The sequence below is a fragment of the Microbacterium sp. J1-1 genome, from assembly GCF_024498615.1.
Lineage (GTDB): Bacteria > Actinomycetota > Actinomycetes > Actinomycetales > Microbacteriaceae > Microbacterium > Microbacterium aurugineum.
On the sequence record NZ_CP089590.1, the window covers coordinates 790,429 to 904,092 of the forward strand.

Below are 113,664 nucleotides of genomic sequence, written 5' to 3' on the forward strand. Positions count from 1 at the left end.
TACGTCGCGGCCGACGGCGCGATCGTGGAGATCCCCGCCGCCGACCGTGGCGAACCCGTGACGTTCGGCGGTGTCACCGAGACCGGTGAGAAGTTCGACAGCGCCGACGTCGCCGGACATGTCACGGTGGTCAACTTCTGGTACGCCGGCTGCGCGCCGTGCCGCCTCGAAGCCGCCGACCTGGAGGCCGTGTGGCAGAAGTTCGCCGACGAGGATGTGTCTTTCGTGGGCATCAACACCCGCGATCAGGCCGACACCGCCGTCGCGTTCGCCGAAGAGTACGACATCACCTACCCGAGTCTGATCGACGTCGACACCGCTGAGGCCAAGTTGGCGTTCGCCAAGGTCGTGCCGATCGCGGCCACACCCACCACACTCGTCCTCGACAAGCAGGGTCGTGTCGCCGCCAAGATCATCGGTCCGATCGACGGCCCGTCGATCCTCTCCACGCTGGTCAAGGACGCGCTCGCGGAGGACTCGTGAGCACCTCGGGAGCGTTGTGAACCCCGACGCGATCATCGGCTCCGGAGCCCTCTGGCTCGCGATTCCGGTCGCGATGCTCGCGGGACTCGTCTCGTTCCTGTCCCCGTGCGTCCTCCCGCTGGTCCCCGGTTACCTCGGGTTCCTGGGCGGTGCGGTCGCGCCCCGGTCTTCCACGGTCGCCGGTGCGGGGGCACAGACGACGACTCAGGCGACGGCGACCCGCGGTCGTCTCGTGATGGGCGTGCTGCTGTTTATCCTCGGCTTCACGATCGTCTTCATCGCCTACACGGTGCTCGGTGGAACGGTCGGTGTCTTCCTCCTGCAGTGGGGTGACCTGATCACCCGCATCCTGGGCGTGGTCATCATCGGGATGGGATTGGTGTTCCTGGGCCTGTTCGGGTTCGCGCAGAAGGAGTTCCGCTTCCACGTCGACTCGCGGGCCGGCATCGTCGGAGCCCCGCTGCTCGGTATCGCCCTCGGCATCGGCTGGGCACCGTGCATGGGGCCGACGCTCGCCGCCATCATCGCCCTCTCCTTCAATGCCGGAGATCCGGTGCGTGCGGGCTTCCTGGGCCTCGCCTACTCGCTCGGACTCGGCATCCCGTTCCTCCTCGTCGCGCTCGGGTTCGGGTGGGCGACGAAGGCAGTCGGCTTCCTCCGTCGTCACATCCGCACGGTGAACGTCATCGGCGGAGTGATGCTGATCGTCCTCGGCGTCCTGATGGCCACGGGCCTGTGGACCGAGATCATGTCCCGGCTGATGGCGGTGATCGGCAGTGTCATCCTCCCGCTCTGATCGCGCCGCGAAATCCACCAGCCCCGAGAAGAACCCCCGCACAGAGAACACCATGACCGAGAACAAGGGTGCCGTGAACAGCGACTCCAGCGACCCGCTCCGCCCGTCCGACCACGTCGACGGCGACGACACGATCACCCAGCCGCGGCTCGGGTTCGTGGGTTGGCTGCGGTGGGGGTGGCGACAGCTGACCTCGATGCGCACGGCTCTCATCCTGCTGCTCGTGCTCGCGATCGCGGCGATCCCCGGTTCGATCTTCCCGCAGCGGATGGCCGACCCGAACGGCGTCACGCAGTGGGAGCGCGAGAACCCCGACCTGTTCCCGGTGCTCGACGGACTCAAGATGTTCGACGTGTACCTGTCGCCGTGGTTCTCGGCGATCTACCTGCTGCTGTTCGCTTCGCTCGTCGGCTGTGTGATCCCGCGCATCAAGCACCATGCGAAGGCGCTGCGCGCACGTCCGCCGCGCACTCCGGCACGGCTGCAGCGCCTCGAGGACTATCGTGCGGTGACGCGAGACCCCTCTGCGGACTCCGGGACGAAGACCGGTGATGCCGACGCCGAGGCCGCCGCATCGATAGATGTCGCGACGAAACAGCTCAAGGCACTCGGCTACCGGGTCGAACGCTACGACCGGGGCCGCACGTTCTCGGTCTCCGCGGAGCGCGGATACTGGCGCGAGACCGGCAACCTCCTGTTCCACCTCGCGCTCGTGGGCGTGCTCGTCACGGTCGGCATCGGCGGCGGGTTCTCGTACACAGGTCAGCGCGTGCTCGTCGAGGGCGAGACTTTCGCGAACACGCTCCTCGACTACGACTCGATGAACCGCGGTCGGTTCGTGGGCGACGATGCGTTCGCTCCGTACTCGATGCGCCTCGACTCGTTCGACGTGACGTATCAGCCGTTCGGCGAGCCGGGTTCCGGGCAGGCGGGCGACTTCTCGGCGAACGTGACCGTGCAGGAGAACGGTGAGGAGCGCACCGGCGCGGTCAAGGTGAACGAGCCGCTCGCGGTCGCCGACGACGACGTGTTCCTGCTCGGCAACGGCTACGCGCCGACCGTGACCGTGCGTGATCCCGAGGGCAAGGTCGTCTTCACGGGCAGCACGCCCTTCCTCCCGCAGGACACCAGCATGACCTCCCTCGGAGTTCTCAAGGTGCCGGACGGACTCGCCGAGCAGGTCGGCCTGGTCGGGTTCTTCTATCCGACGACGGGCGTGCTCGACACCGGTGCGTTCTTCTCCGCGTACGGCGACCTCACCAACCCGACGCTGACGCTCGATGTGTACACCGGCGACTTGGGCATCAACGAGGGCGTGCCGCGCTCGGTCTACGTGCTCGACACCACAGGGATGACCAAGCTCACCGGCCGCACCACGGATGTCGAGTCGATCGAACTCACCCCCGGACAGACCGCGCAGCTGCCGAACGGCCTCGGTTCGGTCACCTTCGAGGACGACTCTCCCGCGGGTGCGACGGACGCCTCGCAGTCGGTGAAGCGCTTCGCCTCGCTGCAGATCCACCGTGACGAGTCCGGCGTCTGGGTCCTCGGCTTCGCGCTGCTCGCCCTCGGCGGTCTCATGATCGCCCTGTTCGTGCCCCGTCGACGCGTCTGGGTCAAGGCCACCGCACGCGACGGCGAGATCGCTCTGGAGTACGCCGCACTCGCCCGTGGCGAGGACCCGACTCTCGCTGCCGCCGTGGACGACCTCGTCGCAGGGCACACCCGACTGCTCGACGCGGCCGGAGGAACCACGGCGCGCTCCCCGATCGATGACACCGCGGACGAGTCCGCCGAGCCGGAGACCCCGGCGCCCGAAACCCGGAAAGTAGACTGACACCATGCTCGAGCTCAACGTGATCTCGCCGGTCCTGCTCTGGACGGCGATCGCGATCTACGCGGCGGCCTTCGTGGCCTACGCCTTCGATCTCGCGCGGCGCTCGCAGGCGACGGCCGACGCGCTCACCGTCCGCGAGCAGGTGCTCGTCGGAGCCTCTGGGGCGAGCGTCCCGGCATCCGGCGAGGCCTCCGGTGCGGTCGCCGCCCCGCAGCGATTCGTGATGGCGCGGATCGGCACCTCGCTGACGGTGCTCGGATTCCTCTTCCAGCTCGCCGCCACCGTCACCCGCGGCATCGCGGCGGGGCGCGTGCCGTGGGCGAACCTGTACGAATTCGCGATGATGGGCACGTTGCTCATCATCGCGGTGTACCTCGTGGTGCTCACCCGCATCGACCTGCGGTTCCTCGGCACTTTCATCACAGGCCTCGTCGTCGTGCTGCTCGGCCTGGGAGCGACGAACTTCTACGTCGATGTCTCTCCGTTGATGGACCCGCTGAAGAGCGTGTGGCTCGTCATCCACGTGTTCGTGGCCTCCCTCGCGACGGCCTTCTTCGCCCTCGCGTTCGCGCTCTCGGTGATCCAGCTCATGCAGTCGCGTCGCGAGAGGCTCGTCGGCGAAGGCGCCACGAAGACCGGTCCCGGCTTCCTCCGGACCTTCCCCAACGCGGTACGCCTGGAGAGCCTGGCGTACATGTTCACGATCATCGGCTTCATCCTCTGGACGTTCACCCTCATCGCCGGTTCGATCTGGGCGTACTACGCCTGGAGCCGTTTCTGGGGCTTCGACGTGAAGGAAACCTGGACCTTCGTGATCTGGGTCCTCTACGCCGGCTACATCCATGCCCGTGCGACCCGCGGCTGGCGAGGCAATCCGTCGGCGTGGCTGGCGATCGTGGGCTTCTCCGCCGTGATCTTCAACTTCACGATCGTGAACGTGTTCTTCAAGGGCCTGCACGCGTACTCCGGTCTGAGCTGACCCGACTCTCGTAACGACACCGAGACCCGTCCGCGGCAGCATCCGCGCGGACGGGTCTCGTGCGTCCGGAGTATTTGCCCTCCGGTGCGCCGATGCGCAGTTGTATGCTCATCGCAAGGGTGCGCGCCCACGGCAGGAGTCACACATGCCCGTCCTCGTCGGAATCGTTGAAGATCATCCCGCGATGCTGTTCGGGATCGTGACCATCCTCAACCGCAGCGGCGGCATCCGGGTCGCAGCCAGCGGTGCGACCGCGAACGAGGTCGCGCGCCATGCACGGAGACTCGATGTGGTCCTGCTCGACCTCGCCCTCTCCGACGGTTCGACTCCGGCGGAGAACATCCGGAAGCTCCAGTGCCTCGCGGCGAGCATCCTCGCGTACACCTCGGGGGACGAGTCGCAACGGCTCCGCGAGGCGGTGCGCGCGGGTGCCTCGGGGATGATCGCGAAGTCGGACTCGCTCGAGGCCATCACCGCGTCGGTGCGACGCGCTGCTCAGGGGCAGGTCGTGGCGACGACCGAATGGGCGGCCGCGCTCGATGCGGACCGCCGGTTCGTCGCTGCGCATCTCAGCCCCCGCGAGTCCGAGGTGCTGTCGCTGTACGCGTCCGGCCAGACCGCCGAGCGGGTCGCCCAGACCCTGTTCCTGTCGCGGGAGACCGTGCTCGATCACATCCGTCGGATCCGAGCGAAGTACACCGCGGTCGATCGGGCGGCGCCGACGAAGGTCGACCTGTTCCGGCGCGCGGTGGAGGACGGACTGGTCCTGCAGCCCAGCTGATCCTGCGTGAGGCGGTCAGACCGCGAACGGCCAGATCAGCGGGACGTAGAAGACAGCGACGGCGAAGAACAGGATCATGAGGGGCCAGCCGAAGCGCGCGTAGTCCCCGAAGCGGTAGCCGCCGGGTTCCATCACCATCAGGTTCGCCGGCGTCGCGACCGGGGTGAGGAACGAGGCCGCACCCGCGATCGTGAGGGCCATCAGGAACGGCAGCACCGACGCCTCCATCGCGGCGGCGAGAGCGACCGCCACCGGGGCCACGATGAGCACGGTCGCGGTGTTGCTGATGAGCTGTCCGAGCACCAGCGTGATGAGCACGATCACGGCGACGGCGGCGTGCGGGCCGGCCGTGCCCAGGAACGAGCGCAGGCCGTCGGCGATGAGCTGCGCGGCACCGGTCTCCTGGAACGCGGTCGAGAGCGGGATCATGCCGGCGACCAGGATGACCGTCGTCCAGGAGATCGCCCGGTACGCCCGGGTGATCGACACCACCCTCGTCAGGATCAGGGCACCGGCTGCGAGGAGCCCCGCAATCGCGGCGGGCACGATGCCGGTCGCGAGCAGGACGATCATCGCGAGCAGGATCACGGCCGTACGCTTGGCACCGACTCCGAGCGGGACCGAGCGGCGCAGGGTGAGCGGCGCATCGACGACCAGTACCTCGTCGCGCTTCGAGGTGTGTCGGTGCAGGTCGTCCCAGGACCCGTCGAGGAGCAGCGCATCTCCCGCCTGCAGGTCGGTGCCCGACTCGTCGAGTGCCTCCTGCCCTCGGCGCACTCCGAGCACGACGAGATCGCCTGACGGCGTGCACATGCCGGGGAAGACATGCAGGCCGATCAACGAGGATCGCGGCGGCACCACGACCTCGGCGACCCCTCGCGACGCCGACACCAAGGCCCGGTCGTGGGAGATCGCGTAGTCGGATCGCAGCGTCGACGCGAGGCGTTCGAGGTCGATCGGCGCCGAGGCCGGGGTGCGCTCGGGCAGCAGCCGGTTGCCGAGCAGCAGGATGATGGCCAGCGTCCCCACCAGAAGCGGAAGCCCGGCGAGGGCGAACTCGAAGAACCCGAACGGGCGGGCACCGCTGTCGGCGGCGACCTCGGACACGATGATGTTGACCGGTGTACCGGTGAGAGCGAGCATCGAGCCGGCGTGCGCGGAGAACGCGAGCGGCATCAGCATCTGAGACGGGCGGATCCCGGCGCGCGCCGCGACGACCACGACGAGGGGCAGGAGCGCGGCCACCGACCCGTTCACGCTGATGACCGCGGTCATCGCGGCGGCCAGCAGCCCGATCGTGAGGAGCAGGCGCGCGCGGCCGGTTCCGGAGCGGGCCACGACCTCCTGTCCGGCCCAGGCGATGATGCCCGTCGACTCCAGAGCCTCGCTCACCACGAACAGGGAGGCGATGAAGAGCACGGTCGGATCACCGAACCCGGCAAGGGCGGAGGTCAGATCGAGCACCCCGGTCAGGTAGAGGGCGACCGAGACCCCGACGGCCACGACGCCGAGCGGGATGCGATTCGAGACGAACGCGATCACTGCGCAGAGCAGGATGACGAACGTCGCGATGATCGGGTCCACGGCCCCACGATAGGGCGACGCTCGCATCGCGGCGACCCCCCTAGTTCTAGGGGGTGGTCTTGTGGGAGCTTCTCGCTCGACAGGATCATGGGGGCTATGGCTACGGAGAAGTCGTCGAGCACCCCCGATGCCGGGGACAAAGGGTTCCTGAACTGGATCGAGAAGGTCGGCAACAAGGTGCCGGATCCGACGATCATGTTCGTCTACCTGATCGGCCTCATCGCCGTGCTCTCCGCGATCCTCGCGTGGATCGGGGTGTCGGTCACCGACGATGTCGTGATCCCCGTTCCGAAAGAAGAGTTCTCCCAGGTCAACGAGCAGTTCGGTGGCAACTGGCAGATCTATGACACCACCACCGGGATGCCCGCCGAGATTCCCGACTACACGATCGAGGAGCGCACCTTCGAGGTGCGCAACCTGCTCTCGATCGACGGGATCCGCTTCTTCTTCTCCTCCTTCGTCGACAACTTCGCGGGCTTCGGTGTGGTCGCCGTCGTGCTCATCGCGATGGCGGGCGTCGGTGTGGCAGAGCACGCGGGGTTGATGGGCGCGATGATCCGTCGCGTCGTGAAAGTGGCCCCACGCCGTTGGCTCGCGTTCATCCTGATCTTCGTCGGTGTGCTGTCGTCGGTGGCGACGGATGCCGGCTACCTGATCCTCGTGCCGCTCGCCGCCGCAGCCTTCCTCACCGTCGGGCGGCATCCGCTGGCCGGTCTCGCCGGGGCATTCGCCGGTGTCGGCGCGGCCTTCGGGGCGAATCTCCTGATCACGCCCAGCGACAGCATGCTCACCGAGATCACCAATGAGGTGCTCGTGAGCGCCGGGATGCAGCCGATCGAGGTGACGCAGAACTTCTACTTCGGGATCGTGTCGACCTTCCTGCTCGCCACGGTGGCGCTCCTGGTGACGGTGTTCGTCACCGAGAAACGTCTGGGCTCCTACGACCGCAGAGACATGACGATCGCGGATGAGGCCGAAGGCGTCGACCACGATGCCGAGGCCCGCGGGCTGAAGTTCTCGTTCTGGGCGCTGCAGGGGTTCGTCGCCCTGGTCCTCGCGCTGACCCTGCCACCCGGCGCACCGTTGCGCGACCCGGAGACCGGCGCGATCATCGGCACGACGCCCTTCATGGCCAGCCTGGTGTTCCTCATCTCCCTCGCCTTCCTGGTGTGCGGCGTCGCCTACGGCGCGGGGGCGAGGACGCTGCGAGGCGGAACGGCCACCGTCCGTGCGATCGCCAAGACGTTCGCGAGTCTGGGCGGTCTGCTGGTGATGTTCCTGATGATCGCCCAGTTCATCGCGCTGTTCAACTGGACCAATCTCCCGACCGTCGCCGCGGTCTCGGCCGCCGAGCTGCTCGAGCAGGCGAGTGTCCCCGCCATCGTCCTGCTGCTCGCGTTCATCGTCGTGATCGTGATCCTGGACTTCATCCTCCCGGGACTCGTGCCCAAGTGGGTGATCTTCGCGCCGGTGTTCATCCCGATCTTCGCGTCGCTCGACGTGGCACCGCAGACGCTCCTCGCCGCCTACCGGGTGGGGGACTCGCCCGTGAACGTGCTCACGCCGCTGATGGTCTACCTGCCGTTCATGGTCACCGTGGCGCAGCGTTACAAGAAGGAGGCGGGTATCGGCACGATCATCGCCCTGATGATCCCGTATGCGGTGTGGATGCTGCTCTCCTGGACGGCGCTGTACGTGGTCTGGTTCCTCCTCGGCATCCCCTGGGGCCCGGGCTCACCGGTCGACATCGCCGGCTGACCGACATCGCCGGCGGACGACGTATCCGAACAACCGCACAGAAAGAGCAGACCCCATGGACCGCAGACCCAACAAGTTGATCCCCGCCGATCTGAAGACCACGCCCGGGCTGGATGCCGTGGACGCCGTGGATCTCCGGGTCGGTGAGCTCGCCTCCGACGTCGAGGCGATCGGAGTCGGGGTGTACACCGACGGGGACGTTCCGGGTGAGCTCGGGTTCGACCGCGCCGGCCTGGAGGATGCGGGGTTCACTGCTGAGCCGGGGACCTCGCTGGTGCTGCCGCGTGCGGGTCAGCCTGATCTCGTCGCCGTCGGTCTGGGCGATCGGGCGGATGTCGGGCCGCGTGGCCTTCGCGATGCAGCGGCTGCTCTCGCCCGCGCCGTCCCCCGTCGGGCGACCCTGGGGCTGCGGATCGGCGACCTCGCGGGGGTGGAGGCAGGCGAGGCTGTGCGAGCGCTCGCCGAAGGGGCACTCCTCGCGCGCTACCGGTACACGGTGCTGAACGCGTCGTCGAAGCACGTCCCGCTCGCCGCGTTCACCGTGGATGTGCCGGGCGCGGACGGCCGGCCACTTGAGGTCGCACGCACGGCTGCCCGTGCCGGTGTCGTCGCCCGCGATCTGGCGAACACCCCTCCCGGTCACCTGACGGCGGTGAACATGGGCGAGATCGCGGTGGAACTCGGAGCGCGTTTCGGATTCGAGGTCGAGCTGTTCGACAAGCAGGCGCTCATCGATCTCGGCTGCGGGGGTCTGCTCGGCGTCAATCAGGGATCCGTGGAGGAGCCGCGCATGATCAAGCTCGTCTACACGCCCGAAGGTGGCGGCTCCGGCCACCTCGGTCTGGTGGGCAAGGGCATCATGTACGACTCGGGTGGCATCAGCCTCAAACCCAGCGACCCGATGCATCTGCTCATGAAGATGGACATGGGCGGTGCTGCGGCCGTGCTCGGTGCCTTCGTCGGAATGCGCGACGCCGGAGTCTCGACCAAGGTCTCGGGCTGGCTGATGTGCACCGACAACATGCCGTCCGGTACCGCGTACAAACTCGGTGACGTGCTCACGGCGCGCGGCGGCACCACGATCGAGGTGAAGAACACCGATGCCGAAGGGCGTCTCGTGATGAGCGATGCCCTCGTGCTCGCGACCGAGGACGGGGTGGACGCGATCGTCGACATCGCCACACTCACCGGTGCCGCATTGGTCTCCCTCGGCTCCGCGACCGCGCCGGTCTTCGGCAACGACCAGACGATGGTCGACCGGGTGCGTGAGGCCGCGGCGCTCGCCGACGAGCCCGTGTGGCAGCTGCCGCTCGAGCAGAAGTATCGCAAGCAACTCGACTCCGACATCGCCGACATCGCGAACCTCGGTGGCCCCTTCGCCGGAGCCACGACGGCGGCGCTGTTCTTGCAGCACTTCGTGGGCGAGACGCCGTGGGCGCACATCGACATCGCCGGGACGATGCAGACCGAGAAGGACGACTCCTGGCGCACCGCGGGTGCCACCGGTTTCGGTGCGCGACTGCTGTTGGAGGCGGCCCGGAGCTTCACGCCGACCTCGTGAGCCTCAGCCGCCGAGGGGGATCACCTCGGCGTGCTCGGCGCCGTCCTGGTACCAGACCAGTTCGGCTTCGCGCACGACTTCGGCAGGCTGTGGCGTGAGGGAGCGGGCCTCCTCCTGGACGACGCGGTCCCACGTGGCGGGGTCGAGCGTCTTGCCGTAGAGCACGGACAGATGGAACGTCCACTCCTCGAGGGCGAGTTCTCCGATGCGACGAAGATCCGTGCGATCCAGCGCATCGGTCAGCGACGAGTATGCGGAGACGAGTGACGTCGTGCGTGCGAGACGGACGACCAGGATCTGCCAGGGCGTGGGGAACTCGTCGACGGCTTCGCCGATGATCTCGATGGGCGACTGCTGCGTGGCCCACGCGCGGACCAGCTCGCCGAGTTCCTCTCGCCGCTCCGGTTCGAAGAAGCCTCGGAGGGTGACGTGCTCCGTGTGCGGGTGTCGCAGCGGCATGCCCAGATGCGCGAGCGCGGTGCTCTGGATCTCCCGGTAGGTCGCTGCGACGTCCGCGGTCGGCCGGAGTACGAGGTACTGCTGACCGTTCAGGCTCTCCAGTTGGTCGGGGGTGCTCATGAACGGTCGGCGCATGCGGAGAGCCTAGGTCTCGTCGAGGGGATGCGAAAACCGAGGCCGAAACACTCCGGCCCGGCGCGTCATGAGTCGACGCGCCGGGCCGGGAGCGGATGGTCTCCGTTTTCGCAGGGTGCTCAGGCCGCGGCGACGACCGCCCGCGCCGAAGTGGTCCGTCGGAGGGCGACGGCGAGGGTCGTGGCCACGAGCGACAGCACGCCCCACACGACCAGGGCTGCGACCGCGGAGCCGCTCGCGGTGATCAGTCCTGCGAAGGCCGGAGCGGTGGGCAGGACCGCGCCGAGTCCGGCCAGCCAGTCGGGCACGGTGGAGATCAGACCCGTGGCGACCGCGAGCACACCGACGAGCGCGGAGATCCAGCGCCCCACGCCACCGAACAGTGCGACGAGCGCCTGGTTCACGGCGGCGAACACCACGCCGGCGAGCACGGCGGTGCCGGCGAAGGCCCACCAGGCGGGGGCGTCGTAGCTCGCGACGATCTGCACGATCAACGACACCAGCAGGCCCTGCCCTGCCCCGATCAGCGCAGCGGGCGCGAAGGCGCGCAGCGTGAGCGTGGCAGACGAGCGTCGTGAGGTGAGGGTGCGAGCGGTGTGGGCGCGCATGACGAGGAAGGTCGCGAGTCCGCCGAACCACAGCACGACCGCGGCGAGCAGCGGGATCGCGGTCGGGCCGAAGATCGTGTCCATCGACGAGTTCGACGACACCGGATCGGCGATCACCGAGGCGAGGGACTTCGACTCCGAGTCGCTGAAGGAGGGGAGCGAGTCGGAGGCCGTGCGCAGCCCGCCCGCGAGGTCACCCGTTCCGGTGGCCAGCGTGTCGAGCCCGGTCGAGAGCTCGGTGGCACCGTCGGCGAGGGCGGTGGCGCCGGTCGACAGCTGGGTGGCTCCGGAGGCGATGCCCCGCGCGCCCGTGGCGGACGCGCTGATGCCCTGATCCGCGAGCTGGGTGAGCCCGGACGACAGCTGCGTGACACCGGCGCCGGCTTGGGACATCTGCCCGGCGAGGGTCGAGAACGTCCCCGGAAGGGCCGCGACTCCGGCGGCGACCTTCTTGCTGTTCAGGATGCCGGAGGCCGTGCCAGCGTCCGTCGCCACGGTTCCTGCCTCCGCGGCCAGGTCGGAGAGCTGCTGGCATTCCGCCTGGTCCGAGACCGGGGGCGTGCAGGCCGCGGCTGCTGCGGCCCCGAGCTTCTGAGCGAGGTCGGCCGATCCGCTCGCGGCAGCTTGCGCCGACGAGGACGCGCTCTGAATCGCGTCGACCAGTTGCTTCGAGTCCTCGGCTCCGGACTGGAGCTGAGATGCCCCGGCTGTCAGCCCCGACCCGATCTGGGCAGCACCCGCGGCGGCATCCCGCGTGTTGCCCGCGATCGTGTCGAGTCCCGTGGCGAGGGATGACGCCCCCGTACTGAGTTCCCCCGCACCGGAAGCGAGCTGGGTGGCGCCGTCGGGGATCGCGGCGGCTCCGGTCGCGGCATCCCGCGCTCCGTTCGCGAGCTTCAACGCACCATCCGCAGCCTCGCCGATCTGGTCGCCGATCGTGGTGAAGCCGACCAGGATGTTCTCGGTCGTGGCCTCGGAGAGCATGGTGCCCATGGTCGAGGCGGCGACGTCGGCGATCTGGCCCGTGATGAGGTCATCGGCGACGAGGCCGTCGTCGGGTGTGGTCACGGTGATCGTGGCCTGCTCGGCCTTCCCGCCGCCGTCCGAGATCGCGGTGCCCGCGGAGGTGGCGGCTGCGGAGAACTCCTCCGGGATCGTGATGACGGCCTGGTAGGTGCCGTCGGCGAGTCCGTCGGTGGCGTCGTCCTGGTTGGAGATGACCCAGGTGAGGTTCGAGTCCAGGTCGTCCGATCCTTCGACCAGGCCCGAGGCGAGCTGGCGTCCGAGCGGGGTCACCTGCCCGTCGATGGTCACCGGATCGTCGAGGTTGACGATCGCCGCGGTCATCGAGTCCAGACGCTCGGTCGGGTTCTGCAGGGCCGCGACCAGGATGCCGCCGACCGCGGCAGGTAGCAACAGCACTCCGAGAATCGTGAGCCACGTGATGGGTTTGCGGGAGCGGGCGCGCTCGATGGGGAGGGTCATGCGGTCACCTCGGTGGCTTTCGTCGTGTCGTCTTCAGGTCGAGGCCCCCGTTCGTCGTCGGCACCCCCGTCTGGATGCGGTGACTCGAGGGGGTGTCGACGCTCGGCGGGGGTGTCGACGGAGAGGAGGCCGGGGGTGGGGCGGCCCGCGGCGGCGAGGAGGTCGCGCGCGACCTCGGGCGCGGTGGTCGTGAGGATCACGGCGGTCGCAGCATCCGCATCCCGGAGCCGGGCGGCGATCTGATCGCGAGCGGCGAGCGGCAGCCTCTCGACGCCGTCGATCACGACCACCGCGGGTCGATCCCGCAGCGCCTCGGAGAGCTCGGATGCCGGGACCCCGGCGTCCGTCGCGATCAAGGCGCCGACGTGTGCGCGCACCCAGGCGGCGCGTCCTGGCAGTAGATGCCCCGCCACCCGGAGGCGGCCCGCGTCAGGCGTCACCCGTCCGGCGATCGTCAGAGCCAGCGCACGCAACGCGGCACCGGAGCTCCCGGTCAGCAGCAGCGCTCCGCCCGGACGGACCCGGAGGTGCAGTCCGTCGATCCCGGCCTCCGTCAGCACGAGGTCGTCGGCGGAGACGATCGAACCGTCTCCCGGCCAGGCAGCGAGGTGCCGCTCGCGTTCCACCGCCTCGCCCTCGACGTCGACGCGGGGGAGGATCTTCTCCAGCCAGGCCGGGAGCTCCCAGGCGCGCTCGCCGAGGATCGCCATCAGCGCGGGGATCAAGGTCATGCGCACCAGGAAGGCGTCGATCGCGATGCCGGCTGCGAGGCCCAGGGCGATGGGTTTCAGTGACGAGTCGCCCTCGGGGACGAACGCCACGAAGACGGCGAACATGATGAGGCCGGCTGCCGTGACCACCTTCGCCGACCCGGTGAACCCGCTGCGAACGGTGCGCAATGCGGCGGCGCGCCGCGTCGCCCGGTCGGGGCTCTTGGAGTCCGGGTCGTGCACGAAGTCCTCCCGCATGCGCGAGACGAGGAAGACCTGGTAGTCCATCGCGAGTCCGAACAGCACGCCCATCAGGATGATCGGCATGAAGCTGATGATGGGCCCGACCCGGGCGACGTGCAGGAGGTCGGCGAACCAGCCCCATTCGAACACGGCCCCGACGACGCCGAACGCCGCCACGATCGAGAGCAGGTATCCGGCGGCCGCGGTGATCGGCACCCACAGCGAGCGGAACACGATGGTCAGCAGGATGAGGGAGAGGCCGATCACGAAGATGCCGAACGGCAACAGGGCATTGCCGAGCTGATCGGAGATGTCGATGCCGACGGCGGTGAAGCCGGTGACCTTGAGGTCGATGCCGAATTCGTCGAGCCACTCGTCGTGATGGCTGCGCAGTTCGCGGACGAGGTCGGCGGTCGCCGGGTCGTCCGGGGCCGTCTCCGGGATGATCTGGACGATGCCGGTGTCAGCGGTCTCGTTCGGCGTCGCGAGGGCGACTTCCTTGACGCCGGGCACCTTCGCGACGGCATCCCCGAGGTCTTCCATCAAGGTGAGCGGGTCGGTGGACGTGACGATCGTGCCGGTGAGGATCAGCGGGCCGTTGAACCCGGGTCCGAATTCTTCAGCGACGAGGTCGTAGTTCTGACGCGCTTCCGAGTCCTTCGGCAGCACCCCGGCGTTCGGGAGGGCGAGGTTCAGGCTGAGGGCGGGGATGGCCACGATGCCGAGGCCGATCACCACGGCGAGGGAGACGAGGAGGGGGCGCTTGGTGACACCGTTCACCCAGCGGGCACTGCCCTTGGCGCGGGCGGGAGCCGCGGGCGCGCTGTCGGGGTCGTCGCTCGCGTCCGTCTTCTTGGGCTTCGGTGCGCGCTTCGGCCGACCCACCACTCTGCCCTTCATGAATCCGAGGAGCGCGGGGGTGAGGGTGACCGCGATCGCGACCGCGACTGCGACGGCGACCGAGGCGGCGATGCCCATGGTCGTCAGGAACGGGATGCCGGCGAAGCCGAGTCCGATCAGGGCGATGAGCACGGTGACGCCCGCGAACACCACGGCGGAGCCAGCCGTCCCGACGGCGCGCGACGCGGACTCCTCCGGATCGACGCCCTCGCGCACCTGATCCTGATGTCGCGCCATGATGAACAGCGCGTAGTCGATGCCGACCGCGAGCCCGAGCATGAGCGCCAGCAGCGGTGTGGTGGAGGAGACCGTGGCGAAGGCCGTCGCCGTGAAGATGCCTGCCATCGAGATGCCGACGCCGAGGATCGCCGTGAGGAGGGGAAGACCGGCGACGACGAATGAGCGGAAGGTGACGATCAGGACCAGCAGCGCGATGAGCAGACCGACCGCCTCGGTGAGCGTGACGCCCGGGATCGAGATCGCGAAGAGGTCGCCACCGAGGGAGGTCTGTGCGCCGTCCGGGAGTTCCGAGTCCAGGTCGCTCACGACCGTGCGCAGCGCCTCTTTCGTGTCGTCCGAGACATCCGTGGACTCACCGTCGAACTGCACACGGGCGATCGCCGCGGTGTCGTCGTCATTGATCATCCCGCTGACCATCTCGTCGTACGGCGAGGTGGCCGCGAGGACACCGTCGAGGTCCGCGAGTTCGTCGACGGCCTCTTCGATGTGGTCGCGGTAGTCGTCATCCGTGACCTGATCGCCGTCGGCGGCCACCACGATGAACTGCGCGTTCGTGCCGCTCACCTGGGGGAAGGACCGGGAGAGCTGCTCCAGACCTGCCTGGGACTCGGTTCCGGGGATGGAGAAGGTGTTGTCCGTGCCTGCGCCGAGCACGAGGGCACCGGCACCGGCGATGCCGAGCGCGAGGAGCCAGGACACGAGGACTCGCCACGGGTGACGGAACGACCAACGTCCGAGTGAGGACAGGAGTGTGGACACGCGTTCCTCCGAAGGGTGCGGGGTGGATACACAGGTGTATCCGATACATAGATGTATCGTAAGGTGACCCGCACGGGTGAGTCTGTGTGCGGGGTGTGAATCGTGCGAGAGTGAAGGGTCAGGAGGTTTCGATGTCGACACCCGCAACCCGTAGTCGCGAGAACACGCGTGCCCGTCTGCTGGAGGCGGCGGCGCAGGTCTTCGCCGAAGTCGGACTCGACGGTGCCTCCGTCGAGGCGGTCTGCGAGCGTGCAGGGTTCACTCGCGGCGCGTTCTACTCGAACTTCGAATCCAAGGACGAACTCTTCCTGATGCTGGCGGCCAGCGTCTCCGAGGTGCGTGTGAGCGCGGTGCGTGCGCGCGTGGAGCAGCTGACCGCGGACGGCGCGCTCGCCGAGGGCTGCGACCCCATCGAGCTCGTCCAGCAGATCATGGAGCTCGGAGGCGATGACCGCCTCGGCGTGATGCTGATGAGCGAGATCCGTATCCGTGCACTGCGTGACCCGGAGTTCGGCGCGGCCTATCTCGTTCAGGAGAGCGAGATGGTCGGGAGCATCGCGCAGATCATCGAGGACATCGTATCGGCGGGGCCGTTGCAGTTGCGTCTGCCTGCGGAGACGGCGGCGCGGATGCTCATGATCCTCTGGGAGGGACTGACCGTGCGCGGTGCGATGGCAGGGCTCGACGACGCGCAGCTGCGGCATTCGGGCAGCGAGCAGCTCGGGCGGCTCGTGCAGCTGTTCATCGAGTTGTAGGGGTCCCGGTCCGCTCGTTCAATCCTCGGCCGACACGCCAGATGCCGGACCGTACCCGCGGAAGTGCCCGAGATCTGGCGTGTCGGCGGTGCGCGCGGTCAGTGCGCGGCGGCGGACAGCTCGTAGTGGCAGCGGGCGAGGCGGGCGAGCCACCATTCGCGGCGTTCGTCCGAGGCGGCGAGGCGGCTGAGTGCTTCGGCGTCCGGGGACACGCGTCCGACGGGGATCGAGCCATCGACCGGACGCAGGTCGGCCACGTCGTCGAGGAACAGCGACGCCGTGCCGAGCCCGCAGTCGTAGTCCAGCGTCGGAAGGGCAGCGGCGAGCGCGGCTCCCTGGGACAGGCCGATCGCGGTGTCCAGCGCGCTCGAGACCACGACCGGGAGTCCAGCAGCCGTGACGATCTGCAGGGCGTGCGTGATGCCACCCAGTGGCTGGGCCTTGATCACGAGGAGGTCGGCGGCACCGGCGCGGGCGACCGCGAGTGGATCGGAGGACTTCCGCACACTCTCATCGGCGGCGACCGGGATGCCCATGTACTTCACGCGCGTGCGGAGTTCCGTGAGCTCCGGAACCGTCGCGCAGGGTTGCTCGACGTATTCCAGGTCGTATTCACCGAGGGCATGAACCGCGTGCTCGGCCTCGTCGACGTTCCAGGCGCCGTTCGCGTCGACCCGGATGCGTCCCTCGGGCCCCATCGCCTCGCGCACCGCCCGGACGCGTGCCACGTCGTCGGCGAGGGTCTGCCCCGGCTCGGCGACCTTGACCTTGGCCGTGCGGCACCCCGGGAAACGCGACAGCAGCTCAGTCACGCGGCCGGCCTCGATCGCCGGGACGGTCGCGTTCACGCCGATCCGATCACGGAGCGGTTCAGGCTGGGGGCGCCAGGCGAAGTCGATCGCCGCGGCGAGCCAGGTCGAGGCCTCGACGTCGTCGTACTCGACGAACGGTGAGAACTCCGCCCAGCCTTCCGGTCCTTCGAAGAGGAGCGCTTCGCGCACATCGACGCCGCGGAAGCGACTGTGCAGGGGGAGGGCGACGACCCTGGCCGAGTCGAGCAGGTCTGCGAGCGGCGGGATCATGTGCCCATTCTGCTCCGTGGAGCATGCGGGCCGGTGTTCGTCGTCCGGGTGAGTCGTCAGGTCGGCACCGCGCTTCGATTGTCGATGTGCCATTGCCAATAGTGTGTGACACACAGTAATGTGTTCGACATGAACGAGACGCTCGATACGCACCTGCAGGAACTGAGGCGCGGCACGGTGGTGCTCGCCTGCCTGCAGCTGCTGCGTACGCCGGGGTACGGCTACTCGCTTCTCGAGCAACTCGAGCGCCGCGGCTTCGCGACGGACGCCAACACGCTGTATCCGCTGCTTCGCCGTCTGGAGAAGCAGGAATACCTCACGAGCGAGTGGAACACCGAGGAAGCCAGGCCGCGCAAGTTCTACCGCACCTCCGAAGCAGGCATCCGCCTGGCCGACACCCTCACCGACGAATGGCGGTCACTCACGACCGCGATCACCTCTCTCACGACAGAGGAGAACTGACATGACCACGACGACCACGCTCACGGAGCGGTACATCAGTGCCACGATCCGCAGTCTCCGTCCCGACGCCCAGGACGACGTCCGTGCAGAGCTCGAGGCCTCCATCGCCGATGCGATCGAGGCGCGGGTGGACCAGGGCGACGCACCGGAGGATGCCGAGCGCGCGGTGCTCACCGAGCTCGGCGACCCCGGCGTCCTCGCCGCCGGTTATGCAGATCGCCCGCTGTACCTCATCGGTCCCCGGTTCTACCTGACCTGGTGGCGGCTGCTCAAGCTGCTGCTGATCATCGTTCCGGTCTGTGTCCTCGGCGCGGTCGCGCTCGGGCAGACCATCTCGGGCGCTCCGGTCGGCGAGATCATCTCCTCGTCGATCCTCGCCGCTGGAGGCGCGATCCTCCACATCTGCTTCTGGACCACGTTGGTGTTCGTCATTCTCGACCGGAGCGACAGCGCGACGGCGATCGAGAAGTGGGATCTCGATCAGCTCCCGGAGCCGGCCGAGAAGGGTGCGGCGGGGAGGAGCGATCTGATCGCATCGCTCGTCTTCCTCGGGGTCGCCGTCGGTGCCCTCTTCTGGGACCGTTTCCGAGGCTTCGTCATCGTGGACGGCACCGTCGTGCCGGTCGTCGACCCGCAGTTGTGGCCGTGGGGGATCAGCGTCCTGTTCCTCCTGATCGCCGCGGAGGCCGTCTTCGCCGTCGTGCTGTTCCGCACGGGAAGATGGACCACCGGCTTGGCTGTGGCGAACACGATCCTCGCTCTGTCGTTCCTTCTCTGGGTCGTCGTCCTCCTGCTCACGAATCAGCTCGTGAATCCGGATGTACTCGCGCGGATCGCCGCCGCGGGCGGCGAGGGATTCGCCGCGGGACAGGCGGTATCCGCCGAGGAGGGCGGGGTCTTCCGCATCCTCGCCGTGCTGCTGGGGTTCGGCGTCGCGATCGGTGTCGGCTGGGACATCGTCGACGGCTGGATCAAGACGGTGCGCGCACGCCGCGCCTGACATCACGGAATCCCGCACCGAGCGGGCCGAGGAATAGGCTGGATGCCGTGACCAGTGCATTCGTCTCCGACCTCTTCGACCCGGCCGAATGGGTGCTCGCGCCCGGGGCCGAGAGCTACACCGACATCACTGCGCACGTCTCGCACGACGGCGGAGTCGCACGCATCGCCTTCAACCGTCCGGAGGTGCGCAACGCGTTCCGCCCGCACACCGTCGACGAGCTCTACCGTGCCCTCGACATCGCCAGGCAGGATGCCCGCATCGGCGCGGTACTGCTCACCGGAAACGGCCCGAGCCCGAAAGACGGCGGCTGGGCGTTCTGCTCCGGTGGCGACCAGCGCATCCGCGGTCGTGACGGCTACAAGTACTCGGACGCCGAGACAGCGGTCGTCGACGGTGCGAGCCGTGCCGCGGTCGGTCGTCTGCACATCCTCGAGGTGCAGCGCCTCATCCGCTTCATGCCCAAGGTCGTCATCGCCGTCGTCCCCGGGTGGGCAGCCGGAGGCGGGCACTCGCTGCACGTGGTCTGCGACCTCACGATCGCATCCGCGGAGGAGGCCCGCTTCAAGCAGACGGACGCCGATGTCGGCAGCTTCGACGCCGGCTACGGGTCTGCGTACATGGCCCGCCAGACCGGTCAGAAGTTCGCGCGTGAGGTGTTCTTCCTCGCCGAGGAGTACTCCGCGCAGCGCGCGTACGAGATGGGCGCCGTGAACCGTGTGGTCCCGCACGCCGAACTCGAACGCGAAGCGCTGAAGATGGCCCGCACCGTGCTCACGAAATCGCCCACGGCGATCCGCATGCTGAAGTTCGCCTTCAATGCCGTCGACGACGGTCTGGTGGGACAGCAGGTGTTCGCCGGGGAGGCGACCCGCCTGGCCTATGGCACCGATGAAGCCGTCGAGGGCCGCGACTCGTTCCTCGAGAAGCGCGATCCCGACTGGTCTTCCTTCCCCTGGCACTACTGAGCCGGAGAGCAGCATGGTCGCACTGATCCCGACGGATGCCGAAGACCCGGCACAGCTGCGGGATGCCCTGGAGCGCGCGTTCGACGGCGGCCCCGCCCTGGGACTCGGGATGGTCGCCGGAGCGCCCGAGGGGGTGGCCGACGGCATCGCGGCCGTCATCGCGACGTCCGGGTCGAGCGGGATCCCGAAGCGAGTCGCGCTCAGCGGTGAGGCGTTGCGGGCGAGCGCCGAGGCCACCGCGGCGCGGATCGGCAGCGGACGCTGGCTGCTCGCCCTCCCCGCCGGCTATGTCGCGGGGCTGCAGGTGCTCGTGCGTTCGATCCTCGCCGGCACCCAGCCGACGCGGATCGAAGGCCGCTTCTCGCCGGAGTCCTTCGCTCAGGCGACCTTCGAGATGATGCGCCCTTCGTCGCCGTCGGGCATCCCCGACCTCTACACCTCGCTGGTCCCGGCCCAGGTCGCGACGCTGCTCGATGCGGCGGAGGACACGGCGGTCCGTGCCGCGCTCACGGCGTATCGAGCGATCCTCGTCGGTGGGCAGGCGCTCCCGGAGCCCCTCCGCGAGCGGGCGGCCGACCTCGGAGTGCGTCTGGTGCGCACCTACGGCTCGACGGAGACCAGCGGCGGTTGCGTCTACGACGGTGTGCCGCTCGACACCGTGGGGGTGCGCGTGGTCGACGGCGAGCTGCGCCTCGCGGGTCCCATGCTCGCCGAAGGGTACCTCGGCGACGGGTCGCTGACGGCCCGGACGTTCGTCCACGACGAGCACGGGATCCGCTGGTACCGCACCGGCGACCTGGGCCTGGTGGAGGACGGGATCGTGCGCGTGCAGGGCAGAGCGGACAATGTGATCGTCTCGGGCGGGATCAACATCTCGCTCGATCGGGTGGAGCGCATCGTCCGTCGGATCGCGGGACTTCACGAGGCCGTCGTGGTCGGCGTGGAAGACGAGCGCTGGGGGGAGGCCTCGGTGATCGTCGCAGTCCGCGGCGAGGTCCTGCGGCGCAGCGAGTCCGAGCAACTCGCCCACGCGCGCGACGCCGTCGAAGACGAGCTCGGCAGACACGCACGTCCGGCCCGTCTGATCCTCGTGGACGAGATCGACGTCCTCCCGTCCGGGAAGCCCGACCGCGAGGCGATCCGGCGCGCCGTCGTCGAGTTGCACTGAGTGTCGCTGCCCTGCGCTCTGCCAGACTGAACCGCATGGCCTCGTACACGCATGGACATCATGAATCCGTCCTCCGCTCGCACAACACGCGCGACATCGCGAACTCCGCGGCCTACCTTCGTCCGCACCTCACCGCTGCGACGCGGCTTCTCGACGTCGGGGCGGGGCCGGGCACCATCACCGCCGACTTCGCCGGGATCGTCGCCCACGTCACCGCGACCGAGATCGATGAGAACGCACTGTCCCTGTCGCGCGAGCTCGCCGGCGAGCGGGGCCTGACGAACCTCGCCTTCTCGATCGAGGACGTGCACGCCCTGAGCTTCCCCGATGCCTCCTTCGACGTCGTGCACGCGCACCAGGTGCTGCAGCATGTCGGCGACCCGGTGCAGGCGCTACGGGAGATGCGCCGAGTGACCGCTCCGGGTGGCATCGTCGCCGCTCGCGATGCGGACTACGCGGGCTTCATCTGGTTCCCGATCCTGCCCGAACTCGACCGCTGGCTGACGCTGTACCAGGCAGCCGCGCGGGCGAACGGCGGGGAGCCCGATGCCGGACGACGTCTGTTGGCCTGGGCGCGCGCCGCGGGCTTCGAAGAGGTCACGGCGACGGCGTCCACCTGGTGCTACGCCTCTCCGTCCGAGCGTGCCTGGTGGGGCGGGATGTGGGCCGACCGCATCCTCGAGTCGGCACTCGCACGGCAGCTCGTTGACAGCGACCTGGCGACGCGGGCCGAGCTGCAGGAGATCAGCGATGCCTGGAAGCGCTGGGCCGATGACGGCGACGGCTGGTACCTCGTGCCGCACGGAGAGATCATCGCCCGCGTCTGACGAGCCGGGGATACATCCTGCGACGGATGCCCGCGCCCAGACCCTCGCGTAGCGTGGGGGAGTGATCCGCCCCCTGTCCCGCACGGCGCTGATCCTCGACATCGTCGGGGCGGCGCTGCTCTTCCTCATCTTCGTCCCGATGTCGATCGTGTTCTACGGTCCGGGCACCGGGAACAGCGCGCTCGGGGGCGCGGCGGTCGTGGCCGTGGTCTTCGCCGCCGTCCTGATGTTCGGCGGTGTCGCGATCGGGCGACTCGCGCCCGGGCTCGCCCTCGCCGCGGCGTGGGCGGGCGCGATCCTCCAGATGCTGGCCGGATTCGGGCCGGTGCCGATCGACATCGCGATCCTGCTCGTGCTCTACGCCACGGCGGCCTGGGGAACTCGGCGTGTGCTCTGGTGGGGGTTCGGGTCCGCGCTTCTGGGCGGCCTCATCGCCGCGCTGTACATGGTGGTCGTCAACGGTGTCGCCTTCGGCACAAGCAGCGGCTGGGAGAAGGTGACGACGGGCACACTTCTGCTGGTGATCTCGGTCATGGCCCTCGGCTTCGCCTGGGTGTGCGGGTTGCTGTGGCGGGTCGTGCTGCGCGCGCGGCGCACCCGTGCGGCGCAGCTGCAGGCCGAATCGCTCGCCATCGAGGAGCAGGAGCGGGTGCGCATCGCGCGGGACATGCACGACATCGTCGCCCACTCCCTGGCCGTCGTCATCGCGCAGGCGGACGGTGCACGGTATGCGGCAGCGGCGAAACCCGAGATGGCGACCGAGGCACTCGGCACGATCGCGCAGACCGCGCGCGGAGCCTTGAGTGATGTGCGGATGCTGCTCACGCAGCTCCGACACCGGCAGGGCGACGGTCCGCAACCGACCCTCGCCGACCTCGAAGCCCTGTTCGCGCAGGTCCGGCAGGCGGGGATCGAGCCGCGGGTCACGGTCGATCCCATGCCCCCGGGGGAGCCGCCCGGGGCCATCCAGCTCGCGGTGTACCGCATCCTGCAGGAGGCGCTCACGAACGCGATCCGGCACGGCGACGGCGCGGTCGACGTCCACCTCGCGTGGCTCGCGGACCGTGTCGACGTCGACGTGCGCAACACGGTGTCGCGCGACGCTGCCGTCGGTGTCGGGGGCCACGGCGTGATCGGGATGCGGGAGCGGGCGCAGCTCGTCGGCGGTAGTCTGCAAGCCGAGCGTCGAGGGGCGCAGTTCGTCGTCCATGCCACGCTTCCGATCGGAGCCGCCGAATGATCAGAGTCGTGCTCGTCGACGACCAGGCGCTGTTCCGTGCCGGTATCCGCATGCTCGTGGCTTCGCAGCCCGATCTCGAAGTGGTCGGCGAGGCGGGCGACGGGCGGGAGGCTCTCGAGGTCGTGCGGGCGACGCGGCCGGACGTGGTGCTGATGGACATCCGGATGCCGGTCATGGACGGGCTCACCGCGACGGCCGAGATCCTCACCCGTCCGGAGCCTCCGCGCGTCGTCATGCTCACCACGTTCGACCTCGACGAGGCCGCCGCCCGGGCGATCCGGCAGGGTGCGAGCGGCTTCCTGCTCAAGGACGCCGATCCTGAGTTCCTGCTCGCCGCGATCCGCACGGTGCACTCCGGATCGAGCGTGATCGCGGCCGCGGCGACGCGCGACCTGTTCGCGCACTTCGCGGAAGCGCCGCGCCCGGTGCCTCCGCAGTACGACACGCTCACCGACCGCGAGAAAGAGATCTTCGCGCTCGCGGCACGCGGCTTGTCGAACGCCGAGATCGCCGGCCGGGAATACCTCAGCGAGGCGACGGTGAAGACGCACATCAGCCGCATCCTCAACAAGCTCGTGCTGCGCGACCGGGTGCAGCTCGTGGTCTTCGCGTTCGAGCACGGCCTCGCCTGACCGTCGGTCGAGCACGGATCATCCTTGCGATGTACGCGGATGATCCGCCCGGGCGATGACCCGCAGGCAGCGGCCGAAATAGCGTCGGAGGCATGGAGATCACGACCACCGACATGGGGCTCGCCGCCCGCGTCCAGCACCTGAAGAAGACCTACGGCTCGGGCGAGGGCACCGTCCGTGCGCTCGACGATGTCAGCGTGGGCATCCGCCGCGGACAGTTCACCGCGATCATGGGGCCCTCCGGCTCGGGGAAGTCCACCCTGATGCACATCATGGCGGGGCTCGACAGCCCCACGGAGGGCCGTGCGTGGATCGGCGACACCGAGATCACCGGGCTCGGTGACATCGACCTCACCATCCTGCGCCGCCGTCGCGTGGGCTTCATCTTCCAGGCGTTCAACCTCGTCCCCACGCTCGACGCGCGCGCCAACATCATGCTGCCGTTCGAGCTCGACGGCCGGCGTCCGAGTGCGATCGAACGCGCCAGGATCGACGGTCTCATCGAGAGCCTCGGCCTCGGCTCGCGCTTGAACCACCGGCCCCATCAGTTGTCGGGCGGGCAGCAGCAGCGGGTCGCGATCGCCCGCGCTCTCGCCACCGCGCCCGACCTCGTGTTCGCGGATGAGCCCACCGGGAACCTCGACTCGAAGACAGGCCGAGAGGTGTTGCGTCTGCTCGCCACGGCGAGCCGGGAGCACGGGCAGTCCATCGCGATGGTCACGCATGACGCGATCGCCGCGAGTCACGCCGACCGCGTGCTGTACCTCGGAGACGGCCGCATCGTCGCGGACCACCCTCGGCAGACCGCGGAGGAGATCTCCGCGTACATGCTCGCCGCGGAGGTGGCCGCGTGACCGCCGTCGCGTCGGTCGTCCCCGAGAGTCGGGCGACCGGACCGCGTCTGGCGTGGCTGCGTGATCGCGGTATGGGCGCCAGCATCCTGGTGGCTGCACTGTCGGCCGCGTTCGGGGTGCTCCTCGTGGAGATCACCGCATACATCGGCGCCGTGTTGCAGGCCGACCCGTTCATCGGCGACAGCGGGACGCTCGCGTTCGTCGTCGCGCTCCTGTCGGTGCTGCTGACGGTGGTCGCGATGTATGTCGCGGCGATCGTCACGGCGAACACCTTCTCGACGATCATCGCCGGGCGCACCCGGCAGATCGCTCTCCTCCGTCTGATCGGAGCGACGGCGCGCTCGCAGCGGGCCGAGGTGGGCACGCAGGGCCTCGTGGTCGGGCTGATCGGTGCGGGACTCGGCCTTCTGGCCGGACTCGTGCTGGCGGCGATCGGGGTCCAGGTCGGCGCCCGGTTCCTCGACAACGTCCCGACCTCCTTCTCTCTCGCGCAGCCGTTCGTGGCGCTTCCGGCGGTCGGCGTGGCGCTCACCACCTGGGCCGCAGCCTGGGCCGGCTCGCGACGGGTGCTCTCGGTGACCCCGCTGCAGGCCCTCGGCGGCGCCGTGGAACGCACGCACGAGGAGGTCTCGGGTACGAAGGGACGACACATCGGCGCGTGGATCCTGCTCCTCACCGGTGCGGCACTGCTGGCCGGTGGGGTGGTGGTCGGCCTCATGACGCCCCTCGGCGTCGTGGTCGCCTTCTTCGGTGGGGTGCTCTCGTTCACCGGCCTGGCCCTCGGTTCCGTGCTGTTCATGCCGCCCGTGCTGCGGTTGGTGGGGCGGATGTTCGGGTCGAGTGCCACCGCGCGACTCGCCGCCGAGAACGCACTGCGGTATCCGGAGCGCTCGTCGCGGATGGCGATCGGCGTGGTGATGGGGGTGACCCTGGTGACGATGTTCGCCGTCGCGCTCGAGTCCGCGAAGCGTCTGATGATGAGCCAGGTCACGGGAGAGGTCCCCGACGAGTTCTTCGCCCCGATGGACGCCTTCGCCGCGATCATGATGGTGCTCGTGGCCGTCTCCGCCGTGATCGCCGCTGTCGGCCTTGTGAACCTGCTCACGATCGGTGTCGTGCAGCGCCGTCGCGAACTCGGTCTGCTGCGCTCGATCGGTCTGTCCAACGGGCAGGTGCGGCGGATGGTCCTCTTGGAGGCGACGCACATCACCGTCGCGGCGACGCTGACTGGACTCGTGCTGGGCATCGTGTACGGCTGGATCGCCGCGCAGTCGCTCCTGGGATCCGTCCCGACCCTGCCCGACTTCGTCCCCGCCGGCCTCGTGGCACCGCAGATCCCGTGGATCCCGGTGGTGATCATCGTCGCCTCCACGGCCGTGCTCACCCTCGTGGCCGCGGCGACGCCCACCCGCCTGGCGACGCGGGTGGCTCCGGTGGAGGCGCTCGCGGCGGACTGACGCCTCTAGGCTGGTCGGATGCCGTCGCCGTTCGATCAGTCCACGTATCAGGTTCGTCTCGAGTGGGGCACCGCGGGCCTCGCCCGCCTCGCCCCCACTGACATCGTGGTGGTCGTGGATGTGCTGCGGTTCTCCTCCACAGTCATCGATGCGGTGGTGTCCGGCACGGAGGTCGTGCTGGCGGAGGCGGAGCGCTGGTCGCGGAACGGCGCGGCAGTGGCCGCGGCGGCAGCACCGGATGCGACCGTGCTGATCGGCGGTGTTCGCAACGCCTCTGCCGTGGCACGTGCGGTGCAGACGCTCCAGGAGCGGCGGCAGGCGCGCACCTCGGTCGCGATCATCGCCGCGGGGGAGGCCGATGCGCAGGGAACGCTGCGGTTCGCGGTCGAGGACCAGCTCGGCGCGGGGGCGATCGTCCTGGCCCTCTCGGATCGCGGCATCGATCACACGGCCCCGGATGCGGCGGTCGCTGCCGAGGGGTTCCGTGCCCTGCGAGGCGCCCTGCGGCACATGATCGGCGCGAGCGGGTCAGGGCGCGAGCTCGCCGGGGGCGTCGAGGCGACCACCCGCATCGAGGCAGCCGGTCTGGTGCCGACGTCGACGACGGACGCTGCCGCGCTCGACGCGGTCGACGTCGTCCCGGTGCTGCGGGCGGGGGCGTTCGTCCCGTTCGCCTGATCCCCCGGCGCGGACTCGTGCGGCGAGGGAGGCTCCGGTTCGGCTCAGGGCACGTAGGGTCGTGGCATGAGGTACCTCCCTGCCGTCATCGTCGACATCGTGCTCGTGCTGGTCTTCGCTGTGATCGGCCGGGCCTCGCATGATGAGAACCCCGCCGGGTTCCTGCTCACCGCCTGGCCCTTCCTGATCGCGGTGCTCCTCGGGCATCTCCTCGCCGCTCTGCTCCCGGGGAGGCCGCGCCGCCCGTGGTCCGTCCTGTGGGGCGTGGTCGTGTGGATCGTGACGGTCGCAGGCGGAATGCTCATCCGCGTGCTCAGCGGTGACACCGCCGAGGTGCCGTTCATCATCGTCGCGACGCTGGTCCTCGGCGCGTTCCTCGTCGGCTGGCGCGGGATCGCGGCGTTGCTTCGCCGCCGACGTGGCGCCGCCCCTCACCACGACCTCGCGGACTCGACCGAGCAGGGTGACCCAGGCGACCCGGTCACCTGAGTCGCGGTCAGCGCGGCATCTGCGCGGCGAGACGCACGTCGGACGAGATCTCGCGCCGCGTCCAGGCGAACAGGTGTCGGGCGTCGTAGGTGCGCGAACAACGCGCGCATGATGTGGGGCGGGTCGGTCGGCGGTGGCGGTACGTCACGTGACCCGCGGGACAGCTTCCCACCCAGGGGGCGAGCTCGATGGCGGTCTCTCCGTGGTGCGTCGTGCCGCCGACGTATCCGAGGTCGCGCGCGACGCGCTTCCACGCCGGTCCGTGCGCCGCCGCGTGACCGGCGAGAGCGTGCGCGACCTCGTGCAGCAGCACCTGGTGGATCTCGTCGTCATCGAACCGCGCGGCCAGATAGCGCGAGACCGTGATGCGCTGTTTCGTGTAGTCGCACTGCCCGGCACGGCGCTTGGCATTGTCGAAGCCGAAGGACCAGCTGTCATCGAGATGCAGCGTGATCAGTGCTTCGCCCCAGACGCGCACACGGTCGAGTTCCGCCATGCGATCAGGGTAAGCCATGCGACCGACATCGCGGTCGCGGGAGGACTCAGCCCGCGATGAGCTGTGAGGGACGATGCCGCTCGGCCGCTTCGATCGCGAGCAGCGCGGTCTCCAGTTCGCTGTCCTGTGCACCGGACTCACGACGCAGGAACAGCGACTGCTTGAAGCTCTCCCGGGCAGTCTCGAAGTCCCCGGCGTCGTAGGCGTTCTTGCCGTGGTGCTGATACGCGAAGGCCGCGATCGACAGCCACCGTTGTCCCTCGGCCTCGGTCGCGCAGGTCGCCAGCTCCTGTTCGGCAGCAGCATGCGCCCCCCGATACTGCAGGATCGTCGCGTGCAGCACGCGAGCGCGGAGCACGTCCTTGCGGGTGCCGGCCATGCGCGCCTGGCGGACCGTCTCGTCGGCCAGCGCGAGCGCCTCATCCAGGCGGTCGAGCACTTTCAACAGCCAGACCCGCTCCAGCAGTGCGGGCAGGCTCCGCTGCCCCTCGATCTCCGCGAGACGGGTCGCGCACTCGTCGAGATCGACCACCTCGCGGAGGGTCTCCTGGTCGTATCCCCGGATGAAACTCATTGCTCTCCTTCCGCAGCGTCCCCGTCCAGTCTGCCTTCCGGTCGCGGGGTCGTCCCGGCGGCGCGCCCTGGTCGCCGCATCCGGCGTCGTCGCTGTGCCGGATCGGCCGGCTCAGCGCAAGAACAGCGAGGCGTCGGGACGCGGTGAGGCGACGGCATCCGCATCCGTGACGATGCGGGCGCCCTGGGTGAACGTCTCGACCTCGGCGCCTTGGGCGATCTTCGCGGGGTGGGGGCCGGCGGCGAGAATCCGCGGCAGCCATTCCGTCGGCAGGGGAGCGGCGGACGCCGCGATCACGAGGTTCCCGAATCGTCTGCCCTTGAGCACCTGGGTGTCGGCGAGCACGGCGACCTCCGGGAGGACCTCCGCGATCGTCGCCGTCTGGCGCCGGGCGAAGGCGAGGCCGGGACCGTCGGCGACGTTGACGAGGAGCACGCCGCCGGGAGCCAGCAGCTCCGCGAGCTCGCGGTAGAACTCGACGCTGGTGAGGTGCGCGGGCGTCTGTGCTCCCGAGTAGACGTCGGAGACGACGAGGTCGCAGTTCGTCCGCAGTGCGTTCGGAAGCTTCGTGACGCCCGCCCGCGCATCGCCGATCCTGATCCGGATGGAGGCGCCCTTCGGCAGCGGGAGGTGCTCCCGGACCAGCTGTGCCAGCGGAGCCTCCAACTCGATGATCTGCTGGCGGGAGCCGGGGCGCGTCGCTTCGATGTAGCGGGGAATCGTCATCGCGCCGGCGCCGAGGTGCACGGCGGTCAGCGGGCCTGCGGCGAGCTGGTCGATCACCGCCCCCATGCGCACGATGTACTCGAAGTGCAGGTGCGTCGGGTCGTCGAGGTCGACGTGCGACTGCGGGGTGCCGTCGACGATCAGCTCGAAGCCCGTGGTGAACTCCGACGGCATGACACCGGCGATGCTCCCATGATCGAGTCGGGCCTGCGGGTGCTCGGTGTCGCGCGATCTCGTCCGGCCCATGGGCACGAGCCTACGCTCCGGGGAGGGGCTCAGCGCAGCTTGCCGTTGGCGCACGTCTCCTGCTCGACCGTCTGGCCGGAGATGGCCGGGTCGAGCGTGGCACGCGGCGAGGGTGTCCCGGTGGGGGGCGTCTCGGTCGCCGGTGCCTCCGGATCGGTTCCCGGCGCGGGGTCGACGAGCTCGACGCCGCCGTTGTTGCTGGCCTTGCCCGTCAGCTGCACCGACTGGCCGGCCTTCAGCGCATCCCAGATCGTCGCGGCAGCCTCGCGGTTGGGGATGACGCGGTCGGAATCGTCCGGGTCCTCGAACACGGGATACTGCACGAAGACGAACTCGGAGAACGGCACATCCTTGATGGAGAGGGCGAGCTGCGCCAGACGCACCGGGTTGGCCAGCTGGTCGCTCGGGTCGATGTTGTCGACGACGGTGTTGGCGAGGCCGAGCACCTTGCCGGGGTCGGTGAGGACCTCGTCGCTCATGATCTTCTTCACCAGGCGCGACATGTACTGCTGCTGGTTCGACACCCTCGCCATGTCGCTCTCGTCGCCGACGCCGTGCCGCGTGCGGATGAACTGGAGGGCTTCGTAGCCGGAGACGGTGCGGGGGCCCGGCGCCCAGTCGAGAGCGGTGTGGCTGTCTCGGATGCCGTCGCCGCCGATGCACACCTCGACGCCGCCGATCGCATCGGTCACCTCCATCACGCCGTCGAAATCGATCTTGGCGGCGAAGGGGATCTCCATGCCCGTGAGCTCGGTCACCGTCTTCGCCACGCAGGACAGTCCGGCCCGCTGGAAGATCGAGTTGATCTGCGTCTTGCTCGTGGCCGAGGCGACGGATCCATCGGGCAGGGTGCACTCCGGCGTCTCGAGCATCAGATCGCGGGGGAGCGAGATCGCCGTGACCTTGCGTGGTTCCGCCGACACGTGCACGAGCAGGTTCACGTCGTTGAGGATTCCGCCGTCAGCCTCGGAGCAGCGCTCACCCAGCAGGCCCGTCGACACCGCACCGCACTCGTCGGTCCCGATGATGAGCATGCTGAACTCGCCGGGGTAGGCACTGATCGACGGCGGCTCGACCTCCGGCGCACCCTCCAGCGTGACGGCACCGTCGTTGAATCGGTTGAAGTAGTCGGTCACGACGAAAGCGGCGACGGCGATCGCGGAGACGAGCACGACGCCCAGCGTGATCCCGGCGATCTTCAGGAAACCTCTGGCGGGCCCGGGAGAGGGGAGCGTCGCGTGGCGGGCGACCGTCGAACGGTCCTTGTCAGGAGTGCGGCGAACCATCCGGGGAGCCTACCGGGGGAAGCTGATGTTACGGCCACATGACGATTGTGGGAGCAACTTGCAGGGAATTAGTTAGTCGTGGATACTTTTTCCTAACCCCCGGTGAGTACCCGATGCTTTCCAGGACTTTCAAAGAGGAGATCCCCGCAATGCACAAGCGCATTCTCTCGGCCGTGGCGCTCGGCGCCGTGGCCACGCTCGCCCTCGCCGGCTGCGCCGGCGGCAGCGACACCGGTTCGGCCGACGGTGAGGGCAAGGAGCTCACCGTCTGGATCATGAAGGGCACCAACCCCGACGCGACCGCCTTCTACGACGACGTCTCGGCAGCCTTCGAGAAGGAGACCGGTGCGACGGTCAAGATCGAGGAGATCCAGTGGGCCGACGCTCACGATCGCTTCGTGACCTCCATCGCCGGTGGCACGACCCCCGACATCGCCGAGACCGGCACCACCTGGACCGCCGAGTTCGCCGACGCCGGAGCACTCCTCCCGATCGACGAGTACGTCGACGGTGAGAAGGACCTGCGCGGCGACCTGGTCGAGGGCCTCGAGGTCGCCGGCACCTACGACGGTGAGCTCTACGGCATGCCCTGGTACGCCGGCGTCCGCTCGCTCGTCTACCGCGCCGACGTGTTCGAGGAACTCGGTCTCGACGCTCCGAAGACGTGGGACGACATCGTCGCCGCGGGTGACGCGATCAAGGCGGCCAAGCCCGACATGCTGCCGTTCCCGGTTCCGGGTGACGCCGAGTTCCAGGTCTACCCCTGGGTCTGGGGTGCCGGCGGAGAGATCGCCACGAAGGACGGCGACACCTGGACGAGCGAGCTCGACAGCGCCGAGTCGCAGGCGGGCATCGAGTTCTACACGGGCCTGGCGACCGAGCACGGCTTCTCCTCCGCAGGTGCCACCACCTGGAAGGAGACCGACCTCCGCGACGCGTTCACGCAGGGCAACGTCGCCATGATGCTCTCCGGCTCCTGGACGCCGAACTCGCTCATCGAGGCGAACCCCGAGCTCGAAGGCAAGATCGGCGCCGCGGTCATCCCCGGCGAAGACGGCGGCATCGCCCCGTCCGTGCTGGGCGGATCGCACCTCTCGATCTTCAACACGACCAAGAACGCCGACCTGGCGTGGGAGTTCGTGAAGCTCGTCACCACCGGTGAGTTCGCCGAGCAGTGGTCGAACGAGACCGGCTACTTCCCGGGCGTGCAGTCCGCGATGGAGGAGGCCCTCTCCTCGACCGACCCGCTCGTCGCACCGTTCGCCGAGCAGATGGTCGACGGCGGCGCATCCGTGCCGGTCACCCCGAACTTCGGCGCCGTGCAGGCGAAGAAGACGACCAACTCCATGATCCAGGCCATCCTCAGCGGGCAGAAGGACGTCGCCACCGCGACGAAGGACGCCGCCGCCGAGATGACCGAACTGCTCAACCAGTAAGGAAGCATCCCTTCCATGTCGATGGTGCAAGCGCCACTGCCGGCCACGAAGGCGGAGTCCACCTCCGCCTCCGTGGCCGGCGGCCGGAAGCGACGCGGTCTCTCGATCGTCGCGGCCCGCCCCTGGCTCCTTCTCGCGCCCGGGCTGGCCATCCTCGCGGTGCTCATGCTCTGGCCGCTCGTCCAGGTGTTCATCTACTCGCTGCAGGACTACGGCCTGCGTGAGATCAACACCGGGGAGAACAACTGGATCGGCTTCGACAACTATGTCGAGGCGCTCACCAACCCGACTCTCTGGACGGTGGTGCTGCCCAACACGGTCGGGTTCGCCGCCGTCGCGGTGTTCGTCACCGTGGCCGTCGGCACGCTCGTGGCCCTGCTCCTGGCACGCCTCGGCACGACCTGGCGGGTCATCGTCTCCAGCTGCATCATGGTCGCGTGGGCGATGCCCGCCGTGACCGGCACGTACGTCTGGACCTTCATCTTCGATGCCGACCGCGGCATCTTCAACCAGGTCCTGATGGACCTCGGTCTCATGAGCGATCCGGTCAACTGGTTCACGAACCAGTGGTCGTTCTACGCCATCGTGCTCCTCAACGTGGTCCACCACGGCTTCCCGTTCGTGGCGATCACCGTGCTGGCCGGCCTCCTCGGCGTCTCGAAGGAGATGCTCGAAGCCGCAGCGCTCGACGGTGCGGGCGCCTGGCGCCGCTTCTGGAAGATCATCTTCCCGACGCTCAGGCCCGTGTTCTCGGTCGTGATCATCCTCTCGACCATCTGGGACTTCAAGGTCTTCGCACAGGTGTACCTGATGCCCGGCGGTGGGGGCGGCAACCGTCAGGTGCTGAACCTCGGTGTCTGGTCCTACGTCGAGTCCTTCGGACAGAACCGCTACGGATTCGGTGCCGCTCTCGCCGTGCTGCTCACCCTCGTGCTCATCGGCATCACGATCGTCTACATCCGCTCCCTCATGAAGGAGGACGAGCTGTGAACCCGCGTCCGAGGCTCCGCTCCCGCATCGGCACCGGCATCGCGGTCGCCGCGGTCCTGATCTTCACCCTGTTCCCCGTCTACTGGATGGTCTCCAGCGCCTTCGACGCCAAGGCCTCCAGCGGCGGGCAGTCGTTGGTCCCCCAGGAATTCACGTGGGACAACTTCGCCTTCGTCTTGACCGAGGGCGGCTTCGGCACCTACCTCCGCAACTCGGCGATCGTCGCGCTCGTCACCGTGCTCGTCAGTGCGCTCGTGTGTCTGCTCGCCGCGGTCGCGGTCGCGCGGTTCAAGTTCAAGTTCCGCACCATGATCCTGATGATGATCCTCATCGTGCAGATGGTGCCGCTCGAGGCGCTCGTCATCCCGCTCTTCCTTCAGGTCAAGAGCCTCGGTCTGCTCAACAGCATCCTCGGACTCATGGTCGTGTACGTCGCGCTGTCCCTCGCGTTCGGCATCTGGATGCTGCGCGGCTTCGTGGCCGCCGTCCCCGTCGAGCTCGAAGAGGCGGCGTACATCGACGGCGCGAGCTGGTGGCGGATGTTCCGTTCGGTGCTGCTGCCCCTGGTCATGCCCGGTCTCGTCGCGACGAGCATCTTCAGCTTCATCACCGCGTGGAACGAGTTCATCTTCGCGATGACGATCCTCGGCGCGCAGACCGACCAGTACACGGTCTCGATCGGTCTGAAGTCGTTCTTCGGCCTCTACTCCAACGACTGGGGCAGCATCATGGCGGCCTCGACCATCATCACGGTCCCGGTCATGATCTTCTTCGTCCTCGTGCAGCGCAAGCTCGCCTCGGGCATGGTCGCAGGAGCGGTGAAGGGATGACCGACGAGCTCGAGCGCCTCGCGAACGGTGTGCTGTGGCCGGGATTCTTCGGCACCGAAGCACCCGAGTGGTTGCGCCAGGAACTGCGCGACGGCCTGGCCGGCGTGGTGTACTTCGGCCAGAACGTCGGCGAAGGACTCCCGGCCTTGAGCGCCGAGATCCTCGACGCGAACCCGAACGCCCTGATCGGCATCGACGAAGAGGGCGGCAGCGTCACGCGCCTTGAATCCGCCACCGGCTCCACCGTGCCCGGAGCCGCTCAGCTCGGGCTCCTCGACGATCTGGTCGCCTCGGAGCGGACCGGCGCGGAACTCGCCCGGCGGGTCCGTGCTGTCGGTGCGAACGTCGTGCTCGGTCCGGTCGCCGACGTCAACACCGACCCTCGCAACCCGGTGATCGGTGTGCGCGCCTTCGGTGACGACGAGGCGCTCGTCTCACGTCACGTGGTCGCGACGATCGACGGCATCCAGGACTCCGCGGTCGCCGCGTGCGTGAAGCACTTCCCCGGCCACGGCGACACCCACCTCGACTCGCACCACTCCCTTCCCGAGATCACTCTCGACGTCGAGGAGTTCGAGCGGGTGCACCTGGAGCCGTTCCGCGCGGCGGTCGATGCCGGCGTCGATGCCGTGATGACCGCCCACATCGTGGTCCCGGCGTGGGGCGAGCAGCCCGCGACGCTCAACCCCCGCGTGCTCGGAAAGCTGCGCGACTGGGGCTATGACGGCGTCATCATCACGGATGCGCTGGACATGGCCGCCATCCGCGAGACGGTCGGACTCGGCGGGGGAGCGGCGCTCGCCCTCGCTGCCGGCGCCGACCTCCTCTGCATCGGTAACCCGACCAACCCGGGTGACGCAGCGCTTGTGGACCAGGACGAACGGGACTTCCACGCCGCCAGGGACGGGATCGTCGCCGCGTTGCGCGACGGCTCGCTCTCCCGTGCGCGCGTGGAAGAGGCGGCCGCTCGCGTCGCCGCACTCGCCACCAAGCTGCGCGCCGCCGCAGAGCTCGGGCACGACGACCCGGACGACTACGACGCCGCGGAGATCGTGCGTCGGACGGTGACGGTCTCCGGCGATGCCCCCGAGGCAGCCACGGCCCTCGCGGTCATCGACGCGCGCCGCCGGTCGACCCTCGCCGTCGACAGTGCGGGATCGTACGTGGCGAATGCCCTCGCCGCAGACGGACTCCGTGTGCGCCTGGACGTCGCGTCCGCCGACCTGCCGGAGCAGGACCGTGTGCTCGACGAGGTCACGGCGGCGCCCGGTACGACGGTGCTGCTGATCGACAGGCCGGACACGGATGCCGCGCAGCGCTCTCTCGTCGAGCGGGCGGCTGTCCGTGATCCCGGAGCGGTCGTCGTCAACGTCGGTCTTCCGACGCGGAGTCCCCTTCCGCTGCCCACCATCGAGGTCGCCGCTGCCAGTAGGCTCGGTGCGCAGATGGCGAGGGAAGCACTCCTGGGGCGCTTCGCCGTGACGCAGAGGATGAACAGCGCCGGCTGAGACAGGACCCCCATGGACGATGACGTTCTCGCTCGGGTGCGACGCTCCCTTCCGAAGGTGAGTGCCGCAGAGGCACGGGTTGCCGAGACGATCCTCGGAGACCCCACGCTCGTCGTGGACCTCGCGATCAACGATCTCGCCCAGCTCTGCCGCACGTCCCTGTCGACGGTCGCCCGCTATGCCCAATCCCTGGGCTACTCCGGGTATCGGGAACTCCGGGTCGCGGTCGCGCGTGCCATCACGCTCGCGCAGGCGCAGCAGGCGCGCTTCGGCCTGGACACCACGGCGATCGACCGGGAGGACGGGCCGACGGCCATCGCGGCCAAGCTCGCCGCGCAGGAGATCGACGCGATCGAGCAGACCGCGCTCGCCCTCGATGCCGATGCCCTCGACCGGGTCGCCCGCGCGGTGGTCGGTGCACGGCACATCGACCTCTTCGGGCAGGCGGCGTCGTCCCTGACGGCGCAGGACCTGCTGCTGAAGCTGTCTCGCATCGGATGCTCGGTCTCGCACTCCTCGGATCCGCATCTCGCGGTGACCGCCGCCGCCCTGCGCACCACCGGTGATGTGGCGATCGCGTTCTCGCACGGCGGCGAGACGGCCGAGACGATCCGTGCTCTCGACGTCGCGCGCGACGCCGGAGCCCTGGCGGTCGCGGTGACCAGCGTGGCCGATTCACCGGTGGCGCTCGCGGCGGATGTCGTGCTGCTCACGCACGCGCGGGAATCGCCGTTCCGGATGGCCGCGATGTCGAGCCGCATCGCCCAGCTCGCCCTGGTCGACGTGCTCTTCGTCCGCGTCGTGCAGCACAGCGGCGAACCGGTGGCCGTGTCGTTGCAGCGCACGCACGACGCGGTTCCGTCACGACGGAGGCCCTGAGGCCACTCTTCCCGGGCCGAGGGCGTGTCAGTCGACGTGGTCGCGGGTGCTGACGAGCGCGCGCGTCGCGATGCGGTGTCCGCGGGCGAGGCTTCCCGTGAGCGAGAGTCCGGTGAGGACGCCGGCCAGGAATCCGGCGGCGAAGGCATCCCCGGCACCGATCGTCTCGACGACGGGGGCGTCGAGCGCTTCACTCTCGGCACGTTCGGTGCCGTCGTAGGCGACGGCACCACCGGAGTCGGTGACCAGCAGGTACCGGGGCTCGGGGAAGAGCGCACGGAGTTTTTGCGGGTCACTGGTCCCGAACACCGCCTCGGCGTCGGGACGGGTGCAGAACACGATGTCGGCCCGGCGGGCGAAGTCCGACACGACCGCCTTCCCCTCCGCCACGCGGCCACGCCACAGCGCGGGCCGCCAGTTCAGGTCGAAGCTGAGCAGACTGTCGGGACGCCGGTCGGCGAACAGCGATTCCTGCGCCGCGAGTGCCGATGCGGACAGGGCCGGGGTGATTCCGGAGGTGTGCACGAGTGCCGCCTCGGCGAGGAGTGCGGAGGTACTCGGCTCGGCCAACGACTGCGGGGACATCGCCGAGGCCGCGGAACCCGACCGGTAGTAGTGCATGGTGCCGTCGACCGCGCCATCCGCTCGCGGGGCGAGCTCCTTCACATAGAGTCCGGTCGGCGCATCGGCGTCGACCTGCACCGCGGAATCGTCGACGCCGTGGGCGCGCAGCTCCGCCGTGAGGAAACGACCGAACCCGTCATCGCCGACGCGCGAGACGACGGCGGTGCGGATACCGGCGGATGCCAGAGCGATCGCGGTGTTCCACTCGGCTCCCGCGAGGGAACGGTGGAAGGTCCGGCAGTCCTCGAGCGGTCCCGCGGCGGCCGCGACGAGGGCGACCATGCCTTCTCCGAAGCAGACGGCGAGCGTGGGGGAGTCGGGCACGATCTGGACACTACCGGATCGACGCCGGTCGCGCCGATACCGGATTGCAACCTGGATGCGTTTGGTATCTGAGGATCCGCTGGGTACCGTCTAGTCATCACCGTCCCCGAGGCGAAGAGGCTTCGGGACGCGCAAAGAAGCGCCCGACAGGGAAGGTCACACAATGCACCAATCAGTCAAGCGTCGGCGAGGTCTCATCGCCGCAGCCGGAGCCACGATCGCCGCTCTCGCCCTCGCCGGGTGTGTCGCGAGCGAACGAGGAGATGACGGCGCCGAGGGCTCCGGCGACGTGGACGGGACGTTCGTCTTCGCGGCGTCCTCCGACCCGGCGAGCCTCGACCCCGCGTTCGCGCAGGACGGCGAGAGCTTCCGCGTCTCGCGACAGATCTTCGAGGGTCTCGTCGGCACCGAGCCCGGCACCGCCGACCCCGCGCCGCTCCTCGCCGAGAAGTGGGAGTCGTCCGAGGACGGCATGTCGCACACGTTCACGCTCAAGGAGAACGTGACCTTCCAGGACGGGACGCCGTTCAACGCCGAGGCCGTCTGCGCCAACTTCGACCGCTGGTTCAACTGGACGGGTCTGGCCGCGTCCGAGGCCTTCGGCTACTACTACAACAAGCTCTTCAAGGGGTACGCCTCCAACGCGGCGGATGCCGTCTACAAGTCGTGCACCCCAGACGGCGACTACTCGGTCACGGTCGACCTGAACAAGCCGTTCGCCGGCTTCGTCGCTTCCCTCTCGCTGCCCTCGTTCGCCATGCAGAGCCCGTCGGCCATGCAGGAGTTCGGCGCCGACGAGGTCAGCGGTTCCGCCGAGGCTCCGCAGCTGTCCGAGTACGCGATGGGACACCCGGTGGGCACCGGGCCGTACCAGTTCGAGGAGTGGGCACCGGGCGAGCAGGTCACGCTCAAGGCCTACGACGACTACTGGGGCGATGCCGGTCAGATCGACGAGATCATCTTCCGCACGATCGATGACCCGACCGCCCGCCGCCAGGCACTCGAGTCCGGCTCGATCGACGGCTACGACCTCGTCGGCCCCGCCGACACCAAGGCCCTCGCCGACGACGGGTTCACGATGGTCTCGCGCCCGCCGTTCACGATCCTGTACCTCGCGTTCAACCAGGCCGTCCCGGAGCTCCAGGACCCGAAGGTCCGTGAGGCGCTGTCGTACGCCGTCGACAAGGACGCCCTGATCAGCCAGGTGCTCCCCGAGGGCACGCAGAAGGCGATCGCGTTCGTCCCCGAGGTCGTCAACGGCTACAACCCGGACGTGACGACCTTCGACTACGACCCCGAGAAGGCCAAGTCGCTGCTGGCCGAGGCGGGCTACGACGAGGCGAACCCACTGAAGCTGACGTTCAACTACCCGGTCAACGTGTCGCGTCCCTACATGCCGGACCCCGAGCAGATCTACACGGTCCTGTCGTCGCAGCTCTCCGAAGTCGGCGTGGAGACCACCCCGGTCTCGGAGGAGTGGGTCGAGTACCTCGACCGCACCACCGGCACGGCGGACCACGGCATCCACCTGCTGGGCTGGACCGGTGACTACAACGACACCGACAACTTCGTCGGCGTCTTCTTCGGGCAGAAGAGCTCCGAGTGGGGCTTCGACAACCCGGAGCTGTTCCAGAAGCTGACGGAGGCGCGCGGCGTCTCCAACCTCGAGGAGCAGACCGCGCTGTACGAGGAGATCAACGAGATGGTCGCCACGTTCATCCCCGGTGTCCCGCTCGCGCACCCCGCGCCGACCCTGGCGTTCGACCCGCGCGTGGAGAGCTACCCGGCCAGCCCCGTGAACGACGAGGTCTTCACCGACATCGTCCTCACCAAGTAGGCCTGACCGTGTGATACGTCGAGCCCCGGTCCCGCGCACTCCGCGGGACCGGGGAGCGGCGTACCTTCCGATCGACGGAGATCTTCGTGCTGCGCACCATCGGCAGGCGACTGCTGTTCCTCATCCCCACCCTGTTCGGGCTCAGCATCCTGCTGTTCGCCTGGGTCAGGGCCCTTCCCGGCGGCCCCGCGGTCGCCCTCCTCGGCGAGAAGGCCACCCCCGAGGCCATCGCCAGGGTCAACGAGCTCTACGGCTTCGACGAGCCGATCATCCAGCAGTACTTCACCTGGATCGGCCGACTCCTGCAGGGCGACTTCGGAACGTCCATCCAGACGAACCGGCCGGTGACGGAGGAGTTCCTCCGCCGGTTCCCCGCGACGCTGGAGCTGAGCGTCATGGCGCTCATCTTCGCGGTCGGCATCGGTATCCCGCTGGGCTACTGGGCGGCCCGACGTCACGGCAAGTTCACCGACCACGCATCGGTCGTGCTGAGCCTCGTGGGCATCACGATCCCGGTGTTCTTCCTGGCGTTCATCCTGAAGTACGTGTTCGCCGTGCAACTGGGCTGGCTGCCGTCGGACGGACGACAGGATCCTCGAATAGACGCCACCCATCCCACGGGGTTCTATGTGTGGGACGGCATCATCACCGGTGAATTCGACGCCGCATGGGACGCGATCCTGCATCTGATCCTGCCGGCGCTCGCGCTCGGGACGATCCCGCTCGCGATCATCGTGCGCATCACCAGGGCGAGCGTCCTGGAAGTGCAGAACGCGGACTACGTGCGCACCGGCCGGGCGAAGGGGGTCGGTTCCCCGACGCTGCGCAACCGCTTCATCCTGCGCAACGCCATGCTCCCGGTGATCACCACGATCGGCTTGCAGACCGGACTCCTGATCTCCGGGGCGGTGCTCACCGAAACGGTGTTCGCCTTCCCCGGCATCGGCTCGTTCCTGGCGAGGGCGATCTTCACCAGGGACTTCCCGGTCCTTCAGGGTTTCATCATCTTCATCGCGATCGCGTACGCGCTGATCAACCTGGCGGTCGATGTCTCCTACAGCTTCATCGACCCGAGAGTGAGGGTGCAGTGATGTCCCTCTCCATCGTCCGAAAGGAGGCGGTCGCATGAGCATCCCTCTTCCGCCCGCCCAAGGGCCATCGGCAGAGAGCGGCGGCGGCATCGACACCGTCGCGATCGCGCAGGCCGACCTGAAGAAGAGCTCCGGCGGATTCTGGCAGGACGTGTTCCGTCGCCTCCGTCGCAATCCCACGGCCTGGATCGGCGCCGTCATCGTGCTGCTGTTCCTGCTCGTCGCCGCACTCGCCCCCTGGCTGGCTCCGTACCCGGAGACGGCGCTTCCCGGGGCGAAGTACATCACGCCGACCCACATCCCCGGTCCGGGGGAGCTGCCGGAGTTCCCGCTCGGCCTCGACCGCTTCGGTGGGGACGTGCTGTCGAAGCTGATCTGGGGCGCGCAGGCATCACTCCTGATCGGTGTCATCTCCACCGCGATGGGCCTTGTCGGCGGCATGATCCTCGGCCTCATCGCCGGGACGTTCGGCGGGTGGGTCGACACCCTGATCATGCGCGTGGTCGACATCATCCTCTCGGTGCCGAACCTGCTGCTCGCGGTGTCGATCGCCGCGATCCTCGGGCAGACCCCGTTCGCCGTGATGATCGCCATCGGTGCGTCCCAGGTGCCGATCTTCGCGCGGCTGCTCCGTGCGTCGATGCTGCAGCAGCGTTCGAGCGACTACGTCCTGTCGGCGCAGACGCTCGGCCTCGGCCGCGGCAAGATCACCATGTCGCACGTGCTCCCCAACGCCATCGGCCCCGTGATCGTGCAGGGGACGCTGACGCTCGCGACCGCCGTGATCGATGCGGCGGCGCTGTCGTTCCTCGGCCTCGGCGGCGGCGGCCCCGCGACGGCCGAGTGGGGGCGCATGCTCACCTACGCACAGTCCGAACTCGCGATCGCCCCGTGGCTCGCGTTCCTCCCCGGCATCTGCATCGCCGTCACCGCGCTCGGCTTCACCCTCCTCGGCGAGGCGTTGCGCGAGGCGATGGACCCGCGGACGAGGGCGCGATGAACGCGCGCGACGAAGGCGCGACGCGCGCCGTGAAGGAGAACCAGATGTCGACCGAGCCGTTGCTGTCGGTCCGAGGACTCGCCGTGGACTTCGCCACCATGGACGGGGTCGTGCACGCCGTCGAAGGTGTCGACCTCGAGATCCGTCCGGGCGAGACCGTCGCGATCGTGGGCGAGTCCGGTTCGGGCAAGTCGACCACCGCGATGGCGATCATCGGACTTCTCGCGGGTGGCGGGAAGGTGGCCTCCGGGAGCATCCGGCTCGATGGGAGGGACATCACCCACGCCTCCGAGAACGAGCTGCGCACGATCCGCGGCCGGGACATCGGTCTCGTCCCGCAGGATCCGATGTCGAACCTGAACCCGGTGGCCAAGATCGGCACGCAGGTCGCCGAGACGCTGCTCGCCCACGGTCTCGCGACGCGGCAGGATGTGCAGGCCAAGGTGGTGGAGGCACTCACGGCCGCGGGCCTTCCCGACCCCGAGCGGCGTGCGAAGCAGTACCCGCACGAGTTCTCCGGCGGCATGCGCCAGCGCGCGCTCATCGCGATCGGTCTGGCGTGCAAGCCGCGACTGCTGATCGCCGACGAGCCGACCAGCGCCCTGGATGTGACCGTGCAGCAGACCATCCTCGATCAGATCGGGCAGATGACCCGCGAGCTGGGAACGGCCGTGCTGCTCATCACCCACGACCTCGGGCTCGCCGCTGAGCGCGCGGAGCGCGTGATCGTGATGCACCGCGGCAAGGTCGTCGAGCAAGGAGCTGCGCGGCAGATCCTGGAGGATCCGCAGCATCCGTACACGCAGTCTCTGGTGAAGGCCGCTCCCTCGGTCGCCGCCGCCCGACTGCGGCCGGAGGCCTTCGGGGTGCAGGAGCGCACCGCAGAGACGGATGCCGCCGGGACCGTCCCCGCCGACAACATCGTCGAGATCGAGAACCTCACCAAGGTGTACCCGGTGCGGGGGCGTGGTGAGGACTTCGTGGCCGTCGACGACGTGTCGCTGGTCATCCCACGCGGGGAGACCGTCGCGATCGTGGGGGAGTCCGGCTCGGGGAAGACCACGACCGCGCGGATGCTGTTGAAGGTGATCGAGCCCACGAGCGGACTGATCCGCTACGAGGGCAAGGACATCTCGGCGCTCTCGCGGGCCGAGACGCGCGAGTTCCGTCAGCAGGTGCAGCCCATCTTCCAGGATCCGTACTCGAGCCTGAACCCGATGTTCACGATCGAGCGCCTGATCGCCGAACCGCTGGAGTTCTACAAGAGGGGCAGCGGAGCCGATCGACGCAAGCGCGTGCGGCAGCTTCTGGACGACGTGGCGCTGCCGCAGTCGATGCTGCGTCGCTACCCGTCCGAGCTGTCCGGAGGCCAGCGGCAGCGCGTCGCGATCGCGCGGGCCCTCGCGCTCTCTCCCGACGTGATCGTCTGCGACGAGCCGGTCTCGGCACTCGACGTGCTGGTGCAGGACCAGATCCTCACGCTGCTCGGCGACCTGCAACGGGAGTACGGACTGAGCTATCTGTTCATCTCCCACGACCTCGCCGTGGTGCGACTGATCAGCGACTACGTCTGCGTCATGAAGGACGGCAGGCTCGTCGAGGCGGCGACCTCGGAGGAGATCTTCACCAACCCGCGGGACCCGTACACGCGTCGACTGCTGGCCTCGATCCCCGGCAACGAGCTGAACATCGCGTCCTGAGAGCACCGGGCCAGGGCTCATACCGCAGCTTCCCACATTGGTCAAGGACTGCGCTTGCCATGTCGCACAATCGTGCGTATAGTTGGTAGTTGCGCTCGCTCCTCCCTGCCCTCATATGGTGGTCGGCATTTCGTTGAGTTCTCGAGCGCACACTCCACCTGACGACAAAGGAATCGAGAAGCCCTGCGGGGCTCACGGAGGTTATTCCCTTGGCTGCTGCTCGCAACGCATCCACATCCACCACCACCAAGAACGGACGCGGAGCTTCCCGTCTTTCGTTCGCCAAGATCTCCGACACGCTGACGGTCCCTGACCTTCTCGCTCTGCAGACCGAATCCTTCGGTTGGCTGGTCGGCAACGACGCCTGGAAGGCGCGCGTGGCCGAGGCCAAGAAGCAGGGGCGCACGGACGTCAACGAGAACAGCGGTCTGGGCGAGATCTTCGAGGAGATCTCCCCGATCGAGGACCTCGGCGAGACGATGCAGCTGTCGTTCACGAACCCCTACCTCGAGCCGGAGAAGTACTCGATCGAGGAGTGCAAGGAGCGTGGCAAGACCTACGCCGCTCCGCTGTACGTCGAGGCCGAGTTCATGAACCACCTCACGGGTGAGATCAAGACCCAGACGGTCTTCATGGGCGACTTCCCGCTGCAGACCGACAAGGGCACGTTCATCATCAACGGCTCCGAGCGCGTCGTCGTCTCGCAGCTGGTCCGCTCCCCGGGTGTCTACTTCGACAAGACCCCCGACAAGACGTCCGACAAGGACATCGTGTCGGCGCGCGTCATCCCGAGCCGTGGTGCATGGCTCGAGTTCGAGATCGACAAGCGCGACCAGGTCGGCGTGCGCGTCGACCGCAAGCGCAAGCAGTCGGTCACCGTCTTCCTCAAGGCGCTGGGCATGACCAGCGAGGAGATCCTCGCCGAGTTCGCCGGCTACACCTCGATCGAGGAGACGCTCGCGAAGGACACGATCGTCACGAAGGAAGATGCGCTCCGCGACATCTACCGCAAGCTCCGTCCGGGCGAGCAGGTCGCCGCCGAGGCCGCCCGCGCCCTCCTGGACAACTTCTACTTCAACCCGAAGCGCTACGACCTGGCCAAGGTCGGTCGTTACAAGATCAACCACAAGCTGGGCCTGGACCAGCCGCTGACCTCCTCGGTGCTCACCGTCGAGGACATCGTGGCCACGATCAAGTACCTCGTCCGCCTGCACGCGGGCACCGAGGAGACCTTCACGGGCATCCGCGGTGGCAAGAAGGCCGAGATCCGTCTCGCGACCGATGACATCGACAACTTCGGCAACCGTCGCATCCGCGCGGTCGGCGAGCTCATCCAGAACCAGGTCCGCACCGGTCTCTCCCGCATGGAGCGCGTCGTCCGCGAGCGCATGACCACGCAGGACATCGAGGCGATCACGCCGCAGACCCTGATCAACGTGCGCCCCGTCGTCGCCGCGATCAAGGAGTTCTTCGGAACGTCGCAGCTGTCGCAGTTCATGGACCAGAACAACCCGCTCGCAGGTCTGACGAACAAGCGTCGTCTCTCCGCGCTCGGACCCGGTGGTCTCTCGCGTGACCGCGCCGGCGTTGAGGTCCGTGACGTCCACCCCTCGCACTACGGCCGCATGTGCCCGATCGAGACTCCGGAAGGCCCGAACATCGGTCTGATCGGTGCGCTCGCGACCTTCGCGCGCATCAACTCGTTCGGTTTCATCGAGACCCCGTACCGCAAGGTCGTCGACGGCGTCGTGACCGAGCAGATCGACTACCTCACGGCTTCCGAAGAGGTCGACTTCAACATCGCGCAGGCGAACGCCCCGCTCGATGCCAAGGGTCGCTTCCTCGAGAGCCACGTCCTGGCCCGCCCCAAGGGCGGCAGCGGCGAGGTCGACATGTTCCTGCCGGAAGACATCGGCTACATCGACGTCTCCCCGCGCCAGATGGTGTCGGTCGCGACCTCGCTCGTGCCGTTCCTCGAGCACGACGACGCACAGCGCGCCCTCATGGGTGCCAACATGCAGCGTCAGGCCGTCCCGCTGCTGCGCAGCGACTCGCCGCTCGTCGGAACCGGTATGGAGGGCTACACGGCCATCGACGCCGGTGACGTCCTCACCGCCGAGAAGGCCGGTGTCGTCTCCGAGGTCTCCGCAGACCGCGTCGTCGTCATGCTCGACGAGGGCGGGACGCAGGAGTACCACCTCCGTAAGTTCGACCGCTCGAACCAGGGCACGTCGTACAACCAGAAGGTCGTCGTCAACGCCGGTGAGCGCGTCGAGGTCGGAGAGGTCATCGCCGATGGTCCCGCCACCGAGAACGGCGAGCTGGCCCTCGGGAAGAACCTCCTCGTCGCGTTCATGACGTGGGAGGGCTACAACTTCGAGGACGCGATCATCCTGAGCCAGGACCTGGTGAAGGACGACACCCTCTCCTCGATCCACATCGAGGAGTACGAGGTCGACGCGCGCGACACCAAGCTCGGCAAGGAGGAGATCACCCGTGACCTCCCCAACGTCAGCCCGGAGCTGCTGAAGGACCTCGACGAGCGCGGCATCATCCGCATCGGCGCCGAGGTGCGCCCCGGCGACATCCTCGTCGGCAAGGTCACGCCGAAGGGTGAGACCGAGCTGTCGGCTGAGGAGCGTCTGCTGCGCGCGATCTTCAACGAGAAGAGCCGCGAGGTCCGCGACACGTCCCTGAAGGTGCCTCACGGTGAGCAGGGAACCATCATCGCGGTCAAGGAGTTCAACGCCGAGGACGGCGACGACGAGCTCGGCTCCGGTGTCAACCGCCGCGTCGTGGTCTACATCGCCCAGAAGCGCAAGATCACCGAGGGTGACAAGCTCGCCGGCCGTCACGGCAACAAGGGTGTCATCGCGAAGATCCTCCCGATCGAGGACATGCCGTTCATGGCGGACGGCACCCCGGTCGACATCGTCCTGAACCCGCTCGGCATCCCGGGTCGAATGAACTTCGGTCAGGTGCTCGAGACCCACCTCGGGTGGATCGCGAAGCAGGGCTGGAAGGTCGAGGGCACCCCGGAGTGGGCCGTCCGTCTGCCGGAGGAGGCCTTCGAAGCTGCTCCCGGTACGAAGGTCGCCACCCCGGTGTTCGACGGTGCGAGCGAGGAGGAGATCGCTGGTCTCCTCGACGCGACGACCCCGACCCGCGACGGTGTGCGCCTGATCGACTCGAGCGGAAAGGCCCAGATGTTCGACGGCCGCTCCGGCGAGCCGTTCCCGGCCCCGATCTCCGTGGGCTACATGTACATCCTGAAGCTGCACCACCTGGTCGACGACAAGATCCACGCACGTTCCACGGGTCCGTACTCGATGATCACCCAGCAGCCGCTCGGTGGTAAGGCGCAGTTCGGTGGACAGCGCTTCGGTGAGATGGAGGTGTGGGCCCTCGAGGCCTACGGCGCCGCATACGCGCTCCAGGAGCTCCTCACGATCAAGTCCGACGACATCCTCGGCCGCGTCAAGGTGTACGAGGCGATCGTCAAGGGCGAGAACATCCAGGAGCCCGGCATCCCCGAGTCCTTCAAGGTGCTCATGAAAGAGATGCAGTCGCTCTGCCTGAACGTCGAGGTCCTCTCGGCCGACGGCACACTGGTGAACCTCCGCGACACCGACGATGAGGCGTTCCGCGCCGCGGAAGAGCTCGGTATCAACATCTCCAGCCGCTTCGAGGCCGCCTCGATCGACGAGATCTAATCCGCGGGTGTGCCCGGGGGTCCAACTCCCGGGCACACCGAAGCAGACTTCTCAAACAGAATTTCCGACACAGGAGAACTAGTGCTCGAGTCCACAACTTTCGACGAGCTTCGCATCGGCCTGGCCACCGCAGAGAACATCCGCGCGTGGTCCTACGGTGAGGTCAAGAAGCCCGAAACCATCAACTACCGCACTCTGAAGCCGGAGAAGGATGGTCTCTTCGGAGAGCAGATCTTCGGCCCGTCCCGCGACTGGGAGTGCGCCTGCGGCAAGTACAAGCGCGTCCGCTTCAAGGGCATCGTCTGCGAGCGCTGCGGCGTGGAGGTCACCAAGAGCTCCGTCCGTCGTGAGCGCATGGGGCACATCGAGCTCGCTGCTCCGGTCACCCACATCTGGTACTTCAAGGGCGTGCCCTCGCGCCTCGGGTACCTGCTCGACATGGCACCGAAGGACCTCGAGAAGGTCATCTACTTCGCCGCCTACATGGTCATCTCGGTCGACGAGGAAGCTCGTCACCGCGACCTGGGCACGCAGGAGAACAACATCCGCCTCGAGCTGAAGACGCTCGGCGACCGTCGCGACGCCAAGATCGCGGAGCGCCTGGCCAAGCTGGAGGAGGAGCTCGCCGCTCTCGAGGCAGAGGGTGCCAAGGCCGACGCCAAGAAGAAGGTCAAGGACGCCGCCGAGAAGGAGATGTCGCTCATCCGCAAGGGTGCAGACGACGCGATCCTGAAGCTGGAGCGCGTGTGGGAGGACTTCCGTACCCTCGAGGTCGGTGCCCTGCGCCCGGAGGACGACGTCTTCCACGAGCTGCAGGACCGCTTCGGTCAGTACTTCGAGGCCTACATGGGCGCCGAGTCGATCCAGCGTCGCCTCGCGGCGTTCGACCTCGTCGCCGAGGCGGAGAACCTGCGTCTGCAGATCTCCGAGGGCAAGGGTCAGCGCAAGATCCGTGCGATCAAGCGCCTCAAGGTCGTCAGCTCGTTCCTCGAGACCGGCATGAGCCCGGCCGCGATGGTCCTCGACGTCGTCCCGGTGATCCCGCCGGAGCTGCGCCCGATGGTCCAGCTCGACGGTGGCCGCTTCGCGACTTCCGACCTGAACGACCTCTACCGTCGTGTGATCAACCGCAACAACCGTCTTCGTCGTCTGATCGACCTCGGTGCCCCCGAGATCATCGTCAACAACGAGAAGCGCATGCTGCAGGAGGCCGTCGACGCCCTGTTCGACAACGGTCGCCGCGGTCGTCCCGTCACCGGTACGGGTAACCGTGCCCTGAAGTCCCTCAGCGACATGCTGAAGGGTAAGCAGGGTCGTTTCCGTCAGAACCTGCTCGGAAAGCGTGTCGACTACTCCGGCCGTTCGGTCATCATCGTCGGCCCGCAGCTGAAGCTGCACCAGTGCGGTCTGCCCAAGCAGATGGCGCTGGAGCTCTTCAAGCCGTTCGTCATCAAGCGCCTGATCGATCTCGGTCACTCGCAGAACATCAAGGCTGCCAAGCGCGCCGTCGAGCGCACCCGTCCCGAGGTCTGGGACGTGCTCGAAGAGATCATCCGCGAGCGTCCGGTGCTGCTCAACCGTGCACCCACCCTGCACCGCCTGGGTATCCAGGCGTTCGAGCCGCAGCTCGTCGAGGGTAAGGCCATCCAGCTGCACCCGCTCGTCTGCGCGGCGTTCAACGCCGACTTCGACGGTGACCAGATGGCTGTGCACCTGCCCCTGTCGGTCGAGGCTCAGGCCGAGGCCCGCGTGCTGATGCTCGCGTCGAACAACATCCTGAAGCCGTCCGACGGTCGTCCGGTCACCCTGCCTTCGCAGGACATGATCATCGGTCTGCACCACCTGACCACGGTCAGGGAGGGTGCGGTCGGTGAGGGTCGTGCGTTCGGTTCGGTGGGCGAGGCGATCCTGGCCAAGGACGAGGGCACCCTCGACCTGCAGGCGAAGATCCGCATCCGCATCCCCGGTCTGACCTTCCTCGAGGGCGAAGCTCCCGAGGGCTACGAGCGTCACGGTCTCGTCGACGCTTCGCTGGGTCAGGCGATCTTCAACGACACGCTTCCCAAGGGCTACCCGTTCGTTCGCGAGCAGGCCGACAAGAACAAGCTGTCGCAGATCGTCAACAAGCTGGCCGAGGAGTACCCGAAGGTCGAGACGGCCGCGTCGCTGGACCGCATCAAGGACGCCGGTTTCTACTGGGCCACGCGTTCCGGTGTGACCGTCGCCCTGAGCGACATCCTCACGCCGCCGAACAAGGGCGAGATCGTCGCCGGCTACGAGAAGCAGGCCGCGAAGGTTCAGTCGCAGTACGAGAAGGGTCTGACGACCGACTCCGAGCGTCGCCAGGAGCTCATCAAGATCTGGACCGAGGCAACCGACGAGGTCCAGGCCGCGATGCGGGCGAACTTCCCGGAGGACAACACCATCAACCGCATGGTGTCCTCGGGCGCTCGTGGTAACTGGCTGCAGATCCGGAACATCGCCGGTATGCGTGGTCTGGTGAACAACCCCAAGGGTGAGATCATCCCGCGTCCGATCATCTCCTCGTACCGCGAGGGCCTGTCGGTGGCGGAGTACTTCATCGCGACGCACGGTACCCGTAAGGGTCTGGCCGACACCGCTCTGCGTACCGCCGACTCGGGTTACCTGACCCGTCGTCTGGTGGACGTCTCGCAGGACGTCATCATCCGCGAAGAGGACTGTGGCACGTCGAAGGGCCTCGAGCTCCCGATCGCCGCTCCGAACTCGCAGGGTGAGCTCGTGCGCGACGCCAACGTCGAGAACTCGGTGTTCGCTCGTACGCTGGCCTCCGATGTCGTGAGCGCGTCGGGCGAGGTGCTCGCCGCTGCCGGTGACGACGTGGGTGACGTGCTGATCGACAAGCTCGTCGGTCTCGGTGTCGAGAGCATCAAGGTGCGCTCGGTCCTGACCTGCGACTCCGCTGTCGGTGTCTGCGCGCAGTGCTACGGCCGTTCGCTCGCGACCGGCAAGACCGTCGACATCGGCGAGGCCGTCGGCATCATCGCGGCCCAGTCGATCGGTGAGCCCGGTACCCAGCTGACGATGCGTACCTTCCACACGGGTGGTTCGGCATCGGCGGACGACATCACGCAGGGTCTTCCCCGTGTGCAGGAGCTCTTCGAGGCGCGTACCCCCAAGGGTGCGTCCCCGATCGCCGAGGCCGATGGCCGCATCACGATCGACGAGACCGACAAGGGCAAGAAGGTCATCCTCACGCCCGACAGCGGCGACGAGCCCGTGGTCTACCCCGTGCTGAAGCGTGCGACGCTTCTCGTCGAGGACGGCCAGCACGTCACCGTCGGTCAGCCCCTGCAGGTCGGCACGCTCGACCCCAAGGAGATCATGCGCGTCATGGGTGCTCGCGAGGTGCAGCGTTACCTCGTCGGCGGCGTCCAGGGCGTGTACCGCTCGCAGGGTGTGCCGATCCACGACAAGCACATCGAGGTCATCGTCCGTCAGATGCTCCGCAAGGTCACCGTCGTCGATCACGCCGACACGACCCTGCTCCCGGGTGAGATGGTCGACCTCAAGCGCTACCAGTCGATCAACCGCGAGGCTGTGTCCGAGGGCAAGCGCCCCGCGTCCGGCCGTCCGGAGCTGATGGGTATCACGAAGGCGTCGCTCGCGACCGAGTCGTGGCTGTCGGCCGCCTCCTTCCAGGAGACGACCCGCGTGCTCACCGAGGCTGCGATGCAGGGCAAGCGCGACCCGCTGGTCGGTCTCAAGGAGAACGTCATCATCGGAAAGCTCATCCCTGCCGGAACCGGTCTCTCGAAGTACCGCGACGTCACGGTCGAGGCCACCGAGGAAGCCAAGAGCGAGCGCTACCCGAACCGGATCTTCGCATCCGACGGTGCGTACGCTGACGGCGACTTCGGCTACGTCGACTTCGACGCGTTCTCGACGGACGACATCACGCCCGGTACTTACAACTGAGTGAGTGCTGAGTGAGAAGGCCCCAGGCGATTCGCCTGGGGCCTTCTTCGTGTCCGGGATGGGCGCAGGGCCGCGTCACGCGTGCTGAAGCGCGCACGTCTGTAGGAGTTCGCACGTGCTGAAGCGCGCACGTCTGAAGGAGTTCTCGCGTTCTGAAGGAGAGCATCCCCGAAAGGCTCCTTCTTTTCGAGAGAACTCCTTCAGAGTTGACGGCGTTCCCCGTGCGACCCGCGGCGCGATAGTGTCGGCGGGTGAGCAACGACACTACTTCTGCCGTTTCCGTGGTCGTGATCGGCGACGCTTTGATCGACGAGATCCGGGACGATGCCGGGGTACGAGAGCTCGTCGGCGGTGCGGCACTCAATGTCGCTGTCGGTCTCCGACGTCTCGGCGTGCCGACGACGCTGATCGCGATGGTGGGCGACGACGAGGCCGGTGGGCACATCCGTGAGTACTTGTCCGACCACGGCGTGCGTCTGATCGCGAGTGAGGCTCCGCTCGGCTCGTCCCGGGCGATCGTGCAGCGGGCGGCGAACGGCGAGCCGCAGTACGTCTTCAATGAGGCCGCGCAGAAGCGCAGTGTCCGCTACTCCGACGAGACGCGTCAGGCGATTGCCGAAGCCGGTCTCGTCGCGATCAGCTGTTTCCCTTTCGATGTGCCGACCGAGGTCGATGCGCTCGTCGACGCCCTGGGTGACGCACGCGTGGCGGTCGATCCCAACCCGCGAACGGGCATGCTCAGCGACCGGGAGGAGTTCGTCCGCGGGTTCGAGCGCCTCGCTGCTTCGGCGGCCATCGTCAAGGTCGGAGCAGATGACGCGGCGATCCTCTACGACGGTGACCTCGACGCGTTGCGCGCGCGTTTGCGGGGGCTCGGCGCTGCGGCCGTCCTTGCGACCGCGGGTGCCGACGGCGCGACGATCGATGCGGATGCCGGCATCATCTCCGCGCCGATCGCGCAGCTTCCCGGTGCCGTGATCGACACCGTCGGTGCGGGAGACGCGACTCTCGCCGCGGTGTCGGAAGGCCTGGTCGCGGCGTCTCCGTCAGACGTGGGGGAGTGGGGTTCGTTGCTGCGGCGAGCCATGGATGTCGCTGCCGCGACCTGTCGCGCCGAGGGCGGTCTGCTGCGGACGCCCGAGTCGCTCGCAGATGCCGGACGCGGTGTGAACGGCAGCTGACCGTTCGATTTCTTGCACCCGCCTCGGGCGGGTATGCTTGTCTCTCGTGCCCCCGGTTGGCTGTTCAAGTCGGACGGGTGCGCTCTGGCGAGTTACCCAAGCGGCCAAAGGGATCTGACTGTAAATCAGACTGCTCTGCATTCGGGGGTTCGAATCCCTCACTCGCCACCAAACCACCACCTCCGCGCTATCGATCGCGAACAGAAATGCCTCCGGCCCCGGAGGCATTTCGCATTTCAGGCCTGCGGAGCCCCTCTCTCGGTCGCGAGGTGAAGAATCACCGAACTCCTCGAGAACAGACACTGCCGCCAATGCCGGGTGCCTCGGCGCGGCACCAGTAACGTGGTGTGCTTGAGACAAGCCGGGGTCCCGGTACACAGCCAAGAGGATACATACACAATGAACGCATCTCGTTCCGTCACCGCCGCTTCCATCGCGCTGCTCGCGCTCCTGTTCACCGGCTGTGCCGCGGGAGCCTCCGACTCGGGCAGTGACGCGAAGCCGGAGTCGGCGGACAAGCCGGCCGCGACGCAGACCAAGGAAGAGGCCTGCGACATCATGGTCACGAGCCTCTCGGACCTGCAGTCGCTTTCGTCGGTCGACACGTCGGACCCGAACGCTGCACTGGCCGCCTTCAAGGAGGCTCAGGGCAAGGTGGACGATGCGGCGAAGCAGGTATCGAACGACGAGGTGAAGCCCTCCGCCGACGATTCCGCAGCCGCGCTGAAGGGGTACGTCGACTTCCTCGACCAGGCGAGTTCCGACCCGGCGAACGTGGACGTCTCGAAGATGAGCGAGCACGTGCAGGCGCTCACCGACAGCATCACCGAGCTCTCCACGGTCTGCTCCTGACCGTCCGGGCCGAGAAGGGGATCCTCACGGATACGCGTGACACCGGAGCCCCTTCTCGGCCACACTGAGTTCCATGGGATCAGCGTTGACCACCATCGGACTGCCCGTCGCCCTCGGCATCATCATGCTGGGGCTCGGGCTCAGCCTCACCCTCGCCGACTTCGCGCGGGTGCTGAAGCAGCCGAAGGCGGTGATCATCGCCCTGCTGTGTCAGCTGGTGCTGCTGCCGGCCATCTGCTTCGGCCTCGTCCTCGCGTTCCAGCTGCCACCGATCCTCGCTGTCGGCATGATGATGCTGGCGGCGTCGCCGGGCGGGACCACGGCGAACCTCTACAGTCATCTGTTCCGCGGTGACATCGCCCTGAACATCTCGCTGACCGCCGTGAACTCTGTGATCGCCGTGATCACCCTCCCGATCATCACGAACTTCGCGATCGCGTACTTCCAGCCGTTCGACGACCGACTGGGGCTGCAGTGGTCGAAGGCGCTCGAAGTGTTCGCGATCGTGCTCTTGCCCGTGGCTCTCGGCATGATCGTGCGACGTTTCTGGCCGAAGTTCGCCGGCGGCATGGACAAGCCGGTGCGCATCGCCTCCGTCGTGATCCTGGTCGTCGTGATCGCGGGCGCCGTGGCATCGAACTGGACCCTCCTCGTCTCGAACTTCACCCAGCTCGCCCTGATCACCGTGCTGTTCTGCTTGATCAGCCTCACGGTCGGCTTCTTCGTCCCGCGGATGCTCCGCGTGGGGAAGCGCCAGGCGATCGCGACGTCGTTCGAGATCGGCATCCACAACGCCACGCTGGCGATCGTGATCGCTCAGTCGGTGGTCGGATCGGTGGAGCTGAGCCTTCCCGCCGCGGTGTACGGAGTGCTGATGTTCTTCATCGCGTTCGGCTTCGGGTTCCTGATCCGAGACCGTCACGCGGTCCCCGCCCCGGTGGCGCCTTCGCCCTGAGAGGGCTTGACCTCGAACGCACGCCTGGTTTAGCATCTGATAAATCGATTTAACAGCGGCCCGAGGTGATCTGGTCGCCACACGACGGAGTGAGGTGAACGCGATGGGCAGAGCGCGGATCTCTGATGTCGCCGCTGCAGCCGGCGTGTCGGTCACCACTGTGTCGCTCGTGCTGAACGATGCCGAGTCGCGCATCTCCGAGCAGACCCGCATCCGTGTCCGTGCGGCTGCGGAGGCCGTCGGCTACGCCCCCAGCGCCGTTGCCCGCGGGCTCCGCACGCAACGCACCCGCATCGTGGGACTCCTGTCCGACCAGATCGCGACGACCCCGTTCGCGGGCCGCATGCTTGCCGGCGCACAGGACGCCGCGCGCGAGCATGATCACCTCCTGCTCTTCATCGACACCGGCGGCGACGCAGACATCGAAGCGGATGCCCTCCGCGCCTTGGCGGCACAGCAGGTCGACGGCATGATCTACGCCTGCATGTGGCACCGCGCGGTCGACGTCCCCGCCGGGCTCCCTCGAGGCTCGGTGCTGCTCGACTGCTACCCCGAGGGTGGCGGCTTCCGCAGCGTCGTGCCCGATGACCGCGTGGGCGGTGCGGCCGCGGTGCGAGAGCTGCTCGCCGCCGGACACCGCCGCATCGCGTACCTCGACACCGACGACCCCGAGCCCATCGCCTCGCGACTGCGTCACGAGGGCTACCTCGAAGCGCTGGCCGAGGCGGGCATCGAGGCCGATCCCGCGCTCCATGTGACGGGGGAGACGTCCGCGCAGGGCGGGCGTGCGGCAGCCGAGCGGTTGCTCGATCTGCCCGAGGACCAGCGTCCGACCGGCATCTTCTGCTTCAACGACCGGATGGCGATCGGCGTCTACGCCGCGGCACACCATCGCGGCCTCGAAATCCCGCGCGACCTCTCGGTCGTCGGCTACGACGATCAGCAGTTGGTCGCCGCAGAAATGGATCCACCTCTCACCACCATCGCTCTGCCCCACTACGAGATGGGTCGCTGGGCGATGGAGGTCGCGCTCGGCGTCCGCGCAGAGGGGGATGAGGACGCCTCGCACCGAATGGACTGTCCCGTCATCCGACGGGATTCCGTGGGCCCGCCGCCGGCGCATGTCGCCAAACAGAACCGACGACGGGCTTCACACACAACCGAAGGGCCGCGCTCGGCGGCTCCCGATCAGGTGCCCGACGTGGGCGTCAGGCACCAAGAATAGGAAACCACAATGACGCGCAGAACGTCGCCGATCTTCGTGGCGGCCGGGTTGGTGACAGCCCTCGCCCTCACAGGATGTGGACAAGCAGGTCAAGGCAACACGACCGGAGAAGACGGTCGAACGCAGCTCACGATGTGGACGCACTCGGCGGGGAACGCCGCGGAGCTCGCTGTCTACGAGAAGATCATCACCGATTTCAACGCCTCGCAGGACGAGTACGAAGTCGTGCACGAGTCCTTCCCGCAAGGGGCCTACAACGACGCGATCGTCGCTGCGGCGGCCTCGGGAGACCTTCCCTGCCTGCTTGACCTCGATGGGCCGATCATGCCCAACTGGGCGTGGGCGGAGTACCTCCAGCCGTTGGAGATCTCGACCGAGATCACCGACAAGCTCCTCCCGACGGCGGTGGGCGTGTGGGACGGCGAGATCTACTCGGCCGGCTACTGGGATGCGGCGCTGTCGATCTTCGCGCGCAAGTCGGTGCTCGATGCCAACGGCATCCGCATCCCCTCGACGGACCAGCCGTGGACGGCCTCCGAGTTCGATGCCGCGCTGTCGACGCTGCAGGACGCCGGCTACGACACCCCCATCGACATCGGTGCGGAAGACACCGGCGAGTGGTGGCCGTACGCATACTCCCCGCTGCTGCAGAGCTTCGGCGGCGATCTGATCGACCGCGACACGATGCTCACCGCGGACGGCGCGCTGAACGGCGACGCCGCCGTGGAGTGGGGCACCTGGTTCCAGAACCTCTTCGCCGAGGGCTACGCGAGCAACGCGGGCACGATCGGCAACCAGGAGTTCGTCGACGATGAGGTGGCGCTCAGCTACACCGGAGTGTGGAACGCGCTGGCATCCGTCGAAGCGATCGGCGATGATCTCCTGATCCTGCCGCCGCCCGACTTCGGCAACGGCCCGAAGATCGGTGGCGGGTCGTGGCAGTGGGCGATCTCTTCGGGCTGCAACGACGCCGATGGCGCCCGGCAGTACCTCGAGTTCAGCTTCAACGACGAGTACATCACCGAGTTCGCCGACAACCAGATCGTCATCCCGGCGACGGAAGCCGCTGCGCAGGCGTCGGAGTACTTCGGCGATGACGGTGTGCTGCGCCCGTTCGTGGAGCTGTCGCAGAAGTACGCCGTGCTGCGGCCGGAGACTCCCGCCTACGCCGTGATCTCGACCACGTTCGAGACGGCGGCGAAGAACATCATGAGCGGCGCCGACGTCACGGCGACCCTCGACCAGGCCGTCGCGGACATCGATGCCAACATCGCGTCCAACGACGGGTACGGATTCCAGTAGACGGTGACGGCGGAGGTGGGGGCGCGGGCGACCGCGTGCCCACCCCGCCGCGCTGCTCCACCCGCTCCTGAAAGACGCATCGATGACCGTCACACCTCCGACGGCGGGGGCCGAGACTCCTCGGCGCTCCCTCCGCTCCTTCCGCTCCAGCCGTGGACGCGAGACGTGGGCAGGTCTGGGCATGGTCGCACCGGCCGCCCTCCTGCTCACACTGTTCCTCATCGTCCCGGTGGTCCTCGCGTTCACTCTCTCCTTCACGAATGCGAGGCTCATCTCGCCGAACCCGCCTCGCTTCGTCGGGGTAGACAACTTCATTCGCGCCTTCACCGCTGACCCGCTCTTCGTGCAGTCGATCGGCAACACGGCGATCTTCGCGCTCATCGTCGTGCCCGTGCAGGCCGGCCTCGGCCTCGCGCTCGCGGTGCTCGTGAATCGAAAGCTCCGCGGCACGACGTTCTTCCGCGTCGTGTTCTTCATTCCCGTCGTGACCTCGATCGTCGTCGTCTCGATCCTGTGGAAGTTCCTCTATCAGGAGGACGGGCTCATCAACTCGATGATCGACGCCGTGACGTTCGGGCTGTGGAGCGGGAACGATTGGCTCAACGACCCCTCGACGGCGCTCGGCGCGATCATCGTCATGTCGATCTGGCAGGCCGTCGGGTTCCACATGATCATCTGGCTGTCGGGGCTGCAGACGATCCCCGAAGAGCTCTACGAGGCGGCCCGCATGGATGGCGCCAGCCCGTGGCGCCAGTTCACCAACGTCACGTGGCCGGGGCTGCGCCCGACGATGGTCTTCGTGCTCGTCACCATCACGATCGCCGCCCTCGGGTTGTTCGTCCAGATCGACGTCATGACCCAGGGCGGTCCGCAGGGCGCCACCTCGACGGTCGTGTACCACGCTGTGCGCAAGGGCTTCGGTCAGCAGGAGATCGGCTACGCGGCCGCGATCTCGCTCATCTTCTTCGTGGCCGTGCTCATCATCGCGCTCATCCAGCGTCGCATCACCCGGGAGAAGGACTGATGACCGCCACCGTCGACAACCACACCGAGACGGGGCGGCCGGCGTCGCGCTCCGCTCGCGCCCCGCGCACGGCTGCTGCGGGCCGCCGATGGGGCACGGCGGCGACCTATATCGCCATGTCGGTGCTCGCCGTGATCTTCCTGTTCCCGCTCGTGTTCATGTTCGTGTCGAGCCTCAAGCCCGACGCGCAGATCCTGCAGGACCTCGACTCTCCGCTCGCCTTCCTCCCCGTCGGCGACATCAGCCTCGACAACTACTTCGGGGTCTTCGACCGGGTGCCGGTCGCGCAGTTCATGTTCAACTCGGTGCTCGTGACGGTGCTGACCGTCGGGCTCGGGCTCATCGTCAACTCGATGGCCGGTTTCGCCCTTTCGCGGCTCGCGTGGCGCGGCCGGCTCGTCGTGCTCGCCGTCATCATCGCGACCCTCATCGTGCCGTTCGAGACCATCGCGGTGCCGATGGTCTACTGGGTCGCCCAACTGCCCACACTCGTCTTCGAAGGCGGCGTGCTCAAGTACGACTTCGGCTGGTTGAACACCTACGAGGTGCAGATCGTGCCGTTCATCGCGAATGCGTTCTCCATCTTCCTGTTCACGCAGTACTTCTCCACGATCCCGAAGTCGCTCGACGAGGCTGCGCGGATCGACGGGGCGAGTTGGTTCAGGATCTACCGCCGCATCATCGTGCCGCTGTCGGGCCCGGCATTCGCGACGGTCGCGATCCTGACCTTCCTGCCTGCATGGAACCAGTACCTGTGGCCGCTCATGGTCGTGCAGCGAGAGAACCTCCGGCCCGTCATGGTCGGCATGCAGTACTTCTTCCAACTCAACACCGCCTGGGGTGAGGTCATGGCGTACACGTCGATGATCACGATCCCCGTGCTCATCGTCTTCCTGATCTTCCAGCGCGCCTTCGTCAGCTCGATCGCCGCGAGCGGAGTGAAGGGATGAAAGGAAACACCGTGTTCGATCTTCCCGACTCGTGGGTATGGGACTTCTGGTTCGCCGACGACGGCGAGCAGTACCACCTCTTCTTCCTCTACGCCTCGCGCGCGCTGCACGACCCGGAACGGCGCCACTACCGCGCCTCGATCGGTCACGCGACCTCGCTCGACCTCGTCGAGTGGACACGGGGACCGGATGCCCTCGTGCGCGGTGACGCTCCTGCGTTCGACGACCTCGCCACCTGGACGGGTTCGACGGTGCGGCACCCGGACGGGACGTGGTTCCTCTTCTACACGGGCGCGAGCCTGAGCGACGGGGGCAAGAACATCCAGTCGATCGGGTACGCCACCTCGTCAGACCTCGTCGAGTGGCACAAGGCACCGCATCCGGTGCTGAACGCGCAGGCCCCCTGGTACGAGACGGTCGACAGCGGCGCGTGGCACGACGAGGCCTTCCGCGACCCGTGGGTCTTCCCCGACCCCGAGGGCGACGGGTGGCACATGTACGTCACGGCGCGTGCACCTCATGGACCCGTCGAGGGCAGGGGAGTGATCGGCCACGCGTGGTCGGCCGATCTTCGCGAGTGGGAGTTGCGTGAGCCGTTGAGCGTGCCCTCCGACGACGGGTTCGGACAGTTGGAGGTCGTTCAGGTCGAGGTCGTCGACGGTCGCCCCGTTCTCCTATTCTCCTGCCTGGCGGAGCACTCGATGCCGTCGCGGCGGCCGGCTGCGGGCGGCACATGGGCGGTGGCCGCAGACAGTGTGCTCGGACCCTTCGACATCTCTCGCGCCGAACCCTTGACCGGTGACGACCTCTATGTGGGCAGGCTCCTGCGCCGCCGCGACGATGGGCGATGGTTGCTGTTCGCCTTCCGCAACCGTGGTGATGACGGGCACTTCGTCGGGGGGATCACCGACCCGATGCCGGTCGAATGGGTCGAGGGGCGTCTTGCCGTGCGTGAAGCCCTGGCCGGCAGGCGTTCGTAGACTGGAGCGATGCGACCGCTCACCGAAGCCGACGTCCGGGCATCGTTCGTCAACGCGGACGCGGAGGAGTTGCGGATCATGGAGATGCCGCATGACTTCCTGCTCGTCGATTGGGACTACCTCGACTTCTTCGCCTGGTCGGATCCGAATGCGAGTCGCCGCGGCTACGTCTTGATCCCGCTGGAGGAGACGGTCGTCGGGATCGTGCTCCGGGCCACCGGGCCCGGGCGCGGACGATCGGGGATGTGCGACATCTGCCACACGATGCAGCCCGGCAACCAGATCTCCCTGTTCTCCGCACGCCGCTCGGGCCAGGCCGGGCGGCGCGGCGATTCGGTCGGCGCCTACATGTGCGCCGACCTCTCCTGCCACGAGAACGTACGTCTCGCGCACCCGTTGGCACCGAACGAGGTCAGGGCACCGGGGCAGGCCGACCTGCGCCTGGACGGGACACACCGCCGGATGGAGCGCTTCGTCTCGCAGGTCTGGGAGCGCAGCTGATCGCGGCTACGCTGGACCTACACGTCCTGTGCTCGAAGGAGACGCCATGAGTGATGCCATCCTGTTCGCCGTCGAAGAGGGGATGGCCCGGCTCACGCTGAACCGCCCCGCCCGCCTCAACGCCTTCAACGCCGACCTCGCACATGCGTGGAAGGACGCGACCGCCGAGGCGACATCGCGCGCCGACGTGAAGGCGATCCTGATCGATGCGTCCGGCCCCGCCTTCTGCGCGGGAGGCGATGTGATCGACATGGCCACGACCATGGGAGCTTCCGGAGCGGAGATCACCGCGCTCGCCGAGGTCATCAACACCGGTATCCGTTCCCTGACGGAATCGACGGTTCCCGTGGTCGCCGCCGCGCACGGCACGACGGCGGGCGGGGGGCTCGGCATCCTGCTCTCGAGTGACTATGCGGTCGTCGGCTCGCGGTCGAAGCTCGGGAGCCTGTACGCCAACATCGGCCTGACGCCCGACCTCTCGGTGTCGGCCCAGCTCGCGCGCGCCGTCGGTCAGAGGCGCGCACTGCAGCTGGTGCTGCAGGATCGTCTGCTGTCGGCCTCGGAGGCGCTCGACTGGGGACTCGTGGCCGAGGTCGTCGAGGGGGAGGACTCCGTGGCCGAGGCCGCCCTGGTGCGGGCGCGTGGCGAGGAGATCGCCCGTTTCTGGCTGGCGGGGGCCGCCGACGCGTACGGACAGGCGAAGCGATTGGTCCGTTCCCAGCCCGAACGCTCCTTCGCCGAGCAGTTGAGCGAGGAGGCCCGCTCGATCGGCGCAGCGCTGGAGACTCCGGACGCGCAGGCGCGGGTGGCTGCATTCGCCGCCTCGGCCGCCAAGAGGGCCGGCTGACTTCTTCTGCTCCGCCCCGTGCGGACGGTGACTTTCCCCAACCCGTGCGGTGGCCGCGGTATCCGGCGGTGGGCGTGGCAGGATGAAGGCATCGCCGCTCGACGAGAGGATCGCCATGTCCCAGCCGGACATCACCACACCGCAGCCGCAGAGTGAGAAGAAGAACATGTCGCTGCTGATCCGAGGCTCTCTCTGGATCGCCATCGGCGCTCTGATCGCCGCTGCACTCGTCTGCGTCGTCTGGGTCCTCATCGGGGACCAGGACGGACTGATCGGCCGAGCCTTCCTCACGATCCTCCTCCTGGCGGCCTTCGCGGGGATCGCGATCGCCGAGGCGGGGCTCGCCCCGAACCGTCCCGACTGGCTGCAGCTGGCCAGCATGGTGAGCTGGATCGTCGCGCTCCTCGTCGGCGCCGTCAAGATCTGGCTCCCCGAAGACGGCATGTACTTCGGCGCCGAGCGCTTCTTCCAACTGCTGCTGGTCATCGGCATCCTGCAGCTCGCGCTCGTCCACGTGCGACTGTTCACACCGGCTGCCCAGCGCTACGTCACCACGTTCACACGAGTCATCTACATCGTCACGATCACGTTCCTCGGTGGCCTCGTCGGCATGCTCGTGTTCTTCCTCGCCTTCCCGAACACGTTCGAGTACGGCGCGCTGTACTGGCGGATCGTCGTCGCCCTCACGATCCTCGTCGCCGTCGGCACCACGCTCATCCCGCTCCTGAACGCGCTCTTCGCGCCCAAGAAGACACCGGCCACGCCGGGCGTCGGATCCGCGCCGTCCTGGCCGACCTATGCCGACGGCATCACCCCGCTGCCGGTGCTCCCCGACTCGTCGCCCGATTGGACGGCGTACTACACCGGGTACCCGACGGTCACGGCACAGCAGTCGCTCCCGGCGGCCCCGGCCGCGAGCTTCCCCGTCGTGCCGCAGCCGGTGGAGCAGGCGTACGCACAACCCGCGCCGCCGCAGGCCCCCGGTGTGCACACGATGCCGCCGACGCCCGGTGCCGTGGAGCAGCCCCCGGCGCCGAGGCAAGAGCCCTCTGCGTTCCCGCCTCCCCCGCCCGCGCCGCAACCGCCCGCGCCGCAGCAGCCCGCGCCGTGACCCTCGCCGGAGAGCTCGGCGAACTCGCGACGGAGATCGCGCGCGAAGCGGGAGACCTCGCGCGCAGACGCCGACAAGAGGGTGTGCGTCTGGCGGCGACCAAATCGACGCTCGCCGACATCGTCACGGAAGCGGACCGCGAGGTCGAGGCGCTCATCCGCGATCGCCTACGCGCTGCCCGCGCGGAGGACGGTTTTCTCGGTGAGGAGTCCGGGGCCGAGGTCGGAACGAGCGGGATCACCTGGGTCGTCGACCCGATCGACGGCACCGTGAACTATGCGTACGGCATCCCGGCCTACAACGTCAGCATCGCCGCCGTCCGAGGCGAGCCCGACCCCGAATCCTGGGAAGCTCTCGCCGCCGCGGTCAACGCGCCCGCGCTCGGTGAGATGTTCACCGCAGCCCTCGGTCACGGTGCGTGGTCAGACGGTGCCCGGCTCTCGGTCACGGCGGAGACGCCCGCCGGAGCGCTCCTGGCTACCGGCTTCGGCTACGACCCTGCAACCCATGAAGGCGACCTCGCCACGGTGGCGCGGGTGATGCCGATGGCACGTGATGTCCGTCGGATGGGAGCGGCCGCTCTTGACCTCGCGTATGTCGCTGCGGGTCGGCTCGACGGCTACTTCGAGCGCGGGTTGCGTCCGTGGGACCATGCCGCCGGTGGGCTCCTGGTGTCGGAGGCCGGTGGAGTCGTGTCACGCACCGACGTCAATTCCCCGCGGCCCATGCTCGTCGCGGCAGGACGCGCCGTGCACGACCGACTGCTCGCGATCCTGGGAACGGAAAAGTGAATGATCCATGGCTTTCCCAGGGTGGCCAGGGTAGTGTTTTACCCGATCGTTACTCTCACCACCCGAAGGTGAGAGTTTGAGTTTGCGCCCCCGAGCTGACGCACGACCCGAGAGAAACGCTTTGCCCTTCGAGAATCCCGAGGCTGCCTCTGCGCCCACGCGCCGGTCCAGCCGACTCCGCATCGCGGCCTCCGAGGCCTCTGCGGCGGGAACGACGGGACCCCTCTCCACGGCTGATTCCACTGCCGTCGCCCTCGCCGCCGTTGCTCCTCTCTCTCGTCGCGCTGCTCGCCAGCGCCAGGCAGCCGGCGCGGACGCCGCCGAGGTTCCGGCCGAGCCGTTCATCGCCACGACTCCCGCGCCGATCATCGCCGACGTCCCGGCATCACCGGTCGTCGTCGACACCGCCGCTGACTCCGTCGATGCCGCAGACCCTGACACGGTCGCGCCTCCCGTGGAGTCGCCGGCACCGGCGGCACCCGTCGCGGCGGCCGCGCCCGAAGATGATGTCGACGAGTTCGAGCGCGCATCCCGCGCCTTCCGCACGGGCTCGGTTCCTGTTGTTCCGGCGTCCGTCCGGACATCGGCCACGCACACGCCTGCGTCCGCGCCCGCGGAGGCGAGCGAGTCCTCCGAGCCCGAGTCCGCGCACGTCGCGCCGCGCCGTCCACGCAGCATCCGCAAGCTTGTGACCGTGGGGGCGACCGTCGGTGTGATGAGTCTCGCCGGACTCCTCGCCGTGTCCATGACGCTTCCCGCGGAGGCTGTGGCGGCGGTGCAGGGCCGCACCGCGATGGCAGCGACCTCGTTGGTCTCGTCCGCAGGTTCCGACGCGAAGGATTCTGCCGCCGCAGAGATCCAGGCATTCGTCGCACCGGGCGCAGTCGAGAACGAGTCTCTCGCTCGTTCGGATGACTTCAGCACGGTTTCGCTGGTCGAGGTCGCCGCCGAGCAGGGCATCAACTACTCGGGTGAGGTCTTCACGAACGACCCCGATGCCGCCATCCAGTGGCCGTTCCTCGTCGGGGTCGGCATGAGCTACGGATACGGCATGCGCAGCGGTCGTCTGCACGAGGGCATCGACTTCGTCCCCGGCGACGGTGCGCCCATCCAGGCGATCGCCGACGGCACCGTCCGCATCGCGACGGAGCAGGGCGCAGCCTACGGTGTCACGGTCTACATCGACCACGTCATCGACGGCCAGGTCATCACCAGCCACTATTCGCACATGCAGTACGGGTCTCTGCAGGTCAAGGCGGGCGACACCGTGAAGGTCGGCGACATCGTCGGTAAGACCGGCAACACCGGCCGCTCGTACGGCGCTCATCTGCACTTCGAACTCATCGTCAACGGATCGACCATCGATCCGATGCCGTGGCTCAAGGCGAACGCTGGTCGAACCTCGTATTGACCCGCCTCGATTTCATGGGGACGCCACAGTGATGGTATTCTCGTACGGTTGCCCCGCGCGGGCAGCACGCCCCGATAGCTCAGTGGCAGAGCACTTCCATGGTAAGGAAGGGGTCGTCAGTTCAATCCTGACTCGGGGCTCGCAGCATTCTTCTCACACGGATGGATGCGGTGCGGCAGGGTAGCTCAGTTGGTGAGAGCGCACGACTCATAATCGTGAGGTCGCGGGTTCAAGCCCCGCTCCTGCTACAGATTCAAACCCCCGGATTTCCGGGGGTTTTGTCGTATGCGGCCGCCGAGCAGCCCCGGCCGACGAGAAACGCAGACATCCGACCTTTCCCTTGACAGGGTCTCGGCGCGCGGACATCATGTCCTGTGGACGTCGTCACGAGGAGAAGCATGCGCATCGCCCTGCATTCAGTGATCGCCGAGGGGGCGATCGAGGACTATCGGTCCCATCACGCCCGGATCCCGGATTCTCTGCGCGACCTGTTCGACGTCGCGGGGATCCACGACTGGACCATCTGGCGCTCGGGGCGCAACCTCTTCCACCTCGTCGAGTGCGACGACTTCGAGGCGACGATGCGCATCGTCGAGGCCTCCCCGGCGAACGATTCTTGGCAGGCCGACATCGGGCGCTTCGTCGAGGGGTTCCACGGTCCGGACGGTGAAGAGGGGTTCACGCCCATCGAACAGGTCTGGGCACTCGCGGCGCAGCGCGCCACCGGCAGCTGAGCGCACCGGGCGGTCGCGTGTCACCGGAAGGGGTTCCGACCGGGATCCGATCGCCGTGGCGGCGGGTGATGCGGGATCTGGATCGGACGCGTCGCACGTGAGGCGTCCTGGAACCGTCGCACCGCGTGCAGGACCTCTTCCGCGGACGAGTAGCGCAACGCGAGCGGGAGGTCGCGCCGCCAGAGCACCTCGACCTCGGTCGGGGCATCTTCGAAAATCGTGCAGACGACGCGGCGGTGGTCGTCCGTCGGGTAGTGCAGATCGTGGATCGCCCAGTCGGTCGCCGTGACCTGCACCAGGCTGAACCTTCGGTCCGGATCGTGCTCCATCATTCTCCTAGCTGTCCCCACGGTGAAGCATGCGCGATCAGCGCCCGGAGGGGGAGCCCCTTGACAGATGCCCGAGACTTCTTCGGATCATTTTGTGACGTTTCTCGGTCGGCATCCGTCTTAGGGGTGTCGCTGACCTGCGGCCCGCACTCCTCAACGGAGGCGGAGACATGGATGAAGGAGCTCAAGATGGCGAACGTGACTGGTGGCGCCCAGCCCAAGGCTCAGGTCGTCGCACCGCAGTCGGGGACCGCTGCGGGCAAGACGACGATCGAGGACGCGGTGGTGGCGAAGATCGCCGGCATCGCCGCACGCGAAGTGGCGGGCGTGTATGCACTCGGCGGAGGAGCCGCCCGAATGGTCGGTGCGATCCGTGACGCCCTCAACACGACCGATCTCTCTCAGGGGATCAGCGTCGAGGTCGGCGAGACGCAGGTCGCGGTCGACGTGACGATCGTCGCGGAGTACCCGGTCTCGCTCCAGAAGGTCGCGGACGAGGTTCGCGCGGCCATCCACCGCGCGATGGTGGAGCTGGTCGGCATGGAGGTCGCCGAGGTCAACGTGACCGTGAACGACGTGCACATCCCCTCCGATGACGAGGACGAGGGCACGCAGGAGGCGCGAGTCCAGTGAATGCATCGGTGATCGGCGCGGCGGCCGCCGCAGTGCTGGCGCTCACCTGGGTGGCCCTGGGGTTCTGGGCGTTCCTGCTCGTGGCGTTGGCGATGCTGCTCGGAGCGGTCGCCGGCCGCATCATCGACGGCCGGCTCGACGTCCGCGCACTCGCCGAGGTCTTCCGAGGCCGGCGCTCCTCGTCATGACCGACGAGGAGGCGGCTCCCGCGCCGGAGGACGTCGTCGTGGGGACGACGACCATCACGGCCCGTGCGCTGCAACGACTCGCCGTCGGCATCGTGCACGACGTCGCTCGGGTGTCGACCCGTGACGTCGGGGTGCAGCTGTCCGACCGGCGAGGTGCCGTGCGGATCTCGGTCACCGTCCCGGTGGCCCCGGAGCACGGACTGAACCTGGTCGACAGCGGCGAAGAGCTTCGGCGGGACCTGATCGAGAAGATGCAGACGCTGGCCGGTCGTGAGGTCAGCACCGTGGACATCCGATACTCGGGCGTCCGCCGCAGCACGGAGAAGAGGGTGAGATGACGAACGAACAGGCGATGTACCGGCGCGTGCTCCGTCGGGAGACGCACGCGCCCCGCACCATCCCGGCTGCGGTGGTCGCATCGATCGGCGTCGTCTCGGGCCTCGCTCTCCTCGCGGGAGGAGTGTGGTGGGTCGTCGACGCGGGCTTCCGTGACAGGGTCGCTCGAGAGTTCGATGCGCTCGCCGCAGGAGCAACGGCACAGGCTGTGCCCTTCGGGGTGGGCGTACTCGTCGTGCTTCTCGCTCTCGTGCTCCTTGCGCTCGCGGTCCTTCCGGGACGTCGCCACCGTCGTGCGCGAACGACCGAGCGCACCGCTCTGCTCGTGGACGACGGGGTGATCGCTGACTCGGTCGCCGAGGCCGTGGCCCGACGCGTGGGCGTCGATCGTGGACGCGTGGCCGTGACCGTCGGCAGGCGTGACGTCGCAGTCAGGATCACCCCCACCAGTGGCGTCCCCGTCGATCGGTTCGGAGCCGAGACGGCTGTCAAGGACGTGCTCTCGGGGATCGGATTCGTCGCGGCTGCTCGCGTCAGCGTGGATGCGCAGGGAGTGATCGCATGAACGCCACGAACCGCCTGATGAATCGACTGCTTCTCTTCGTCACCGGCGCGATCCTGCTGGCGGCGGGCGGTCTCGCCCTCGCCGCGGGGGTGCTCGCCGGCGGGGACGCGCCCCCGTGGCTTCGGCGCCCGGCATCTGTGATGTCGGCCGCGGTGGAGACCGCTGCGACGTGGACGTGGCAGATCCCGGGCGTCGGTCCGGTATCCACTGTCGTGCTGCTCATAGCGGCAGCGGCCGTGCTCCTCGTCATCGCCCTCATCGCTTTCCTCGCCACGCGGAGACGCGGCAGGGCGAAGGCCGTGCTCGAGGTCGATGGCGCAGGCGGACGGACGACGGTCGATCGGAACGTGGCCGAGGAAGTGCTGACGGACCCGCTGATCCGCCGACCCGACGTGCTCTCCGCCCGCGCGGCTGCATACCGCGTCGGAAGGAAGCATGCCGTCGCCTTGGCGATCACCGTGCGACCCGGTGCTCCCCTCGGTGCGATCGTCGCCGCGACGGAGAAGGCCGTTCGAGAGTGGGACCACCTCCTGGGTGCCCGCATCCCGATCCTGGTGCATCTGTCGGATCGCCGGTGGCGCGATGCGTTCCGGTCGCCCACGAGGGTGCAGTAGGCGGTGTGACCGCCGCAAGAGACCAACACGCGGAGACACCGCGTGAGTATCCGACCTCGAACCCGGGGTCGCTGAGGAAAGGAGACGCCATGGGCGCAGAAGACAAGATCAAGGCCGCTGCGGAGAAGATCGCCGGAAAGGCGAAGGAGACCGTCGGCAAGGTGATCGACGACGACAAGCTCGTCGCCGAGGGCAAGGCCGAGCAGGCCAAGGGTGGTGTCCGTGACGCGGCAGAGGACGTCAAGGACGCGTTCAAGAAGTGACGGGTACGGGGAGAGGCTCGTGCGAGCCTCTCCCCGATCTCGCGCGGATAGGCGGGAAATGATCCGATCTGATCGGGCGTCCGTTCCGAATTGCCTAGAGGGGCGGATCGAGGGGTGGGGTGGATGGAAGACGAACGCTTTCGCAGGGCGCTCGAGCACGCGGACGACGCCATCGTCGCCGGTCGTGCGATGGATGGGGACGTCGAGGCGTTCGCGGTCCTTGTGCGTCGGTACTCGCCGATGATGCGCGCATACACACAGCGGATGCTGAACGCCTCAGCCGATGTGGACGACATCGTGCAGGAGACGTTCGTGACCGCCTGGCAGCGATTCGGCGAGCTCGACGATCCGGCGAAGGTGAAGAGCTGGCTGATGAGGATCGTGAGCAGGAAAGCGGTCGACCGCATCCGCGCGACCCGGCCCGCCGTCGACATCGATTCGATCGACAGGCCGGCACCGCTGCACGCGTCACCGTCCGCAGTGGTCGAGGTGCGAGCGGGGGTCGCGGCGCTCGGCGCAGCGCTTCGAGAACTGCCCGACGCGCAGCGGGAGTGCTGGATCCTGCGGGAGATCGGCGGCTACTCGTACGAGGAGATCTCAGAAGAGCTCGGCATTCCGGTCTCGACGTCAAGGGGGCTGCTCGCCCGAGCCCGAAGATTCATGATCGTACGGATGGAGGAGTGGCGATGACCGACGACAAAGAGACGCCGAAGGCCCGCCGGCTCAGCCTGGCGCCGACCGATCTCGACGGGCACACACTCGACGAGCTCACCGACTACCTGGAGGCAGGAAGGCAGCCCGCCGATCGTTCGATCGACGAGTCGCCCGGCTGTCAGCTGGCGCTCGACGCGCTGGAGCGCCTGCACGGACTCGGCGCTGAACTGATCGCGGCGGAGACCGCGGCTGAGCCGGAGGTCGACGAGAGCTGGGTGGACCGCATCCTCAGCGGCATCGCGATCGACGCCCGTGCGGGCCGTCGGATTCCCTTCGCCTCCATCGACCCGGACGTGGACCTCGGGATCACCGAGGGCGCCGTGCGTGGCCTCATCCGCGCCGCGGAGAAGGTGGTGCCCGGACTGCTGGTCGGACGGTGCCGACTCGACGGCGACGTCACGACCGCGAACGCCCCGATCCGTGTCGAGATCGACGCGAGCGCGATGCACGGGCAGTCGATACCGGTGGTCGCCGAGCGGCTGCGGACCGAGGTCGACCGCAGCCTCCGCGCACACACCGAGCTCAACATCGTCGCGATCGACATCGCGATCCGAGGCATCCGGGAGGTGTCGTCATGGACCGACGAGCGATGATGACGCCCGAAGCCTGCGCAGAGCTGGCCGCGTCGATCGAGGAGACGATACGGACGACACCGGGTGTCCGGAACGTCTATCGGTCGGGGTCCCTGATCTCCAACCTGTTGCGCGTGGGGGCCGCGGCCCTGGGCGTCCGCAAGGACGACGAACCGATCGTGGCGGTGGCCCCGGCCGGCGAGGGCGTCGCCGTCGAGGCGTCGATCGGTGTGGATGAAGACGCCCCTTCGGGCGAGACCCTGCGCGCCGTCCATGCCGCCGTCGCCGCGCTCCTCGCTACGCGCGGTGTGGGACACGACAGCATCACACTCACCGTGGTGCACGTCCAGTCCCGCGCGACGACGTAGCGGCGGATGAGGCAACCGAGTGCCGCTCCCGGCGGGGAGCGGCACTCGCGCGCGGTGCGGCTCAGGCGACCGCGCGCAGGCCCTCGACGAGCGGAGTGGTCGGACGGCCGATCAGGCGGGCGAGCGTGCCGTCGGTGTCGGCGAGCGCGCCACCCTTGATCCCGGCGTCGAGCGCGGCGACGAAGCCGGCCGTGCCTTCGTCGAGCCCGGCGTCGCGGAGTGCCGCGACCTGATCGTCCGAGGAGACCGGGACGAAGGTCACCGGGCGCCCGGTGATCTCGGAGAAGGCCGCAGCGAGATCGGAGTACGTCCAGGCGACGTCGCCGCCCAGCTCGTAGACCTCTCCGATGTGACCGTCTTCGAGTGCCACGACGGCGGCGGCCTCCGCGAAGTCCCTGCGGCTGGCCGAGGCGACTCGTCCGTCTCCGGTGCCTGCGGTGAGCACCCCGGTCTCGGCGGCACGTGCGAGGTCGGCGGCGTAGTTCTCGGTGTACCAGTTGTTGCGGAGGATCACCGCGGGCAGTCCCGCGGCGGCGATGAGCTCTTCCGTCGCCTTGTGCTCCAGTGCCAGGACGAGGTCGCTCGAGGTCGCCTTCGGAGCGCTGGTGTAGACGAACTTGGTGACACCGGCGGCCTTCGCCGCGTCGATGACCGTCCGATGCTGGGGAACGCGCTGGCCGACCTCGGATCCGGAGACCAGGATGACCGTGTCGACGCCGTCGACGGCTGCGGCCACGGAGGCGGCGTCGGTGTAGTCGAGGTGAACACTGCGCACGCGTGGATCGGCGACCTTCGTCGTGTCGCGCGCACCCGCGACGATCGACTGCGGGTCCGCGCCGCGCTCGAGGAGGCTGTCGATGATGAGGCGGCCGAGGTTGCCGGTCGCGCCGGTGACGAGGATGGTCATGGGGGTCCTTTCGTAGGTGACACACTCGACAACCCCGGGGTGGTGATTCGGCATTCCAATCTGCGGGTACCCACTTTGAAGTAAGGTACCCACATGACGGTAAGTTTCGCGCAGATCAAGGAATCGACACCCTTCGCCTTCGATCAGAACTGCGGCACACGTGTCGTCCTCGATCACATCATGAGCAAGTGGGGCGTCCTGGTCCTGTCGTGCCTGTCCGATGGCACACACCGCTGGGGTGCGCTGCGTCGTGAGGTCGACGGCATCAGCGAGAAGATGCTCGCCTCGACGCTGCGCACCCTCGCCGATGACGGACTCGTGCACCGGGAGTCGCTGCCGACCGTGCCGCCCCACGTCGAATACAGCCTGACACCGCTCGGTCGCGACCTGATGGAGCGGATGCTCCCGCTGATGGAGTGGGTCGCCGACCACGCCGACGGCATGCTCGGACGAGACTGAACTTGCGGATTCCGTCGTGGGAGGCGGTCTCTTGCTTCGAATTCTGACGGTTTCAGAAACCCGTTGACGCGATAACCGCGGTGGCCTTACTGTTCTGACATGGCAGCAACGACGCCGATTCACCTGGAACGACCCGATGGCAAGGGTCTCGCTGCGGGAACACTGGGATTGTGGGGATCCACCGTCATCGGTCTCGCCTCCACCGCCCCCGTCTACTCGCTCGTCGCGACGCTCGGATTCGTCGTGCTCGCGGTGGGGGCTCAGGCTCCGATCGCCTTCATCATCGCGTTCGTCCCGATGCTCCTGATCGCTTTCGCCTACCGTGAGCTCAACAACGCCGTTCCCGACTGCGGCACCACCTTCACCTGGGGCACCAAGGCCTTCGGGCCGTGGGTCGGCTGGATGGGCGGCTGGGGCGTCGCGGTCGCCGGCATGGTCGTGCTCGCGAACCTGGCCCAGATCGCCTCGGTCTACTTCTGGTCGCTGATCGGACAGGACCTGGAGAACAACGACTGGCGCGTCGTCGTCGTCGCCGTCGCTTTCATCGCCGCCATGACGTGGGTGAGCTGGCGCGGTGTCGAGATCGGCGAGCGCATCCAGAACATCCTGCTCGGCATCCAGTACCTGGCGCTGGCCATCTTCGTCGTCACGGCGCTGTGGCAGTTCTTCGCCGGGACGGCCCCGAACCCGACCCCGTTCGACTGGGAGTGGCTGAACCCGTTCGCCTTCACCGACTGGTCGGGCTTCACCGAGGCGATCCTCCTCGCGCTCTTCATCTACTGGGGCTGGGACACCTGCCTCGCGCTGAACGAGGAGACGAAGGACCCGAAGCGCATTCCCGGTCGCGCCGCACTGCTCACCACCGTCATCCTCCTCTTCACGTACGTCGCGGTCACGATCGCGGCGATGATGTACGCCGGCCTGGGGGAGGACGGCACGGGACTCGGCAACGAGGCGAACGCCGACGACTTCTTCCTCGCGATCAAGGACGGCCTCCTCGGACCGTTCGGTTGGGTCCTCGTCGTGTCGGTGATCATCTCGGCGATCTCGTCGACGCAGACCACCATCTTGCCGACCGCCCGTGGCACGCTCGCGATGGGGGTCTACCGCGCGCTTCCCGCCAAGTTCAAGCAGGTGCACCCGACGTACAAGACGCCGTCGTTCTCGACGATCGTCATGGGCGTGGTCGCCTCCGTGTACTACATCGGCATGACCTTGATCAGTGACAACATCCTGCAGGACTCGATCCTGTCGCTCGGTCTCGCGATCGCCTTCTACTACGCCATCACCGGTTTCGCGAGCGTCTGGTACTTCCGCAAGGACCTGACCGCCTCGGCGCGTGAGTTCTTCTTCAAGGGGCTGTTCCCCCTGCTCGGCGGGCTCATGCTGACCTGGGCGTTCGTGCAGTCCGCGATCGACATGTGGGATGTGGACTACGGCTACACCGTGCTGTTCGGCATCGGCGGCACCTTCGTGATCGGCGTCGGCTCACTCGCCTTCGGCCTGGTGCTGATGTTCGTCTGGTACCTGTTCCCCCGGTCCAAGCGCTTCTTCCGTGGTGAGAGCCTGAACCGCGACACCCAGGTGATGGTGCCCGATGAGCCCGCGGTGACGATCCGATCGATCGACGGCGGCATCTGAGGATGACGGTCGCCACCGCCGACCTCTACGACGAGCTCGAAGAGGGGATCCAGTCGCTCTCGCTCCAGTTCCGCTCGTTCGGGCTCAGAACGGCGTTCGACGGGCCGATCCGCACCGTGCGCTGCTTCGAGGACAACGCGCTCGTCAAGAAGGTGCTGGCGACGCCGGGGCGAGGCGCGGTGCTCGTGGTCGACGGCGGAGGCTCTTTGCAGACGGCGCTGATGGGGGACCTGATCGCCGCGTCGGCAGTGTCGAACGGGTGGGCGGGGGTCGTGATCAATGGTGCGATCCGCGACCGCGTCGCGATCGACGCCCTCGATCTCGGGGTCAAGGCGCTGGGGACGAATCCGCGCAAGAGCGCGAAGCTCGGCACCGGCGAGAGCGATGTCCCGCTCGTGATCGGGGGCGTGGTCTTCCGGCCCGGGGCGCATCTGTACAGCGACGAAGACGGGATCCTGGTCGAACGCTGAGCGGCACTCATCGGCTCCGGGGCGCTTGTCCTAGGCTTGCTGCGTGCGCATCCGGCTCGACATCGCCTACGACGGCACCCACTTCCGCGGGTGGGCGAAGCAGCCGACGCTCCGCACCGTGCAGGGGACTCTGGAAGCCGCCCTGGCCCGGATCGTCGGCTCCGACGTGCAGTTCGTCGTCGCGGGACGCACCGACGCCGGAGTGCACGCGAGCGGTCAGGTGGCCCATGTCGACCTCGACGAGAAGCAGTGGTCGCGCATCGAGTCCCGACAGGGCCGCGCGCCGCTGGAGCCCGCCGAGACCATCGCCGGTCGCATGCGGGGCGTGCTCGGTGCGTACTCGGATGTGACGGTCACCCGCACCTCGATCGCCCCGGAAGGTTTCGACGCGCGCTTCTCGGCGGTCTGGCGCCGGTACCGCTACCGTCTCGCCGATGCCCGGACCGGGTTCGATCCGCTGCGCCGGCACGACACGACGACCGTCCGCGGTCGGCTCGACGAACAGGCCATGGACGCCGCAGCGCGCACCCTCATCGGCCTGCACGACTTCGCGGCGTACTGCAAGCCTCGCGAGGAGGCGACGACCATCCGCACGCTGCTCGACTACCGCTGGGCCCGCGACGCCGAGGGTGTGCTCGTCGCCGAGGTCAAGGCCGATGCGTTCTGCCACAGCATGGTGCGCGCGCTCGTGGGGGCGTGTGCCGCCGTGGGGGAGGGGCGGCTCGGTGTCGATGATCTCGTCGTGCTGCGCGATGCGCTCACCCGGACCAGTGAGTTCAAGGTGCTGGCCGCGCGCGGGCTGATCCTCACCGAGGTCGGCTACCCCGCCGATGACCTGCTCGCCGCGCGCGCGACCCAGACCCGCGCTCGTCGTGACGGGGCGAGCGGCTGAGATGTCGACGCCGACCGAGGGCCGGCCGAACGCGTTCGCGGCGGCTCTGCGGGCGGCGATCTCCGAGCGCGGCATCACCCTGTCCCGCCTGCGCCGGCAGCTCGCGGACGACGGCAACACCGTGTCCATGGCCACCCTGAGCTACTGGCGGTCAGGCGACCGCCAGCCGGAGGGCCCTCAGTCGCTCGCGATCGTCGAGGGTATCGAGGACCGGCTCCGACTGCGTCGGGGTCATCTCCGTTCCCTCCTCGGTCCGTCCGCTCGGCTCGGTGTGGTCCCGCCTCCTCGACTGCCGTTCGATGAGGAGCGCGAGAACCGGGAGACGGCCGAGACTCTCGCCGCGTTGCGCTCGGCACCGCAGGAGGGGCTGCGGGATCTCTCGACGCACCTCACGGTGCAGGTGGGGACGGACGGTGCCGTCGCGAGCATCGTGATGCGCTCGCTCGTCCAAGCGACCCAGGGGGTCATCAGTGAGCTCCCGCTCGTCGACGTCGCCCCGGAGGAGACGGATGTGCTGTCCGTGATCTCGGATGTCGTCGGCGGGCGCGTGGATCGGGAGCATCTGCACCCCGGGCGACTCGTCTCGGGAGTCGTCATCGCCCTCGACGACCCGATCACGGTCGGCGACACGACGCTCTTCCAATTCACGGAGACGTTCCCGCCCGGCTACCCGGCACGGCAATCGGCGTGGCATGCGCTGTCCCGGCCGGCCAGGGAGACACTCATCTGGGTGAGGTTCCACCCCGATGCGCCGCCGAGCTGGTGCGAGGAGTACGCCGAGACGGAGGACGACTACGTGAGCACCATGCGTTCCGTGCGCAGCGGTTCCGTGCACGCCTCCCGGCACGGATTCGGTCCGGGGATCCTCGGCATCCGCTGGGGGTACGACCGCGATCCGGAGCCGGGGCACAGCAGGGGCGAGTAGCGTGGGACGGTCATGAAGGTCATCTCGTACAACCTCCAGAAGCATCGGGCCGCGGGCGAACTCGCGGCGCTGGTCCGCGAGCACGACCCCGACATCCTCTGCCTCCAGGAGTGCGATGTCCCCGAGCTTCCCGCGCGGATCGGCGATCTCGAACTCGCCGACGCCACACAGGGCAACCGCCTCGGCCTCGCCCTGTTCTATCGGTCGAGTTCGTACCACCTGCAGTCCATCCGCACGCTCGGGCTGAAGAAGTCGCTGCATGACCGGATCGCCAAGCCCGCCCACGAACGCGTGCTCGGTGCGCGACTGCGCGACATCGACGACGGCCGGGACTTCATCGTGGCCTCCTTCCACGCGGCACCGCTGACCGCGTTGAACTCGTTGCGTCGTCACCAGATCCGTGCCGCGCTCACCGAGCTCGCGGCGCTCGGTGAAGGGCTGCCCCAGCTGATGGTCGGCGACTACAACTACCCGATCTTCAAGGAGAACCTCGGACAAGCCGTCCGCAACCACGGCTATGCCCTGTCGCTGAGTGACGACCACACCTACACGCGCTATCGGGTGTTCCGCGGGCACTACGACTTCGCGACGTCGGCCGGGTTCGAGATCGAACGCATCACGACCCTGCCCCAGGGCGCGAGCGACCACCGGCCGATCCTCGTGACGGTCAAGCCCGACTGAGCAGTGCGGTTTGGGCATACCGCACCAGGTGGCGTATGATTTCCCTTTGGTGCCTTTACCCGCGTGCGGGAGAGGGCATCGTCCGAACGTGAGCCCTCCACTGGCGTGTTCCCCTCTCTACCCGCTCGATGAGCCGGAGAGGACGAACCACCCCGGAGTGGGATTCACGAACTTCTCCGTTCGACACAAGAAAGCAGCACTATCGTGACGCGCACTTACACTCCCAAGGCTGGCGAAGTCCAGCGCGATTGGGTCGTCATCGACGCCACCGACGTCGTTCTCGGCCGCCTCGCCTCGCACGCCGCCACTCTCCTGCGTGGCAAGCACAAGCCGACCTTCGCCAACCACATCGACTCGGGTGACTTCGTCATCATCGTGAACGCGGAGAAGGTCGCGCTCACCGGTCAGAAGCTCCAGAAGAAGCTGGCTTACCGTCACTCCGGCTACCCGGGTGGTCTGAAGTCGGTCACCTACGCCGAGCTCCTCGAGAAGAACCCGGTCCGTGCCGTGGAGAAGGCCATCCGTGGCATGCTCCCGAAGAACAGCATCGGCCGCCAGCAGCTGTCGAAGCTCAAGGTGTACGTCGGTGCAGAGCACCCGCACGCCGCGCAGCAGCCGACGCCGTACACCCTCGACCAGGTCGCCCAGTAAGCGCCGTAAAGACTTAAGGACATACTCGTGGCTGACATCCAGGACACCACCGAAACCCCCCAGAACTTCTCGACGTCGACTCCGGAGACCGACGTGGTCGAGGCGGCTCCCCGCCCCGTCCTCAGCGTCCCCGGTGCCGCTGTCGGCCGTCGCAAGCAGGCCATCGCCCGCGTGCGCATCGTCCCCGGCTCGGGCACGATCACGGTCAACGGCCGCACGATCGAGGACTACTTCCCGAACAAGCTGCACCAGCAGCTCATCAACGACCCGTTCACGGTGCTGAACCTCGCCGGTGCATACGACGTCATCGCTCGTATCTCCGGTGGTGGCCCCTCGGGTCAGGCCGGCGCACTCCGCCTCGGCATCGCTCGTTCGCTGAACGGCATCGACGAGGAGAACAACCGTCCGACCCTGAAGAAGGCCGGCTTCCTCTCCCGTGACGCTCGCGTCAAGGAGCGCAAGAAGGCTGGACTCAAGAAGGCCCGCAAGGCGCCTCAGTACTCGAAGCGTTAAGGTCCACTGCTCCGATGCCGATCTTTGGCACGGACGGCGTGCGAGGACTCGCCAATGGCACCCTCACCGCCGACCTGGCGCTCACCCTGGCCCAGGCGACTGCTGTCGTCCTGGGCCAGGGCCGTACTGCGGAGGCCCGCAAGGCCGAGGGCAAGCGACTCACCGCAGTTGTCGCCCGGGACCCCCGGGTCTCCGGACACTTTCTGACCGCGGCCGTCTCCGCAGGTCTCGCCTCCTCGGGCGTCGACGTGCTCGAAGCAGGGGTCATCCCCACGCCGGCGCTCGCGTTCCTGGTGGCCGACCGCGATGCCGACTTCGGCGTCATGATCTCGGCGTCGCACAACGCGGCCCCCGACAACGGCATCAAGATCTTCGCCAGAGGCGGACGCAAGCTCCCCGACGTGGTCGAGCAGCGCATTGAAGAGGCCATGCACGGGGAGATGCTGCGTCCCACCGGTGCCGGCGTCGGTCGGATCGACCGGTTCTCCGACGCTGAGGACCGCTACGTCGTGCACCTTCTCGGCTCACTGCCGAACCGTCTGAACGGCATCCACGTCGTGCTCGACTGCGCCCATGGCGCGGCCTCCGGTGTGTCGCCGGAGACGTTCCGCGATGCGGGTGCCGAAGTCACCGTCATCGGCGCGGACCCTGACGGCTGGAACATCAACGACGGGGTCGGTTCGACCCACCTCGACAACCTCGCCGAGGCCGTCGTGCGTCTGGGAGCCGACATCGGCATCGCCCATGATGGCGACGCCGACCGATGCCTGGCCGTCGACGCCGAGGGCAAGGTCATCGACGGAGACCAGATCATGGCGATCCTCGCGGTGTCGATGAAGGAGCGCGGCCACCTCACCGACGACACCCTCGTCGCGACCGTGATGAGCAACCTCGGACTCCACGTCGCGATGCGCGAGCACGGGATCACGATCCGGCAGACCGCTGTCGGCGACCGGTACGTGCTCGAGGACATGAACGAGGGCGGGTACGCCCTCGGTGGTGAGCAGTCGGGCCATGTCATCATGAGCGAGTATGCGACCACGGGGGACGGCATCCTCACGGGCCTCCACCTCGTCGCGGAGATGGCGCGGCAGAAGAAGACGATCGCCGAGCTCGCCTCGGTGATGACCGTCTACCCGCAAGTGCTCATCAACGTGCGCGACGTCGACAAGGACCGCGTCTCCGAAGACGAGGTCGTGCAGCAGGCCGTGCGCGACATCGAGACCGAGCTGGGAGACACCGGTCGCGTGCTGCTGCGCAAGTCCGGCACCGAGCCGCTCGTCCGCGTCATGGTGGAGGCGGCCGACGCCGAGTCGGTGCACGCCTACGCAGGACGCCTCGCGGAGGTCGTCCAGGAGCGTCTCGCGCTCTGAGGCCCGTTGTCCTTCGGAACCGGTCGGTGGCTGATACAGCGCCCGACCGGTTCTTCGTTCACCGTGAAGCCCCCTACTCTAGGGGGCCGCGCAGATGGGGTAGAGGTCGCTGTCGACGAGCGTCTCGGTCGTGCACGCGAGACTCGTGAGCCGGGGAACGCCCGCCATCGCCGGCGCATCGAAGAGGCCGACATGCGCGCCGGTGAGCACGATGGGCGGGACGGCCGCGCCCCACGGATCCGCGGCGAGCCACTCCACGTCATTGTCGGTGACCCAGGCGGTCAGCGGCACGACGGCGGCTCTCTGACGCTCCAGGGTGAGCGCCCGGGGCTCGAACGACGACGCGACGTGCACGGCAGCGCCCCCGGCGACGACGGCGGCCAGGAGCGACGCGGCGACGACACCGAAGATGCGCAGGACGCCGCGTCGGGGAAGTCGCGCGACAGACCAGACGGCGACGGCGCCGAGGACCGGGAAGAACGCGTAGACGGCAGGGGCGGGGTGCCGCACCCACAGTGGCAGCCGCGAGGCCGTCGCCCACCAGCCGATGAAGGCGAGTGCGCCGACGAGCGCCGCGAGGGCGTACGCGATCACGACGCGTTCGGTCTCCGTCGCGGTGCGCCATCGCCGGACGATGCCGACCACGGCGAGGGCGATGGCCAGGAGGGCACCGAGCACGGCGAGCGTCGGAGGCAGGGACCAGGAGCCGGCGAGGGCGTCGAGCTTCTGCAGCACCGTGGTCGCCGCGTCGTCCTGGCCACCGCTCCGGACGAAGTACGCGAGGTCGCGCAGGTGCTTCACATAGCCCGAGAAGCCGAGCGAGACCAGGGCCGCCAGTTCGACGAGCAGTGTCGGTACGGCGACCAGCAGCAGCGGCAGCCACGATCGCCGCAGCGTCTCGCGAACCCGTGCCCACCCTGCGCCGTCCGAGAGCACCCACAGGGCCACGGCGAAGGCCGGGAGGACGAGGATCGCGATGAGCTTCGTCTGGATCGCCAGCCCGATGAAGAGACCAGCCAGCCACGCCCGGCGGGGGAGCACGAGGAGCGCCCAGACGATCAGGGCTGCCGCCGGGATCTCGCCGAGGAGGTCGGCCGGCCCCTGGATCGGGGAGATTCCGGCGTCGGCGGTGAAGGCGAGGGGCACGGCCACGGCGAGCAGCGCGGCCCAGCGACCGCCGATGCGTCGTCCGAGCACCGCGAGACCCAGGAGCAGCACGATCCAGAAGCCCAGCGGGACGAGCCGGGAGGCCAGCACCGGATCGATCCCGGTCGCGAGGAGTGCAGCGACCGGGAGGAGCACGACCGGTCCCGTGGAGATGCGCGGGTCGAACGGAGTTATGGTCGAGCCGGAGAGCGCGCCGTCGCTGGAGTAGCCGAGCCCGTCGAGCAGATTGCGGGAAACGGTGAGGTTGAAGGCCTCATCCTCCCAGAACGGCCACACCACGAGACTGTGCCAGGCGATGATGACGTGCCCGATCAGCAAGGCGGCCGCGGCCACCCAGAACACGATCGTGCGTGCGCGGGTCATCGCGCGACGGTCTCCGGTCGATTGATGTTGCGCAGCGGAGCGGACGGCCGCAGGGAGAGTTCCCATGCTTCGACGAGTGCAGTGCGGACGAAAAGGCGCAGGCGCTTCGGGGGGAGGGCGACGGTGCTCCCGCGTCCCCACATCGTGCCGGTGGCGGAAGCGCCGCGGCGGGGGATGCTGTCGACCCGCAGATAGCGCACCGTGAACCCCGCGCGGGCCTCGGCCAGAGAGAAGTGCACGTGCGGCACCGATGCATCCGGTGGGGTGGCCTCGACCAGGGCCCGCAGGGCTGGCGTGCGGTACGCCCGCAGCGGGGTGTTCACATCCGGGATCCGGCGCCCGGCGGCCAGCGCGATCAGAAGACCGACGGCGCCCGTGAGCACCTTGCGGTACCAGGGGTCCGTTCGTCCGTCGCGGACGCCGTGGACGACGTCGGCGTTCTCGGTGTCGAGCGCGGCGAGCAGCCGAGGGAAGTCGCGACCGTGGAACTGCCCGTCGCCGTCCACGTGCACGAGCACATCGGGCTCCACTGCAAGCCCGGCGCGATAGGCCGCGAGTGCGGTCGGACCGTGCCCGCGGTTGAGGGGCTGCACCTCGACAGCGACGTCCTCGACGTCGTCGAATACCGTGGCGGTCCCATCGGTCGAGTGGTCGTCCGCGATATGGAAGGTCACGCGGTCGACCACCGGGGACACGGAGTCGCGGATCTCGTCGATGAAGTCGCGGATGCCTTCGGCCTCGTTGTAGGCGGGCATGACGACGGCGAGGTGGCGGAGGGTCACGGGGTCCTTGGGGTGGCGAGGTGCGCGGGGAACAGGAAGTAGCCTAGTTGAGCTATGGATCTTCCCACCCGACTGCGTCGGCTCGCCGGCGTCGGCAGCCGGTTCCTGGTCGTGGGCGCGCTGAGCACGCTCATCGAGGTGGGGGTCTTCAACCTCCTGGTGTTCGTGTGGGGCTGGGATGTCGTCGCCGCGAAGATCGTGGCCTCGCTGGTCGCGCTCGTCAACGCCTACATCGGCAACCGGGAGTGGACCTTCCGTCACCGTGATCGGCGGGGGAGGACCGCGGAGGTCGTTTTGTTCCTCGCCACGAACGCCGTCTGCACCGCCCTCGGCGCTGTTCTCGTCTGGGTGGGGGTCGAAGGCGTGGAGGCGATTCTCGGACGAGAGCCGGGCGCTGTCGCGGTCAACCTCGTGAACCTGACGAGCATCGTGATCGTGGTCCTGCTGCGCTTCGTACTTTATCACGGCATCGTCTTCCGGACGTCGCAGAAGCCTTGACGATCACGCGGTGACGTCGGCGATATGCCAGGATGAGGACGATCACTCGGGCGGAGGCGGGGAGGCCGACGCCCGAGAGACCTACTTCAGGGAGGGCTGACACAGGGGGATGTCGGAGAAGACGATCGCACTCGCGCCACGGCGCCGACGTGCACTGGCCGCGACGGTCGACGCAGGAGCCTGGATCGTGGGCATCCTCGCCGCCGTCGTGCTGCGATTCGAGTTCGAGCCGACGCTGGCGGGATGGGCATCCACGGTCGTCCTCGCGTTGACGGCGGCGGCGATCCAGGTGGGCATCGGGTTCTCCCTGCGTTTCTACCTCGGGCGCTTCACCTACGGGTCGTTCGAGGAGGTGCGCAATCTCGCCGCTGCGGTGAGCGTGCTGGCGCTGGTGCTCGCGGTGGTCGTCATCATCCTGGGGCCTTTCATCGGTGTCCCCCGGGGGACCGTCCTGCTCGCCTTCCCCTTCGTGCTCCTGCTGATGTTCGGCGTCCGTTACGCGGCCCGCCTGTTCATCGAACGGTCGCGCAAGCCGGACGACGCCGCGGATCCTGCGGTCGTCATCGGTGCCGGCCACGTCGCCGACACGCTGCTGCACAACGTCACCACCGACCCGTCCTCGCCCATCCGGCCGGTCGGGATCCTCGACGACGATCCGGGCAAACGGCACCTCCGGCTACGGGGCGTACCGGTGCTCGGCCGCACCGATCAGATCGCGGAGATCGCGGCGCGCACGGGAGCGAAGGTCCTCGTCATCGCGATCGGACGCGCGGATGCGGCGCTGCTGCGTCGACTGACGGACGATGCGGAGGCGGCGGGCCTCAGAGTCGTCGTGACACCGACGCTGAGCAGCATGGTGAGCGGCGAGGAATCGCCCGGGGACGTGCGCGACATCAGCATCGAGGACCTGATCGGGCGCCATCCCGTCGACACGAATGTCGAGTTGATCGCCGGGTACATCACAGGGCGCCGCGTTCTGGTCACCGGCGCCGGCGGATCGATCGGCTCGGAGCTGTGCCGCCAACTCGCCAAGTACGGGCCGAGCGAGCTGATGATGCTCGACCGCGACGAGACCGGCCTGCAGATGGCCCAGCTCGGAACGGCGGGCCACGGCCTGCTCGACACCAGAGACGTGGTGCTCGCCGACATCCGCGACAGCACGGCCCTCTTCGAGATCTTCCGCGACCGCCAGCCCGAGGTGATCTTCCACGCCGCCGCGCTCAAGCATCTGCCCATGCTCGAGCAGTATCCGGACGAAGCCTGGAAGACCAACGTCATCGGCACGCTCAACGTGCTCGACGCCGCACGCGAGGCGGGAGTGAGCACCTTCATCAACATCTCGACCGACAAGGCGGCGAACCCGACCAGCGTGCTCGGGCACTCCAAGCGCGTGGCCGAGAAGCTCACCGCGTGGGCCGGCGAGCAGACCGGGATGCGGTACCTCTCGGTGCGGTTCGGCAATGTGATCGGCAGCCGTGGCTCGATGCTGCCCACATTCCGGTCCTTGATCGATGCCGGAGGCCCCGTCACGGTCACCCACCCGGACGTCACGCGCTACTTCATGACGATCCCTGAGGCCTGTCAGCTCGTGATCCAAGCGGGTGGCATCGGACGCCCCGGCGAGGTCCTCATCCTCGACATGGGGGAACCCGTCCGGATCCTCGATGTCGCCAAGCGGATGATCGCGATGTCGGGAAAGGCGATCGAGATCGTGTTCACCGGCCTCCGCCGCGGCGAGAAGCTGCACGAGGAGCTCGTGGGCGTGCGCGAGGATCTCGAGCGCCCCTTCCACGAGAAGGTCGCCCATACGCGTGCGGATGCGGTCGCTCCCGATGACCTCGACAAGGAGGGCTGGCTGAGTCGTATGTCCGCGCAGCCGCGCGACGACGACAGGGTGACCGTGCATCCCGAGAGCCTGGGGAAGGTCCTCGACACATGAGCGATCGCATCCACATGTCGTCGCCCGACGTCGGCGAGGCGGAGGAAGAAGCGGTCCTCGCGGCGCTGCGCTCGGGATGGATCGCCCCGCTGGGTCCCGATGTCGATGCCTTCGAGGTCGAGATGGCCGAACGCGTCGGCGTCGCGCACGGTGTCGCCCTCAGCTCGGGGACGGCGGCGCTCCACCTCGGGCTGCTCGCGCTCGGAGCAGGCCCCGGTGACGTCGTCGTGACCTCGACCATGACCTTCGCCGCGACGACCAACGCGATCGTCTACACGGGCGCGGAGCCGTATTTCATCGACGCGGACCCGGCCACCGGGAACATGGACGTCGCGCTGCTGCGCGAGGCGTTGCGGAGTCTGCACGCCGCGGGTGAACGGGTCGTCGCGATCGTTCCCGTCGACCTGCTGGGCAAGACTGTCGACTACACGGCGATCCTCGAAGCTGCCGACGAGTGCGACGTGCCGGTGCTCGCCGATGCGGCCGAGTCGCTCGGGGCCCGCCATCGGGGCCGTGCGGCGGGGAGTTTCGGTCGTGCGTCGATCGTGTCGTTCAACGGCAACAAGATCATGACCACCTCGGGCGGAGGCATGCTGCTCACCGACGACCCGGCCATCGCCGCCCACACGCGCTACCTCGCCACGCAGGCGCGCCAGCCGGTCGTCCATTACGAGCACACCGACATCGGCTACAACTACCGCATGAGCAATCTGCTCGCGGCCCTCGGACGCGCCCAGTTGCGACGACTGGACGAGATGATCGCCCGCCGCCGTGAGATGCGTGCGCTCTATGCGTCGCTTTTCGCCGAGGTGGACGGCGTCGAGGTCTTCGGAGCGGAGGGAGACGAAGACGACAACGTCTGGCTCACCTCGATCCTCATCGACTCCGCCTCGACGGGGTGGCAGCCGTCGGAGCTCTCCGCGGCACTCGCGGCCGACGACATCGAGAGCCGACCCCTGTGGAAGCCCATGCATCTCCAGCCGGTCTTCGCCGGGGCGAGAGGCGCGATCTCCGGAGCCTCGGAGTCGCTGTTCGCCCGCGGGCTGACGCTGCCGAGCGGCTCGGCCCTGACCTCCGCGCAGCGGACGCGTGTGCTGGACGCGATCCGTCGCTTCGTCGCCGCATGAGCCCTCGCCGACGGCCGTACGACCTGGTGAAGCGCGGACTCGACATCGTCGCCTCCGCGATCGCGCTGGTGGTGCTGTCGCCCGTGATCCTCGTGATCGCGATCCTCGTCGTGCTCCGGCTGGGGCGTCCGGTCGTCTTCGCCCAGCCGCGCCCCGGGCGCGACGGGAGGGTCTTCACGCTGTACAAGTTCCGTTCGATGCGCGCGGTCGATGCGCGCAGCGGACGGGTCAGCGACGCCGACCGGCTCACCCCGTTCGGCGTCCGGCTGCGGGCGACGAGCCTGGACGAGCTTCCGAGCCTGTGGAACGTCCTGCGCGGCGACATGAGCATCGTCGGTCCGCGCCCGCTCCTGGTGGAGTATCTGGATCGGTACACGCCGGAACAGGCCCGTCGGCATGAGGTGCGGCCCGGCATCACCGGGCTCGCCCAGGTGGCCGGACGCAATGCGATCTCCTGGGAGAGTAAGTTCCGGCAGGACGTGCGCTACGTCGATCGACGTAGCCTCGGCCTGGATCTGCGGATCGTCCTCGAGACTGTTCGCTCCGTATTGAAGCGCGACGGGATCTCGGCGAAAGGACACGTGACGATGCCGAAGTTCGGAGACGCGAATGGTTGAGCGGATCATCGTCGTCGGTGCCGGAGGATTCGGGCGCGAGACGCTCGATGTGATCGAAGCGATCAACCGCAGCGGCGCCGCGCCGATGTGGGAGATCGTCGGCGTGGTCGACGATGCTCCGGCCGCCGTGAACCTAGAACGTCTCGGCGCGCGCGGATACGCGCATCTAGGTGGGGTCGACGTGGCAGTGGACCTCTCGGCGACGTCCGCGGTGGCGATCGGCGTCGGTTCCCCCACCACTCGTGCGGTCCTCGCCGCTCGACTGACAAAGGCGGGCGCTCGCCTCGCGACACTTGTTCATCCGTCGGCCGTTGTGGGATCCGCGTGCACGATCGGTGCGGGTTCCATCATCTGCGCGGGGGTGCAGGTGTCGACGAATGTCGGCCTTGGACTTCGGGTCCACCTGAATCCCGGTGCCGTAATCGGCCACGACGCGGTTCTGGCGGACGACGTGTCGGTCAACCCCGGCGGGATCGTGTCGGGGGATGTCAGCGTCGGCCGCGGCTCACTCATCGGCGCAGGAGCCGTGGTCCTGCAAGGACTCACCGTCGGCGAGGAGGTCGTTGTGGGCGCGAGTGCGTGCGTCACAAGAGATGTCCCGTCGGGGCTCCGAGTCAAAGGGGTGCCCGCACGATGACGGGGCGACGATTGGTCTTCATGGTCACCAGCTCGGTGACGGCGACGACCTTTCTGCGGGGATACCTGCGCTTTCTGCGCGAAGCTGGGTGGGACGTGACGCTCGTTTGCGACGATGGCCCCGGAGTTATTGAACTCGCCGGTGCTTCGGGTGTCCGCTACGAACCTCTGCACATGGAACGCGAACCGTCTCCGCTGGAGGATGCCCGATCGCTCGTTCAGTGCGCCAGACTCCTCCGACGGCTGCGACCGGATGTGCTCGTCTACGCCACCCCGAAGGCTTCCCTCATCGGTGCTGTCGCAGGCTGGCTCGTCCGTGTGCCGGGGCGCAACTACGAGCTGTGGGGTTTACGACTGGAGACCTCGGCAGGGTTCTCCCGCCGCCTGTTCGCCTTGCTCGAGCGGCTCACGATGGTGCTTTCCAGTCGAGTCATCGCGAACAGCGCCAGTCTCGCGCAGCGGGTGTCGGCGCTGGGGTTGAACGGGGGCCGTGAAGTATTCGTGCTCGGAGCGGGGTCCTCACACGGTGTCGATACAGAGCGGTATTCAGAGGAGGCGACCATGCCCGACCTGGATGCCGATGTGAAAGCGATGCTTCAGCGCTCACCCGCTCCCATCGTGGGATTCGTGGGTCGGCTCCACCCGGACAAGGGCGTGGACACGCTCATTGACGCTCTCCGAATCTGCTCACAGCGGTCGGTCGCTGCGCAGCTTCTGGTCGTCGGTGCGCAGGAAGGCGTGACTCTCGATACCGGCATCGAAGGGCCCATCCCCATTCCGGTCCACGCCGCAGGCTTCACGCAGGAGGTGCGCCCACTGCTCAGGGCGATGGATATCCTCGTGCTCCCGAGCAGACGTGAGGGATTCCCGAACGTGGTTCTGGAAGCTGGTGCGATGAAGGTACCCGCCATCGTCTCCGATGCCACCGGGTGCGTGGATGCCGTAATCGACGGCGTGACCGGCGTCGTCACGCCGGTCGGCGATGCACACGCGCTCGCCAGTGCTCTGGAGACGCTCCTCACGGATCCGGATCGCCGTGAATCGATGGGCGCGGCAGCTCGGGCGTGGAGCGAGGAAGCCTTCGTCCCGACCGCCGTGTGGCGCCTGCATTCGGATTGCTGGGCAGGCGAAGGAGGCGTTCGATGATCATCGAGGCTATCCGCGGGTTGAACATGGGTGGCGCGGAGACGCTTCTCTTCACACGGCTGCGTCACGCCGTCGAGCACCGTCCACCGGGGTTTGAGCGAACCATTGTGGTTAACACGTTGCGGCACAATGACCATTTCGCTTCGCAGCTGCGCGGCCTCGGTGTTGAGGTGGTGGAGCTGCCCTCCACGCACCCTGTGCGAGGAATGAAGCAGCTGTCCTCGGTCATTGCGGCGCAGGACTCCGTCAGCACGGTCGTGTTCCATTCGCCGGTGACCACCTACCTCGAGAAGACGAGACGAGCCTTGAGACGGTCGGGCTCGCGCGTTCGCCTGATCGACGTCGTACACAGCACCCGCTATCGCGCGCCATATCAGTTGATGGGCGCGGTGCTGGACCGGTTCAGCGATCTCGCCATCGCTGTCGGAACAGACGTCGCGGAGGCACCCACGGCTCGGCACTACCGAGCTGTCAGCACTGTGCTCGCCGGGGTGGATCGAGAACGGATGCGATCCTGGACTCGAGCGTCCCCGGAGGCCCCTTCGCAGATGCGGGGGCAGCTCGGCGTTCCTGACGGGAATCGGCTGGTCGTCGCGGTGGGGAGTCTGATTCCGCTCAAGGGCCACCGACATGTGATCGAGGCGCTGCGATCTCCAGACCTTGCGGAGGTCTCTCTCGCTCTGGTCGGCGAGGGTGCCGAACGGTCCTCGTTGCAAGAGCTCGCCGAAGGGATCGGAGTCTCATCGCGCGTGCACTTCGTCGGACGCGTGGACGACGCGTGGCGTTGGACTGCGATCGCTGACGCGCTGGTACATCCAAGCTACTTTGAGGGCCTCCCCGTCGCAGTGATAGAGGCCGCGGCATTGGGTACGCCGATCGTTGCCACCGATGTCGGCGGTCTCCGTCAGATCGTCGACAGGCCCTCGATGGGACGGCTGGTCGAGGCGCCTGACGCTCGCCTCCTCAGCGCGGCACTGAGCGAAGTGCTCGTGACAGCGCGGCCGGCTGCCCAGGTCTTCGCTGGACGGGCGACGGGGGAGTCGTTCTGGTCGATGGATCGCTACGCGACCGACTTCTATTGTGCCCTGGAGTCTGCGGCCGAGTAGTCCTAGCTCGCCCCGGCGGTCTGCAAAGTTGCGTCGGCCTGGCGAACCGCCCACCACGCGCACATCCAAGTGATGACATCCGCGAGAGCGAGCGCGGAGAAGAGCAGCGTGAGGCTCACAAGCAGGGACAGGCCCGTCGTCAGTGCGATGAACATTGCGAGTGCAAGCAGCGCGACGCGGATGAGTTCCACGATCGAGAGGATGCGTGCCCGCTCAAGGATGCGGAAGACGGCGCGGGTCGGATTCGTCACCATGCGCGTCGCCGACACCACCGCCATCGCTTGCGCGACAGTCGCAGCCGAGGTCCAGTCCGCGCCGAGGAACAGCGGGAGCAGCGGCTGCGCCAGCAAGAGGAGTCCGAGCGCGACGCCAATCGCAGGGATGCAGAGCCAAGCCGAGGTCCGCAGGAAAATCCGATCCTTGTGGGGAGAATCTGATCGAAGCGCGTGCGAGAGCTCGCCGCTGAACACGGACCCGGCCGCCAGGCCGACAAGCGCTAGGGGGACCGCGACGATGCGCTCGGCGATGCCGACATATCCGCCGGCTGTCGCACCGAACGCGAAGAGCGCGAACAGCGCTGGTGCCTGCTGGGAGAGGAGGGTGATGCTCGTCATCGGGGCGAACACGACGGGGAACCGCCAATAGCGCCTTACGGCGTTTCTCATCTCGTCGAGGTGCACCCGGCGAAGGTAGCGCTTCGCGAATGGCAACAGCAGCAGAGCGCCCGCTGAGGTGCCTACGACCGCGCCGCCGACGAGCCCGTTGAACGATGCTGTCTTCGACGTCCCGATGAAAGCCAGCTGCGTGGCGGTGATCGTCAACGACTGCGCGGAGTTCCTGCCCCCGATGCTGGAGTAGCGGCCGCTCCGGACCGCCAATTGGCTGAAAAGCAATGCGGCTCCCGTCACGACGAGAAGGAGCGGTAGCGACCATGTGAGGAACGGCCGAAGAGCGTCCGAGAAGGACTCGACGAGAGGAGTCCATGCGATCACGGCGGCCAGAACCAGCGCGGCACCGAGGAGCGTCGACGATGCCGCCCAGATGAGTGGCGCCACGTCGCGGTCGGCGGGTGGCTGGATGACGGCTTGATCGAACCCCAGCAGTGCGAACGGTGCGATGGCGCCGGCTAGTACGAGGGCGAAGGTGAGCACGCCGAACTGGTCCGGCGTGTAAAAGCGCGACAGCACGGGGAGGGCGAAGAACGTGACGATCTGACCGATGACCGTGCCCAGGACGATCGTGCTGAAACCGCGTCCGGGGCCCTGCCGGACCTGCTTCCCACTGTCGTGGCCATCCCGCATCAGGAATCGGCTCCGCCTTGGATGGACTGCTGAAGAGTGCTGAAGTCGAAGCGGACGGAACGATACGACGCCACGGCTTCGGGCCGGGTCACCTTGTCGATGGCCTCACGCATCGAGTGGTGATCGACGTTGCGGAGGAGCGTGATGTACGCGCAGCGTTCTGCGATCCAGTCGCGATAGGTGCCGGTGATCTTGTGGTTGGCGTTCGGAAGCACCACACAGGGCGTGCCTGTCACCGCGGCGAAAATCATGCCGTGCAGACGATCCGTGACGACGAGTTCCGACCGGCGGTAGTGTTCCATCGTGTCCAGAGGCAGCCGATCGAAAGCCGTCTGATCGACCTCATCGTCCGAGATGCCGTGATCGCGGTCCGTGACGTCACCGAAGCGGGCGACGGCGTCGCGGATGACGTCGTGATCTGCGTCGGAGAGCGCACGCTCGACATCCCTCCGCAGTGCGAGAAGCGCACCTGCTCGGTCGAGTGGTTCCCGATCCTGATAGTCCCCGGTCAACGACAGCACGACGTCCGGTGCGAACCCGACCTTTCCCGGATAGAACGCCCGCATGATGTCGTAGCTCTCGCTTTCGCGGGCGAAGAGCGTGAGCCTGTCGGCGCTCGCGCTGAGTGCGCGTGCTTCTCGCTGGGCGGACTGCTCCTGCTCCGGACGATCCATGTAGATGATCGACTGCGGGAAGGAGACGAGTCGATGAGGCCGCAGATAGCGGGCGACGAATTCGCGGCCGAGCTGGGCTCGCGGATAGAGATCACCCATGCTGCCACCGCCGACGAGGAGCACAATATCGTCGGGCCCGAGTTGGCGCTTGAGTGAGCGCAGCACTTTGTAGGTTTGCGAGATCCGGATGCTCTGCACGTCGTAGCCGGGGTCCAATCTCGACGTGAAGTGTTCCTGTGCGTAGCCGATGGCGAGATCGCCGATGTTCCCGTAGTCGGGTACCAGCATGATGACGGCGTTCGGACGGTCGGCGCTGAGCGTGATCTCCTCGCGGGACATCCAAGTGTGGAACAACTGGTATCCGCGCGCCGCCAGCATCTTGACCTTCATCGTTTTTCTTTCTTCGTCAGGCGGGTGGTGATCGTGTGACGTCGGGCGTAGAGCCACACCCGCAGGGCACTGAGCAGCTGGACGGGCCGAAGCCCCAGGTACGCGGCGAGCGCGAAGAGCCGGCTGCTCGCGGTGCTCTCATTATCGAAGAGCACCTCGCGGCGGAACGCGCGAAGGGGCGCGAGCGCCGGCGTGGGAAGTGCTCTCAGGCTCTGCCATACGGATATCTCGGACAAATAGAAGACGCTCTCCATGAACTGTCGCGCATGAGCCGCCCGCTGCACCCGTGGAGTCATGTCCGACACCGCCCGCGCGGCTTCCGCTGCGAAGGCGAACGTGTCCAGTCGCCGGGCGGTGTGACGCAACGCGGTGATGCTCGTCGCCCGCTGGATGTAGAAGTAGCTCGCGTAAGTTGTGAATGCGATGCGCTCGGACCGGAGGAAGAGGCGGTACGTAGTCGGGAGGTCTTCGTAGAGCGCGCCCACCGGGTAGCGGATGCCTGCGAAGAGCGACGCGCGATACAGCTTGCCCCAAGCGCTGTTGGTGGTGCCGTCGAAACGGAACAGCCTAACGAGTGCGTCGTCGCGAGACTCATACTCCGTCGGCGAGGGAGCGGGACGGCCGTGTCGAGGGTAGGTCTGTCGCGGCTCGGTCGACTGGAAACGCGCGACCGCAATGTCGACTCCCGGGTGGGTGAACTCCGCGACAAGCTTCTCGATGTGGTCGACGGCGACGACGTCATCGCCGTCGATGCAGATTATGTAGTCGCCGGTAGCGAAATCCAGCCCCGAGTTGCGCGCAGCCGACAGGCCGCCATTGCTCTGATGGATCACGTGGACGCGACTGTCGGCAGCGGCGTAGGCGTCGCACAGAAGCTCCGAGCCATCGGTTGACCCATCGTCGATGAGAATGAGCTCGAACTCCGCATGGGTCTGGGCGAGAATCGAATCGACGCACGGAGCGAGGTAAGACGAGACGTTGTAGACGGGCACGATCACGCTGACGCAGGAAGGGCTCGGGGCGGCCATCGTGACGTCCTTCGTGTCTGGGCGCTTAGACGGGACGACCCCGACCCGTCGGCCGCAAGTGAGAGCGAACCGGCCTATCTGAAGGGCGCCAGCTTACGTCAGGACTCTACAGGCTGCGCGAGAACGAGGCCAAGTTGCGCTCGGTGTCCGCCTAGGCGCGCAGAGTGGTGAGATCTCTGCCGACTGGGAGGGAGCGGCCTCGGCGCGCTTTTCGGGGGCTCTTCGCTGGCATTTCGTTGTCGATGATCTGTTTGTGGAGTAGGACGACGAACACGAACAGGAACAGGACGGGAGTGCCGATGAAGATCTGCCCTTTGATGATTCCGATGGCGAATCCGGCGAACAGAGCAAGGAACAGAACGGTGTCGGGTCGTGAGTTCTTTAGGAGGAAATATGCCAGAGTGCCGTATCCGATGACGACGAAGATGAGCCCGCCCATGAAGAGGTCGTTCGTCAATCCGACGTCGGACCGGAACCCTTGGCTTTGGAAAACGTCATCGCCCGTGCCCCAGATGAGGCCGAGATCTTCGGGGAAGACGACTATGTCCTGAAACAGAACGCTGTATGTTCCCTCCACCGAACCATCCGCCACAAGGGCCGTGGTCTCGTCGACGAACCCCTGGAGGAAACGTGCGGTGATCGGGCTGAGCTGGGAGACGACGGTCCACGCGATCGCCAGGAGGCTTCCGAGGACGGCCACGATCGCGAGGGCGGAGCCGACCTTGCGGCCGCGAAGAACCTGGCCGAGCATCATCAGCGCGGTCAGGGCAGCAAAGACGGCGATCCCGGTTCTTCCGTTGAGTAGGATCGCGACGAGGATCAGAGGCACATAGCGCAGTCCACGGAAGCGATAGTTCAAGGCGAAATAGACGGCCACCGCGGCGAGCATGCCGTGATAAATCGGGGTGACGAACGTGAACTCTCCCATTAGTCCATAGATCCGGGAGCTCATCAGATACTCACCTCGGTCACCCGCGGCGAGTTGATAGAGCCAGTTCGAGAGATCCTTGAGCGGGATGAAGACGAAGGAGAGCAGGCCCCAGACACCTTGGAAGGCGGCCAGTTTGTAGATCATCCGGAGGGTGGATTCTCCGCTGAACCCGCGGCTCTTGCAGATGTGGACGATGAAGGCGGCGTGGATCGCCATCAGCAGGAGCACATTGTTCTGGACGATGCGGAGATCAACGAAATCCTCGACCTCGGGATGCGTGGCCAGGTGGACGATCGCGACGAACAGGCTCAAGCCGAACATGACGACAAGAAAACGCTTCAGCGGGGGATATCCCAACAGCCTGAACATGCGCTGCCTGCTCAATGCGGAGTGGAGCATGAGGACGGCGGCGAGCGCGGTCAGAATGAAGAACTTGCTCGCGAAGAACGAGGCGGAGAACGTCGGCGTGTAGATGACGTAGAAGACGTAGACATACAGTCCGATGTTGCGCAGGAAACCGGAGCGCTCTGCGGGTCTGCCATCTGAGGCCACGACGCGCGCTGAGGGCAACACGGTTGTCATGTCTTCCATCGTGCCAAGCCTACTGGGCGGCCCTCCCGCGCTCGGTCCGATCCCCTACGGCGTTGGGCAGGCCGCAGGGGCTTCCATCGTCAACTGCGTCGCCCTCGACATCGGCGTGTGCCAGATCTCAAGGGGGCCGACGCTCGTCGATGCCGGAAGCGCGAACTCGAACTCGATCGTGTGCGAGCTGACCAGGTGGTTCAACACTTCGATCTTCACTGCGGGGCGATCGAGATGTGTGCCGATGCTGATGGGTTTCGCGGGGGCGCCATCGATGGCGATGCTACTGAGAGAGGCACCGACCGGCCCGTAGATGACGACATAGGTGCTCACGTCTTCGGCGGCGTAGTAGGGGCCACGCACGTAGTACGGCAATCGCGCCGCCAGTTCTTCGTCGATCTTCGAGGACAGCACCGCGGTACCTTGAGCGGTGTGTGGCTGTCCCGCTTCGCACCCCTCGAACGACGCCGAGATCGCCAGGTCGAGGTAATAGCTCTTTTTGGAACCCGTGTTGTCGTTCACGTAGACGCCAATGGCTGTCTGCTCGTCGTTCGATGAGGGCAGGGAGCCTGCGAGGCGGCTCCCCGAGATCGCAGCGCTCTCCGCTTCGTCCGATGACCAGTAGAGCAGTCGACCTTCGTCAGCGGCTCTGCTCAGGGCATTGATGAGAGCGACCGGAGAGGGGCTGCCTCCTGTGAGGGCTGTGAAGATCGCATCGGTGGCTGCGGCGAAGAACGCGTTCTGCGAGTACCCGTCTTTGTAGTTGAAGTAGACACCGTTCAGCAGGATCGGGGAGGTATTTTCTGCCGTGAGCACCTCTCCGGTGGGCAGTGGTACTTCTCCCGTCGCTGCAAGGATGTACGAGAGCGCCACGGGGTCGAGCGACACCACGGCGTCATACGGCTCGCCGATCGTGTTCTGCCAATGAGCCTCCAGGATCTCGGTCGCTCGGGGGAAGTCCGGGACCATCGTCAGGTCTGGGGTCCAGCGGCCGATCTTGTCGCCGTAGATGGCAATTTCCTCGTCGGTGAGCTGCGTGACCGGCTGATCCAGACCGTTGGGGAATTCCGCCGTGTCCGCGTATCGAACGATGCTGATGGAGCCCGCCTCGGCACGCAACAGCATCATCACAGCCGGGTTTCCGCCGAGGCTCCGCGCTTCCGAGTTCCCCTGGAACATGACCAGGTAGTTGCGAGGTCCGTCGGACCCGAGCGCACGCGGGAGCAGAGCGAGCGTGTCGGCGATCGGAGTCATGGTCGACTGCAGTTGCGAGGCTTCGTCGGCGAACGACTCGACTCCTGAGCGGACAGGACCGATCAGCGCATCTCGATCGACGGCTCCGAGGTCGGTGACGACCGAGTCGACGGTCGCCGAGAGATCAGCTGTCGTACTCTTCAGGTCGTCGAGTGCGTCCAGATTGAACCTGCCCTGTCGCGGAGCGAGGGCTGCGAGATCGAGCCCCTGGATCGACCCTGCGACGGAGTTGACCAGGCGGTCGGTGAGCTCGGAGACGATGCGGACGGCCCGCACGTTCTCGCCGACACCGAAGGGAATGGCTTCTGCGATGCTCCATGCCATGCCGCCGGTCTCGTCGACGGCTGCCCCCGTCGATTCGAGCGCCGAGTCAGCGCTCACGCTCGCAGCCTCGACGTCCATGGCGAGCAGAGATGACTTCGCTTCCTGTGCCGCGGTCATCGCCGTGCTGAGGCTGCTCCGGGCACTCTGTGCCTGGGTGTAGACCTGCAGTGCGACCCACGCCGCTCCGCCGATCGTGGCGAGCACGACGACCACGAGCGTCAGCCAGATCCATCTGCGTCGTCGCCGACGTGGCGTGCTGTCGGGCTGAGGCGATTCGGGAGTGGTCTCGGTTGCACGAGACTCGCGTGCGGCCTTTCGAGAAGCGGGGGGCTGGTGCGAGCTCATGTAACTTATCCAATCATCTGCGCATGGCACCATGTCGCGCAGCGCCGCAAGGCAATCTGTGAGAGGTGACGAGCGAGCGGGCGCTCCCGAAGTGCAAGAATGTGGGGGAATGCGATCGGTGGCGTGTCGCGTCTAGAAAGGTGACATGGGGCGTCCGGACGAGTTGCAAGCTGTGCCACTTCGGCTACCAGAGGCTACGCTGCTGGCACATGCGCTGGGAGCAAGGGTCGCCGAGCAGGTATCCACTCGAGTCCTCTCTATAAAGGGCCCCGCCGCGGATCACCATGCACTCCGTGAACCACGCCTGTCCGCGGATGCGGACCTTCTCGTGGACCCACGCGGGTTCGGCGAGTTCTGTGCGGCGCTGGAGTCGAACGGCTGGCACGAACGGGTGGCGAGGTCGACGCCGACGATACTCGAACCGCATTCCCGAACCTACATTCATCCGAAATGGCCGTGCGATATCGATGTCCACGAGAGGTTCCCCGGGTTTTTCGCCGACCCGGCAGACGTGTTCGATGAACTGTGGAACCGTCGCGAGGCGCTCTACGTGGGAGGCGTCGCGCTGACAATCCCCGCACTCGTGCCATCGATGATGATCGGCGCTCTTCATGCCTTGCGCAACATGTCCGTCGCCCGGCATCGGACGGAGTGGGAATCGATCATCGAGATGCTGCAGGGCCGTCTCGGCGACGGCGACCGCGAGGACTTTCTGCGACTCGCCGAAGTGGGACGGTCCCGATGGGTGCTTCGCGAGGCGATCGAGATCATGGGGTTCGGGCCTGTCGAGAATGACCTCTCGATGAGCGAGGCGGAGAGTTGGTCCTCGAACCTGCGCTTCGGCGCGGATGGAGGTGCGGCCGGATGGCTCATCGCCCTTCGGCGCGGACCGATCAGAGAACGTGCCCGTACTCTCATTCGTGCGGTGTGGGTACCGAAGGAGCTCGTGCCCCGAAATGACAAGTCGGTGCCGCCGTCGACGCGTCAGATGATGCGCTACCAGATCGAGCGCTGGCGTCGGGGACTGCGCGCCACCTTCAACTACGTGCGCAATCCGAGGCGCTGAAGGCCCGTCGGCAATCGATAGGCTACGACCATGCCGGCTGTCCACGAACGCCCGCTCGGCGGGGCGCTCACCGAGATCAGGAACGACGTGTGGGTCCTGCGCGCGGGGGCGATCGCGGAGGCGGGCGGGTCGGTCACGCTGCTGCTGGCTGTCGACGGGCTGAACCTCGAGACGATCGTGCCAGGGCTCGATGCAGCCCCCGGGTATATGAGCACTCGGTTTGTCGGTATCGATGCCACCGGACTGGTCATCCCTATTCACGACCCGCAGGCCGAGCATGCACCACCCTCCTCGAAACGGCCCAACCCGCCGGCGACACTGCGAGCGGGACATCTCGTTGTCATCAGCCGTGCAGTCGCGGCCGAAGCGCAGGCGTCGCCCCTCGGTCTCGAGGACATCCTGCGTGCCCTCGTGAGTGCCAGTGTCGGCTTGGGCAACATGTCTCGACCTCTGGGGCGTATTGCTGAAGTCGTCTCAGAGTGCCACGTGGCGCATCTCGGTGTCGCCTCTACGGTCACCGTGGATGAGTTGATGTCGATGGCACGGGGCCGCGTTTCGGAGACCGGCCTCGTCGTCGACGAGTCGCCGTTGAGTTCGAAGGCGCGCCATCGGAGCGAGCATGAGCCAGCCGAAGGATCGACGCCAGCGAGACCGCTCTACTTCCGAGGGCCTGCCCTTGATGAGATCGAGCTGTCGGACGGGAGTTCGGCCGTGCTCCAGGGGGCTGTTACGACGCCTCTTCTTCACGTGTTGAGCGCAGGCGTCGCTCGAGCGTGGAACGGCGCTGATGGGGTCGAACGAACGCGGCTGGGGGGTCCCGATTCGGTGGTCAATACCTTGCGCGAGCTCGGGCTGCTCGACTCCCTGCCATCGTGGCGCATCGCTGACGATGTCGCGTGGGTGGGAGATGACGCCCGCACGACGGTGCTGAGCCCCGACGGTGTTTCCCCGTTGGCCCTGGCCGGTTCGTCGCACGTCGTGTGGTCGATTCTCGTCGACCTTCGCGCAGTGAGACAGGATGTACTCGTCGATTCCTGCGCTCGAGTCTTCGAGGCTGACGCTCGCGAGATCGAAGGTCCGATCGAAGCGCTCCTCTACGATCTGTGGACTCGAGGGCTGCTCGTGCGGATCTGAACGGGCACTTCTCGTCGACCCGCCTACGGCCCGCCCCATCGACCGACCGGCCACAGGATGGCTCCGGCCTGACCGAACACGTCGTCGCGCGTCATCCAGCGCCAGCAGTTCTCGTCCGGATCCGCAGTACCGCGGCAGAGATACGCGGAGTCGGCCGAGTTCGCCCGGTTGTCGCCGAGCATGAGGTACGAGTCCTCTGGAACGGTGGTCCGTTCGAAGCAGCGGGTCGACATCGGCTCGCTGTGGCAGTCGAGTGACCCGGCGGCGAAGGGAGGATCCTTGACGACGTACGGCTCATCGAGCGGCTCCCCGTCGATCAGCACCCGGCCCTGGGCATCGCAGCACTCCGCGGTCTGGCCAGGGCCGGCGATCACTCGCTTCACCAGCACAGACGGCCGGATTCCTGTGGTCTCGCCGACCCAGTGGAGCGCCTGCGACAACCAGTTCCCGCCGACCTCGGCGGGCTTCTCGCCCCAGGCCTCACCGGGGCGGAACACGACGATGTCGCCCGGTGCGGGGGCTGCGTTGATGTAGGCGAGGCGGTTGACGATGAGGCGGTCGCCCGGCTCAAGCGTTGGCGACATGGATCCGGACGACGGCTGGCCGATGAAGGCGACGACGATGCCGGTCAGTGCGAGCGCGAGCACGATGTTGACCCAGATGTTCCCGAGGACTCGCCGGCGCGGTCTCGGTGCATCGGTCGTCATCATCTGCTCTCCGGCTCGCGCGTCACGGTGTCGACACAATACTGTCAGTGAATGGCCCACTATTCCGATGAGGTCGGTCCCCGCCTGCTCGAGTCCGCATCAGTGTCGCCGGCGCAGCGTCTGATCATCCCCGACATCCTCCGTGGCGTGGCGATAGTCGCGATGCTGATCGCGCATGCGAACCCGTTCCTCCCCGAGCTGGCGTGGGCCGCGAAGTTCTTGACAGCGAACCTCAGTGATCTGGCATCGCCGCTGTTCGCACTGGTGATGGGCATGGCGGCAGAGCTCGTCTGGCGCCGTGGCGGGCGGGTTGGCCCGACACTTCTGCAACAGACGGTCCGGGGGCTGTTCCTCATCGCGCTCGGCGTCTGGATGGTGACCTGGAACTCGTGGGTCGATGTGATCCTGGCATATCTCGGCGTGACCATAATCCTCGGGGCCCCGATCCTCCTTGCACGAACTCCTGTGGTGATCGCCGTGACGGCGATCCTCGTATCCATCAGCCAGCCACTAGTGGGCTTCGCCAGGACGTGGACGTGGGTGTACACGGCACCCGCTCCCGTCGGTGACATCATCGAGTGGTTCCTGCTCGGATCGCACTACCGGGTGGTTGGTCTCTTGCCCATGTTCCTTGTCGGGGCGCTCCTGATCCGGCACGGCCTGCAGCGTGACCGGCTGCTTCTGGCGCTGGCCATCGCGGCGCCGCTCGGGTACTTGGCGTGGGGCATCAGTCAGCGGCTTGGCGACGTGCAGTCCGGGGATTACCTCGACACCCTGAAGGATTTCGCGCTCGTGTTCGCGGTGTACGTGATCGTGGTCCTCGCGGCGACCGTTCGTGGCGACGGTGCTCGGCGTTTCTGGACACGACTGTTCGTGCCGCTGATCGCCTGCGGTCAGGTCGCGCTGTCGCTGTATCTCCTCCACGTCGGGCTCATCGCCCTGTGGAGCGGAGATCACGGGCGGCCCGTCGACAACTTCTGGCCGGGCTGGCTGATGATCGTGCCCGGGATGATCCTGGCCGGATGGCTCTGGTGGAGGTTCATCGGCACCGGCCCGGTCGAATGGGTCATGGGGTGGCTCACCGGCCGCCGCAAGCCGCTCCTCCGGGCGCGCGACCGGTCAGCCTGACCCGCGGCCGCCAGGCGCACGAAAGGGCGCCACGACCGGCGTGGCGCCCTTCCTTGCGGCGTGCGGCTCAGAGGAGCGTGATACCGACGTTCTCGGCGGTCGCGTTGTTGCCGGTCACCGTGTCGCCGGACACGGTGGCGGTCATGGTCTGCTGCGGGCCCCCCAGGAGCGTGGTGAGGAGGCTGAGGTCGAGCAGCGTGTCGAGCGTCGTGCCGAGGTTGATGACGATGTTGCCGCCCGACGGGATCGACGGGAGCGTCAGGGTGTAGTTTCCGTCGGAGCCGGCGACGGTCACCCCGGCGACCGGACCGATGTTCAGGGTGAGCAGCGACGGCGTGTACTGGATCACGGCTGTGGCTCCGGCCGTGGACGCATCCGGGCCGTTGTTCGTGATCGTCAGCGTGTTGACCGTGTTGACAGTCGCGACCGGGATGCCGAGCGCGGTGAGGTTCAGCGCGATGGGGCCGCTGAGCGCCGGGACGAGATCGTTGTCCGCGACGGAGGCGGCGGCGAGCGGCGTGGCGACGGCGGCCGCGATGACGGGTACCGACCATGCCGCGCCCTTGACGAGCGTGCGGCGCGAGACGCCCTTGTTCTTCTGGATTTCCTCGGTCACGTGAGTGCCCTCCCTGTTCGATGCAGATGCGGTTTCCCGCGGTGTCGTGACGAGGCGACACGATCGTCTGCATCCCCCAGGAGCCCCGTCGTGGACCTCAAGCTAGGGCGGTGGAGAGCGGAGCGAAGGGGGTTTCGGCGAACTTCGCGCACCGTGCGCGCAACCTGCGCGACGTGTGCTTTTCGACTGCGCGGAGCTATGCCCGGCGCGTGGCTCGAAGCGCCCGCGGAGTCGCCTGGTACGCCTCGTCGAGCGCTCGCCGCATGCTCATCGGCGAGTGGAATCCGGCGCGCTGCGCGATCTGATCGATGCTCAGGACGTCGTAGCGGCTGTCCACCAGCAAGGAGTGCGCGAGACGAGCGCGCTGCCGGCGGATCTCGGCCGCGACGCTGTTCCCGGACTCCGAGAACACGAGCTGGAGCTGCCGGAGTGACGACTGCACCTCGTGCGCGACCTGGGCCGGATTGAGCGCAGGATCACCGCACTGCTGAGCGATCACCGCGATCGCCCTCTCGCGCAGCACGGCATGCGGCGAACCTTGGCCGCTCACACCGCCGATCCGATCCAGGAGCACGGCGCCGCTCATCTCCATCACGAGTTGCTCGATGGCGTACTGCTCGATCGCGGATGCCTTGTCGTCCGTGTCCAGGAGGCAGTCGATGAACTGCTGCATCGACGTGTCCAGCAGCCGGCGTTCGGTGTACAAGGTGGCGTCGGGTGGCAGCGAAGGCACGAAGGACGCGACCGCCGACCGGGGCACGAGTGCCGCGACGAACCGCCAGGCGCCCGCCCAGCGCAGGCGGCGAGTGATGCCCTGTGCGGCGACGACCAGACCGCCTGCCGTCTCCACCCAGGGTTCGCCGTCGAGTCGCGACCAGAGCGCGTGTGCCTGGACGAAAGCGAAGACCGCGTGGTCGGGGTACGCGGACACGGTGTCGACGTGGAGCTCGGAGGTCCCGCCGTTCGTGCTGAGCAGGATGATCTCGCCGGAGGTGCGCTCCCGGGAACGCAGACCCGGCCGGTCTCCGATCCGCCGCACCCCGTGCGCAGCGAGCGCTCGATCGTCGATGACCTGAGCGGAAGAGCGTGTCACGAGACGTCCCTCCTCGGGGTGTCAGCGTGTGGCAGCAGCGACTCTGTGATGGTGGTGTTCCTACGCCGCCGACCACCTCGTCGTGCGACGGATTCCTTTCCAGCGCGTCGATACAGTGGTGAATTGAATACAGGTTCAATCATCATCGGCCTCCTGTCAACACGGACTGCGAATTCGTGTGGCGAGACGACACGAAGCTCGTCTGCATCCCCCAGGAGCCTCACCTTGCGAGCCACCGTAGAGGCCTCGCTGCAGCTTGTACGGCGAATGGAGCAAAAGCGCGCACTGCGCGTTATTCCTGCGCGTTCTGTGCTTTTTCGAGACCGGATGTGGCGAGACGACTCACGGGCGAGATCGTGGATAGGCTGGCGGTCATGCCCGATCGCTTCCTCGTCACTGCGGTCGGCGTCGTCGTCGAGATCGACGTCTCCCGACGCTCCGCGGACTTCCGTGCCGTGGCCTTCGATGCCTGGGCTGACGCGCGGTATGACGGGCAGGACGCCCCCGCTGCCACTGCCGTCGTCCCCGCGGGCAGCGGCGACCCCGAAGCGCTGTCCGCGCTCTCGACCGAGGTGACGATGAAAGCCCTGGCGCACCGTCGGCGCGATCACGTCTGGATGCTGCACGCCGCCGGGCTCGCTGCGCGTGATGGTCGGGTCGTCGTGCTCAGCGCAGCATCGGGGACCGGAAAGACGACGGCTGCCCGCCATCTGGCACGGCGCTATGCGTACGTCAGTGACGAGACCATCGGCATCGACGATGCCGGCCGTGTCGTCCCCTACCGGAAGCCGCTATCGATCATCGAGCGTCGCGACGCTCCCAAGGCTCAGATCGCGCTCTCGAGCACGGACCGGGGCCGGGCGCTGCCCGACGACCTCCGCGTGGCGAAGATCGTCGTCATCGATCGCTCGGACGACGGACCCGAAGAGCCCGAGGTGGACCCTCTCGATATCTCGGAAGCACTGGCTCTGTTGGGGCCGCAGACCAGCTATCTCGCCGACGGCCCGGCGCCGCTCCGACGGATCGCCGCGCTGCTCGCGGCGACCGGTGGTGCCGTGCGCGTGCGCTACCGCGAGGTCGACCGCATCGATGCGGTCATCGACGACCTCATGCTGACTCCATCGCGGCCCGTCGATGCTGTCACCGAAGAAACGACATCGCCGGTCATCGGGGCCCCGGAGCCCGGCGGTCTCGTGCGTGCGGAGACCGTCGACGCGCTCGCCCTGGACGGTCGGACGGTGCTGCTGCGACGAACGCCGACCGGGGGGCAGGTCCACGTGCTCGACGGCATCGGACCGGACATCTGGGCGGCCGCGGACGGACGGCCGCTCGAAGGCATCGTGCGCGCCGTCGTGGCTGCGCACGGGGAGCCCGCGGGCGAGAACGCGCACACGATCGTGGAGCGCGCGGTGCAACGACTGCTCACCGACGGGGTGCTCAGAGCGGTCGACGCACCGCGGCTCTGAAGGTGGATCCGTTCCGGGGCCGGATCAGTCCCCGGACCCCCGGCGGCGCACACCGGGTTCGGGGGTCGCGACGGCCTCCGCCCCCCTGGTGTCGTCGTCGCGGCCGTAGCGCTCGTACGCGCCGTAGTACTCGCGGCCGTAGTATGCGGACTCCGCTCCCTTGCGCGGCACCTTGTTCAGCACCACGCCCAGCACCCGGCCCGTGGTGCGGGTGATGTTGGCGATCGCGCGCTGCAACATGTCGAAGGTGGTCTTGCCGGACGACACGACGACCAACACACCATCGGCGCCGGCCGCCAGCACCGCCGCATCCGTCACCGGGAGCACGGGTGGGGAGTCGAGGATGACGATCGCGGTCTTGCTGATCTCGGCGAGGAAGTCGCGCATGCGGTGGGAGCCGAGCAGCTCGCTGGGGTTCGGGGGTACCCGCCCGGCTCCGACGACCGCGAGGGGCATGTCGCGGCTCGGTCGGTGGGCGACGTCCTGCAGCTCCGCGCGTCCCGCGAGGATGTCGGTGAGGCCGAGGTCGGGGGACATCCCGAAGATGTCGGCGATGACGGGCCTGCGGAGGTCGCAGTCGATGAGGATGGCCCACTCACCGGCGGCGGCCATGCTCGAGGCGAGGTTGACGGCGACCGTCGACTTGCCGTCTCCGGGCACCGAGCTGGTGACCACGATCACCCGCGGGGGGTTGTCGACGTCGATGAACTGCAGATTCGTGCGCAGCTCGCGCATCGACTCGATCGTGTGGTGCGAGACCCCGTGCTGGGCGTCCAGGGAGAAATCGATCACCTGGCGTTCGTCCGACATCGTCTTCTCGAGCGGAAGCGTTCCGATCACCGACACCCCGGTCTCGCGTTCGATGTCGCGCGGGTGCCGCACGCGGCGATCGACCGTGTGCCGGATGAAGGCGTAGATGAGGCCGGCGGCGAGTCCGACGAACGCGCCGATGATCACGGTCAGCCGGGTGTTCGGGGACGACGGAGCGGTGGGCAGGCGCGCCGAGTCGCCCACGATGAGCGTGACCGCCGCCGGTGTGGACGCCGTCCCGCCCTCGAGCGTCTCGATCTCCGCAGCCATGCCGCGCATCCAGGCCTCGGCGAGAGCTTGCGCCTCCTCCGGAGTCGGGCCGGTCGCGGTGACCATCAGTGCCGTGGTGTCGAGCGGGTTGGTGACCGAGACCCGGTCCACGAGCTCTTCCGGCGATTCTTCGAGCGAGAGCTCCTCGATCGCGTGCTCCGCGACGGCCCGCCAGGAACCCAGGTTGAGGTAGGACTTCACCCTGCTCTGCGCGAGCTGGTTGCCCACGAGCGCCGCGCCGCTGGTGCCGTCGCCGCCGACCGACGTGACGATGCCGGTCGTGTCGGCGGAGTACACCTTCGGTTGCAGGGCACTCCAGCCGAAGGCCGCTCCGGCTCCGACGATGGTCGCGATCAGGATCACGATCCAGTGGGCGCGCAGAATCCGGATGTAGTCGCTCAGTTCCAACTCTTGATCCCCTCACACATCCCGTGGGGAAGGCGGGATGCACACATGAGAAAGAGCATACGGGGCCGCACGGTCCCGTGCGGAGGGCACGCTCAGCCGATCGCGATGCGCACGAGCCGCTCGACCTCGTCGATCCCGGGCATGAGCTGTGCGCTCGACCGCGCGTAGGTCTCCGCGGAGCGGCGGTAGGGATCGATCACATCGTCGTCCTCCGTGCCCGCCGTCAGGGGTCCGCGCTCTGCGGACAGCAAGGCGAGCACCGCGGCGAAGCGGGCGCGGGGTGTCTCGCCGGCGGACTCCGCGGCCGCCCGGGCGTGCTCCGGGTCCACGATCCTGCTCCACCGGGCAAGCTCCCGCGCGGTGAAGGTGCGACGCACGCGGCTCGGCATCATCCGCACGGCGTGGGCGGAATGCTCCCTGGCCATGGTGAGCACCAGGTCGGCGTCGCGCAGCAGCGGCTCCCGGAGATACCGGGCGCGGTGAGCTGCGGCGTCCTCCGCGCGCGCCCCGGCTTCCACCGCGAGGGCCTGCGCGGGTTCGGTCATCGCGTGATCGACGAGGGCGTGCGTTCCGGCGCTGTGCACGCGCACTCCCAGAGGCTCGAGGCGGGCGCGCAGCAGCACTTCGGCCAGCGGGGATCGGCAGATGTTGCCCGTGCACACCGTGAGGATCGTGAGCGGCCCCTCCTGGTCGCCCTCGCCGCCGAGCGAGCCGCCGAGGAAAGGGGCGGCACCGAAGGAGAGGGGAGCGGCGGCGGACTGCTGCCGGCGCCAGCTCCGGCGACTCATCGCGGTGGGCGGGTTCTCCTCGCCTCGCCCGCTCACGACGCCGTCCTCGCATCCGCGCCGCGACGAGCGCCCGCGCCCACGCGCACGAGGAGAACGGCGAGCACGCCGCCGAGCAGCGTGCCCGTGGTGTTCGCGATCACGTCGCTGAGCGTGGGGAAGCGGGAGGGCATGAAACCCTGCACCGACTCGATCACCGCACTCATCAGTGCGCCGATGACGACGATCTGCCAGAGTCGCAGACGCGGCAGTGCGAAGGCGAGCAGCAGACCCACGGGCACGAACAGCGCGACGTTCGCGAGCACCTCCAGCACCACGGCACTCGGGCGGTACGGGGCGATGCCCGCGTCGGCGACCCACCGGGCCATGATGCCGACCAGACCGGTGACCTTCTCGGAGACCGTCGCCGGCAGCCAGACGGTGAACCCCACGAAGAGGAGGTAGCCGACGAGCGCCACCCGTGCGATCAGCACTCCGCCGGGGACGGGGGCGAGGCGAGGGGAAGGCATGCCGTCATGGTAGCCGCGGCGGCTCCTCGATGTTCTCCGCGTCGATCGGGGTCCCGTTCAGATGCTCGATGTAGCGGAGCAGCACTCCTTCGCGCAGCGCCCACGGCGACACTTCGAGCTCCTCCAGTTCGAGCGCGGTCATCGCCACGTGTAGCGACACGGCCGCGGCCACGATCTGGAAGGTCCGGTCGGGGGTGATCCCCGGCAGTTCCTGTCTGGCCGACGCGGGAAGGCGCGCGAGCCGGGGAATCCATGAGCCGAGCGACGCCCGCGGCAGCAGCATGCGTTCGCTCCCCGACCATCCCGGCGCCGGATAGCCGACCAGGCGGGCGAGCGAGCGGATCGCTTTGGAGGAACCCACCACGTGATCGGGGCGGGGGAGGGCGACGAATCGGGGCAGGACGGTCGCGATGGTCGCCTCTGCGTGCGCGCGCAGTCTCTCGACGTCCGCCTCGCCGGGCGGGTCGTTCGGGAGGTACTGCACCGTCATGCGCCCGGCTCCGAGGGGCACGGACGCGGCGGCGTCGGGCATCTCCTCCGCTCCGGCCGCGATCTCCAGAGAGCCGCCGCCGATGTCGAGCAGCAGCAGCTGTCCGGCCGACCAGCCGAACCAGCGCCGCACGGCGAGGAAGGTCAGCTCCGCCTCGGTCTCGCCGTCGAGCACCTGCAGGGGTTGCCCCAGAGCGGCCTCGATGCGGGCGATGACTGCCGCGCCGTTGCGGGCGTCACGCACCGCGCTGGTCGCGGTGGCCAGGAGAGCGTCGACGCGCTCGGCCTCGGCGACGCGGCGGGCCTGAGTGACCGCGGTCTCGAGCGCCTGCACGCCCTCCTCCGAGATCGCGCCGTCGGGTGTGAGGTAGCGCATGAGGCGCAGCACTGTCCTGTCGCTCGTCGTCGCGAGCGGACGTCCACCGGGGCGGACGTCCGCCGCCAGCATGTGAACGGTGTTTGATCCGATGTCGAGGACTCCCAGGCGCACGGAAAGAGACTACTCGCGCCCGGATACGATGTACTGCGTGACCACCGTCGACCCCACGCTGCCGCTGTCGCCCTATCGGGAGATCGGGCGCGCGGAGTGGGCGCGTCTCGCCGCCGGGCTCGATCAGCCGCTCACCGAGACCGAGGTCGTCGAACTCCGCGGTATCGGGGATCGACTGTCCCTCACCGAGGTGCGCGAGGTGTACCTGCCGCTGAGTCGTCTGCTCAGCCTGTACGCGACGGCGACGAAGCGTCTGGGCGCCGCCACCTCGTCGTTCCTGCAGGAGGACGACACGACGACGCCCTTCGTCGTCGGCGTCGCGGGCTCGGTCGCGGTCGGCAAGTCGACGATCGCCCGTCTGCTGCGCGAGCTGATGAGCCGCTGGCCCGGCACCCCGCGAGTGGAGCTGGTCACCACCGACGGCTTCCTCTACCCGAACGCCGAACTCGAACGCCGCGGCATCATGGACCGCAAGGGCTTCCCGGAGTCGTACGACCGGCGTGCGCTGATCGAGTTCCTGACCGAGGTGAAGAGCGGGGCCACCGAAGTGCGCGCGCCCTTCTACTCCCACATGCGCTACGACATCGTCCCCGACGCGAACGTCGTGGTGCGTCGCCCCGACGTCGTCATCGTCGAGGGGTTGAACGTGTTGCAGCCGCCGCCCGCCCCGAACGACGTCGCCGTGAGCGACCTGTTCGATTTCTCGATCTTCGTCGATGCCGACACCTCGCACATCGAGAAGTGGTACGTCGATCGCTTCCTCGCTCTGCGGCAGGCGGCGTTCAGCAACCCCTCGTCCTATTTCAACGTGTTCGCCCATCTCACCGATGAGGAGGCGATCACGACCGCCCTCGGGTATTGGAACGAGATCAACATGCCCAACCTCGTCGAGAACGTGATGCCCACGCGACACCGCGCGCGACTCGTGCTGCGCAAGGGCGCCGACCATGACGTCGAGAGCGTGCTGCTGCGCAAGCTCTGAGGAGCACACCGACCGAAATATTGTTCGGACGACTCGCAAAAATCCCGGCTTACTCTTGTTCGCATGTGTGGAATCGTCGGATACGTGGGCCCGCGCCCCAGCCAGGACATCCTTCTTGCCGGCCTCGCCCGCCTCGAGTACCGCGGCTATGACTCCGCGGGCGTCGCCGTGATCGACGGTGACGGATCCCTCGGCATGCGGAAGAAGGCGGGCAAGCTCGCGAAGCTGCGCGACTCGCTTGCCGACGCGCCGCTCCCCGACGGGTCGACCGGTATCGGTCACACGCGCTGGGCGACGCACGGCGGACCGACCGACGTCAACGCCCACCCGCACCTGGCCGACGACGACAGGCTCGCCGTCATCCACAACGGCATCATCGAGAACTTCTCGGCCCTGCGCGAAGAGCTGCTCGCTGACGGTGTGGTGTTCCGCAGCGAGACCGACACCGAGGTCGCAGCCGCCCTGCTCGGGCGTGAGTACGCCGGCAACGGCGGAGACCTGCAGCTCGCCTTCCGCAACGTCGTGAACCGCCTCGAGGGGGCGTTCACGCTTCTCGCGATGCACCAGGACCACCCGGGCCTCGTGGTCGGCGCCCGCCGCAACTCGCCGCTCGTGATCGGTCTCGGAGAGGGCGAGAACTTCCTCGGCTCCGACGTGGCCGCCTTCATCGAGCACACGCGCAAGGCCTTGGCGATCGGCCAGGACCAGATCGTCTCGATCACCCCCGATTCCATCAGCGTCATCGACTTCGCCGGTACCCCGGTCGAGCCCGAGCCCTTCGACGTCTCGTGGGACGCCGCCGCCGCCGAGAAGGGCGGATGGTCGAGCTTCATGGCCAAGGAGGTCTCCGAGCAGCCCGAGGCCGTGGCGAACACGATCCGCGGCCGCATCCAGGACGGCCAGGTCGTCATCCCCGAGCTCGACGGCCTCGACGACCTCTTCACCGGGATCAACCGCGTCATCATCACCGCGTGCGGCACGGCTTCGTACGCGGCCCTCGTCGGCAAGTATGCGATCGAGCAGTGGGCGCGCGTCGCGGTCGACGTCGAGCTCGCGCACGAGTTCCGCTACCGCGATCCGGTGATCGGCGTCGACACCCTCGTCGTGTCGATCAGCCAGTCGGGCGAGACCATGGACACCCTGATGGCCGTGAAGTACGCCCGCGAGCGAGGCGCCCGCACGCTCTCGATCTGCAACACCCAGGGTGCGACCATCCCGCGCGAGTCGGACGCCGTCGTCTACACCCACGCCGGCCCCGAGGTCGCGGTCGCCTCGACCAAGGCGTTCTCGGCGCAGATCACCGCCCTGCTGCTGCTCGGCCTGCACATGGGGCGCGTGCGCGGCACCGTGGCCGACGCCTCGACCGACGTCGCGGAACTCACCGAGCTGCCCGCGAAGATCGCCGAGGTCCTCGAGAGCGAGCAGGAGCACGTCACCCAGCTCGCCGGATGGATGGCCGACACCCGGTCGGTGCTGTTCCTCGGTCGCCACGTCGGCTTCCCGATCGCCCTCGAAGGTGCGCTCAAGCTCAAGGAGATCTCCTACATCCACGCGGAGGGCTTCGCCGCGGGCGAGCTCAAGCACGGTCCGATCGCGCTGATCGAGCCGGGGCAGCCCGTGTTCGTGCTGGTGCCGTCCCCGCGTCACTCCGCGCTCGTGCACTCGAAGGTCGTCTCGAACATCCAGGAGATCCGTGCTCGCGGTGCCCGGGTGATCGTGGTCGCCGAAGAGGGCGATGCGGCCGTGCTGCCGTTCGCCGACGAGGTCATCCACATCCCGCTCGCCGGAGCGATGTTCGAGCCGCTGCTCTCGGTCGTGCCGCTGCAGATCTTCGCGATGGCGCTCGCGACCGCGAAGGGCCTGGACGTGGACCAGCCCCGGAACCTCGCGAAGTCCGTCACAGTCGAGTAAGACCGGCTTCGAATCACGCGAATGGCTCCGTTTCCACCGGAAACGGAGCCATTCGCGCGACATCAACCGGAAGCATGCTCGATAGGCTGAACGGATGATCATCGGCACCGGCATCGACCTCGTGGACATCCCGCGGTTCGAGCGCACGATGACCCGGACCCCCCGCCTCCTGGAGCGGCTCTTCGCCCCGTCGGAGCGCCCGCTGCGTCTTCCTTCCCTGGCGGCGAGGTATGCGGCCAAAGAGGCGCTGATCAAAGCACTCGGCGGCTCGGACGGGGTGCACTGGATCGAGATCGAGATCGCCTCGGAGGCGTCGGGTCGTCCGCACTTCGTCCTCTCCGGCTCGACGGCCGCGGTCGTCGAGGAGCGCGGCATTCGCACCCTGCATCTGACCCTCACCCACGACGCGGACCTCGCTGCCGCGTTCGTCGTCGCAGAAGGAGCGCCGCTGTGACCGTCCCGTTCCGTGAGGCGACCATCGACCTCGATGCCGTCGCCGACAACGTGCGGCACTTCCGCCGCCTCACCGGAGTCGAGGTGATCGCGGTCGTCAAGGCCGGCGCCTACGGACACGGTGCTGCCGCGACCGCTGTCGCCGCGCTCTCCGCCGGAGCGACACACCTCGGCGTCGCCGAGATCCCCGAGGCCCTCGAACTGCGCAGGCAGGGCGTGCACGCCCCGATCATGGCCTGGCTGCACGCGCCGGGCGAGCGGTTCGAGCATGCCGCGGCCCAAGACGTGGAGATCGGTGTCTCCTCCTTCGATCAGCTCGAGGCCGCCGCTGCCGCTGCCGCCGTCGATCGTCCGGTCGGGGTGCACCTCAAGTTCGAGACGGGGCTGTCGCGCAACGGCATCGCTCCGGCCGACTGGGGGCGGGTGCTGGCCGAGGCCGCGCGTCTGGAGCGGATCGGACGACTGCGTATCGTCGGCCTCTTCAGCCACCTCTCCAACACCTCCGCGGAGGACGACCGGGCCGCGCTGGCGAAGTTCGAGGAAGGCGTCGCCGCGGCCGCCTCCTTCGGTATCCATCCTGAGATCCGGCACATCGCCGCCACCGCCGCAGCGATCGACCTGCCCGAGATGCGGCTCGATGCCGTGCGCATCGGCATCGGGCTCTTCGGCCTCTCGCCGTTCGACGACCGCAGCTCCGCCGAGCTCGGTCTGCGTCCGGCGATGACGCTGCGCGGAGCGATCGCCGCGGTCCGCCGGGTGCCCGCGGGCACGGGGGTCTCCTACGGTTACGCCCACCGCACGGATCGGGACACGACGCTGGTGCTCGTGCCTCTCGGATACGCCGACGGTGTGCCCCGGAACGCCTCGGGCAGGCTCCCCGTCTCGATCGGCGGACGGCGGTTCGTGAACGTCGGGAGGATCGCGATGGATCAGTTCGTCGTCGACGTCGGTGACACGCCGGTCTCGGTCGGGGACGAGGTGGTCCTGTTCGGCGATCCCACCCTCGGTGTGCCCTCGGCGGCGGACTGGGCGGCGGCTGCCGGCACGATCAACTACGAGATCGTCACGCGTATCGGTCCCCGGGTGCCGCGGAGGACGTCGTGAGCGTGGACCCCGCTTTCCTCGGCAGACGGGAGATCGCGACCTCCGAGGAGATGGAGCATCTCGGCTTCCGGATCGGTGAGCAGCTGGAGGCGGGCGACCTGCTCATCCTCACCGGACCGCTGGGCGCCGGGAAGACGACGTTCACCCGTGGTCTCGCCGAAGGGCTCGGTGTGCGCGGACCCGTGCAGAGTCCGACCTTCGTGATCGCCCGCACCCACCCTTCGCTGGTCGGGCGTGCGCCGCTCGTGCACGTCGACGCGTACCGACTCGGATCGGCGGCGGAACTCGAGGACCTCGACCTCGACCTTGAGCGCTCGGTGGTGGTGATCGAGTGGGGGAGGGGGATGGCCGAGGATCTCGCGGACGCGTGGTGGGACATCGAGCTCGAACGACCGGTTGGCGTCTCCGAACTCGACTCCGTGGAACTCGACCCCTCGGACCTCGACGCGGATGCCCCGCGGATCGTGACCATCGTGCGCGAGGGGACCCCATGAGTGCGGCGACGTCCCCCCTCGTCGCCGTGATCATCGACGACGACCCGGGCGTCCGCTCGCTCCTGGACGAGGTGTTCCTGGCCGCCGGCTTCGAGACCTTCCTCGCAGGTTCCGGCCCGGACGGGATCGCGGCCGTCGAGCAGCACCGCCCGGTGATCACCACCCTCGACATCAACCTGCCGGGGATCGACGGCTTCGAGGTCGCGCGACGGATCCGGCAGGTCAGCGACACCTTCATCATCATGCTCTCGGCCCTGTCGGACGAGTCCGATGTGGTCCTCGGTCTGACCTCCGGAGCGGACGAGTACCTCGTGAAGCCGTTCCGACCCCGTGAGCTGCGTGCGCGCATCCAGGCCCTGCTGAGGCGCCCGCACCCCGCGGCCCCGCCGCCGGCCACCGAGTCACGCCCAGCGACTGCAAGCGAGCCGTCCGCCGACGGTGCGACGGTGCTGACGTGGCGGGGCCGGGTGCATCGCGACCTCAGCCTCGATCTGGACACACGGCTGGTGCTCGTCGGCCAGAAGCGCATAGATCTCACTCCCACGGAGTTCGACCTGCTCGCGGCGATCCTCGAGGCGAACATCCGGGTGTCCAGCAAAGCGGAGCTCGCGCGTGGACTGCGGGGAGCACCACCGGGGTCGAACGATTACGTGAGTGAACCGGACAAGCGGGCGATCGAGACGCACATCGCGAATCTGCGGCGGAAGCTGGGTGACAGCTCGGCGAATCCGCGCTACATCGAGACCGTGCGCGGAGTCGGTTACCGCCTGACTCCCGCTGATGACACGGGAGGCTGAACCGGGCGGGGCCGCGGCTCCCCAGCCGCGGCCCCGGCGCCTGCGAATCCCCACTCGCGTGGCCCCGGCGTCTGCGTTGTTCCCCAGTCGCAGTATCGGCCCCACTCAGAATGCTAGAGGTGCGCGGTCACCTGAAGAGCGGGCTCGACGGATCTTTGAGTAATCTTGCGGGAAACCTGAGCTTCGAGCGGAAAGGCGAGCGTCGATGATCCGCACCGTGTCGATCTGGCGCTGGCAACTGGTCTTCACCGGCAGCGTGGTCGCGATCGTCGTGATGGTCACGGCCTTCAAACCCGAGACTTTCGCCAACACCTTGGTCGTCGCGGGGGCCGTGCTGGTCCTCGTCACCAGCGTGCTCACGCTGGCCGTGCCGTGGCACCGTCTGCCGCGCTCCGCCGCTGCCGTCGTGCCGCTCCTGGATGCGCTCGCGATCGGCTTCACCACCAATGCGCCGGACCTCCGCCTGGGGTTCCTGTGGGTCTTCCCCGTCGTCTGGCTGGCCACGTACTTCACCCTGCCGTGGGTGTTCGGCGGCATCGTCTTCATCAGCGCCACCCTCGTGCTCTTCGCCGAGCAGAGCGGCTCGCCGGCGGACATCCTGCTGCGACTCCTCACGCTCGTCATCACCCTGGGGTTCCTCGGCGTGACGGTGCGCATCGGTGCACAGCGCTCTCGGGCGGCACGTCGGCTTCTGCAACGTCGTTCCGAGCAGGTCAATCGTGCCGCGGTGCGAGCGGAGGCGAATCAGCGGCGGGTGATCCAGATCGTCGACGCTCTGAGCGTCGCCCTCGTCGTCGTGACGGCGGGAGGGCGCATCCTGCAGATGAACGACGCGTACCGTGCGCTCTACGGCCGCGACCGCTTCGGCGCGGAGCTCTCCACGGCCGCCGTCGAGTACGACGCCCGACGGGGCGTCGCGTTGCCCCCCTCCCGCACCTCCCTCGCCCGCGCCGCCAGCGGAGAGAAACTCGATGCCGAGCGTGTGTGGTTGTTCGACGGCGCGGGACAATGGCGGGCCCTCGAGGTGAGCACGCAGCCGATGGCCAGCGCCGGCGAGGGCGAGGCGATCACGCTGGTCGTGATCGACGACGTGACCGCGCGGCTCGAGGTCGACGAGGAACGCCGGGCCTTCAACGCCATGATCTCGCACGAGTTGCGCAACCCCCTCACCGCGATCGTCGGCCACGTGGACCTTCTCCGTGAGCGCGAAGACCTGCCGGGGCGGGTGCCTGCACAGCTCGAGATCATCGCGAACGCGGGTGAGCGCATGCACGACCTGGTCACGAGCATCCTCCGGCAGACGAGTCACACCGCCCGAGATCCTTTCGAATCCGTGGATCTGCGTGAGGTCGTCGAATCGGCGGCGGCATCGTACGCTCCCGTCATCTCGAGCAACAGGCAGACGCTGCGGGTCGAAGGCGCCGAGAGCCTGGTGATCTCGGGCGACGCCTTCCGGCTGCGGCAGGTCGTCGACAATCTGCTCAGCAACGCCGCGAAGTACACCCCCGCGGGCGGACACATCGGTGTCGACCTCGACACGATGGCGGGCGACCAGGCGGTGGTCACGATCGTCGACGACGGATTCGGTATGGCGGCAGACGACGTCGCTCGCGTGTTCGAGCCCTACTTCCGCACCGACAGCGCCGTGCGCGCCGGCATCGGCGGCACCGGCCTCGGGATGGGCATCGTGCGGGAGATCGTCGCCGCGCATGAAGGCAGTATCGACATCGCCAGTGAGGTCGGTGTCGGCACCCGCGTGACTCTGCGCTTCCCGCAGCGTCGAGTGATGGAGGCTCAGGCATGACCCCGCTCGTTCCCGTCAACGTCGACATCACGACCAGCATGGTCGCGGTCGTCACGGTCCTCACCGCGCTGGTGATCGGTCTGGGCACCCTCGCGCGCCCGAGCAGGGCGACCGTCACGTGGGGGGCGGCCTTCGGCCTGGGGATGCTCGGCGCCTACCTCTGGCTCGCGGGGCAGCAGATGACCGAGACCAGGGCTCTGCTCGCCGCCGCCTCGGCCCTGCTGCTGTGCTTCGAGCCGTTGGTGTGGATCGGTCTGCGGATGCACTTCGGCCGCCGCGCACGCTGGTGGGTGGTGATTCTCTTCCTCGTCATCGCGCCGACCCTGCTGGTGACGACGGCGGACAACCCGTGGTATCTGCCGTCGTTCCACCTCGTCTTCCTGGGCAGCGCCGTCTTCGGCGGGCTCGTGGCCTACGAGTTGCTCCGCGATCGCCCTGCCGCGAGGGACATCGTGCTCCCGCTGGCGCTCGCCTCCTGTGGACTGGTCGTGGTCGCGGTCGTGAGCACCGTGTCCGCACTGCTGTCGGGCGGGGCGGCGGTCGGAGCGCAACTGAGCGCGCTGCGCGGCATGAACGCCGTCGGAACCGTGGTGGTGAGCACCTGCGCCGCGTTCACCCTCGTCCTGATGGTGCGGGTGGAGTCGAAGAAGAGCGATGTCAGGGATTTCATGGAGCGTGCGCGTCGTCGGCTCCGCAAGGCCGAAGCGCAGAACGACTTCCCGTGGTCGGTGCTCGACATCCGACTCGACGACCCCGCCGATCTCCGAGAGGCATCGACGGGTTCCGCGTTCGCGGCCATCGTCGATCGGTTCCACCAGGACATCCAGGAGGCCCTGCCCGCATCGGCCGACGCCGACCGGGTCGAGGACGGTCGGGCGATCGTCGTGATCCGCGGGGGTGACGAGTCGGTGCGCCACCATCTGCGGGAGATCCTGACCCGGATCTCGGTGATCGACAGGGAGACGACGACCGGGATCCGGTCGTCTGCGAGCATCGGCTGGGCGACGGCTTCGGTCGTCGGATTCGACTTCGACCTGCTCGTGGCCACGGCGGAGCAGGCGGCCGGCCGAGCGCGAGCCGCGGGAGGCGACCAGTGGAAGCGGGCCGACGCCGCGGATCTGGCGCGGGTCGTGACCCCCGTCGACTAGGAGTCTCGGGACTCCCGGCCCCGGGCGAGGGCAGCGGCGATCGCGCCCTCCGCATCGGCGCCGGTCTCGGCCGCGGCCGACACGTTCTCGGCGACGACCGCCTCGATGATCTCGGTGCGCTGGATGCGGGTCTCGCGCGGGGCCTTCACGCCGATGCGCACGCTGTCGCCCTTGATCTCGAGCAGCGTGATCTCGATGTCGCCGTCGATGCGCACGCTCTCACCGATCCGCCTCGTCAAAACCAGCATTCGTTCAGCCTACTGCCGCCGAGACGGCTCCGACCGCGGGCGAGGGCGCGGGGGCATCTCGGACGACGCCGACGGTCTCGATCGTGAGCGCGGCGGAGGTCGCCTCGGTGTACGAGAGCACCGGCAGCCCGTCGGTCTGTGCGGACACGAGCCGACGTACCGCCGGACGCAGCGAGGGGGCACACACCAGGACCGGTTCGCCCCCCTCGCGCACCGAGGTGACCGCCTGCTTCACCGACTCCACGACGGCCTCCATCCGCTGCGGGTCGAACACGATCTGAGTGCCCTCGTCGCTCGTACGCAGGCTCTCGAGCATCGCCTGCTCGAGAAGCGGATTGATCATCACCACCCGTAGGACGCCGCCATCCGCGAACCGCGCCGCGATCGCCGGGCCGAGAGCAGCCCGTGCGGCTTCGATCAGGCCCTCCGGATCGGTG

109 protein-coding genes and 3 tRNA genes (2 of these 112 cut by a window edge) are annotated in these 113,664 nt (G+C 67.9%); 84 read left to right on the forward strand and 28 right to left on the reverse strand.

The window, feature by feature from the left end:
- The 5 genes from LRQ07_RS03750 to LRQ07_RS03770 form a co-directional block, all read left to right on the forward strand.
- Positions 1-483, forward strand: partial view of a TlpA family protein disulfide reductase gene (locus tag LRQ07_RS03750; RefSeq protein ID WP_256535868.1) — the 3' portion only. Its footprint begins 168 nt before the window's first position; the window shows 483 of its 651 coding nt (coding positions 169-651); its start codon lies beyond the left edge, outside the window; it ends in the stop codon at positions 481-483.
- A 16-nt stretch (positions 484-499) separates the two neighbouring features.
- Entirely contained in the window at positions 500-1,279 is a 780-nt protein-coding gene (locus LRQ07_RS03755; protein WP_256535869.1) for a cytochrome c biogenesis CcdA family protein, read from the forward strand.
- Positions 1,280-1,331: 52 nt separating this feature from the next.
- The gene (locus LRQ07_RS03760; protein ID WP_256535870.1) at positions 1,332-3,116 is read left to right on the forward strand and encodes a cytochrome c biogenesis protein ResB; all 1,785 of its coding nucleotides are present in this window, start codon (positions 1,332-1,334) and stop codon (positions 3,114-3,116) included.
- Between the two features lie 4 nt (positions 3,117-3,120).
- On the forward strand, positions 3,121-4,095 hold the full coding sequence (ccsB, locus tag LRQ07_RS03765; RefSeq protein WP_256535871.1) for a c-type cytochrome biogenesis protein CcsB: 975 nt from the start codon (positions 3,121-3,123) through the stop codon (positions 4,093-4,095).
- A 145-nt stretch (positions 4,096-4,240) separates the two neighbouring features.
- Positions 4,241-4,876, forward strand: coding sequence for a response regulator transcription factor (locus LRQ07_RS03770; RefSeq protein ID WP_256535872.1), 636 nt, complete (start codon positions 4,241-4,243; stop codon positions 4,874-4,876).
- A 15-nt stretch (positions 4,877-4,891) separates the two neighbouring features.
- Here LRQ07_RS03770 and LRQ07_RS03775 read toward each other — a convergent pair whose 3' ends face one another.
- The gene (locus tag LRQ07_RS03775) at positions 4,892-6,460 is read right to left on the reverse strand and encodes an SLC13 family permease (protein ID WP_256535873.1); all 1,569 of its coding nucleotides are present in this window, start codon (positions 6,458-6,460) and stop codon (positions 4,892-4,894) included.
- A gap of 96 nt (positions 6,461-6,556) precedes the next feature.
- Here LRQ07_RS03775 and LRQ07_RS03780 point away from each other — a divergent pair, with 96 nt between their 5' ends.
- Together LRQ07_RS03780 and LRQ07_RS03785 are read left to right on the forward strand one after the other, a co-directional pair.
- On the forward strand, positions 6,557-8,218 hold the full coding sequence (locus LRQ07_RS03780) for an AbgT family transporter (RefSeq protein ID WP_256535874.1): 1,662 nt from the start codon (positions 6,557-6,559) through the stop codon (positions 8,216-8,218).
- A gap of 55 nt (positions 8,219-8,273) precedes the next feature.
- Positions 8,274-9,779, forward strand: coding sequence for a leucyl aminopeptidase family protein (locus tag LRQ07_RS03785; RefSeq protein ID WP_256535875.1), 1,506 nt, complete (start codon positions 8,274-8,276; stop codon positions 9,777-9,779).
- A gap of 3 nt (positions 9,780-9,782) precedes the next feature.
- Here the strand turns inward: LRQ07_RS03785 and LRQ07_RS03790 are convergent, their stop codons facing one another.
- The 3 genes from LRQ07_RS03790 to LRQ07_RS03800 form a co-directional block, all read right to left on the reverse strand.
- Positions 9,783-10,373 carry a 2'-5' RNA ligase family protein gene (locus LRQ07_RS03790; protein WP_256535876.1) on the reverse strand — a complete coding sequence of 197 codons (591 nt, stop codon included), beginning with the start codon at positions 10,371-10,373 and terminating at the stop codon, positions 9,783-9,785.
- A gap of 119 nt (positions 10,374-10,492) precedes the next feature.
- Complete coding sequence (locus LRQ07_RS03795) at positions 10,493-12,466, reverse strand: YhgE/Pip domain-containing protein (protein ID WP_256535877.1); 1,974 nt, start codon at positions 12,464-12,466, stop codon at positions 10,493-10,495.
- On the reverse strand, positions 12,463-15,318 hold the full coding sequence (locus tag LRQ07_RS03800) for an efflux RND transporter permease subunit (RefSeq protein ID WP_256535878.1): 2,856 nt from the start codon (positions 15,316-15,318) through the stop codon (positions 12,463-12,465). The genes LRQ07_RS03795 and LRQ07_RS03800 overlap by 4 nt, the downstream gene beginning before the upstream one ends.
- 131 nt (positions 15,319-15,449) lie before the next feature.
- On the opposite strand from LRQ07_RS03800, the gene LRQ07_RS03805 reads away from it, so the two are divergent.
- Positions 15,450-16,073, forward strand: coding sequence for a TetR/AcrR family transcriptional regulator (locus LRQ07_RS03805; RefSeq protein ID WP_134353058.1), 624 nt, complete (start codon positions 15,450-15,452; stop codon positions 16,071-16,073).
- A gap of 98 nt (positions 16,074-16,171) precedes the next feature.
- Here LRQ07_RS03805 and LRQ07_RS03810 read toward each other — a convergent pair whose 3' ends face one another.
- Positions 16,172-17,155, reverse strand: coding sequence for an o-succinylbenzoate synthase (locus LRQ07_RS03810; protein WP_256535879.1), 984 nt, complete (start codon positions 17,153-17,155; stop codon positions 16,172-16,174).
- Positions 17,156-17,284: 129 nt separating this feature from the next.
- On the opposite strand from LRQ07_RS03810, the gene LRQ07_RS03815 reads away from it, so the two are divergent.
- From LRQ07_RS03815 to LRQ07_RS03865, 11 genes are all read left to right on the forward strand, one after another.
- Positions 17,285-17,617, forward strand: coding sequence for a PadR family transcriptional regulator (locus LRQ07_RS03815; RefSeq protein ID WP_232762505.1), 333 nt, complete (start codon positions 17,285-17,287; stop codon positions 17,615-17,617).
- A gap of 1 nt (position 17,618) precedes the next feature.
- On the forward strand, positions 17,619-18,617 hold the full coding sequence (locus LRQ07_RS03820) for a permease prefix domain 1-containing protein (RefSeq protein ID WP_256535880.1): 999 nt from the start codon (positions 17,619-17,621) through the stop codon (positions 18,615-18,617).
- 47 nt (positions 18,618-18,664) lie between these two features.
- Positions 18,665-19,585: a 1,4-dihydroxy-2-naphthoyl-CoA synthase gene (locus LRQ07_RS03825; protein WP_131491783.1), complete on the forward strand. Its 921-nt coding sequence runs from the start codon at positions 18,665-18,667 to the stop codon at positions 19,583-19,585.
- Positions 19,586-19,598: 13 nt separating this feature from the next.
- Positions 19,599-20,753, forward strand: coding sequence for an AMP-binding protein (locus tag LRQ07_RS03830; protein ID WP_256535882.1), 1,155 nt, complete (start codon positions 19,599-19,601; stop codon positions 20,751-20,753).
- Between the two features lie 35 nt (positions 20,754-20,788).
- Complete coding sequence (locus LRQ07_RS03835) at positions 20,789-21,580, forward strand: class I SAM-dependent methyltransferase (protein ID WP_232762502.1); 792 nt, start codon at positions 20,789-20,791, stop codon at positions 21,578-21,580.
- A 61-nt stretch (positions 21,581-21,641) separates the two neighbouring features.
- Positions 21,642-22,820, forward strand: coding sequence for a sensor histidine kinase (locus LRQ07_RS03840; RefSeq protein WP_232762501.1), 1,179 nt, complete (start codon positions 21,642-21,644; stop codon positions 22,818-22,820).
- Positions 22,817-23,452 carry a response regulator gene (locus tag LRQ07_RS03845; protein ID WP_256535883.1) on the forward strand — a complete coding sequence of 212 codons (636 nt, stop codon included), beginning with the start codon at positions 22,817-22,819 and terminating at the stop codon, positions 23,450-23,452. Before LRQ07_RS03840 ends, LRQ07_RS03845 begins: the two co-directional genes overlap by 4 nt.
- Before the next feature lie 92 nt (positions 23,453-23,544).
- Complete coding sequence (locus tag LRQ07_RS03850) at positions 23,545-24,306, forward strand: ABC transporter ATP-binding protein (protein WP_248539769.1); 762 nt, start codon at positions 23,545-23,547, stop codon at positions 24,304-24,306.
- Positions 24,303-25,763, forward strand: coding sequence for an ABC transporter permease (locus tag LRQ07_RS03855; RefSeq protein ID WP_256535884.1), 1,461 nt, complete (start codon positions 24,303-24,305; stop codon positions 25,761-25,763). The genes LRQ07_RS03850 and LRQ07_RS03855 overlap by 4 nt, the downstream gene beginning before the upstream one ends.
- 18 nt (positions 25,764-25,781) lie before the next feature.
- Entirely contained in the window at positions 25,782-26,441 is a 660-nt protein-coding gene (locus LRQ07_RS03860) for a 2-phosphosulfolactate phosphatase (protein ID WP_256535885.1), read from the forward strand.
- Between the two features lie 66 nt (positions 26,442-26,507).
- A complete protein-coding gene (locus tag LRQ07_RS03865; protein ID WP_232762498.1) occupies positions 26,508-26,930 on the forward strand; it encodes a DUF3054 domain-containing protein in 423 nt (140 codons plus the stop codon).
- A gap of 7 nt (positions 26,931-26,937) precedes the next feature.
- Here the strand turns inward: LRQ07_RS03865 and LRQ07_RS03870 are convergent, their stop codons facing one another.
- From LRQ07_RS03870 to LRQ07_RS03885, 4 genes are all read right to left on the reverse strand, one after another.
- Positions 26,938-27,426: a SprT-like domain-containing protein gene (locus LRQ07_RS03870; protein WP_256535886.1), complete on the reverse strand. Its 489-nt coding sequence runs from the start codon at positions 27,424-27,426 to the stop codon at positions 26,938-26,940.
- A gap of 46 nt (positions 27,427-27,472) precedes the next feature.
- Positions 27,473-28,000 (reverse strand): hypothetical protein, encoded by a 528-nt coding sequence (locus tag LRQ07_RS03875; protein ID WP_047520763.1) that lies wholly within the window; start codon positions 27,998-28,000, stop codon positions 27,473-27,475.
- 111 nt (positions 28,001-28,111) lie between these two features.
- Positions 28,112-28,972, reverse strand: a complete 861-nt coding sequence (locus tag LRQ07_RS03880; RefSeq protein ID WP_256535887.1) for a spermidine synthase — start codon at positions 28,970-28,972, stop codon at positions 28,112-28,114.
- Between the two features lie 29 nt (positions 28,973-29,001).
- Complete coding sequence (locus LRQ07_RS03885) at positions 29,002-30,258, reverse strand: LCP family protein (protein ID WP_232762496.1); 1,257 nt, start codon at positions 30,256-30,258, stop codon at positions 29,002-29,004.
- 149 nt (positions 30,259-30,407) lie between these two features.
- Here LRQ07_RS03885 and LRQ07_RS03890 point away from each other — a divergent pair, with 149 nt between their 5' ends.
- The 5 genes from LRQ07_RS03890 to LRQ07_RS03910 are packed head-to-tail and all read left to right on the forward strand — an operon-like array spanning position 30,408 to position 35,901.
- The gene (locus LRQ07_RS03890) at positions 30,408-31,694 is read left to right on the forward strand and encodes a sugar ABC transporter substrate-binding protein (protein WP_232762495.1); all 1,287 of its coding nucleotides are present in this window, start codon (positions 30,408-30,410) and stop codon (positions 31,692-31,694) included.
- A gap of 15 nt (positions 31,695-31,709) precedes the next feature.
- Positions 31,710-32,684 (forward strand): carbohydrate ABC transporter permease, encoded by a 975-nt coding sequence (locus tag LRQ07_RS03895; protein ID WP_047520770.1) that lies wholly within the window; start codon positions 31,710-31,712, stop codon positions 32,682-32,684.
- Positions 32,681-33,514 carry a carbohydrate ABC transporter permease gene (locus LRQ07_RS03900; RefSeq protein ID WP_047520772.1) on the forward strand — a complete coding sequence of 278 codons (834 nt, stop codon included), beginning with the start codon at positions 32,681-32,683 and terminating at the stop codon, positions 33,512-33,514. Before LRQ07_RS03895 ends, LRQ07_RS03900 begins: the two co-directional genes overlap by 4 nt.
- On the forward strand, positions 33,511-35,022 hold the full coding sequence (locus LRQ07_RS03905; RefSeq protein ID WP_256535888.1) for a glycoside hydrolase family 3 N-terminal domain-containing protein: 1,512 nt from the start codon (positions 33,511-33,513) through the stop codon (positions 35,020-35,022). Before LRQ07_RS03900 ends, LRQ07_RS03905 begins: the two co-directional genes overlap by 4 nt.
- A 12-nt stretch (positions 35,023-35,034) precedes the next feature.
- Entirely contained in the window at positions 35,035-35,901 is an 867-nt protein-coding gene (locus LRQ07_RS03910; protein WP_131491791.1) for a MurR/RpiR family transcriptional regulator, read from the forward strand.
- A gap of 27 nt (positions 35,902-35,928) precedes the next feature.
- Here LRQ07_RS03910 and LRQ07_RS03915 read toward each other — a convergent pair whose 3' ends face one another.
- Positions 35,929-36,849: a sugar kinase gene (locus tag LRQ07_RS03915; protein WP_256535889.1), complete on the reverse strand. Its 921-nt coding sequence runs from the start codon at positions 36,847-36,849 to the stop codon at positions 35,929-35,931.
- Between the two features lie 163 nt (positions 36,850-37,012).
- Between LRQ07_RS03915 and LRQ07_RS03920 the strand changes: the two genes are divergently transcribed.
- From LRQ07_RS03920 to LRQ07_RS04030, 23 genes are all read left to right on the forward strand, one after another.
- Positions 37,013-38,686, forward strand: coding sequence for an ABC transporter substrate-binding protein (locus LRQ07_RS03920; protein WP_256535890.1), 1,674 nt, complete (start codon positions 37,013-37,015; stop codon positions 38,684-38,686).
- 86 nt (positions 38,687-38,772) lie between these two features.
- Positions 38,773-39,777, forward strand: a complete 1,005-nt coding sequence (locus LRQ07_RS03925; protein ID WP_047520782.1) for an ABC transporter permease — start codon at positions 38,773-38,775, stop codon at positions 39,775-39,777.
- Positions 39,778-39,811: 34 nt separating this feature from the next.
- The gene (locus LRQ07_RS03930) at positions 39,812-40,777 is read left to right on the forward strand and encodes an ABC transporter permease (RefSeq protein WP_256535891.1); all 966 of its coding nucleotides are present in this window, start codon (positions 39,812-39,814) and stop codon (positions 40,775-40,777) included.
- Positions 40,774-42,477 (forward strand): ABC transporter ATP-binding protein, encoded by a 1,704-nt coding sequence (locus LRQ07_RS03935; protein WP_256535892.1) that lies wholly within the window; start codon positions 40,774-40,776, stop codon positions 42,475-42,477. Before LRQ07_RS03930 ends, LRQ07_RS03935 begins: the two co-directional genes overlap by 4 nt.
- A gap of 209 nt (positions 42,478-42,686) precedes the next feature.
- Positions 42,687-46,190 (forward strand): DNA-directed RNA polymerase subunit beta, encoded by a 3,504-nt coding sequence (locus LRQ07_RS03940; protein WP_256535893.1) that lies wholly within the window; start codon positions 42,687-42,689, stop codon positions 46,188-46,190.
- A gap of 81 nt (positions 46,191-46,271) precedes the next feature.
- Positions 46,272-50,147 (forward strand): DNA-directed RNA polymerase subunit beta', encoded by a 3,876-nt coding sequence (gene rpoC, locus LRQ07_RS03945; RefSeq protein ID WP_047520787.1) that lies wholly within the window; start codon positions 46,272-46,274, stop codon positions 50,145-50,147.
- Positions 50,148-50,398: 251 nt separating this feature from the next.
- Entirely contained in the window at positions 50,399-51,328 is a 930-nt protein-coding gene (locus tag LRQ07_RS03950; RefSeq protein ID WP_256535894.1) for a PfkB family carbohydrate kinase, read from the forward strand.
- An 86-nt stretch (positions 51,329-51,414) separates the two neighbouring features.
- Positions 51,415-51,499, forward strand: a tRNA-Tyr gene (locus tag LRQ07_RS03955).
- A gap of 228 nt (positions 51,500-51,727) precedes the next feature.
- The gene (locus tag LRQ07_RS03960) at positions 51,728-52,180 is read left to right on the forward strand and encodes a hypothetical protein (protein ID WP_256535895.1); all 453 of its coding nucleotides are present in this window, start codon (positions 51,728-51,730) and stop codon (positions 52,178-52,180) included.
- A 73-nt stretch (positions 52,181-52,253) separates the two neighbouring features.
- On the forward strand, positions 52,254-53,135 hold the full coding sequence (locus LRQ07_RS03965) for a bile acid:sodium symporter family protein (RefSeq protein WP_256535896.1): 882 nt from the start codon (positions 52,254-52,256) through the stop codon (positions 53,133-53,135).
- 103 nt (positions 53,136-53,238) lie between these two features.
- Entirely contained in the window at positions 53,239-54,360 is a 1,122-nt protein-coding gene (locus LRQ07_RS03970) for a LacI family DNA-binding transcriptional regulator (RefSeq protein WP_081996922.1), read from the forward strand.
- Positions 54,361-54,369: 9 nt separating this feature from the next.
- Positions 54,370-55,662, forward strand: a complete 1,293-nt coding sequence (locus LRQ07_RS03975; RefSeq protein WP_047520795.1) for an extracellular solute-binding protein — start codon at positions 54,370-54,372, stop codon at positions 55,660-55,662.
- 82 nt (positions 55,663-55,744) lie between these two features.
- On the forward strand, positions 55,745-56,686 hold the full coding sequence (locus LRQ07_RS03980) for a carbohydrate ABC transporter permease (RefSeq protein ID WP_256535897.1): 942 nt from the start codon (positions 55,745-55,747) through the stop codon (positions 56,684-56,686).
- Positions 56,686-57,636: a carbohydrate ABC transporter permease gene (locus LRQ07_RS03985; protein ID WP_134353075.1), complete on the forward strand. Its 951-nt coding sequence runs from the start codon at positions 56,686-56,688 to the stop codon at positions 57,634-57,636. The genes LRQ07_RS03980 and LRQ07_RS03985 overlap by 1 nt, the downstream gene beginning before the upstream one ends.
- Positions 57,637-57,647: 11 nt before the next feature.
- A complete protein-coding gene (locus LRQ07_RS03990; protein ID WP_413775544.1) occupies positions 57,648-58,616 on the forward strand; it encodes a glycosyl hydrolase family 32 in 969 nt (322 codons plus the stop codon).
- Between the two features lie 9 nt (positions 58,617-58,625).
- Positions 58,626-59,117: an FBP domain-containing protein gene (locus tag LRQ07_RS03995; protein WP_256535899.1), complete on the forward strand. Its 492-nt coding sequence runs from the start codon at positions 58,626-58,628 to the stop codon at positions 59,115-59,117.
- Positions 59,118-59,163: 46 nt separating this feature from the next.
- Positions 59,164-59,964: an enoyl-CoA hydratase/isomerase family protein gene (locus LRQ07_RS04000; RefSeq protein WP_256535900.1), complete on the forward strand. Its 801-nt coding sequence runs from the start codon at positions 59,164-59,166 to the stop codon at positions 59,962-59,964.
- A 115-nt stretch (positions 59,965-60,079) separates the two neighbouring features.
- Entirely contained in the window at positions 60,080-61,075 is a 996-nt protein-coding gene (locus tag LRQ07_RS04005; protein ID WP_256535901.1) for a hypothetical protein, read from the forward strand.
- On the forward strand, positions 61,072-61,866 hold the full coding sequence (locus LRQ07_RS04010; RefSeq protein ID WP_256535902.1) for an inositol monophosphatase family protein: 795 nt from the start codon (positions 61,072-61,074) through the stop codon (positions 61,864-61,866). Before LRQ07_RS04005 ends, LRQ07_RS04010 begins: the two co-directional genes overlap by 4 nt.
- 121 nt (positions 61,867-61,987) lie before the next feature.
- Positions 61,988-63,277 carry a M23 family metallopeptidase gene (locus LRQ07_RS04015; RefSeq protein ID WP_256535903.1) on the forward strand — a complete coding sequence of 430 codons (1,290 nt, stop codon included), beginning with the start codon at positions 61,988-61,990 and terminating at the stop codon, positions 63,275-63,277.
- A gap of 68 nt (positions 63,278-63,345) precedes the next feature.
- Positions 63,346-63,417, forward strand: a tRNA-Thr gene (locus LRQ07_RS04020).
- 34 nt (positions 63,418-63,451) lie between these two features.
- A tRNA-Met gene (locus LRQ07_RS04025) sits at positions 63,452-63,525 on the forward strand.
- A 150-nt stretch (positions 63,526-63,675) separates the two neighbouring features.
- Positions 63,676-64,011: an L-rhamnose mutarotase gene (locus tag LRQ07_RS04030; RefSeq protein WP_131491807.1), complete on the forward strand. Its 336-nt coding sequence runs from the start codon at positions 63,676-63,678 to the stop codon at positions 64,009-64,011.
- Between the two features lie 20 nt (positions 64,012-64,031).
- Here the strand turns inward: LRQ07_RS04030 and LRQ07_RS04035 are convergent, their stop codons facing one another.
- Positions 64,032-64,340 carry a hypothetical protein gene (locus LRQ07_RS04035; protein ID WP_047520811.1) on the reverse strand — a complete coding sequence of 103 codons (309 nt, stop codon included), beginning with the start codon at positions 64,338-64,340 and terminating at the stop codon, positions 64,032-64,034.
- A 189-nt stretch (positions 64,341-64,529) separates the two neighbouring features.
- On the opposite strand from LRQ07_RS04035, the gene LRQ07_RS04040 reads away from it, so the two are divergent.
- The 9 genes from LRQ07_RS04040 (at position 64,530) to LRQ07_RS04080 (ending at position 68,593) form a co-directional block, all read left to right on the forward strand.
- Entirely contained in the window at positions 64,530-64,973 is a 444-nt protein-coding gene (locus tag LRQ07_RS04040) for an Asp23/Gls24 family envelope stress response protein (protein WP_047520882.1), read from the forward strand.
- Complete coding sequence (locus LRQ07_RS04045; RefSeq protein WP_047520813.1) at positions 64,970-65,161, forward strand: DUF2273 domain-containing protein; 192 nt, start codon at positions 64,970-64,972, stop codon at positions 65,159-65,161. Before LRQ07_RS04040 ends, LRQ07_RS04045 begins: the two co-directional genes overlap by 4 nt.
- Positions 65,158-65,499: a hypothetical protein gene (locus LRQ07_RS04050; RefSeq protein WP_047520815.1), complete on the forward strand. Its 342-nt coding sequence runs from the start codon at positions 65,158-65,160 to the stop codon at positions 65,497-65,499. Before LRQ07_RS04045 ends, LRQ07_RS04050 begins: the two co-directional genes overlap by 4 nt.
- A complete protein-coding gene (locus LRQ07_RS04055; RefSeq protein WP_256535904.1) occupies positions 65,496-66,062 on the forward strand; it encodes a hypothetical protein in 567 nt (188 codons plus the stop codon). Before LRQ07_RS04050 ends, LRQ07_RS04055 begins: the two co-directional genes overlap by 4 nt.
- Entirely contained in the window at positions 66,059-66,676 is a 618-nt protein-coding gene (locus tag LRQ07_RS04060; RefSeq protein WP_256535905.1) for a hypothetical protein, read from the forward strand. The genes LRQ07_RS04055 and LRQ07_RS04060 overlap by 4 nt, the downstream gene beginning before the upstream one ends.
- Before the next feature lie 89 nt (positions 66,677-66,765).
- Positions 66,766-66,939, forward strand: a complete 174-nt coding sequence (locus LRQ07_RS04065) for a CsbD family protein (RefSeq protein ID WP_047520821.1) — start codon at positions 66,766-66,768, stop codon at positions 66,937-66,939.
- A 123-nt stretch (positions 66,940-67,062) separates the two neighbouring features.
- Positions 67,063-67,629 carry an RNA polymerase sigma factor gene (locus tag LRQ07_RS04070; protein ID WP_047520823.1) on the forward strand — a complete coding sequence of 189 codons (567 nt, stop codon included), beginning with the start codon at positions 67,063-67,065 and terminating at the stop codon, positions 67,627-67,629.
- Positions 67,626-68,246, forward strand: a complete 621-nt coding sequence (locus tag LRQ07_RS04075; protein WP_256535906.1) for a hypothetical protein — start codon at positions 67,626-67,628, stop codon at positions 68,244-68,246. The genes LRQ07_RS04070 and LRQ07_RS04075 overlap by 4 nt, the downstream gene beginning before the upstream one ends.
- Positions 68,228-68,593, forward strand: a complete 366-nt coding sequence (locus tag LRQ07_RS04080; RefSeq protein WP_131491813.1) for a hypothetical protein — start codon at positions 68,228-68,230, stop codon at positions 68,591-68,593. The genes LRQ07_RS04075 and LRQ07_RS04080 overlap by 19 nt, the downstream gene beginning before the upstream one ends.
- Before the next feature lie 61 nt (positions 68,594-68,654).
- Here the strand turns inward: LRQ07_RS04080 and LRQ07_RS04085 are convergent, their stop codons facing one another.
- On the reverse strand, positions 68,655-69,500 hold the full coding sequence (locus tag LRQ07_RS04085; RefSeq protein WP_256535907.1) for an SDR family oxidoreductase: 846 nt from the start codon (positions 69,498-69,500) through the stop codon (positions 68,655-68,657).
- Between the two features lie 93 nt (positions 69,501-69,593).
- Between LRQ07_RS04085 and LRQ07_RS04090 the strand changes: the two genes are divergently transcribed.
- The 9 genes from LRQ07_RS04090 (at position 69,594) to glmM (ending at position 77,105) form a co-directional block, all read left to right on the forward strand.
- Positions 69,594-69,959 (forward strand): winged helix-turn-helix transcriptional regulator, encoded by a 366-nt coding sequence (locus tag LRQ07_RS04090; protein WP_131491815.1) that lies wholly within the window; start codon positions 69,594-69,596, stop codon positions 69,957-69,959.
- Positions 69,960-70,058: 99 nt separating this feature from the next.
- On the forward strand, positions 70,059-71,600 hold the full coding sequence (locus LRQ07_RS04095; RefSeq protein ID WP_131491816.1) for an APC family permease: 1,542 nt from the start codon (positions 70,059-70,061) through the stop codon (positions 71,598-71,600).
- A 2-nt stretch (positions 71,601-71,602) separates the two neighbouring features.
- Complete coding sequence (gene rraA / locus LRQ07_RS04100) at positions 71,603-72,070, forward strand: ribonuclease E activity regulator RraA (protein WP_232762474.1); 468 nt, start codon at positions 71,603-71,605, stop codon at positions 72,068-72,070.
- Positions 72,071-72,113: 43 nt separating this feature from the next.
- A complete protein-coding gene (truA, locus tag LRQ07_RS04105; protein ID WP_232762473.1) occupies positions 72,114-72,962 on the forward strand; it encodes a tRNA pseudouridine(38-40) synthase TruA in 849 nt (282 codons plus the stop codon).
- A 1-nt stretch (position 72,963) separates the two neighbouring features.
- Positions 72,964-73,887, forward strand: a complete 924-nt coding sequence (locus tag LRQ07_RS04110; RefSeq protein ID WP_256535908.1) for a hypothetical protein — start codon at positions 72,964-72,966, stop codon at positions 73,885-73,887.
- A 12-nt stretch (positions 73,888-73,899) separates the two neighbouring features.
- Positions 73,900-74,568, forward strand: coding sequence for an endonuclease/exonuclease/phosphatase family protein (locus tag LRQ07_RS04115; RefSeq protein WP_047520836.1), 669 nt, complete (start codon positions 73,900-73,902; stop codon positions 74,566-74,568).
- Between the two features lie 204 nt (positions 74,569-74,772).
- Entirely contained in the window at positions 74,773-75,219 is a 447-nt protein-coding gene (rplM, locus tag LRQ07_RS04120) for a 50S ribosomal protein L13 (RefSeq protein ID WP_047520838.1), read from the forward strand.
- A 27-nt stretch (positions 75,220-75,246) separates the two neighbouring features.
- Positions 75,247-75,732 carry a 30S ribosomal protein S9 gene (gene rpsI / locus LRQ07_RS04125; protein WP_017828210.1) on the forward strand — a complete coding sequence of 162 codons (486 nt, stop codon included), beginning with the start codon at positions 75,247-75,249 and terminating at the stop codon, positions 75,730-75,732.
- A gap of 14 nt (positions 75,733-75,746) precedes the next feature.
- A complete protein-coding gene (glmM, locus tag LRQ07_RS04130) occupies positions 75,747-77,105 on the forward strand; it encodes a phosphoglucosamine mutase (protein ID WP_256535909.1) in 1,359 nt (452 codons plus the stop codon).
- A 78-nt stretch (positions 77,106-77,183) separates the two neighbouring features.
- On the opposite strand, the gene LRQ07_RS04135 is transcribed toward glmM, so the two are convergent.
- Both LRQ07_RS04135 and LRQ07_RS04140 read right to left on the reverse strand, forming a co-directional pair.
- Complete coding sequence (locus tag LRQ07_RS04135) at positions 77,184-78,635, reverse strand: hypothetical protein (protein ID WP_256535910.1); 1,452 nt, start codon at positions 78,633-78,635, stop codon at positions 77,184-77,186.
- Positions 78,632-79,417 carry a glycosyltransferase family 2 protein gene (locus LRQ07_RS04140; RefSeq protein WP_256535911.1) on the reverse strand — a complete coding sequence of 262 codons (786 nt, stop codon included), beginning with the start codon at positions 79,415-79,417 and terminating at the stop codon, positions 78,632-78,634. Before LRQ07_RS04140 ends, LRQ07_RS04135 begins: the two co-directional genes overlap by 4 nt.
- 54 nt (positions 79,418-79,471) lie before the next feature.
- Between LRQ07_RS04140 and LRQ07_RS04145 the strand changes: the two genes are divergently transcribed.
- The 7 genes from LRQ07_RS04145 to LRQ07_RS04175 all read left to right on the forward strand — a co-directional run bounded on the left by LRQ07_RS04145 (position 79,472) and on the right by LRQ07_RS04175 (position 86,486).
- Positions 79,472-79,915, forward strand: a complete 444-nt coding sequence (locus tag LRQ07_RS04145; RefSeq protein WP_256535912.1) for a GtrA family protein — start codon at positions 79,472-79,474, stop codon at positions 79,913-79,915.
- Positions 79,916-80,024: 109 nt separating this feature from the next.
- Positions 80,025-81,854: a polysaccharide biosynthesis protein gene (locus tag LRQ07_RS04150; RefSeq protein ID WP_256535913.1), complete on the forward strand. Its 1,830-nt coding sequence runs from the start codon at positions 80,025-80,027 to the stop codon at positions 81,852-81,854.
- On the forward strand, positions 81,851-82,981 hold the full coding sequence (locus LRQ07_RS04155) for a DegT/DnrJ/EryC1/StrS family aminotransferase (RefSeq protein WP_256535914.1): 1,131 nt from the start codon (positions 81,851-81,853) through the stop codon (positions 82,979-82,981). The genes LRQ07_RS04150 and LRQ07_RS04155 overlap by 4 nt, the downstream gene beginning before the upstream one ends.
- Positions 82,978-83,598, forward strand: a complete 621-nt coding sequence (locus LRQ07_RS04160; RefSeq protein ID WP_256535915.1) for a sugar transferase — start codon at positions 82,978-82,980, stop codon at positions 83,596-83,598. Before LRQ07_RS04155 ends, LRQ07_RS04160 begins: the two co-directional genes overlap by 4 nt.
- Positions 83,591-84,235: a NeuD/PglB/VioB family sugar acetyltransferase gene (locus tag LRQ07_RS04165; protein ID WP_256535917.1), complete on the forward strand. Its 645-nt coding sequence runs from the start codon at positions 83,591-83,593 to the stop codon at positions 84,233-84,235. The genes LRQ07_RS04160 and LRQ07_RS04165 overlap by 8 nt, the downstream gene beginning before the upstream one ends.
- A gap of 20 nt (positions 84,236-84,255) precedes the next feature.
- Positions 84,256-85,380, forward strand: a complete 1,125-nt coding sequence (locus LRQ07_RS04170; RefSeq protein ID WP_256535918.1) for a glycosyltransferase family 4 protein — start codon at positions 84,256-84,258, stop codon at positions 85,378-85,380.
- Complete coding sequence (locus LRQ07_RS04175) at positions 85,377-86,486, forward strand: glycosyltransferase (protein ID WP_256535919.1); 1,110 nt, start codon at positions 85,377-85,379, stop codon at positions 86,484-86,486. The genes LRQ07_RS04170 and LRQ07_RS04175 overlap by 4 nt, the downstream gene beginning before the upstream one ends.
- 2 nt (positions 86,487-86,488) lie before the next feature.
- Here LRQ07_RS04175 and LRQ07_RS04180 read toward each other — a convergent pair whose 3' ends face one another.
- The 5 genes from LRQ07_RS04180 to LRQ07_RS04200 all read right to left on the reverse strand — a co-directional run bounded on the left by LRQ07_RS04180 (position 86,489) and on the right by LRQ07_RS04200 (position 93,315).
- The gene (locus tag LRQ07_RS04180; RefSeq protein ID WP_256535920.1) at positions 86,489-87,787 is read right to left on the reverse strand and encodes a lipopolysaccharide biosynthesis protein; all 1,299 of its coding nucleotides are present in this window, start codon (positions 87,785-87,787) and stop codon (positions 86,489-86,491) included.
- Complete coding sequence (locus tag LRQ07_RS04185; RefSeq protein ID WP_256535921.1) at positions 87,787-88,908, reverse strand: polysaccharide pyruvyl transferase family protein; 1,122 nt, start codon at positions 88,906-88,908, stop codon at positions 87,787-87,789. Before LRQ07_RS04185 ends, LRQ07_RS04180 begins: the two co-directional genes overlap by 1 nt.
- Positions 88,848-89,879, reverse strand: a complete 1,032-nt coding sequence (locus tag LRQ07_RS04190; protein ID WP_256535922.1) for a glycosyltransferase family 2 protein — start codon at positions 89,877-89,879, stop codon at positions 88,848-88,850. The genes LRQ07_RS04185 and LRQ07_RS04190 overlap by 61 nt, the downstream gene beginning before the upstream one ends.
- 151 nt (positions 89,880-90,030) lie before the next feature.
- Entirely contained in the window at positions 90,031-91,401 is a 1,371-nt protein-coding gene (locus tag LRQ07_RS04195; protein ID WP_256535923.1) for a hypothetical protein, read from the reverse strand.
- Positions 91,402-91,446: 45 nt separating this feature from the next.
- A complete protein-coding gene (locus LRQ07_RS04200; RefSeq protein ID WP_256535924.1) occupies positions 91,447-93,315 on the reverse strand; it encodes a DUF4012 domain-containing protein in 1,869 nt (622 codons plus the stop codon).
- A gap of 145 nt (positions 93,316-93,460) precedes the next feature.
- On the opposite strand from LRQ07_RS04200, the gene LRQ07_RS04205 reads away from it, so the two are divergent.
- Positions 93,461-94,381, forward strand: a complete 921-nt coding sequence (locus LRQ07_RS04205) for a nucleotidyltransferase family protein (protein ID WP_256535925.1) — start codon at positions 93,461-93,463, stop codon at positions 94,379-94,381.
- Positions 94,382-94,411: 30 nt separating this feature from the next.
- Complete coding sequence (locus LRQ07_RS04210) at positions 94,412-95,515, forward strand: hypothetical protein (protein ID WP_256535926.1); 1,104 nt, start codon at positions 94,412-94,414, stop codon at positions 95,513-95,515.
- Positions 95,516-95,538: 23 nt separating this feature from the next.
- On the opposite strand, the gene lepB is transcribed toward LRQ07_RS04210, so the two are convergent.
- Positions 95,539-96,225 (reverse strand): signal peptidase I, encoded by a 687-nt coding sequence (lepB, locus tag LRQ07_RS04215; RefSeq protein WP_256535927.1) that lies wholly within the window; start codon positions 96,223-96,225, stop codon positions 95,539-95,541.
- A 48-nt stretch (positions 96,226-96,273) separates the two neighbouring features.
- Here lepB and LRQ07_RS04220 point away from each other — a divergent pair, with 48 nt between their 5' ends.
- On the forward strand, positions 96,274-97,350 hold the full coding sequence (locus LRQ07_RS04220; RefSeq protein WP_256535928.1) for a heparan-alpha-glucosaminide N-acetyltransferase domain-containing protein: 1,077 nt from the start codon (positions 96,274-96,276) through the stop codon (positions 97,348-97,350).
- Positions 97,351-97,417: 67 nt separating this feature from the next.
- Here LRQ07_RS04220 and LRQ07_RS04225 read toward each other — a convergent pair whose 3' ends face one another.
- Complete coding sequence (locus LRQ07_RS04225; protein ID WP_256535929.1) at positions 97,418-97,966, reverse strand: hypothetical protein; 549 nt, start codon at positions 97,964-97,966, stop codon at positions 97,418-97,420.
- A gap of 196 nt (positions 97,967-98,162) precedes the next feature.
- Positions 98,163-99,059 carry an AraC family transcriptional regulator gene (locus LRQ07_RS04230; protein WP_256535930.1) on the reverse strand — a complete coding sequence of 299 codons (897 nt, stop codon included), beginning with the start codon at positions 99,057-99,059 and terminating at the stop codon, positions 98,163-98,165.
- 374 nt (positions 99,060-99,433) lie between these two features.
- Between LRQ07_RS04230 and LRQ07_RS04235 the strand changes: the two genes are divergently transcribed.
- Positions 99,434-100,525 carry a hypothetical protein gene (locus tag LRQ07_RS04235; RefSeq protein ID WP_256535931.1) on the forward strand — a complete coding sequence of 364 codons (1,092 nt, stop codon included), beginning with the start codon at positions 99,434-99,436 and terminating at the stop codon, positions 100,523-100,525.
- 24 nt (positions 100,526-100,549) lie between these two features.
- On the opposite strand, the gene LRQ07_RS04240 is transcribed toward LRQ07_RS04235, so the two are convergent.
- The 4 genes from LRQ07_RS04240 to LRQ07_RS04255 all read right to left on the reverse strand — a co-directional run bounded on the left by LRQ07_RS04240 (position 100,550) and on the right by LRQ07_RS04255 (position 104,286).
- Complete coding sequence (locus LRQ07_RS04240; RefSeq protein WP_256535932.1) at positions 100,550-102,013, reverse strand: polysaccharide biosynthesis tyrosine autokinase; 1,464 nt, start codon at positions 102,011-102,013, stop codon at positions 100,550-100,552.
- Positions 102,014-102,105: 92 nt separating this feature from the next.
- A complete protein-coding gene (locus tag LRQ07_RS04245; RefSeq protein ID WP_256535933.1) occupies positions 102,106-102,837 on the reverse strand; it encodes a low molecular weight phosphatase family protein in 732 nt (243 codons plus the stop codon).
- A complete protein-coding gene (locus LRQ07_RS04250) occupies positions 102,834-103,307 on the reverse strand; it encodes a VanZ family protein (RefSeq protein WP_256535934.1) in 474 nt (157 codons plus the stop codon). The genes LRQ07_RS04245 and LRQ07_RS04250 overlap by 4 nt, the downstream gene beginning before the upstream one ends.
- 4 nt (positions 103,308-103,311) lie before the next feature.
- Positions 103,312-104,286 carry a Ppx/GppA phosphatase family protein gene (locus tag LRQ07_RS04255; RefSeq protein WP_248539806.1) on the reverse strand — a complete coding sequence of 325 codons (975 nt, stop codon included), beginning with the start codon at positions 104,284-104,286 and terminating at the stop codon, positions 103,312-103,314.
- A 28-nt stretch (positions 104,287-104,314) separates the two neighbouring features.
- Here LRQ07_RS04255 and coaA point away from each other — a divergent pair, with 28 nt between their 5' ends.
- From coaA to LRQ07_RS04295, 8 genes are all read left to right on the forward strand, one after another.
- The gene (gene coaA, locus LRQ07_RS04260) at positions 104,315-105,268 is read left to right on the forward strand and encodes a type I pantothenate kinase (RefSeq protein WP_256535935.1); all 954 of its coding nucleotides are present in this window, start codon (positions 104,315-104,317) and stop codon (positions 105,266-105,268) included.
- A 63-nt stretch (positions 105,269-105,331) separates the two neighbouring features.
- Entirely contained in the window at positions 105,332-107,179 is a 1,848-nt protein-coding gene (gene glmS / locus LRQ07_RS04265; protein ID WP_256535936.1) for a glutamine--fructose-6-phosphate transaminase (isomerizing), read from the forward strand.
- 94 nt (positions 107,180-107,273) lie between these two features.
- Positions 107,274-107,633, forward strand: coding sequence for a holo-ACP synthase (locus tag LRQ07_RS04270; protein ID WP_256535937.1), 360 nt, complete (start codon positions 107,274-107,276; stop codon positions 107,631-107,633).
- Positions 107,630-108,736 (forward strand): alanine racemase, encoded by a 1,107-nt coding sequence (gene alr, locus LRQ07_RS04275; RefSeq protein WP_256535938.1) that lies wholly within the window; start codon positions 107,630-107,632, stop codon positions 108,734-108,736. The genes LRQ07_RS04270 and alr overlap by 4 nt, the downstream gene beginning before the upstream one ends.
- A complete protein-coding gene (tsaE, locus tag LRQ07_RS04280; protein ID WP_413775531.1) occupies positions 108,733-109,230 on the forward strand; it encodes a tRNA (adenosine(37)-N6)-threonylcarbamoyltransferase complex ATPase subunit type 1 TsaE in 498 nt (165 codons plus the stop codon). The genes alr and tsaE overlap by 4 nt, the downstream gene beginning before the upstream one ends.
- Positions 109,227-110,027: a response regulator transcription factor gene (locus LRQ07_RS04285; RefSeq protein ID WP_134353112.1), complete on the forward strand. Its 801-nt coding sequence runs from the start codon at positions 109,227-109,229 to the stop codon at positions 110,025-110,027. Before tsaE ends, LRQ07_RS04285 begins: the two co-directional genes overlap by 4 nt.
- Positions 110,028-110,232: 205 nt before the next feature.
- The gene (locus LRQ07_RS04290) at positions 110,233-111,831 is read left to right on the forward strand and encodes a sensor histidine kinase (RefSeq protein ID WP_256535939.1); all 1,599 of its coding nucleotides are present in this window, start codon (positions 110,233-110,235) and stop codon (positions 111,829-111,831) included.
- Positions 111,828-112,979, forward strand: a complete 1,152-nt coding sequence (locus tag LRQ07_RS04295; RefSeq protein WP_256535940.1) for a hypothetical protein — start codon at positions 111,828-111,830, stop codon at positions 112,977-112,979. The genes LRQ07_RS04290 and LRQ07_RS04295 overlap by 4 nt, the downstream gene beginning before the upstream one ends.
- Here the strand turns inward: LRQ07_RS04295 and csrA are convergent.
- A complete protein-coding gene (gene csrA / locus LRQ07_RS04300) occupies positions 112,976-113,227 on the reverse strand; it encodes a carbon storage regulator CsrA (protein ID WP_047524777.1) in 252 nt (83 codons plus the stop codon). The genes LRQ07_RS04295 and csrA overlap by 4 nt on opposite strands.
- A gap of 4 nt (positions 113,228-113,231) precedes the next feature.
- Positions 113,232-113,664 carry the final stretch of a flagellar biosynthesis protein FlhA gene (locus tag LRQ07_RS04305; protein ID WP_131491833.1) on the reverse strand. It continues 1,634 nt past the right edge of the window, so the window shows 433 of its 2,067 coding nt (coding positions 1,635-2,067); its start codon lies beyond the right edge, outside the window; the stop codon is at positions 113,232-113,234.

What these genes read in the sequence shown, in the direction of transcription:
- LRQ07_RS03760 (WP_256535870.1), top strand. Translation starts at nt 1,332, where the DNA reads ATGACCGAGAACAAGGGTGCCGTGAACAGCGACTCCAGCGACCCGCTC.
- ccsB (WP_256535871.1), top strand. Translation starts at nt 3,121, where the DNA reads ATGCTCGAGCTCAACGTGATCTCGCCGGTCCTGCTCTGGACGGCGATC.
- LRQ07_RS03770 (WP_256535872.1), top strand. Translation starts at nt 4,241, where the DNA reads ATGCCCGTCCTCGTCGGAATCGTTGAAGATCATCCCGCGATGCTGTTC.
- LRQ07_RS03780 (WP_256535874.1), top strand. Translation starts at nt 6,557, where the DNA reads ATGGCTACGGAGAAGTCGTCGAGCACCCCCGATGCCGGGGACAAAGGG.
- LRQ07_RS03785 (WP_256535875.1), top strand. Translation starts at nt 8,274, where the DNA reads ATGGACCGCAGACCCAACAAGTTGATCCCCGCCGATCTGAAGACCACG.
- LRQ07_RS03790 (WP_256535876.1), bottom strand. Translation starts at nt 10,373, where the DNA reads ATGCGCCGACCGTTCATGAGCACCCCCGACCAACTGGAGAGCCTGAAC.
- LRQ07_RS03795 (WP_256535877.1), bottom strand. Translation starts at nt 12,466, where the DNA reads ATGACCCTCCCCATCGAGCGCGCCCGCTCCCGCAAACCCATCACGTGG.
- LRQ07_RS03805 (WP_134353058.1), top strand. Translation starts at nt 15,450, where the DNA reads ATGTCGACACCCGCAACCCGTAGTCGCGAGAACACGCGTGCCCGTCTG.
- LRQ07_RS03810 (WP_256535879.1), bottom strand. Translation starts at nt 17,155, where the DNA reads ATGATCCCGCCGCTCGCAGACCTGCTCGACTCGGCCAGGGTCGTCGCC.
- LRQ07_RS03815 (WP_232762505.1), top strand. Translation starts at nt 17,285, where the DNA reads ATGAACGAGACGCTCGATACGCACCTGCAGGAACTGAGGCGCGGCACG.
- LRQ07_RS03820 (WP_256535880.1), top strand. Translation starts at nt 17,619, where the DNA reads ATGACCACGACGACCACGCTCACGGAGCGGTACATCAGTGCCACGATC.
- LRQ07_RS03830 (WP_256535882.1), top strand. Translation starts at nt 19,599, where the DNA reads ATGGTCGCACTGATCCCGACGGATGCCGAAGACCCGGCACAGCTGCGG.
- LRQ07_RS03835 (WP_232762502.1), top strand. Translation starts at nt 20,789, where the DNA reads ATGGCCTCGTACACGCATGGACATCATGAATCCGTCCTCCGCTCGCAC.
- LRQ07_RS03845 (WP_256535883.1), top strand. Translation starts at nt 22,817, where the DNA reads ATGATCAGAGTCGTGCTCGTCGACGACCAGGCGCTGTTCCGTGCCGGT.
- LRQ07_RS03850 (WP_248539769.1), top strand. Translation starts at nt 23,545, where the DNA reads ATGGAGATCACGACCACCGACATGGGGCTCGCCGCCCGCGTCCAGCAC.
- LRQ07_RS03860 (WP_256535885.1), top strand. Translation starts at nt 25,782, where the DNA reads ATGCCGTCGCCGTTCGATCAGTCCACGTATCAGGTTCGTCTCGAGTGG.
- LRQ07_RS03865 (WP_232762498.1), top strand. Translation starts at nt 26,508, where the DNA reads ATGAGGTACCTCCCTGCCGTCATCGTCGACATCGTGCTCGTGCTGGTC.
- LRQ07_RS03870 (WP_256535886.1), bottom strand. Translation starts at nt 27,426, where the DNA reads ATGGCGGAACTCGACCGTGTGCGCGTCTGGGGCGAAGCACTGATCACG.
- LRQ07_RS03875 (WP_047520763.1), bottom strand. Translation starts at nt 28,000, where the DNA reads ATGAGTTTCATCCGGGGATACGACCAGGAGACCCTCCGCGAGGTGGTC.
- LRQ07_RS03880 (WP_256535887.1), bottom strand. Translation starts at nt 28,972, where the DNA reads ATGGGCCGGACGAGATCGCGCGACACCGAGCACCCGCAGGCCCGACTC.
- LRQ07_RS03885 (WP_232762496.1), bottom strand. Translation starts at nt 30,258, where the DNA reads ATGGTTCGCCGCACTCCTGACAAGGACCGTTCGACGGTCGCCCGCCAC.
- LRQ07_RS03890 (WP_232762495.1), top strand. Translation starts at nt 30,408, where the DNA reads ATGCACAAGCGCATTCTCTCGGCCGTGGCGCTCGGCGCCGTGGCCACG.
- LRQ07_RS03895 (WP_047520770.1), top strand. Translation starts at nt 31,710, where the DNA reads ATGTCGATGGTGCAAGCGCCACTGCCGGCCACGAAGGCGGAGTCCACC.
- LRQ07_RS03905 (WP_256535888.1), top strand. Translation starts at nt 33,511, where the DNA reads ATGACCGACGAGCTCGAGCGCCTCGCGAACGGTGTGCTGTGGCCGGGA.
- LRQ07_RS03910 (WP_131491791.1), top strand. Translation starts at nt 35,035, where the DNA reads ATGGACGATGACGTTCTCGCTCGGGTGCGACGCTCCCTTCCGAAGGTG.
- LRQ07_RS03920 (WP_256535890.1), top strand. Translation starts at nt 37,013, where the DNA reads ATGCACCAATCAGTCAAGCGTCGGCGAGGTCTCATCGCCGCAGCCGGA.
- LRQ07_RS03930 (WP_256535891.1), top strand. Translation starts at nt 39,812, where the DNA reads ATGAGCATCCCTCTTCCGCCCGCCCAAGGGCCATCGGCAGAGAGCGGC.
- LRQ07_RS03935 (WP_256535892.1), top strand. Translation starts at nt 40,774, where the DNA reads ATGAACGCGCGCGACGAAGGCGCGACGCGCGCCGTGAAGGAGAACCAG.
- LRQ07_RS03960 (WP_256535895.1), top strand. Translation starts at nt 51,728, where the DNA reads ATGAACGCATCTCGTTCCGTCACCGCCGCTTCCATCGCGCTGCTCGCG.
- LRQ07_RS03965 (WP_256535896.1), top strand. Translation starts at nt 52,254, where the DNA reads ATGGGATCAGCGTTGACCACCATCGGACTGCCCGTCGCCCTCGGCATC.
- LRQ07_RS03970 (WP_081996922.1), top strand. Translation starts at nt 53,239, where the DNA reads ATGGGCAGAGCGCGGATCTCTGATGTCGCCGCTGCAGCCGGCGTGTCG.
- LRQ07_RS03975 (WP_047520795.1), top strand. Translation starts at nt 54,370, where the DNA reads ATGACGCGCAGAACGTCGCCGATCTTCGTGGCGGCCGGGTTGGTGACA.
- LRQ07_RS03980 (WP_256535897.1), top strand. Translation starts at nt 55,745, where the DNA reads ATGACCGTCACACCTCCGACGGCGGGGGCCGAGACTCCTCGGCGCTCC.
- LRQ07_RS03985 (WP_134353075.1), top strand. Translation starts at nt 56,686, where the DNA reads ATGACCGCCACCGTCGACAACCACACCGAGACGGGGCGGCCGGCGTCG.
- LRQ07_RS03995 (WP_256535899.1), top strand. Translation starts at nt 58,626, where the DNA reads ATGCGACCGCTCACCGAAGCCGACGTCCGGGCATCGTTCGTCAACGCG.
- LRQ07_RS04000 (WP_256535900.1), top strand. Translation starts at nt 59,164, where the DNA reads ATGAGTGATGCCATCCTGTTCGCCGTCGAAGAGGGGATGGCCCGGCTC.
- LRQ07_RS04005 (WP_256535901.1), top strand. Translation starts at nt 60,080, where the DNA reads ATGTCCCAGCCGGACATCACCACACCGCAGCCGCAGAGTGAGAAGAAG.
- LRQ07_RS04030 (WP_131491807.1), top strand. Translation starts at nt 63,676, where the DNA reads ATGCGCATCGCCCTGCATTCAGTGATCGCCGAGGGGGCGATCGAGGAC.
- LRQ07_RS04035 (WP_047520811.1), bottom strand. Translation starts at nt 64,340, where the DNA reads ATGGAGCACGATCCGGACCGAAGGTTCAGCCTGGTGCAGGTCACGGCG.
- LRQ07_RS04040 (WP_047520882.1), top strand. Translation starts at nt 64,530, where the DNA reads ATGGCGAACGTGACTGGTGGCGCCCAGCCCAAGGCTCAGGTCGTCGCA.
- LRQ07_RS04050 (WP_047520815.1), top strand. Translation starts at nt 65,158, where the DNA reads ATGACCGACGAGGAGGCGGCTCCCGCGCCGGAGGACGTCGTCGTGGGG.
- LRQ07_RS04055 (WP_256535904.1), top strand. Translation starts at nt 65,496, where the DNA reads ATGACGAACGAACAGGCGATGTACCGGCGCGTGCTCCGTCGGGAGACG.
- LRQ07_RS04060 (WP_256535905.1), top strand. Translation starts at nt 66,059, where the DNA reads ATGAACGCCACGAACCGCCTGATGAATCGACTGCTTCTCTTCGTCACC.
- LRQ07_RS04065 (WP_047520821.1), top strand. Translation starts at nt 66,766, where the DNA reads ATGGGCGCAGAAGACAAGATCAAGGCCGCTGCGGAGAAGATCGCCGGA.
- LRQ07_RS04070 (WP_047520823.1), top strand. Translation starts at nt 67,063, where the DNA reads ATGGAAGACGAACGCTTTCGCAGGGCGCTCGAGCACGCGGACGACGCC.
- LRQ07_RS04075 (WP_256535906.1), top strand. Translation starts at nt 67,626, where the DNA reads ATGACCGACGACAAAGAGACGCCGAAGGCCCGCCGGCTCAGCCTGGCG.
- LRQ07_RS04080 (WP_131491813.1), top strand. Translation starts at nt 68,228, where the DNA reads ATGGACCGACGAGCGATGATGACGCCCGAAGCCTGCGCAGAGCTGGCC.
- LRQ07_RS04085 (WP_256535907.1), bottom strand. Translation starts at nt 69,500, where the DNA reads ATGACCATCCTCGTCACCGGCGCGACCGGCAACCTCGGCCGCCTCATC.
- LRQ07_RS04090 (WP_131491815.1), top strand. Translation starts at nt 69,594, where the DNA reads ATGACGGTAAGTTTCGCGCAGATCAAGGAATCGACACCCTTCGCCTTC.
- LRQ07_RS04095 (WP_131491816.1), top strand. Translation starts at nt 70,059, where the DNA reads ATGGCAGCAACGACGCCGATTCACCTGGAACGACCCGATGGCAAGGGT.
- rraA (WP_232762474.1), top strand. Translation starts at nt 71,603, where the DNA reads ATGACGGTCGCCACCGCCGACCTCTACGACGAGCTCGAAGAGGGGATC.
- LRQ07_RS04110 (WP_256535908.1), top strand. Translation starts at nt 72,964, where the DNA reads ATGTCGACGCCGACCGAGGGCCGGCCGAACGCGTTCGCGGCGGCTCTG.
- LRQ07_RS04115 (WP_047520836.1), top strand. Translation starts at nt 73,900, where the DNA reads ATGAAGGTCATCTCGTACAACCTCCAGAAGCATCGGGCCGCGGGCGAA.
- glmM (WP_256535909.1), top strand. Translation starts at nt 75,747, where the DNA reads ATGCCGATCTTTGGCACGGACGGCGTGCGAGGACTCGCCAATGGCACC.
- LRQ07_RS04135 (WP_256535910.1), bottom strand. Translation starts at nt 78,635, where the DNA reads ATGACCCGCGCACGCACGATCGTGTTCTGGGTGGCCGCGGCCGCCTTG.
- LRQ07_RS04145 (WP_256535912.1), top strand. Translation starts at nt 79,472, where the DNA reads ATGGATCTTCCCACCCGACTGCGTCGGCTCGCCGGCGTCGGCAGCCGG.
- LRQ07_RS04150 (WP_256535913.1), top strand. Translation starts at nt 80,025, where the DNA reads ATGTCGGAGAAGACGATCGCACTCGCGCCACGGCGCCGACGTGCACTG.
- LRQ07_RS04155 (WP_256535914.1), top strand. Translation starts at nt 81,851, where the DNA reads ATGAGCGATCGCATCCACATGTCGTCGCCCGACGTCGGCGAGGCGGAG.
- LRQ07_RS04160 (WP_256535915.1), top strand. Translation starts at nt 82,978, where the DNA reads ATGAGCCCTCGCCGACGGCCGTACGACCTGGTGAAGCGCGGACTCGAC.
- LRQ07_RS04165 (WP_256535917.1), top strand. Translation starts at nt 83,591, where the DNA reads ATGGTTGAGCGGATCATCGTCGTCGGTGCCGGAGGATTCGGGCGCGAG.
- LRQ07_RS04170 (WP_256535918.1), top strand. Translation starts at nt 84,256, where the DNA reads ATGGTCACCAGCTCGGTGACGGCGACGACCTTTCTGCGGGGATACCTG.
- LRQ07_RS04175 (WP_256535919.1), top strand. Translation starts at nt 85,377, where the DNA reads ATGATCATCGAGGCTATCCGCGGGTTGAACATGGGTGGCGCGGAGACG.
- LRQ07_RS04180 (WP_256535920.1), bottom strand. Translation starts at nt 87,787, where the DNA reads ATGCGGGATGGCCACGACAGTGGGAAGCAGGTCCGGCAGGGCCCCGGA.
- LRQ07_RS04190 (WP_256535922.1), bottom strand. Translation starts at nt 89,879, where the DNA reads ATGGCCGCCCCGAGCCCTTCCTGCGTCAGCGTGATCGTGCCCGTCTAC.
- LRQ07_RS04195 (WP_256535923.1), bottom strand. Translation starts at nt 91,401, where the DNA reads ATGGAAGACATGACAACCGTGTTGCCCTCAGCGCGCGTCGTGGCCTCA.
- LRQ07_RS04200 (WP_256535924.1), bottom strand. Translation starts at nt 93,315, where the DNA reads ATGAGCTCGCACCAGCCCCCCGCTTCTCGAAAGGCCGCACGCGAGTCT.
- LRQ07_RS04205 (WP_256535925.1), top strand. Translation starts at nt 93,461, where the DNA reads ATGGGGCGTCCGGACGAGTTGCAAGCTGTGCCACTTCGGCTACCAGAG.
- LRQ07_RS04210 (WP_256535926.1), top strand. Translation starts at nt 94,412, where the DNA reads ATGCCGGCTGTCCACGAACGCCCGCTCGGCGGGGCGCTCACCGAGATC.
- lepB (WP_256535927.1), bottom strand. Translation starts at nt 96,225, where the DNA reads ATGATGACGACCGATGCACCGAGACCGCGCCGGCGAGTCCTCGGGAAC.
- LRQ07_RS04220 (WP_256535928.1), top strand. Translation starts at nt 96,274, where the DNA reads ATGGCCCACTATTCCGATGAGGTCGGTCCCCGCCTGCTCGAGTCCGCA.
- LRQ07_RS04235 (WP_256535931.1), top strand. Translation starts at nt 99,434, where the DNA reads ATGCCCGATCGCTTCCTCGTCACTGCGGTCGGCGTCGTCGTCGAGATC.
- LRQ07_RS04250 (WP_256535934.1), bottom strand. Translation starts at nt 103,307, where the DNA reads ATGCCTTCCCCTCGCCTCGCCCCCGTCCCCGGCGGAGTGCTGATCGCA.
- coaA (WP_256535935.1), top strand. Translation starts at nt 104,315, where the DNA reads ATGTACTGCGTGACCACCGTCGACCCCACGCTGCCGCTGTCGCCCTAT.
- glmS (WP_256535936.1), top strand. Translation starts at nt 105,332, where the DNA reads ATGTGTGGAATCGTCGGATACGTGGGCCCGCGCCCCAGCCAGGACATC.
- LRQ07_RS04270 (WP_256535937.1), top strand. Translation starts at nt 107,274, where the DNA reads ATGATCATCGGCACCGGCATCGACCTCGTGGACATCCCGCGGTTCGAG.
- LRQ07_RS04285 (WP_134353112.1), top strand. Translation starts at nt 109,227, where the DNA reads ATGAGTGCGGCGACGTCCCCCCTCGTCGCCGTGATCATCGACGACGAC.
- LRQ07_RS04290 (WP_256535939.1), top strand. Translation starts at nt 110,233, where the DNA reads ATGATCCGCACCGTGTCGATCTGGCGCTGGCAACTGGTCTTCACCGGC.
- LRQ07_RS04295 (WP_256535940.1), top strand. Translation starts at nt 111,828, where the DNA reads ATGACCCCGCTCGTTCCCGTCAACGTCGACATCACGACCAGCATGGTC.
- csrA (WP_047524777.1), bottom strand. Translation starts at nt 113,227, where the DNA reads ATGCTGGTTTTGACGAGGCGGATCGGTGAGAGCGTGCGCATCGACGGC.